General features: G+C 63.9%; 122 protein-coding genes and 1 tRNA gene (1 of these 123 running past the window's edge). 56 read left to right on the top strand and 67 right to left on the bottom strand.

The annotated features are described in order from the left end of the window. Positions 1-420 carry the 3' end of a glutamate-cysteine ligase family protein gene (locus NO877_RS05050; RefSeq protein WP_256395230.1) on the top strand. Its footprint begins 582 nt before the window's first position, so the window shows 420 of its 1,002 coding nt (coding positions 583-1,002); its start codon lies beyond the left edge, outside the window; it ends in the stop codon at positions 418-420. A 12-nt stretch (positions 421-432) separates the two neighbouring features. Here the strand turns inward: NO877_RS05050 and NO877_RS05055 are convergent, their stop codons facing one another. After that, positions 433-1,269: a bacteriorhodopsin gene (locus NO877_RS05055; RefSeq protein ID WP_256395231.1), complete on the bottom strand. Its 837-nt coding sequence runs from the start codon at positions 1,267-1,269 to the stop codon at positions 433-435. Positions 1,270-1,419: 150 nt separating this feature from the next. On the opposite strand from NO877_RS05055, the gene NO877_RS05060 reads away from it, so the two are divergent. From NO877_RS05060 to NO877_RS05075, 4 genes are read left to right on the top strand one after another with little or no spacing between them, the layout of a single operon-like run. Beyond that, on the top strand, positions 1,420-3,432 hold the full coding sequence (locus tag NO877_RS05060) for a bacterio-opsin activator domain-containing protein (protein WP_256395232.1): 2,013 nt from the start codon (positions 1,420-1,422) through the stop codon (positions 3,430-3,432). 53 nt (positions 3,433-3,485) lie between these two features. Continuing rightward, on the top strand, positions 3,486-3,959 hold the full coding sequence (gene rimI / locus NO877_RS05065) for a ribosomal protein S18-alanine N-acetyltransferase (RefSeq protein WP_256395233.1): 474 nt from the start codon (positions 3,486-3,488) through the stop codon (positions 3,957-3,959). A 49-nt stretch (positions 3,960-4,008) separates the two neighbouring features. After that, positions 4,009-4,464: a DUF5810 domain-containing protein gene (locus NO877_RS05070; protein WP_256395234.1), complete on the top strand. Its 456-nt coding sequence runs from the start codon at positions 4,009-4,011 to the stop codon at positions 4,462-4,464. 23 nt (positions 4,465-4,487) lie between these two features. After that, positions 4,488-4,901: a DUF5809 family protein gene (locus NO877_RS05075; RefSeq protein ID WP_256395235.1), complete on the top strand. Its 414-nt coding sequence runs from the start codon at positions 4,488-4,490 to the stop codon at positions 4,899-4,901. A 21-nt stretch (positions 4,902-4,922) separates the two neighbouring features. Here NO877_RS05075 and NO877_RS05080 read toward each other — a convergent pair whose 3' ends face one another. Further along, on the bottom strand, positions 4,923-5,150 hold the full coding sequence (locus NO877_RS05080) for a hypothetical protein (RefSeq protein WP_256395236.1): 228 nt from the start codon (positions 5,148-5,150) through the stop codon (positions 4,923-4,925). 100 nt (positions 5,151-5,250) lie between these two features. Further along, positions 5,251-7,935 carry an autotransporter outer membrane beta-barrel domain-containing protein gene (locus NO877_RS05085; RefSeq protein ID WP_256395237.1) on the bottom strand — a complete coding sequence of 895 codons (2,685 nt, stop codon included), beginning with the start codon at positions 7,933-7,935 and terminating at the stop codon, positions 5,251-5,253. Positions 7,936-8,259: 324 nt separating this feature from the next. Here NO877_RS05085 and NO877_RS05090 point away from each other — a divergent pair, with 324 nt between their 5' ends. From NO877_RS05090 to NO877_RS05145, 12 genes are all read left to right on the top strand, one after another. Next, positions 8,260-9,492: a translation initiation factor IF-2 subunit gamma gene (locus NO877_RS05090; protein WP_256395238.1), complete on the top strand. Its 1,233-nt coding sequence runs from the start codon at positions 8,260-8,262 to the stop codon at positions 9,490-9,492. 16 nt (positions 9,493-9,508) lie between these two features. Then, entirely contained in the window at positions 9,509-9,880 is a 372-nt protein-coding gene (locus NO877_RS05095) for a type II toxin-antitoxin system VapC family toxin (protein ID WP_256395850.1), read from the top strand. Between the two features lies 1 nt (position 9,881). Then, positions 9,882-10,460 (top strand): DNA-directed RNA polymerase, encoded by a 579-nt coding sequence (locus tag NO877_RS05100; protein ID WP_256395239.1) that lies wholly within the window; start codon positions 9,882-9,884, stop codon positions 10,458-10,460. Then, complete coding sequence (spt4, locus tag NO877_RS05105) at positions 10,461-10,658, top strand: transcription elongation factor subunit Spt4 (protein WP_256395240.1); 198 nt, start codon at positions 10,461-10,463, stop codon at positions 10,656-10,658. A gap of 2 nt (positions 10,659-10,660) precedes the next feature. Further along, positions 10,661-11,227 carry a GTP-dependent dephospho-CoA kinase family protein gene (locus tag NO877_RS05110; protein ID WP_256395241.1) on the top strand — a complete coding sequence of 189 codons (567 nt, stop codon included), beginning with the start codon at positions 10,661-10,663 and terminating at the stop codon, positions 11,225-11,227. A 78-nt stretch (positions 11,228-11,305) separates the two neighbouring features. Continuing rightward, positions 11,306-11,611, top strand: a complete 306-nt coding sequence (locus NO877_RS05115; RefSeq protein ID WP_256395242.1) for a 30S ribosomal protein S24e — start codon at positions 11,306-11,308, stop codon at positions 11,609-11,611. Between the two features lie 8 nt (positions 11,612-11,619). Beyond that, positions 11,620-13,293 (top strand): bifunctional N(6)-L-threonylcarbamoyladenine synthase/serine/threonine protein kinase, encoded by a 1,674-nt coding sequence (locus NO877_RS05120; protein ID WP_256395243.1) that lies wholly within the window; start codon positions 11,620-11,622, stop codon positions 13,291-13,293. Between the two features lie 98 nt (positions 13,294-13,391). Further along, positions 13,392-13,793 carry a hypothetical protein gene (locus NO877_RS05125; protein WP_256395244.1) on the top strand — a complete coding sequence of 134 codons (402 nt, stop codon included), beginning with the start codon at positions 13,392-13,394 and terminating at the stop codon, positions 13,791-13,793. A gap of 8 nt (positions 13,794-13,801) precedes the next feature. Next, a complete protein-coding gene (locus NO877_RS05130) occupies positions 13,802-16,657 on the top strand; it encodes a UbiA family prenyltransferase (protein ID WP_256395245.1) in 2,856 nt (951 codons plus the stop codon). A 49-nt stretch (positions 16,658-16,706) separates the two neighbouring features. Further along, complete coding sequence (locus tag NO877_RS05135) at positions 16,707-16,991, top strand: DUF5808 domain-containing protein (RefSeq protein WP_256395246.1); 285 nt, start codon at positions 16,707-16,709, stop codon at positions 16,989-16,991. 120 nt (positions 16,992-17,111) lie between these two features. Next, the gene (locus NO877_RS05140; protein WP_256395247.1) at positions 17,112-17,762 is read left to right on the top strand and encodes a non-canonical purine NTP pyrophosphatase; all 651 of its coding nucleotides are present in this window, start codon (positions 17,112-17,114) and stop codon (positions 17,760-17,762) included. A gap of 276 nt (positions 17,763-18,038) precedes the next feature. Then, positions 18,039-18,452 carry a DoxX family protein gene (locus NO877_RS05145; RefSeq protein WP_379827255.1) on the top strand — a complete coding sequence of 138 codons (414 nt, stop codon included), beginning with the start codon at positions 18,039-18,041 and terminating at the stop codon, positions 18,450-18,452. Positions 18,453-18,507: 55 nt separating this feature from the next. On the opposite strand, the gene NO877_RS05150 is transcribed toward NO877_RS05145, so the two are convergent. The 7 genes from NO877_RS05150 to NO877_RS05180 all read right to left on the bottom strand — a co-directional run bounded on the left by NO877_RS05150 (position 18,508) and on the right by NO877_RS05180 (position 24,710). Then, complete coding sequence (locus tag NO877_RS05150; protein ID WP_256395249.1) at positions 18,508-19,110, bottom strand: DUF7384 family protein; 603 nt, start codon at positions 19,108-19,110, stop codon at positions 18,508-18,510. After that, positions 19,107-19,766, bottom strand: coding sequence for a potassium channel family protein (locus NO877_RS05155; protein ID WP_256395250.1), 660 nt, complete (start codon positions 19,764-19,766; stop codon positions 19,107-19,109). The genes NO877_RS05150 and NO877_RS05155 overlap by 4 nt, the downstream gene beginning before the upstream one ends. Positions 19,767-19,822: 56 nt before the next feature. Beyond that, positions 19,823-20,347, bottom strand: coding sequence for a PH domain-containing protein (locus NO877_RS05160; protein WP_256395251.1), 525 nt, complete (start codon positions 20,345-20,347; stop codon positions 19,823-19,825). Positions 20,348-20,434: 87 nt separating this feature from the next. Then, positions 20,435-21,286, bottom strand: a complete 852-nt coding sequence (locus tag NO877_RS05165) for a DUF5602 domain-containing protein (protein WP_256395252.1) — start codon at positions 21,284-21,286, stop codon at positions 20,435-20,437. 58 nt (positions 21,287-21,344) lie between these two features. Continuing rightward, complete coding sequence (locus NO877_RS05170; protein ID WP_256395253.1) at positions 21,345-22,805, bottom strand: FAD-binding oxidoreductase; 1,461 nt, start codon at positions 22,803-22,805, stop codon at positions 21,345-21,347. 185 nt (positions 22,806-22,990) lie between these two features. After that, positions 22,991-24,283: an amidohydrolase gene (locus NO877_RS05175; RefSeq protein WP_256395254.1), complete on the bottom strand. Its 1,293-nt coding sequence runs from the start codon at positions 24,281-24,283 to the stop codon at positions 22,991-22,993. Positions 24,284-24,377: 94 nt separating this feature from the next. Next, a complete protein-coding gene (locus NO877_RS05180; protein WP_256395255.1) occupies positions 24,378-24,710 on the bottom strand; it encodes an uS10/mL48 family ribosomal protein in 333 nt (110 codons plus the stop codon). 245 nt (positions 24,711-24,955) lie between these two features. On the opposite strand from NO877_RS05180, the gene NO877_RS05185 reads away from it, so the two are divergent. Then, positions 24,956-25,399: a bis(5'-nucleosyl)-tetraphosphatase gene (locus NO877_RS05185; protein WP_256395256.1), complete on the top strand. Its 444-nt coding sequence runs from the start codon at positions 24,956-24,958 to the stop codon at positions 25,397-25,399. Between the two features lie 3 nt (positions 25,400-25,402). Beyond that, entirely contained in the window at positions 25,403-26,401 is a 999-nt protein-coding gene (locus tag NO877_RS05190; protein WP_256395257.1) for a DUF5787 family protein, read from the top strand. 21 nt (positions 26,402-26,422) lie between these two features. On the opposite strand, the gene NO877_RS05195 is transcribed toward NO877_RS05190, so the two are convergent. Then, positions 26,423-26,941, bottom strand: coding sequence for a DUF5797 family protein (locus NO877_RS05195; RefSeq protein ID WP_256395258.1), 519 nt, complete (start codon positions 26,939-26,941; stop codon positions 26,423-26,425). Between the two features lie 111 nt (positions 26,942-27,052). Between NO877_RS05195 and NO877_RS05200 the strand changes: the two genes are divergently transcribed. The 4 genes from NO877_RS05200 to NO877_RS05215 all read left to right on the top strand — a co-directional run bounded on the left by NO877_RS05200 (position 27,053) and on the right by NO877_RS05215 (position 29,172). Further along, positions 27,053-27,310 carry a DUF5789 family protein gene (locus NO877_RS05200; RefSeq protein WP_256395259.1) on the top strand — a complete coding sequence of 86 codons (258 nt, stop codon included), beginning with the start codon at positions 27,053-27,055 and terminating at the stop codon, positions 27,308-27,310. A 136-nt stretch (positions 27,311-27,446) separates the two neighbouring features. Beyond that, positions 27,447-28,112 carry a helix-turn-helix domain-containing protein gene (locus tag NO877_RS05205; RefSeq protein ID WP_256395260.1) on the top strand — a complete coding sequence of 222 codons (666 nt, stop codon included), beginning with the start codon at positions 27,447-27,449 and terminating at the stop codon, positions 28,110-28,112. A 96-nt stretch (positions 28,113-28,208) separates the two neighbouring features. Further along, the gene (locus NO877_RS05210; protein ID WP_256395261.1) at positions 28,209-28,526 is read left to right on the top strand and encodes a transcription factor S; all 318 of its coding nucleotides are present in this window, start codon (positions 28,209-28,211) and stop codon (positions 28,524-28,526) included. A 10-nt stretch (positions 28,527-28,536) separates the two neighbouring features. After that, positions 28,537-29,172, top strand: a complete 636-nt coding sequence (locus NO877_RS05215) for a DUF6517 family protein (RefSeq protein WP_256395262.1) — start codon at positions 28,537-28,539, stop codon at positions 29,170-29,172. A 34-nt stretch (positions 29,173-29,206) separates the two neighbouring features. Here NO877_RS05215 and NO877_RS05220 read toward each other — a convergent pair whose 3' ends face one another. From NO877_RS05220 to NO877_RS05240, 5 genes are read right to left on the bottom strand one after another with little or no spacing between them, the layout of a single operon-like run. Continuing rightward, on the bottom strand, positions 29,207-29,695 hold the full coding sequence (locus tag NO877_RS05220) for a hypothetical protein (protein WP_256395263.1): 489 nt from the start codon (positions 29,693-29,695) through the stop codon (positions 29,207-29,209). Positions 29,696-29,748: 53 nt separating this feature from the next. Beyond that, positions 29,749-30,114: a hypothetical protein gene (locus NO877_RS05225; protein ID WP_256395264.1), complete on the bottom strand. Its 366-nt coding sequence runs from the start codon at positions 30,112-30,114 to the stop codon at positions 29,749-29,751. After that, complete coding sequence (locus tag NO877_RS05230) at positions 30,111-30,332, bottom strand: hypothetical protein (RefSeq protein ID WP_256395265.1); 222 nt, start codon at positions 30,330-30,332, stop codon at positions 30,111-30,113. Before NO877_RS05230 ends, NO877_RS05225 begins: the two co-directional genes overlap by 4 nt. Positions 30,333-30,390: 58 nt before the next feature. Further along, positions 30,391-31,119 (bottom strand): methyltransferase domain-containing protein, encoded by a 729-nt coding sequence (locus tag NO877_RS05235; RefSeq protein ID WP_256395266.1) that lies wholly within the window; start codon positions 31,117-31,119, stop codon positions 30,391-30,393. Continuing rightward, positions 31,116-31,496, bottom strand: a complete 381-nt coding sequence (locus tag NO877_RS05240; protein ID WP_256395267.1) for a nascent polypeptide-associated complex protein — start codon at positions 31,494-31,496, stop codon at positions 31,116-31,118. The genes NO877_RS05235 and NO877_RS05240 overlap by 4 nt, the downstream gene beginning before the upstream one ends. Positions 31,497-31,691: 195 nt before the next feature. Between NO877_RS05240 and NO877_RS05245 the strand changes: the two genes are divergently transcribed. Next, positions 31,692-32,729 (top strand): DUF4397 domain-containing protein, encoded by a 1,038-nt coding sequence (locus NO877_RS05245; RefSeq protein ID WP_256395268.1) that lies wholly within the window; start codon positions 31,692-31,694, stop codon positions 32,727-32,729. Between the two features lie 81 nt (positions 32,730-32,810). After that, a complete protein-coding gene (locus NO877_RS05250) occupies positions 32,811-34,487 on the top strand; it encodes an acyl-CoA mutase large subunit family protein (RefSeq protein ID WP_256395269.1) in 1,677 nt (558 codons plus the stop codon). Positions 34,488-34,501: 14 nt separating this feature from the next. Here NO877_RS05250 and NO877_RS05255 read toward each other — a convergent pair whose 3' ends face one another. Then, positions 34,502-34,738 (bottom strand): YbjQ family protein, encoded by a 237-nt coding sequence (locus NO877_RS05255; RefSeq protein WP_256395270.1) that lies wholly within the window; start codon positions 34,736-34,738, stop codon positions 34,502-34,504. 101 nt (positions 34,739-34,839) lie between these two features. Between NO877_RS05255 and mce the strand changes: the two genes are divergently transcribed. From mce to NO877_RS05285, 6 genes are all read left to right on the top strand, one after another. Continuing rightward, positions 34,840-35,226: a methylmalonyl-CoA epimerase gene (gene mce / locus NO877_RS05260; RefSeq protein WP_256395271.1), complete on the top strand. Its 387-nt coding sequence runs from the start codon at positions 34,840-34,842 to the stop codon at positions 35,224-35,226. Positions 35,227-35,356: 130 nt separating this feature from the next. Further along, positions 35,357-36,070: a DUF4013 domain-containing protein gene (locus tag NO877_RS05265; RefSeq protein WP_256395272.1), complete on the top strand. Its 714-nt coding sequence runs from the start codon at positions 35,357-35,359 to the stop codon at positions 36,068-36,070. Positions 36,071-36,309: 239 nt separating this feature from the next. After that, complete coding sequence (locus NO877_RS05270; RefSeq protein WP_256395273.1) at positions 36,310-37,035, top strand: DUF7409 domain-containing protein; 726 nt, start codon at positions 36,310-36,312, stop codon at positions 37,033-37,035. Between the two features lie 342 nt (positions 37,036-37,377). Further along, positions 37,378-38,202 (top strand): class I fructose-bisphosphate aldolase, encoded by an 825-nt coding sequence (locus NO877_RS05275; protein WP_256395274.1) that lies wholly within the window; start codon positions 37,378-37,380, stop codon positions 38,200-38,202. After that, positions 38,202-39,077: a class 1 fructose-bisphosphatase gene (locus tag NO877_RS05280; RefSeq protein WP_256395275.1), complete on the top strand. Its 876-nt coding sequence runs from the start codon at positions 38,202-38,204 to the stop codon at positions 39,075-39,077. The genes NO877_RS05275 and NO877_RS05280 overlap by 1 nt, the downstream gene beginning before the upstream one ends. Before the next feature lie 114 nt (positions 39,078-39,191). Continuing rightward, positions 39,192-39,944 (top strand): DUF2270 domain-containing protein, encoded by a 753-nt coding sequence (locus NO877_RS05285; RefSeq protein WP_256395276.1) that lies wholly within the window; start codon positions 39,192-39,194, stop codon positions 39,942-39,944. 13 nt (positions 39,945-39,957) lie between these two features. Here NO877_RS05285 and NO877_RS05290 read toward each other — a convergent pair whose 3' ends face one another. Beyond that, entirely contained in the window at positions 39,958-41,082 is a 1,125-nt protein-coding gene (locus NO877_RS05290; RefSeq protein WP_256395277.1) for an aminopeptidase, read from the bottom strand. Between the two features lie 602 nt (positions 41,083-41,684). On the opposite strand from NO877_RS05290, the gene alaS reads away from it, so the two are divergent. Next, a complete protein-coding gene (gene alaS, locus NO877_RS05295; RefSeq protein ID WP_256395278.1) occupies positions 41,685-44,453 on the top strand; it encodes an alanine--tRNA ligase in 2,769 nt (922 codons plus the stop codon). Positions 44,454-44,474: 21 nt separating this feature from the next. Here the strand turns inward: alaS and NO877_RS05300 are convergent, their stop codons facing one another. Beyond that, a complete protein-coding gene (locus NO877_RS05300; protein ID WP_256395279.1) occupies positions 44,475-45,167 on the bottom strand; it encodes a TMEM165/GDT1 family protein in 693 nt (230 codons plus the stop codon). 310 nt (positions 45,168-45,477) lie between these two features. On the opposite strand from NO877_RS05300, the gene NO877_RS05305 reads away from it, so the two are divergent. Both NO877_RS05305 and NO877_RS05310 read left to right on the top strand, forming a co-directional pair. Further along, positions 45,478-45,696, top strand: coding sequence for a DUF8015 family protein (locus NO877_RS05305; protein WP_256395280.1), 219 nt, complete (start codon positions 45,478-45,480; stop codon positions 45,694-45,696). Between the two features lie 81 nt (positions 45,697-45,777). Further along, positions 45,778-46,776 (top strand): ornithine cyclodeaminase family protein, encoded by a 999-nt coding sequence (locus tag NO877_RS05310; protein ID WP_256395281.1) that lies wholly within the window; start codon positions 45,778-45,780, stop codon positions 46,774-46,776. A gap of 16 nt (positions 46,777-46,792) precedes the next feature. Here NO877_RS05310 and NO877_RS05315 read toward each other — a convergent pair whose 3' ends face one another. Further along, positions 46,793-47,860, bottom strand: a complete 1,068-nt coding sequence (locus NO877_RS05315; protein ID WP_256395282.1) for an mRNA surveillance protein pelota — start codon at positions 47,858-47,860, stop codon at positions 46,793-46,795. A 60-nt stretch (positions 47,861-47,920) separates the two neighbouring features. Beyond that, positions 47,921-49,048, bottom strand: a complete 1,128-nt coding sequence (locus tag NO877_RS05320; protein ID WP_256395283.1) for a DUF4013 domain-containing protein — start codon at positions 49,046-49,048, stop codon at positions 47,921-47,923. Between the two features lie 280 nt (positions 49,049-49,328). Between NO877_RS05320 and NO877_RS05325 the strand changes: the two genes are divergently transcribed. Beyond that, positions 49,329-50,984, top strand: coding sequence for an ATP-binding protein (locus NO877_RS05325; protein WP_256395284.1), 1,656 nt, complete (start codon positions 49,329-49,331; stop codon positions 50,982-50,984). Here the strand turns inward: NO877_RS05325 and fba are convergent. Then, on the bottom strand, positions 50,977-51,969 hold the full coding sequence (gene fba, locus NO877_RS05330) for a class II fructose-bisphosphate aldolase (protein ID WP_256395285.1): 993 nt from the start codon (positions 51,967-51,969) through the stop codon (positions 50,977-50,979). The two genes, NO877_RS05325 and fba, sit on opposite strands and share 8 nt — an antisense overlap. A 107-nt stretch (positions 51,970-52,076) precedes the next feature. Continuing rightward, positions 52,077-54,197, bottom strand: a complete 2,121-nt coding sequence (gene rqcH / locus NO877_RS05335; protein ID WP_256395286.1) for a ribosome rescue protein RqcH — start codon at positions 54,195-54,197, stop codon at positions 52,077-52,079. A gap of 87 nt (positions 54,198-54,284) precedes the next feature. Here rqcH and NO877_RS05340 point away from each other — a divergent pair, with 87 nt between their 5' ends. Further along, a complete protein-coding gene (locus NO877_RS05340) occupies positions 54,285-55,070 on the top strand; it encodes a ZIP family metal transporter (protein WP_256395287.1) in 786 nt (261 codons plus the stop codon). A 1-nt stretch (position 55,071) separates the two neighbouring features. Here NO877_RS05340 and NO877_RS05345 read toward each other — a convergent pair whose 3' ends face one another. The 3 genes from NO877_RS05345 to NO877_RS05355 all read right to left on the bottom strand — a co-directional run bounded on the left by NO877_RS05345 (position 55,072) and on the right by NO877_RS05355 (position 60,371). After that, positions 55,072-57,306, bottom strand: coding sequence for a CheF family chemotaxis protein (locus NO877_RS05345; protein ID WP_256395288.1), 2,235 nt, complete (start codon positions 57,304-57,306; stop codon positions 55,072-55,074). A gap of 218 nt (positions 57,307-57,524) precedes the next feature. Then, on the bottom strand, positions 57,525-59,699 hold the full coding sequence (locus tag NO877_RS05350; protein WP_256395289.1) for a DHH family phosphoesterase: 2,175 nt from the start codon (positions 59,697-59,699) through the stop codon (positions 57,525-57,527). A 54-nt stretch (positions 59,700-59,753) separates the two neighbouring features. Beyond that, entirely contained in the window at positions 59,754-60,371 is a 618-nt protein-coding gene (locus tag NO877_RS05355) for a YIP1 family protein (RefSeq protein ID WP_256395290.1), read from the bottom strand. Between the two features lie 89 nt (positions 60,372-60,460). Between NO877_RS05355 and NO877_RS05360 the strand changes: the two genes are divergently transcribed. Further along, complete coding sequence (locus NO877_RS05360) at positions 60,461-61,090, top strand: DUF309 domain-containing protein (RefSeq protein WP_256395291.1); 630 nt, start codon at positions 60,461-60,463, stop codon at positions 61,088-61,090. A gap of 7 nt (positions 61,091-61,097) precedes the next feature. Here NO877_RS05360 and NO877_RS05365 read toward each other — a convergent pair whose 3' ends face one another. The 4 genes from NO877_RS05365 to NO877_RS05380 all read right to left on the bottom strand — a co-directional run bounded on the left by NO877_RS05365 (position 61,098) and on the right by NO877_RS05380 (position 65,280). Next, positions 61,098-62,468, bottom strand: coding sequence for a geranylgeranyl reductase family protein (locus NO877_RS05365; protein WP_256395292.1), 1,371 nt, complete (start codon positions 62,466-62,468; stop codon positions 61,098-61,100). A 254-nt stretch (positions 62,469-62,722) separates the two neighbouring features. Next, positions 62,723-63,031, bottom strand: coding sequence for an AzlD family protein (locus NO877_RS05370; protein WP_256395293.1), 309 nt, complete (start codon positions 63,029-63,031; stop codon positions 62,723-62,725). Continuing rightward, a complete protein-coding gene (locus NO877_RS05375; RefSeq protein WP_256395294.1) occupies positions 63,021-63,752 on the bottom strand; it encodes an AzlC family ABC transporter permease in 732 nt (243 codons plus the stop codon). Before NO877_RS05375 ends, NO877_RS05370 begins: the two co-directional genes overlap by 11 nt. Before the next feature lie 142 nt (positions 63,753-63,894). Beyond that, complete coding sequence (locus NO877_RS05380; protein WP_256395295.1) at positions 63,895-65,280, bottom strand: phosphohexomutase domain-containing protein; 1,386 nt, start codon at positions 65,278-65,280, stop codon at positions 63,895-63,897. A 95-nt stretch (positions 65,281-65,375) separates the two neighbouring features. On the opposite strand from NO877_RS05380, the gene NO877_RS05385 reads away from it, so the two are divergent. Next, the gene (locus tag NO877_RS05385) at positions 65,376-65,660 is read left to right on the top strand and encodes an acylphosphatase (protein WP_256395296.1); all 285 of its coding nucleotides are present in this window, start codon (positions 65,376-65,378) and stop codon (positions 65,658-65,660) included. Positions 65,661-65,971: 311 nt separating this feature from the next. Here NO877_RS05385 and NO877_RS05390 read toward each other — a convergent pair whose 3' ends face one another. From NO877_RS05390 to NO877_RS05430, 9 genes are all read right to left on the bottom strand, one after another. Further along, on the bottom strand, positions 65,972-66,196 hold the full coding sequence (locus NO877_RS05390; RefSeq protein WP_256395297.1) for a hypothetical protein: 225 nt from the start codon (positions 66,194-66,196) through the stop codon (positions 65,972-65,974). 20 nt (positions 66,197-66,216) lie between these two features. Next, positions 66,217-67,032, bottom strand: coding sequence for a nitrilase-related carbon-nitrogen hydrolase (locus tag NO877_RS05395; RefSeq protein WP_256395298.1), 816 nt, complete (start codon positions 67,030-67,032; stop codon positions 66,217-66,219). A 2-nt stretch (positions 67,033-67,034) separates the two neighbouring features. Beyond that, entirely contained in the window at positions 67,035-67,463 is a 429-nt protein-coding gene (locus NO877_RS05400; RefSeq protein WP_256395299.1) for an SRPBCC family protein, read from the bottom strand. A gap of 57 nt (positions 67,464-67,520) precedes the next feature. Next, positions 67,521-67,745 (bottom strand): DUF7123 family protein, encoded by a 225-nt coding sequence (locus tag NO877_RS05405; RefSeq protein WP_256395300.1) that lies wholly within the window; start codon positions 67,743-67,745, stop codon positions 67,521-67,523. 75 nt (positions 67,746-67,820) lie between these two features. Beyond that, entirely contained in the window at positions 67,821-68,003 is a 183-nt protein-coding gene (locus tag NO877_RS05410) for a DUF7525 family protein (protein WP_256395301.1), read from the bottom strand. Between the two features lie 54 nt (positions 68,004-68,057). Beyond that, on the bottom strand, positions 68,058-69,089 hold the full coding sequence (locus tag NO877_RS05415; protein ID WP_256395302.1) for a phosphate signaling complex PhoU family protein: 1,032 nt from the start codon (positions 69,087-69,089) through the stop codon (positions 68,058-68,060). A 159-nt stretch (positions 69,090-69,248) separates the two neighbouring features. Next, positions 69,249-70,667: a sensor histidine kinase gene (locus tag NO877_RS05420; protein WP_256395303.1), complete on the bottom strand. Its 1,419-nt coding sequence runs from the start codon at positions 70,665-70,667 to the stop codon at positions 69,249-69,251. A gap of 88 nt (positions 70,668-70,755) precedes the next feature. Further along, positions 70,756-71,817: an ATP-NAD kinase family protein gene (locus NO877_RS05425; RefSeq protein WP_256395304.1), complete on the bottom strand. Its 1,062-nt coding sequence runs from the start codon at positions 71,815-71,817 to the stop codon at positions 70,756-70,758. Positions 71,818-71,917: 100 nt separating this feature from the next. Further along, positions 71,918-72,178, bottom strand: a complete 261-nt coding sequence (locus tag NO877_RS05430) for a hypothetical protein (protein ID WP_256395305.1) — start codon at positions 72,176-72,178, stop codon at positions 71,918-71,920. 134 nt (positions 72,179-72,312) lie between these two features. On the opposite strand from NO877_RS05430, the gene NO877_RS05435 reads away from it, so the two are divergent. After that, on the top strand, positions 72,313-73,119 hold the full coding sequence (locus tag NO877_RS05435) for an inositol monophosphatase family protein (protein WP_256395306.1): 807 nt from the start codon (positions 72,313-72,315) through the stop codon (positions 73,117-73,119). 89 nt (positions 73,120-73,208) lie between these two features. Continuing rightward, positions 73,209-74,357, top strand: a complete 1,149-nt coding sequence (locus NO877_RS05440) for a DUF63 family protein (protein ID WP_256395307.1) — start codon at positions 73,209-73,211, stop codon at positions 74,355-74,357. 65 nt (positions 74,358-74,422) lie between these two features. Here the strand turns inward: NO877_RS05440 and NO877_RS05445 are convergent, their stop codons facing one another. The 3 genes from NO877_RS05445 to NO877_RS05455 form a co-directional block, all read right to left on the bottom strand. Beyond that, complete coding sequence (locus NO877_RS05445; protein WP_256395308.1) at positions 74,423-74,842, bottom strand: universal stress protein; 420 nt, start codon at positions 74,840-74,842, stop codon at positions 74,423-74,425. A gap of 92 nt (positions 74,843-74,934) precedes the next feature. Further along, positions 74,935-75,135: a dodecin gene (locus NO877_RS05450; RefSeq protein WP_256395309.1), complete on the bottom strand. Its 201-nt coding sequence runs from the start codon at positions 75,133-75,135 to the stop codon at positions 74,935-74,937. 51 nt (positions 75,136-75,186) lie between these two features. Continuing rightward, entirely contained in the window at positions 75,187-75,540 is a 354-nt protein-coding gene (locus NO877_RS05455; protein ID WP_256395310.1) for a DUF7116 family protein, read from the bottom strand. Positions 75,541-75,804: 264 nt separating this feature from the next. Between NO877_RS05455 and NO877_RS05460 the strand changes: the two genes are divergently transcribed. After that, complete coding sequence (locus NO877_RS05460; RefSeq protein ID WP_256395311.1) at positions 75,805-76,668, top strand: hypothetical protein; 864 nt, start codon at positions 75,805-75,807, stop codon at positions 76,666-76,668. 34 nt (positions 76,669-76,702) lie between these two features. On the opposite strand, the gene NO877_RS05465 is transcribed toward NO877_RS05460, so the two are convergent. The 3 genes from NO877_RS05465 to NO877_RS05475 are packed head-to-tail and all read right to left on the bottom strand — an operon-like array spanning position 76,703 to position 79,266. After that, on the bottom strand, positions 76,703-78,298 hold the full coding sequence (locus NO877_RS05465; RefSeq protein ID WP_256395312.1) for a succinic semialdehyde dehydrogenase: 1,596 nt from the start codon (positions 78,296-78,298) through the stop codon (positions 76,703-76,705). 54 nt (positions 78,299-78,352) lie between these two features. Next, positions 78,353-78,475 (bottom strand): hypothetical protein, encoded by a 123-nt coding sequence (locus NO877_RS05470; RefSeq protein WP_256395313.1) that lies wholly within the window; start codon positions 78,473-78,475, stop codon positions 78,353-78,355. A 50-nt stretch (positions 78,476-78,525) separates the two neighbouring features. Beyond that, positions 78,526-79,266 (bottom strand): ThuA domain-containing protein, encoded by a 741-nt coding sequence (locus NO877_RS05475; protein WP_256395314.1) that lies wholly within the window; start codon positions 79,264-79,266, stop codon positions 78,526-78,528. A gap of 166 nt (positions 79,267-79,432) precedes the next feature. On the opposite strand from NO877_RS05475, the gene NO877_RS05480 reads away from it, so the two are divergent. Continuing rightward, on the top strand, positions 79,433-79,864 hold the full coding sequence (locus tag NO877_RS05480; protein WP_256395315.1) for a universal stress protein: 432 nt from the start codon (positions 79,433-79,435) through the stop codon (positions 79,862-79,864). Between the two features lie 38 nt (positions 79,865-79,902). Here NO877_RS05480 and cobT read toward each other — a convergent pair whose 3' ends face one another. The 5 genes from cobT to purS form a co-directional block, all read right to left on the bottom strand. Continuing rightward, entirely contained in the window at positions 79,903-80,958 is a 1,056-nt protein-coding gene (gene cobT / locus NO877_RS05485; protein WP_256395316.1) for a nicotinate-nucleotide--dimethylbenzimidazole phosphoribosyltransferase, read from the bottom strand. Then, positions 80,955-81,416 (bottom strand): DUF7992 family protein, encoded by a 462-nt coding sequence (locus tag NO877_RS05490; protein ID WP_256395317.1) that lies wholly within the window; start codon positions 81,414-81,416, stop codon positions 80,955-80,957. Before NO877_RS05490 ends, cobT begins: the two co-directional genes overlap by 4 nt. A gap of 86 nt (positions 81,417-81,502) precedes the next feature. After that, positions 81,503-81,958 (bottom strand): DUF8097 family protein, encoded by a 456-nt coding sequence (locus tag NO877_RS05495; protein WP_256395318.1) that lies wholly within the window; start codon positions 81,956-81,958, stop codon positions 81,503-81,505. A gap of 65 nt (positions 81,959-82,023) precedes the next feature. After that, positions 82,024-82,701 (bottom strand): phosphoribosylformylglycinamidine synthase I, encoded by a 678-nt coding sequence (gene purQ / locus NO877_RS05500; protein ID WP_256395319.1) that lies wholly within the window; start codon positions 82,699-82,701, stop codon positions 82,024-82,026. Next, the gene (purS, locus tag NO877_RS05505) at positions 82,698-82,961 is read right to left on the bottom strand and encodes a phosphoribosylformylglycinamidine synthase subunit PurS (protein ID WP_256395320.1); all 264 of its coding nucleotides are present in this window, start codon (positions 82,959-82,961) and stop codon (positions 82,698-82,700) included. Before purS ends, purQ begins: the two co-directional genes overlap by 4 nt. A 170-nt stretch (positions 82,962-83,131) precedes the next feature. Here purS and NO877_RS05510 point away from each other — a divergent pair, with 170 nt between their 5' ends. Next, positions 83,132-84,100 carry a formyltetrahydrofolate deformylase gene (locus tag NO877_RS05510; protein WP_256395321.1) on the top strand — a complete coding sequence of 323 codons (969 nt, stop codon included), beginning with the start codon at positions 83,132-83,134 and terminating at the stop codon, positions 84,098-84,100. Between the two features lie 33 nt (positions 84,101-84,133). On the opposite strand, the gene NO877_RS05515 is transcribed toward NO877_RS05510, so the two are convergent. After that, the gene (locus tag NO877_RS05515) at positions 84,134-85,156 is read right to left on the bottom strand and encodes a phosphoribosylaminoimidazolesuccinocarboxamide synthase (protein WP_256395322.1); all 1,023 of its coding nucleotides are present in this window, start codon (positions 85,154-85,156) and stop codon (positions 84,134-84,136) included. A 92-nt stretch (positions 85,157-85,248) separates the two neighbouring features. Between NO877_RS05515 and cofH the strand changes: the two genes are divergently transcribed. Beyond that, positions 85,249-86,643, top strand: a complete 1,395-nt coding sequence (gene cofH / locus NO877_RS05520) for a 7,8-didemethyl-8-hydroxy-5-deazariboflavin synthase subunit CofH (protein WP_256395323.1) — start codon at positions 85,249-85,251, stop codon at positions 86,641-86,643. 32 nt (positions 86,644-86,675) lie between these two features. On the opposite strand, the gene cofG is transcribed toward cofH, so the two are convergent. From cofG to NO877_RS05540, 4 genes are all read right to left on the bottom strand, one after another. After that, the gene (cofG, locus tag NO877_RS05525) at positions 86,676-87,851 is read right to left on the bottom strand and encodes a 7,8-didemethyl-8-hydroxy-5-deazariboflavin synthase subunit CofG (RefSeq protein ID WP_256395324.1); all 1,176 of its coding nucleotides are present in this window, start codon (positions 87,849-87,851) and stop codon (positions 86,676-86,678) included. An 80-nt stretch (positions 87,852-87,931) separates the two neighbouring features. Next, positions 87,932-88,558, bottom strand: a complete 627-nt coding sequence (gene cofC, locus NO877_RS05530) for a 2-phospho-L-lactate guanylyltransferase (protein ID WP_256395851.1) — start codon at positions 88,556-88,558, stop codon at positions 87,932-87,934. Positions 88,559-88,604: 46 nt separating this feature from the next. Then, positions 88,605-89,783: a tubulin/FtsZ family protein gene (locus NO877_RS05535; RefSeq protein WP_256395325.1), complete on the bottom strand. Its 1,179-nt coding sequence runs from the start codon at positions 89,781-89,783 to the stop codon at positions 88,605-88,607. A 340-nt stretch (positions 89,784-90,123) separates the two neighbouring features. Further along, on the bottom strand, positions 90,124-91,011 hold the full coding sequence (locus NO877_RS05540; RefSeq protein WP_256395326.1) for a complex I NDUFA9 subunit family protein: 888 nt from the start codon (positions 91,009-91,011) through the stop codon (positions 90,124-90,126). A gap of 84 nt (positions 91,012-91,095) precedes the next feature. Here NO877_RS05540 and tmk point away from each other — a divergent pair, with 84 nt between their 5' ends. Further along, entirely contained in the window at positions 91,096-91,677 is a 582-nt protein-coding gene (gene tmk, locus NO877_RS05545; protein ID WP_256395327.1) for a dTMP kinase, read from the top strand. Positions 91,678-91,680: 3 nt separating this feature from the next. On the opposite strand, the gene NO877_RS05550 is transcribed toward tmk, so the two are convergent. Together NO877_RS05550 and NO877_RS05555 are read right to left on the bottom strand one after the other, a co-directional pair. Further along, on the bottom strand, positions 91,681-91,998 hold the full coding sequence (locus NO877_RS05550) for a DUF7991 family protein (protein WP_256395328.1): 318 nt from the start codon (positions 91,996-91,998) through the stop codon (positions 91,681-91,683). A gap of 48 nt (positions 91,999-92,046) precedes the next feature. Continuing rightward, a complete protein-coding gene (locus tag NO877_RS05555) occupies positions 92,047-92,280 on the bottom strand; it encodes an Lrp/AsnC family transcriptional regulator (protein WP_256395329.1) in 234 nt (77 codons plus the stop codon). Between the two features lie 87 nt (positions 92,281-92,367). Here NO877_RS05555 and NO877_RS05560 point away from each other — a divergent pair, with 87 nt between their 5' ends. After that, complete coding sequence (locus tag NO877_RS05560; protein WP_256395330.1) at positions 92,368-93,057, top strand: potassium channel family protein; 690 nt, start codon at positions 92,368-92,370, stop codon at positions 93,055-93,057. 2 nt (positions 93,058-93,059) lie between these two features. Next, the gene (locus tag NO877_RS05565; protein ID WP_256395331.1) at positions 93,060-93,293 is read left to right on the top strand and encodes an Lrp/AsnC family transcriptional regulator; all 234 of its coding nucleotides are present in this window, start codon (positions 93,060-93,062) and stop codon (positions 93,291-93,293) included. A gap of 7 nt (positions 93,294-93,300) precedes the next feature. Here the strand turns inward: NO877_RS05565 and NO877_RS05570 are convergent, their stop codons facing one another. Continuing rightward, complete coding sequence (locus NO877_RS05570) at positions 93,301-93,789, bottom strand: DUF5813 family protein (RefSeq protein WP_256395332.1); 489 nt, start codon at positions 93,787-93,789, stop codon at positions 93,301-93,303. A gap of 536 nt (positions 93,790-94,325) precedes the next feature. Beyond that, a tRNA-Leu gene (locus NO877_RS05575) sits at positions 94,326-94,410 on the bottom strand. A 38-nt stretch (positions 94,411-94,448) separates the two neighbouring features. Here NO877_RS05575 and NO877_RS19895 point away from each other — a divergent pair. Next, on the top strand, positions 94,449-94,838 hold the full coding sequence (locus NO877_RS19895; protein WP_379827194.1) for a PapG chaperone-binding domain-containing protein: 390 nt from the start codon (positions 94,449-94,451) through the stop codon (positions 94,836-94,838). A gap of 7 nt (positions 94,839-94,845) precedes the next feature. Here NO877_RS19895 and ahbB read toward each other — a convergent pair whose 3' ends face one another. Then, positions 94,846-95,901, bottom strand: coding sequence for a siroheme decarboxylase subunit beta (gene ahbB / locus NO877_RS05585; protein ID WP_256395334.1), 1,056 nt, complete (start codon positions 95,899-95,901; stop codon positions 94,846-94,848). A gap of 99 nt (positions 95,902-96,000) precedes the next feature. Between ahbB and NO877_RS05590 the strand changes: the two genes are divergently transcribed. The 5 genes from NO877_RS05590 (at position 96,001) to metG (ending at position 101,278) form a co-directional block, all read left to right on the top strand. Then, on the top strand, positions 96,001-97,119 hold the full coding sequence (locus tag NO877_RS05590) for an anthranilate phosphoribosyltransferase (RefSeq protein ID WP_256395335.1): 1,119 nt from the start codon (positions 96,001-96,003) through the stop codon (positions 97,117-97,119). A 94-nt stretch (positions 97,120-97,213) separates the two neighbouring features. Beyond that, the gene (gene mfnA, locus NO877_RS05595) at positions 97,214-98,281 is read left to right on the top strand and encodes a tyrosine decarboxylase MfnA (RefSeq protein ID WP_256395336.1); all 1,068 of its coding nucleotides are present in this window, start codon (positions 97,214-97,216) and stop codon (positions 98,279-98,281) included. Positions 98,282-98,316: 35 nt separating this feature from the next. Beyond that, complete coding sequence (locus NO877_RS05600; RefSeq protein ID WP_256395337.1) at positions 98,317-98,733, top strand: universal stress protein; 417 nt, start codon at positions 98,317-98,319, stop codon at positions 98,731-98,733. 68 nt (positions 98,734-98,801) lie between these two features. Then, the gene (locus NO877_RS05605) at positions 98,802-99,128 is read left to right on the top strand and encodes a hypothetical protein (RefSeq protein WP_256395338.1); all 327 of its coding nucleotides are present in this window, start codon (positions 98,802-98,804) and stop codon (positions 99,126-99,128) included. A gap of 56 nt (positions 99,129-99,184) precedes the next feature. Continuing rightward, complete coding sequence (metG, locus tag NO877_RS05610; RefSeq protein WP_256395339.1) at positions 99,185-101,278, top strand: methionine--tRNA ligase; 2,094 nt, start codon at positions 99,185-99,187, stop codon at positions 101,276-101,278. Between the two features lie 12 nt (positions 101,279-101,290). On the opposite strand, the gene NO877_RS05615 is transcribed toward metG, so the two are convergent. Then, positions 101,291-101,812, bottom strand: coding sequence for a hypothetical protein (locus NO877_RS05615; RefSeq protein WP_256395340.1), 522 nt, complete (start codon positions 101,810-101,812; stop codon positions 101,291-101,293). A 474-nt stretch (positions 101,813-102,286) separates the two neighbouring features. Between NO877_RS05615 and NO877_RS05620 the strand changes: the two genes are divergently transcribed. After that, entirely contained in the window at positions 102,287-104,512 is a 2,226-nt protein-coding gene (locus NO877_RS05620; protein ID WP_256395341.1) for a CDC48 family AAA ATPase, read from the top strand. A gap of 27 nt (positions 104,513-104,539) precedes the next feature. On the opposite strand, the gene phoU is transcribed toward NO877_RS05620, so the two are convergent. Together phoU and pstB are read right to left on the bottom strand one after the other, a co-directional pair. Further along, positions 104,540-105,214 (bottom strand): phosphate signaling complex protein PhoU, encoded by a 675-nt coding sequence (gene phoU / locus NO877_RS05625; protein WP_256395342.1) that lies wholly within the window; start codon positions 105,212-105,214, stop codon positions 104,540-104,542. A gap of 57 nt (positions 105,215-105,271) precedes the next feature. Beyond that, entirely contained in the window at positions 105,272-106,132 is an 861-nt protein-coding gene (pstB, locus tag NO877_RS05630) for a phosphate ABC transporter ATP-binding protein PstB (protein ID WP_256395343.1), read from the bottom strand. A gap of 208 nt (positions 106,133-106,340) precedes the next feature. Between pstB and NO877_RS05635 the strand changes: the two genes are divergently transcribed. Further along, complete coding sequence (locus NO877_RS05635) at positions 106,341-106,823, top strand: DUF3592 domain-containing protein (RefSeq protein WP_256395344.1); 483 nt, start codon at positions 106,341-106,343, stop codon at positions 106,821-106,823. A gap of 89 nt (positions 106,824-106,912) precedes the next feature. Then, positions 106,913-107,896, top strand: a complete 984-nt coding sequence (locus NO877_RS05640) for a M48 family metalloprotease (RefSeq protein ID WP_256395345.1) — start codon at positions 106,913-106,915, stop codon at positions 107,894-107,896. Here NO877_RS05640 and NO877_RS05645 read toward each other — a convergent pair. The 4 genes from NO877_RS05645 to NO877_RS05660 form a co-directional block, all read right to left on the bottom strand. Beyond that, positions 107,893-108,912 carry a DUF7544 domain-containing protein gene (locus NO877_RS05645; RefSeq protein WP_256395346.1) on the bottom strand — a complete coding sequence of 340 codons (1,020 nt, stop codon included), beginning with the start codon at positions 108,910-108,912 and terminating at the stop codon, positions 107,893-107,895. The genes NO877_RS05640 and NO877_RS05645 overlap by 4 nt on opposite strands. Positions 108,913-109,270: 358 nt before the next feature. Continuing rightward, a complete protein-coding gene (locus NO877_RS05650) occupies positions 109,271-109,969 on the bottom strand; it encodes a competence/damage-inducible protein A (RefSeq protein WP_256395347.1) in 699 nt (232 codons plus the stop codon). After that, positions 109,966-110,733: a DUF5803 family protein gene (locus NO877_RS05655; RefSeq protein WP_256395348.1), complete on the bottom strand. Its 768-nt coding sequence runs from the start codon at positions 110,731-110,733 to the stop codon at positions 109,966-109,968. Before NO877_RS05655 ends, NO877_RS05650 begins: the two co-directional genes overlap by 4 nt. Further along, a complete protein-coding gene (locus tag NO877_RS05660; RefSeq protein WP_256395349.1) occupies positions 110,730-110,873 on the bottom strand; it encodes a hypothetical protein in 144 nt (47 codons plus the stop codon). The genes NO877_RS05655 and NO877_RS05660 overlap by 4 nt, the downstream gene beginning before the upstream one ends. Positions 110,874-110,875: the final 2 nt, after the last annotated feature.

Consider the following 110,875-nt stretch of genomic DNA (forward strand, 5'->3'; position numbering starts at 1 on the left):
GCGACGACCGACCGACAGCCGGTCGCGTGGCTCGACGGCGGCTCGCGGATCGAGTGGCGATCGCTGGATGCGACGACGCCGACACTGCTGGTCGACCTGATCGCCGACGTGACGACGATCCTCCAGGAGGCCGCAATACGACGGCTCAGTATCGAGTCGTTCGGCAACGGGTTCGACGCCGACCGGGTGGTGTTGCCCACCCCGGAGTGGCGAGCGATTTATACCAGCGAAGCGATCCAGCGGGGGCTGTCATCCGTCCTTCTCCGGGCGTATCTCGAACGGTTCGGTATCGAGACGGGCTGGTATCGGGCGGCCTCGCCGTCGGCCGTCGGCGGCGTGTCGTCGAGCGAGCTCCCGGGGCTCTGTCGGCGGCGGGCGAGCGATCTCGAAGCCGATCTCGGCGTGTCACCGCTCGGCTAACTCGGTGCTCGCCTAGTCGTCGACGGCGGCCGCCGAGCCGGTTCGGCTGGTCGTGAGGTCGCCGATCGTCCCCTCGTGGGCGGCGACCCACCGCAGCAGGAGGAACGCGAAGACGTACTTCGCGCCGATATCAAGCAAGCTGTAGCCCCACGATGTGGTCGCCACATCGATGACGGCGAACCCCTCGGCCCCCAGCGCCCAGAAGATCGGGTAGCCGAACCACAACACCACGGTCAGGGTTTTGAGCGTGCCGAAGATCTCGGTCGTTCCCGCCCGGTCGGCGTCCTCTGGCCACTCCACCAGCAGGACGTAGAGGACGACCACGAAGAAGGCACAGCTCACCAGATACCAGACCCACCGCAGGCCGTAGGAGGAGGTCGTCAGTGCGGCCGCGAGCCCCGTGATGCACATCCCGATGTCCATCACGATCACCGTGAACAGTTTGGTGAGGTTCGATCCCGCGAGCAACCCCAGCGCCAAGAGGATCATCGGCGTCGACAGCGCCCAGGTGAGATACCGTCCCCACATCGTCAGGACGGCCTCGCCCGCGAGGGCGTGACCCGACGGCATCTCCAGGAAGGAGATCGTCAGCCCCGAGGCCAATCCGAGATAGCTCGACAGCGACACCAGCGGTACCATCAGCGTCGAGACGAAAATCAGCTGTGAGCGCGGGTCCTCGATGTCGCGTCCCAAATAGACGAACAGCAGGATCGCTCCCCCTGCGAGCGCGATGTTAGCCCAAAACGAGAGGTTCAACAGCAGGTTCTCCTGGACGCGCTGATAGATCTCCGGCTGGGTGAGATCGACCGTCTGTGCGATCGTCAGCAGTTCGGCCGTGGGTGCTCTCATGGTCCGACCGGAGAGTCGGCGGTCGCCCCCTAAAGGGCACACCCTGACTAGTCAGATCCGGGCCGGAAACGCCCGCTTACCGGTTTACTATATTATATATACTTTCATTTGGCGGAAATATTTAACGGAGTCGCGTACCAATCAGTCGCTATGCCAGCCCCCCGCGTTCTCCTGGTCCACGCCTCCGATGGGCGCGAGCGGCTGCGAGCCGCCTTCGAGGCGGCGGGCTGTCGAGTCCAGTCCGCCGAGACGGCCTCGAAGGCCGTCGCGATGCTGTCGGCCGAGCCCTATGACTGTCTGGTCAGCGAGTTTGAGCTGCCGGGCGACGACGGGCTCACACTCCGGTCGGCCGTCCGGCAGCTGGAGCCCGAGCTCCCGTTCGTCCTGTTCACTGATAGCGAGACCGTCGACGGCTCGGTTGCCGCCGACTCCCCCCGTGACAGCTACGTGCGGAAGAACGGCAGGGGGTCGGTCGACCGGCTCGTCGCCGAGGTGACGACGATGGGAGCCGACGCCGAACCGACCGACACCGAATCAACCGACACCGAACCGACCGCGAAACGGGACGTCTCGGCGGCCGAACCCACGACCGAAGAGCTCGCCAGAGTGGTCGAGGCGGCCCCGATCGGCATCAGCCTCAGCGATCCCTCGCTGGCCGACTATCCGCTCGTCTACGTCAACGAGGCGTGGGAGGCGCTGACCGGCTACGAGGCCGACGAACTGCTCGGTCGGAACCCCCGGCTGTTGCAGGGACCGGACACCGACCCCGACACGGTCGACCGGCTTGCGGCGGCAATCGAAGCGGAAGAACCGGTGAGCGTCGAGATCCGCAACTACCGCCGGGACGGCACGCCGTTCTGGAACGAGCTCACTGTCGCACCGATCCACGACGACGGCGAGCTCGTCGGCTACGTCGGCTTCCAGATCGACGTGACCGACCGCCACGAAGCCGAGACCCTTGCGGCCGAGCGGGCCGAAACCCTCGCCGACGAACGCCGCACGCTCCGGCGCGTCCTCGACCGCGTCGATGGGCTGCTGCGTGCGGTCTCCGGCGTGCTCGTCGAGTCGACCGACCGCGAGGAGATCGAACGCCGGGTCCCCACGACGATCGCCGAGGAGACCGGGTATGCGGCCGCGTGGATCGGCACCGTCACCGCCGACGACAGCGAGTTCGACGTCTCAGCCAGCAGCGGGCTCCAGGACGTCCCCGCCGAGCCGACACCGATCGCGGCGCTGCCCGCGGCGGTCGGCGCAGCCGTCGAGGCCGACGATTGCCAGCGCTGCTCGGCTACCGACGGCGAGGGTGGTGTCCTCGATCCGGCGACCGTCGGCACGCGGCGGCTGCTGGTCGTCCCGCTGTGTTACGGCCAGCGTCGCTACGGGCTGCTCGGGGTGTACGGCAGCGACGAGACCGCCCTCGATTCGCGGGAACAGGAAGTCTTCGGCGCGCTCGGCGGGATGATCGCCAACGGCCTCCACGCCGTCGAGACGACCCGGCTGCTGACGACCGACCACGTCACCGAACTCCGGATCGAACTCCGCGACGCGTCGTTTCGGCTCTCACGGCTCGCCGCGGCGGTCGGAGGTCCGGTCGAACGCAGCGGGACGACCAGAACCGCCGACGGCGACTGTGTGCTGTATCTGACGACCGAGGTCGCGGCCGACGCCGAGGCGGTCGAGTCGCTCCCCTTTGTCGAGACTGCACGCGTCGTGTCGACGACCGACTCGACGCGGACGCTGTCGGTGCGGCTCTCGACGGTGCCGCCCGACGACCGGCTCGCGGCGTTCGGCGCGGTCGTCACCGAAACGACCGCCACGGCCGAGGGGGCAACGCTGACGGTCGAACTCCCGCCCCACCAGGACGTCCGGGCGCTCCTGGAGACCCTCCGGTCGGCCTACGATAGCGTCGACCTTCGCGCGCGGACGCTCCAGGAGCGACGGACCCACCCTCACGACGAGTTCACCGCCACGGTCGAAGACCGACTCACCGACCGCCAGCAGGCCGCTATCGAGGCCGCCCACCGCAACGGCTACTTCGAGTTCCCCCGCGCGGTCGACGGGAGGGAGATCGCCGCCAGCATGGATATCACACGCCAGACGTTCCACCAACACCTCCGGGCGGCCGAAGGCAAACTCGTCGCGGCCTACGTCGAGGCCCGCTGAGTTCGGTATCCTCGACCCCACGGGCTTTTTTGATCGCATCTCGTAGGATGCCTGTGGCACCGCGTTCGGCAGCCGACACCGAGGACGTCCAGATCCGTCGAGCGACGCGGGCGGATCTGCTGGCGATCTCGCGGCTCGAAAAGCGGGTCTTCGACCAGCCGTGGACCTACTCGGCCTTCGAGGGGTTCGTCGGCGAGCCAGCATTTCTCCTCGCCGAACGCGACGACGAGCTACTGGGCTACGTCGTCGCCGACTGGATGCCGAACGCTGGCGGCGGGCTCGGTCATATCAAGGATCTGGCGGTCGCCCCCGAGGCCCGACGCAACGGGCTGGGGCGGCTACTGTTGCGCCACGCCGTCTCCCGACTCATCGTCGAGGGGGTCGCCAGCATCAAACTCGAAGTGCGGGCGTCGAACACGGCGGCCAAGCGACTTTACACCGACGAGGGCTTCGAGACGGTTCGGCGAATCCCCCGCTACTACAGCGACGGTGAGACCGCCCTCGTGTTGGTGTCCGTCCGCGAGTAGTCACTCCGGACCACCGCCGTTTTACTCGTCGAACGCCTACCCGAGGCCAATGGGCTATCTCTGTCCGGTCTGTGAGGAGCCGTTTGCCGACGAGGGGCAGTGTGCCAACCATCTCGCAGTGACGGCGATCCTCCACGGCGGCCCCCACGAGACGTGGCTCACCGAGGCAGTCGCGGATCGCGAGGCGGTCGACGACACCGCTGACTGGGAGTCGGTACCGCGCGAGGAGCTGGCGACGATCGTCGCTGACCGCGCCGCAGAGACGACCGACCACGATCATCCTGGAGACCACACTCATCCGATCGGCGACGGCCAGCCGGTCGACGGTGAGCAGCCAGCCACCGGCGGCCACCAGGCGGCCACGGGGGGACAGCCAGCGATCACCGAAATGGATGCCGAGACCGCACAGTTGGACGCTGAGGCCCGATCGATTCTCAGCGAAGCCCGTGAGCTGACCCGGAAGATGCAGGATCGCGGTCCCGGCGACGAAGGAAAAGAATCCTAACCCGGCGGCGTCGTGTCGACGCTATGGACACCGAGGGCGTCTACGAACCCGAATCGGTCGAAGCCGCACGCGAAGCCTACGAAACCGCCGGATCGGCCGCACAGATCGTCGTCAAAGAGGCCACCAAGGCGATGGCCTTCGATAACGCGGGGTACGACGAGCGCGTCACCAGCGATGTGATCGAAACCGCCCGGGACGCGCTGTTCGCCTCCCTTTTAAAAGTCTATCACGGCTCCCGCGGGGAGTTCGAAGAATGGTGTGAAGAAAGGCAGTACAGCGTCGACCTCGCGGGTAGCGACGACGTCGAATCAGTCGTCTGGCATCCGGTCGCCGTCGACGAGACGGTCGTCGCCGCCAGCTACCAGGCCGAACCCGACGCGGCTGCCGCGACGGTCCGCCGCCGGGCGTTCGGCCGACACTACCGCGAGAAGTTCTGAACGGCGGCTTTTATACTGGTGCTACGGTTCGTGAAACCGTTTGCCGAGGGTTTCGGATTCGATATCCCAGCCACCCTTGGGTTCGTCGGCCTTCGGCTTGTAGTACCGCGTCGACGCCATGCCGTCAGGGGCGGCGTCGCTCATATACGCGAGTTCGGTGATCTCGATCCACTCGTCGCCGTCCGCGGGTTCCTCGTCGGTGATTTCGGTGAGCTGCCCATCGTCGGCTGTCTGAATCCATCGCGCCATCTCGTTCCCACTGTCGTCTGGCTGACTTATCAGTGAACCGCGGTCGTGTGTGCCAGCTACCCAGTCGATCGGTGTCGACGCGCTGGGTCGGGGGTGGCTGCTACTGTCTCCGGCCAACGAGCAGTGTCAGCCCGATCAGGGTGACAACGGCGATTGTGAGCCCGAACCCAGGCGTCTCGTCGTCGACGGTATTGGTGCCCGTCGGTTCGGAATCGGTGTCAGCCAGGTCGGTTTCGTTGCCGGGTTCGACCGGTTGCTGAGTCGGGGCAGGCTCCTCGATCTCGACGACCGCGAACACCGAAAACGAGTCGGTGTGGGCTTCGAGCGTGACTTCTCGGTCAGCGACCGCTTCGACCGTCGTCGGGAGCCGTTCCACCCCATCGTCGGTTTCGTGGACGATGACCGCGTTGGCGGGCGTGGTTAACTCGTCTCTGGGGACCCGCATCGTCACTGTCGCCGCCGTGTCGATCGGCTGTTCGGCCCCGCTCCGCGACGATACCGATATCTCAGCGACCGACACGACTGATACAGACGTGGCCGCTCCTGGAGTCACCAGCTCGGAACTCACCGCGTCGCTGTCGCCCCTATTGCTGTTGTTGCCCTCGATACCGCCAGCGTCGGTCGGGGGGTCAGTTCGACCGATGTCGTTGCGGGTCTCTCTCGGGTCCTTGGCAACCCTGTCGCCGATCGCTCGCCTGACCGATTCCGGAACCCCGGTGTACTCGGTGAGTTCGAGGGTTCCGCTGATCTCCGTGTTCTCGAACGTAACTTGTCTGATAGTGTCGACCACGCCAGCGGTCTCGACGGTGAGGCCGTTGGTATCGTTGCCGTCGCTGTCTTCGATCGTTACCTCGGCTTCTTTGCTGGGATCAATCCTCGACAGTTGTGCGGCGATCGCCTCCGTTTCGGGCTCTTCGCCCCCTGTCGACCCCACGACTGTTCGCCCCGTCGACGGCTCGGGAACGAGCCTGTAGCCGACTGTCTGGGAACTGTTGGCCCGACCGACCGCGTCGGTCACGGTGGCGAACACCGTGTAGCCGCCGGTCCCGCTGATGGCGGCACTATCGTAGCGCCACGACTCCGAACTGGTGTTGAAGCTCCCATCGTCGGCGGTCGCCGAAACGGTCGACTCGTTTGGGTGCCACACCGAGCCGTCCCAGTAGTCGCCGTCGCTGTCCCGTCGGATCGTCAGGGTCACCGATCCGAGTTCGACGTCATCGCTGGCCGTTCCCGTGATGGTCCCCTGTGACTCGACGGCGCTCCCGTTGGCCGGGTCGGTGATCGACACCGATGGGGAGTCCGTATCGATCGTGTAGCCGATCGGGTCGGCCTCCGCCGTGTTGTTCGCGCTGTCGGTCGCCGTGGCGGTTACGGTGTAGCTGTCGCCGCCGGTCATTCCGGCGACGATGCGGTTCCACGCCTCCGAGTCGGTGTCGAAGGCACCGTCGTCAGCCGCCGCCGGGACAGTGGTCTCGCTGTCGACCCACCCCGAGCCGTTCCAGTAGTCGCCGTCGCTGTCCCGCCGGATCGTCAGGTTCACTGCACGAACCGCGGCGTTGTCGGTGACGGTACCGTTGATAACCGCCTGTGGGCGAACGACCGCTCCGTCGACTGGGTCGGTAATCGAGACGGTTGGATCGATCGTATCGAACAGATAGCTGTCGTTCAGCCCGCTGCCGTCGCCGGTGGTGCCGCCGTTGTTCCCGGCGGCGTCGACGGCATCGGTGACGACAGCCTCGTAGGTTCCCCCGCCGTCGTTGTAGGCCCCTGTCGCCGCCAGCGAGTAGGTACCGTCCTGTTCAGTGAACGCCGACTCGTCGAACGTGTAGATGCTGTCGGTGGTCGGCCCGTCGACGGTCACCGTGAGAGTGGCGAGCGTCTCGTCGGCGTCGAACGATATGTCGAGAGTACCCGAGCCGTCGTTGGCCAGCGTGACGTTACTGACTGTCGGCGCGACGCCGTCCATCCCGGTGGCGGTGCCCGACCCCAACGAGAGCGTGTTGCCCGCCATGTCGCTGATGCCGTCGGACTGCAGACTCACCTCGACCGTTTCGGCGTCGACCGGACCGGTAAGGTTGATTCGGGCTGTCCCGCTGGCGTCGCCGTCGCTGATCGAACTCGTGTCGACGCCGCTGATCGTCCCCGCACTCAGGTCGAAATCGCTCGCCTCGATGGTCGCCGGATCGATGCCGCTGCCGCCATCCGACACCGCGACGTCGATGGTCGTGTCGTTGACGCGTGAGACGCCGTCGAGTGTGGGTGCGGTGGTGTCGACGAACTCGTAGCTGACAGAGCCGGTCGTCGAACCCTGACTGAGGCTGTACTGCAGTCCCGCCTGCTCGCCTGAGACAGTGCTCGTGTTGTGTGTCAATGTAATCGTAAGCGTTGGCGTGTACGGGTCCCCGCTGGCTACCCCTTCATAAAACCGGATGTCGACTTCGGCAGCACTGTCGATGTTGTCTCCAGCATAATAGACATTGTATCCTCCGTCACCACTAATCGACACGTTCTCATTGCTGATACTGAGATTACTGCCTGCAGTGGTAGCAGTTGACACGTCGAGAATCAGCTGTTCATTAGAGTCCTCGTCCAAGACCCTCAACTCATACCTGAGTTCCTGTGTCACGGTGTCCTGACCGATTTCTACCGTTTCAGCGGACTCGCCGGTGATGTTTTCGACGGTCGCTCCTGCGGTCCCGGTAAAAGTGGCGACTCCAGCGACCGTCGACAGCGAGAGAGCAACAAGGAGCGCGGCCGCCCGAACCCGTATCGCTCCGTTATTCATCCGTCATGCTCACACTCCGAACCGCCTTCTCGAAATCCACCTAATCAACTACTTTGGTTCCCGGAATTCCCACTCCGCAGTGGGAAGTGTATTGCGGCAAACTGGTATGTGTACCTAAATAAAAATTAATGATTTAAAACAATGTCGGAATGGGTATTTAATTGACTCGTTCCGACCGGTCCGCCTCGGTCGACAACCACGGAGAAAGGGAACTCGACGCTGCCGTCACCGCGACCACGTCACGGTGTGACGAGACGCCGGGAGAACAGCAACTTTATCAGGCGTTCGGGGCGAATTTTCCACAAGATTACTCCTAGGAGGTCAATGGTGACACAAGAGACAACACAACCGGAGGTGAACATCGGACTCGTCGGCCACGTCGATCACGGCAAGACGACGCTGGTCCAGGCGTTGAGCGGGTCGTGGACCGACCAGCACAGCGAAGAGATGAAACGCGGCATCTCGATCCGACTGGGGTATGCGGACGCGACGTTCCGCAAATTCCCCGACACGGACGAGCCCGAATGCTACACCGTCGAGGAGGAACGCCCGGACGGAACCAAAAGCGACCCCCTGCGGACGGTGTCGTTCGTCGACGCCCCCGGCCACGAGACCCTGATGGCGACGATGCTGTCGGGTGCCTCGCTGATGGACGGCGCGGTGCTCGTCGTGAGTGCGACCGAAGACGTCCCCCAATCGCAGACCGAAGAGCACCTGATGGCGCTCGATATCATCGGCATCGAGAACATCGTCATCGCCCAGAACAAGGTCGATCTCGTCGACCGCGACCGCGCGGTCGACAACTACCAACAGATCCAGGAGTTCGTCGAGGGGACGGTCGCCGAAGACGCCCCCATCGTCCCGATCAGCGCCCAACAGGGGGTTAATATGGATCTGCTGATCGGCGCGATCGAAGACGAGATCCCGACGCCCGAACGCACCGAAGGCGAGGACGCCCGAATGTACGTCGCCCGGAGCTTCGATATCAATCGGCCGGGAACGACCTGGGAGAACCTCTCCGGTGGCGTGATCGGCGGCAGTCTCGTCGCCGGTGAGTTCGAGAACGGCGACGAGATCCAGCTCCGTCCCGGCCGCGAGGTCGAGGAGGGCGGCAAAACCGAGTGGCAGTCGATCGAGACCTCGATCCGGTCGCTCCAGGCCGGGAGCGAAAACGTCGACTCGGTGACCCCCGGCGGCCTCATCGGTGTCGGGACCGGCCTCGACCCCAGTTTGGCCAAGGGCGATGCCCTCGGCGGCCAAGTGGCGGGGACGCCTGGAAGCCTCCCGCCGACGCGAAACGACTTCGAGATGGATGTCGAACTCCTGGATCGCGTCGTCGGCGAAAACGACGAGGTCGAGGAGATTTCGACCGGCGAGCCGCTGATGCTCACCGTCGGCACTGCGACCACGGTTGGCGCGGTGACGAGCGCACGCACCGGCGAGTGTGAGGTCAAGCTCAAACGACCGGTCTGTGCGCCCGAGGGCGCGAAGATCGCCATCAACCGCCGTGTCGGCGCGCGGTGGCGGCTGATCGGCGTCGGCACGCTCACGGAGTAAGATGCCGACGGTTGGCATGGATACGAACGCGCTGATGATGCCGGTCGAACTCGGCGTACGCGTCTTCGACGAGCTCAACCGGCTGTTCGGCCCCGGCATGGCCGAGTATTGCGTTCCCCAGCCCGTCATCGACGAGCTGAACGCGCTGGCCGACGGCAGCGGCGAGGAAGCCAAAGCCGCCAGCGTGGGAAAAGATCTTGCCAATCGGTGTCGTGTAGTCGAAACGAACGTCTCGTACGCTGACGATGCGGTGGTCGAACTCGCCACGGAGGGCGGGTTCGACTACGTCGTCACGAACGATCGCCCCTTGCGCGACCGCCTGCTGTCCCGCGGCGTGCGCGTCATCGGTGTCCGGGGCCAAAACAGACTCGGGATAACAGAACCATAATATGTACAAACGGGTACGACTCAAAGATACGGTTGAAGTGCCGCCACGACAGTTGGCGGATGTGACGCCTGAGCGGGTCAAGCACCTGCTCCAGGACAAACTAGAAGGACGGATGGACGAGGATGTCGGCAGTGTCGTCAGTATCAGTGAGGTACACGACATCGGCGAGGGAACGGTGCTTCCCAACCGGCCCGGCGTCTATTATGAGGCCGAATTCGACGCGATCACGTTCGACCCCGATATGCAGGAGGTCGTCGACGGCACGGTCGTCGAGGTCGTCGAGTTCGGTGCCTTCGTCGGGATCGGTCCCGTCGACGGGCTGCTCCACGTCTCCCAGATTTCGGACGAATACCTCGCCTACGACGGCGAGAACCAGCAGCTGGCCTCGACGGAGTCGAACCAGACGCTCGGCGTCGACGATCCCGTCCGAGTACGGATCGTCACCAAGAGCATCGACGAACGGAATCCCAGAGATTCCAAAATCGGCCTGACGGCCAAACAGCCCGGTCTCGGCAAACACGACTGGCTGGACTCCGAGCGCCGCAGCCGGACCCAAGAGGCCACCTCGGAGGGGACCTAGATGGCCAAATCGCGACTCGCCTGCCGGGAGTGCCACTTCGTCAACGACGCGGATATCCAGAACTGTACGAACTGTGGTTCATCGAGCCTGACCGAAGACTGGGCGGGCTACGTGATCATCCCTCACCCCGAACAGAGCGAGATCGCAACCGAAATGAACGTTACCGAGCCCGGTAGCTACGCCCTCAAGGTCCGATAGCCGTGCTCCGGCTGCCCGACTCGCTCCGCGATGCTTTTAAAGAGCCGTTCGGGCCGGTGTACACCGAAACCGAGGCGCTACTCACAGCCGTCGACGAGACGGCAGCCGAACCCGAGACAGCCACCAGCGACGCCGCTCTCGTTGCGGTCGGCGATATGGTTACCTACCACCTTTTAGAAGCGGGACGACAGCCCGACGTGGCGGTGATCGACGGCAAGACCGAACGCGAGGCCGTCGACGAGGCGATTGCGGATGCCCTCGCTGACCCTGACGGACTGACGCACCGCGTGTCGAACCCACCGGCCGAACTCTCCGAAGCGATGTTGGTCGCCCTTCGCGAGGCCATTGCGGCCGCCGAGCCGGTGACGATCATCGTCGACGGCGAGGAGGATCTGGCGACGCTTCCGGCGATCCTCGCGGCGCCGCGCGGATCGAGTGTTATCTACGGCCAGCCCGGCGCGGGGATGGTGCAGGTTGCGGTCACCGAGGCCCAAACCGCCGAGGCCCGTCGCCTGCTCGCCGAGTTCGACGGCGACACCGCGGCCGCCCTCGACATAATCGGTGGCTAACGGCCATCGAGGCCGCCAGCCGATGGCGGGCTTCGAAATCCTTTTACAGCGTTCCCGAGGACATATAAGCAACTGACCATGGACGTCACTATCATCTCCGAAGAGGAGAACCCGATGCTGCACCGCACCGATATCCGATTCGAAACGGTCCACGACGAGACCACCCCCTCGCGACTCTCGGTCCGCGACAGCCTCGCGGCCAAACTCGACAAGGGCTCCGACGAGGTCGTCGTCCACGAACTCGACACCGCCTTCGGAATGCGGAAGACCGTCGGCTACGCGAAGGTCTACGATTCGCCCGAGTTCGCCCGTGACGTCGAGCAGGACCATATGCTCGACCGCAACAAGATCGACGAGCCCGACGCCGAAGCCGAGGAAGCCTAACCGGCCGAATGCGCGTTCTCGGCATCGAAGGAACGGCGTGGGCCGCAAGCGCCGCTCTGTATGACGATGCCGCGGACGATGTTTTCATCGAGAGCGATCCCTACCAACCCGATAGCGGCGGTATTCACCCGCGTGAGGCCGCCGAACACATGGGCGAGGCGATCCCACAGGTCGTCAGCACGGTCCTGAGCCGCGCGGCCGAGACGGCCACCACCGATGCGGGCGGCGATAGCGATGCTGTCGACCACAGCGGCAACCCATACGGGATCGACGCCGTCGCCTTCTCGCGGGGGCCGGGGCTCGGCCCCTGTCTCCGAACCGTCGGCACGGCCGCCCGCGCAGCGGCCCAACGGCTCGGCGTGCCGCTCGTCGGGGTCAACCACATGGTCGCCCACCTGGAGATTGGCCGACACCAGTCGGGCTTCGACTCGCCGGTCTGTCTCAACGCATCGGGGGCGAACGCTCACCTGCTTGGCTTCCACAACGGCCGGTACCGCGTGCTCGGCGAAACGATGGACACCGGCGTCGGCAACGCCCTCGACAAGTTCACCCGCCACATCGGCTGGAACCACCCCGGCGGCCCGAAAGTCGAAGCAGCGGCCAAAGACGGCGAATTCATCGACCTCCCCTACGTCGTCAAGGGGATGGATTTCTCCTTTTCGGGGATCATGAGCGCGGCCAAGCAGGCCGCAGACGACGGCGAAGCAGTTGAGGACATCTGTTTCTCCCTCCAGGAGCACGTCTTCGGGATGCTGACCGAAGTCGCCGAGCGCGCACTGTCGCTGACGGGCACCGATGAACTCGTCCTCGGCGGCGGGGTCGGCCAAAACGGGCGGCTCCAGGAGATGCTCGAAATGATGTGCGAGGCCCGCGGCGCGTCGTTCCACGCGCCCGACCCGCGCTTGTTGCGGGACAACGCCGGGATGATCGCGGTGTTGGGGGCCAAACAGTTCGCCGCCGGAGACACCCTCCCCATCGACGAGTCGACGGTCGACCCCAACTTCCGCCCCGACCAAGTCCCGGTCACGTGGCGGGCCGACGAACCGTCGGTCGCTCGCGGGCTGGCGGCTGCCGACGCAGCCACCGCGACCCAGCGCGGCGCGGAGGCCGTGGTCGACGAACTCGATCCGGCCGACGAGGGACTGAGCCTTCCGGGCCGGTGTGTCCGCAAGCGGCGCGTGCCGAAAGCCTACCGCCACCCGGAACTGGACGAGACGCTCCGGGCCGAGCGCACGACCGCCGAGGCCCGACTCACCTCGCAGGCCCGGCGGGCGGGCGTGCCGACGCCGTTGGTCTGGGACGTCGACACTCAAGACTCGACGATCTGGTTCGAACACGTCGGTGAGGCCGATCTGGCGGCCGCCCTCGCCGTCGAGCCGGTTCGCGCGGTCGGGAAACATCTCGCGACGATCCACGAGGTGGGATTCGTCCACGGCGATCCGACTACCCGAAACGTCAGGATCGGCGACCGCACCTGGCTGATCGACTTCGGCCTCGGCTTTTATACCGGTCACGTCGAGGACCACGCGATGGACCTCCACGTCTTCCGACAGAGCCTGGCGGCGACCGCCAACGATCCCGAGCCACTTACACGGGCCGTGCTGGCGGGCTACCGCGAGGTCGGCAGCGAGGCGGTTCTCGACCGGCTGGCGACGATCGAAGACCGTGGCCGGTACCAGTAACGGCTCGCTGCGGCTGGCGGCCGTCGCTCGGCCCGCGGAGTATCAGAAGCGATTTTTGGATGACGGAGGCTTAAGCCGGTCGGCGTTACTCGTAGCGTATGGTCCGTAATCGCTGCTCCCGGCGGTCACTGTTGGCCGCTGCCGTCGGTGCGACGAGTCTGGCGGGGTGTATCCAGGAGGGGAGCTGTCGGACCGTCCACGAGGGGACCGCCGAGGTTCGACGGAATGGCATGGAGATATATGACGCCGACGCCGAGGCGGGGCAGCGACTCTACGTCCGGTTTCGCCGCGTCGACGGGCCACGGGCGAGCCTGTCGGTGTTCGATCCAAGCGAGGAGCCGCTGGTGAACCGGGAGAACGTCGATCGGTTCGAGGAGGTCATCGAACTCACCGAGACGGGACAGTACGCAGTCGTCACGCGAAACGAATCGTCGGGTGATATCGGCCGGTGGGAGACGACGGTCGCCATCTACCGCGGCTGGTGTTCGGATGTGTATTAGGTGATCGAATGACCCGGCTCATCGACGGACTGTGCTGGCTGTTCATCGGTGTCGCCACCGCCGGGCTCGTCCGGCTGACGCTTCCGCTGAATACTGTCTTCGCCCTCGGCCTGCTCGCGGGGGTCGCCATCGGCGGCCTGTACACCGCCCACAATCGACTGTCGCGGCCAACGCTCGCTACGCTCGTCGTCACGCTGTCGACCGGTCTCATCGTGGCGGCTGTCTCAGTGGCCGTGCTCTCGGCGTGGTGGCTGCCGTCGATCTGGACGGCGACCATCGGCTACGCCATCGGTATCGTCGCCACCTGGCTGCTGGTGAGCGGGCTCTCGTTCGACGAGCTGGGCGGCTTTGCCGCCATCGGGGGACTGGTGTTGGCGGTCGCTGGCGGTGCCGCGGGAATCCTCTACGCCCCGGATCTCCGACTGTTCATCGCCGTGCTGTTTGCCGGACTCGCTGCCGGGTTCGTGGTGCCGTTCAGCAGCCTGCTGTTCGCGCTGCTCCGGGCCGATTCGCGCGGGCCACGCCGGTCGACCGACGAGAAGCTCACCCCAGCCACCCGGTTCGGGATCGAGGCGACGGCGATCGCGGCGCTGGCGATCGTCGTCCCCTTCGGCTCGCGGGGAGTTGCGCTGTTCGGCTACGGCAATCTCAGTGCGTTTCCGCTCGGGCTCGCGGTCGGCACGCTCCTCGGTGTCGGTCCCGTGGCGGTCGCCGGTGGTCGCTCCGAGCGACTCGACCGGCTCCGAAACCGGTTCGTCGAGCGCGTCTACCGGCTGCTCGACCGTCTCACGGAGTGGCTCGACCGACGGCGTCGGGAGGGCACCGAACAGGGCCTCGATGAGTCGGCGATGGGCAACGACGGCGGCGAAACCGCGGCGGCGGGCGACGATCCCGCCTCGCTGGCGGTCGCCTCCAACTTCGTCGAGGGCGTGGCTACCCGACTGACCGACCACGAGTTGGTTATCGAGGCTGCCGAGGAGATCGAATCGCTCGTCGAGGCCAACAGCGGGCTCCAGGACCGCGTCAACCGTCTGTGGACTCGGTTCAGCGGGACCGTCGCTCGGACGGCCCGAAACTCCGGGCTGGCGCTCCAACTCTCGGCAGCCGAGGAGGCCCGCAGCCAGGGCGACACCGAGCGCGCCCAGTCGCTAACCGACGCCGCCCTCGAATTCGCCGCGCCGACGATCGGTTCGGTCGCCGCGGCCGTCATCCGCGGTCGGGGAGACGACCGCAGCGTCCTGGACTCCCTGGCCCCGCTGTTTGCGCGCATCGACCACCTCCTGGGCGAACGGCAGCTCCCCACTGACGATGACGATCCCGAACAGTTTCAGCTGATCCAGACGCTCCTCGAACGACTGATCGAGGAGGAGGCGGGCGAGGGGTTCGACACCGCGCTATCCCGTATTCGGGCGGCCGCAGCCGACGGCTGGTACTCGGTGCAGGCTGGCGATGCGGCCCTCGAAGCCGGGGAGTACCGGCGCGCGCTGGTGGCCTATCTGGCCGGGATCGAGGCCTACCGTCGGGCCTACGACATCGCCGAGGAGTCGAAGACCGCCGCCACCAACGAGCGGCGGAGTCCCGACAGTTCAAGCGGTCCTGGCGACACTGACACCGACGCCGGTTCCGGCGGTGTCACCGCCTCGGCATCGACCTACGCCTCGGAGGCCTCCAGGATCGCCACGGCTATCGAGGCCATCCTCCACGATACGGCGGCGGTCGTCGTCGCGGCCACCGACGATCTCTACGGGGCCCAGCCGCCGCCGACCGTCGACACCGAGGCCCGCCGAACCATCGTCCGGACGCTCCGCACGCTCCGACAGACCCGCACGCGGGTCGACGCCACCGTGCCGCCGATCGAGCTGGCCGACAAGCGCTACCAACACGCCGAGATCGCCCGGTCGATCGCCCGACTTCGCCGCCACCTGCGGACTGCCGACGACGCAGCCGCGTCCGGCAACACCGAAGCGGCGGTCGACCAGTACGAACGCGTCGCCGACCGCCTCGACGTCCTCAGCAACCGCGCGGGGAACAACGGTCTCGCCGAGCTCGCACGATCCTTAAAAAAGACGGCCGCCGGGATCGGCGCGGTCGCCCGCGAGCCGACGCCGGAGGCCGTCGCCGACCGCCCCGAGCTCTCGGTCCCTTCGACCGACGACCACCGGACGCCGGAGGTCGCACCGGTCGGTCAGCGGCTCAGACGGACCTTCTGTCCCCCGGCGTTCGTCGACCTCTGGGAGTTCGTCGGCGAGGTGGGCGACCATTCGCTGCTCGACATCGCGGGCGAGCCCTACCCCGATCTGGTCGGCTCGGTCGGCGTGGCGCTGTCGGGGCTCGATCCCCTCTACAGCGAGCCGGACGTCGACTCGCTGCAGGAGTGGGTCTCGGAGCTCACCCTCGACGCGTTGTCGGCGGCCGTCGAGGATGTCGCCGCGGCCCACAGCGAGCTGGTCGACGGCGAGCCCGCGCCGCCACCGGCCTTTCGGGAGCCACCCGAGGTCCTCCAGGACAGCGACGTGACGACGCTCCCGACCGCCGATGTGGGGGCCTACAGCGAGACGTGGCTCGAACGGGCGACCGCGCTGGTCGAGGCTGCCGACCGGATCGAACGCCAGCAGTCGGCCCTCGACGGTTTTGCCGCGCTCGAACCTCGTATCAGGAAGGCACTCCAGAGCGACGGTAGTCTCGACAGCTCACAGGTCACCGCCGAACTCCTGGAGGTGGCGGCCCACCATCTTTCGGGTGTCGAGTACGATTCTGAGGCCGAACTGCTCACGAAGACGGGATCGATCTCGCGGCGTGCCAGTGCTGAGACATCGGCTCCGGTCGACACGGAGCAGCCAGCGCCTTCCGACAACCAATCCTAGGCCAACCGGAGGGCGAATTTTCATTACGTCGAAGCCCCTACAGGGATGTATGGTAGACAAACCAGACTCCGGCCAAATTTTCGGGATTCCGTACAACTTCGAGCGCCCCTCGATCGGGCGGATGCTATCGGCCTACTGGCAGCCCGGCAAAGGCATGCTCGTCAAAAAGCCGTTCGGCGTCGGCTACACGCTGAACCTCGCCAACTGGCGGTCATTGGCCGTCCTGCTGGTCGCCGGTGGGCTCTACTACCAGGAACGCCGCTCGGGTTCCGCGGACGACACCGACGAGGAGGTCGAGGCCGACGAGCCGGTCGAAGTCATCGTCGACGACTAACTCTTTTCAACACTCCCGCCGCAGCCGTCTCAGTGCCGTCCCAGCGCCGAATCGACCGGATCAGCAACGCTTTGGGCTGTCGACCGACGACGCTTTTGCCCGTCGACCGAACCGACGAGTATGCTCCACTACGTGACGACTAACCCCGGCAAACTCGGGGAAGCCCGCGAGTATCTGGGCGACGAGACGATCACCGACTACGAGTACGACTACACCGAGATTCAAAGCGAGTCGCTCGAAACCATCGCCGCCGAGGGAGCCCGCGAAGCCTACCGCGAGGTCGGCGAGCCGGTGGTCGTCGACGACTCCGGCCTCTTTATCGAGTCGTTTGATGGCTTTCCGGGCCCCTACTCCTCGTATGTCGAAGACAAGCTCAGCATTGAGACGGTGTGGGACCTCGCCCAAATCGTCGACGACCGTGCGGCGTCGTTCCGGTGTGTGATGGCCTACTGCGATGGCGAGCCGTTTGCAGCCTCACCCGATCCCGTCGACCGGGAAGATCGCGCGGCCGCTGCCGCAGAGGACTCCGCTGCAGCAGCCAGCGGTGCCGAAAGCGACAGCGAAGCAGACGAATCGCTCCCGGTGAAACTGTTCGTCGGCTCGGTCCGCGGCACGATCGTCGAACCGCGGGGAACGGGCGGCTTTGGCTACGATCCGATCTTCGAACACGACGGGACGACGTTCGCCGAACTCAGTTCCGAGGAAAAAAACGCCCTCTCACACCGCGGTCGCGCGCTGGCGAAGTTCGCCGACTGGTACGCCCAACGGTAGGTACCGATCGTCTCGCTGAACCTCCCAGCCGCCTGTTCTTCATCAATATTATACGTAATCTGATGTATCTATACTGTCGGTGCCATGATATCAAACACCCTTCAACCGGGCCGCAGTCTTGCTATGGGTCAGTGACACAGGGGTTATCTGGTTACACTTATGTCCGGAAAGCGATATAAGATGCTAGCCTGTATGGGGTACTGTAATGCAACGACGATCTACGCACGGGCAGCATCGGTTCGAACTGAGTGCCGGAACCGCGGTGAGTGCCTGATGATGTTCGAAGCCGCAGGCGCAGCCGAACTGTTTTTGCTGGCACGGATTCTCTTCGGCGGCGTCCTCGCGTTCACCGGACTGAACCACTTCATGGATACTGATTCGATGGCTGGCTACGCCGAGTTCAAAGGCCTCCCGGCCCCACGCGCATCGGTCCTGCTGAGCGGCGGCCTCCTGATCTTCGGCGGGCTCTCGCTGGTCGCTGGCATCTATCCCACCATCGGGGCGGGCGCACTTGCGGTCTTCCTGTTGGCCTCGGGCATCGCCATGCACGACTTCTGGGCTGTCGACGAGGAAGACGCCCAAACCGAGATGACGCAGTTCCTGAAAAACGTCTACGGGACGGGGGCTGCGGTCGCCTTCCTTATCGTCGCCACCGTGCCGTGGCCGTACGCGCTCAACATCGGCCTCTAAGGTTCGAACGGTAGTTGACGGCTACTTTTAAACTAATTATACCGACACCCCGAGGCTACGCTCGCGGGTCGCGGTCGGGGCCGGGATACTCGCCGGACTGTTCGGCCGCATAGAGGCTCTCGGGATCGAACAGCAGTGTGAACGCGTCGGGCTGGCGGAGGCTGACCGGAAACCGGTTGTGGAGTGCCGCTCCGGCCGCCGAACCGGTGAGTTCCTCGTCGAAGGCGAGCAGATGCATCGCGCCGCCGCGGTAGGCAGAGGCTACCGCCGGATGATCCCCGGCGGGCTGGTCGACCGGCTCGCGCCACGCTTCGATGCAGTCGCGCCAGTCGGCGGCCAGCGACCGGTCGGCCACCGACTCGATGACCGCCTCGGCCTCAGCGAGCAACTGGTCGCTGGCGACCAGCGTCGTCCAGGAGTGCTGGCGGAGGAGATCGAGTGCAGCTCTCGCCTCGCCGTCGAGACAGCAATCCGCCGCCAACACGTCGGCGTCGGCGACGATTCGCGTCGGACTTGGCTCCGGTGGGTCGCTGACCGTTCCCGTCCCGTCGGCGGAGCCGTCACTCTCGCTGGCTGTGCGGTGGGCGGCGAGAGCCTCCCTGATATCCGCGAGGGTCACGCCTTCAGGGGCCTGTGCGAAGCAGTCGGCCCAGCTCATTCCGCACCGAGCAGGAGCGATTCGGCCTCGTCGATGGCCTCCTGTTCGGTGACGAGCGCCAGCCGGTCGCCAGCCTCGACGGTCGTCGTCGGCAGCGGAATCGTCATCGGATCGCGCTCCCGGCCGTGGGCATACAGCCGGGCGGCCGACGGGAGGTCGATCTCCGAGATTCGCTTCCCGACCACCGGCGAGTCGTGGTCGACCGTAAACACCGTCAGCTGGAGCTGTTCGGTCAGGTCGCCGATCGCATTGAGGCTCCCGCCGAGGAGGGCGGTTTTGGCCCCGGCCGCGCCGAGGCGCTGGGGGTAGATGACCTCGTCGGCATCGGTGACGTAGGTTTCGTAGACATCAGTGCTCACGTCCTCGCTGATCCGCATTACGGTCCGGCAGCCGTACTCCTTCCCGATGAGACAGATCTGGTGATTGATGTCGACGTCGCCGGTGATCCCGCCGAGGGCATCGGCGTTTTCGATGCCCGCTTCTTTTAAAACCGACTCGTCGGTGCCATCCCCTTCGACGACGGTCAGCCCCTGCTCACGGGCACGTTCAACCTTGAGGTGGTCGTTGTCGACCACTACCACGTCGTATCCCTCCTCGGCGAGCACACGGGCAGTGCGGGAGCCGACACGACCGTAGCCAACGACAATGATTTGCATACACACAGTAGAACCGTCGAGCGCAAAAAGGTGTGTCCCCGTCGGCGGGTCGGCAACTACAGCTCGACCGGCTCGTTTTCGGGGCGGCTCAACAGCTGCGACAGCGTCTCGTTGACCTGCGAGGGGTTGGGAACAGCATTGAATTCGATATTCAGCGTGTCGCTACCCGCGGTGTAGGCGACCACGTCGCCGTAGCCGAGAAATCGCTCCAGGATCGACTGGGAGAGTTGGGTGTTCTGGATGCGGGCGAGCCGGATCTGGTCGACGTCCAGCGAGACGAACCCGCGTTTGATGTACACCTGCGTCGAGGTGATCACATAGCGCACACGGTACCATCGCAGCAGCACGACCGCCAGTATCGAGAGCGCACCGAGCGGCGGCAGGAGTCGGACGACCGCCGGAACCCCGTCGACGACCGAATCGAGCGCCCCAACGGCGAGTGCGCCGCCGATCCCGACGACAACCGCAACCAGGAGCTGTGGTGTGATCGTAAACAGTGATGGTCGGCCGGTCCATTCGATCCGCTCGTCGCCCGAGAGGGTGAGCCAGTCGGCCGACGCGACGCGTTCGGAGGAGGGCATTCGGAGTCGACTGTCGGTCCGCATGCTATTCGGTGTTCGTACCGGTCGGATTGTCGACTGGTCAGCGGTCATCTGTCTTAGGTTCGATCAGGTCCGTTCCTCGAAGGCCGCAAGGACGACCACATGGCCGCCCGAATCGAGCGCTCCGACGGCGTAGGCGGTGGGGTACCAGCCCGCAGTGGGGTAACGATCGGGTTGGGCGACCGGTCGGCGATCGACGGCGCTGAGTCCCCGCAGGTGCTCGACGGTCACCATCGGCTCGACGAAGTGGAGTTCGGGGCCCGCCGAGTCGTCGACGTCGGCAGCGCCCCAGATGAGCGTGTTGGAGAACTCCCCGTCGTTGAATTCGGGCGTCTCTGCCGGAGCGAGGTGGGCTCCCATCTTCGGGATAACCGCGCCGTCTTCGGCCAGCATATACCCCTCGGGAACGATTCGGTCGGGTAGCTCGTCGATCACGCCCTTGTCGATAGTCGACACCGTGTCGGGACTCTCGAAGTGGAAATGAAAGTCGAAGTGTGGGACGTTCCAGACACCTCTCGGCGGGTGGCCCTCGGGATTCCAGCCGAAGCCGACGTGGTCGAACGGCGGCGGGGCCGCCTCGGGCAGCGGGAGCCGAAATGGCAGCGACCACAGCCCCTGATGGTCGACGCTTCGGTCGTTCGCAGCCACGTCGTCGGCTGTTGGCAATCCCTCGAGCGCGCCCGCCGAGAGGTGGACACCGACGGACGTCGGTTTGCCATCGGCTGTGGTTGTGACGAAGCTACTCAGGTCACCATTGCCGAGCGATCGGGTCTTGGATCGGTGTATCGTCGCTGTCGACGCACTCTCCCCTGCTTCGGCCACCGTCGACGAACTGAGGACGCTCGTGCCACCGACAACAGCCCCAGCAGTTCGCAGAACGGTCCGTCTGTGAGTCGTGAAAACCGAGGTTCGGGACACACCTCTGCGTGTCCTCGTCCGCCGCATTGAACGTTTAGTCGCCTATCGAAACTGTTGGTTAGGCCGAGTCGACGCCGCCATCGGTGGCTGGCTCGCCGTTTCCGCCGTCGGCCGCCGGGGCTGGCTCGACGTTCTGGTTGACCCGGAACACGTTGTCGGGGTCGTATTTCGCCTTTAGCTCGGCCAGCCGTGCGTAGTTGTCGCGGTAGGCCAGCGACTCCTCGCCGTCGGCCTCGCTGATGAAGTTGACGTAGACCCCGCCGGTCGCATGCGGGGCCATCTCCGCGAAGAACTTCCGAGCCCACTGGATACAGTCGTCGTCCATGGCGGGGTCCTCCCAGCGGGTGTGGACGTTCATCATGTACCGCGTCTCGCGGTGAGGGTAGGCCATCGCCTCGGGGTCGACGCGTTCGGTCGCGCCGCCGATCTGACCGAAGAAGATCTCCGAGAGTTCCGTCGGGAGATCCGCCGCGTAGTCGACGGCGATGTCGATCGCCTCGTCCGACAGCTCGGCGAAGTTGTGTGACTTCCAGTAGTTCCGTGCGCCGGGCTCCAACAGCGGGTCGAACGACTGCTGGAACTCGGTGTACTGATGGGGTGTGATGGCGTCCGCAATCGGGGTGCCGAACTCCCGCAGCGGGGCGAGGACGGCTTCGCCATCGACCATCTCGCCCGCGTAGAACGCTACGAGAATGAGGACGTTCGTCCCATGGACCGATTCATCGAGGAACGGTAGCGGCGGGGCCTTTCGCAACACCAACCAGACCACGCAATCCTCGGGCGACTCCCGGTTGAAATCTCGGACAAACCGCATCACCTCACGAGCGTCTTCGTGCGCGTACACGAGTGGACCGCAGAGCACCTCGGGACCGACCGGGTGAAGATCGAACTCGAAGTTGGTGACGACGCCGAAGTTGCCGCTGCCGCCGCGGACCGCCCAGAAGAGGTCGGGGTTCGTCTCCTCGCTGGCGTGAACGAACTCGCCGTCGGCGGTGACGAGGTCGACCGACCGGAGGTTGTCGATCGTCATCCCGTACTTGCGGCTGAGCCAGCCGCCGCCCCCGCCGAGTGTGAGCCCCGCGATCCCGGTCGTGGAGTTGATGCCGGTGGGGACTGCGAGGCCGAACGCCTGTGTTTCGTGGTCGACGTCCGCCAGCAGCGCACCGGCCTCGACGCGGGCGGTCCGGGCCTTTGGGTCGACGACGACCGACCGCATTTGCGAGCAGTCGACGACGATCCCGTCGTCACAGACCGCGTTGCCGGCGATGTGGTGACCGCCGCCGCGGACCGCCACCGGGAGCTCCTGCTCGCGGCCGAAGTCGACCGCAGCCATCACGTCGCTGACGCCCGCACAGCGGGCGATGACGGCTGGATACTTGTCGATCATCCCGTTCCAGACGGCACGGGCGTCGTCGTAGTCCTCGTCGTCGGGCAGGATGAGATCTCCTCGGAAGCCGGTTCGGAGCGTTGTGACCGTCGACTCGCTGTCGCTGTTGGGTGTGGGGGCAGTGCGTGACATGGGGGTTCCTACCGCGAGAAACGTTTCTACAGCTCATAGTGATATAGTGTACCATACGTACTGTTGGTGACTGGAGAGCGGTTTATATCGCCCGACAGCGGTTCGATGGCTCCGATATAGAGACCGGATCCGTCACGCACTGGCCGTCGACCGACCACCTGTTGTCGCCCGCCGTGAACAGGGCGTTACAACGAATCGCTCGCCGCGATCTCGCGGATTGACGCCGAGAGCACGTCGATTGCAACCGCGATATCCCGCTCCTCGACGTCGAACGTCGGGGTATGGTGGCCGCCGGGATGGTCGGTGCCGACGCCGACGTAGGCTGCCAGCCCACCCTGATTCTGGACGTGTTGCATCAGGAAGGTGGCGTCCTCGCTGCCGCCGAGGCTGTCGCGGTCGAGCACGTCGTCGACGCCTGCGGTCCGCCCGGCGACCTCGCCGACGATGTCGACCAGCGCTTGGTCGCTTTCGGCACTTGGGGCCTCGCCGAGCATCTGAATGTCGGCCTCGCAGGCGTGCATCTCGGCGGCCGACTCGATGACGCGCTGGGCGTGATCCCACATATAGGCCATCAGTTTGGTGGTCTCGCCACGGACTTCGCCTTTTATAAATGCGTGTTCGGGGACGATGTTGTCGGCGGTGCCGCCGCCGACGCGGCCAGCGTTGACGCGGGTCGCGCCCTCGGAGTGGCGAGGAATCGAATACAGGTTCTGGACCGCCGCCGCCATCGCCTGGACCGCGTTCGCACCCGATTCGGGGCGTGCTCCGGCGTGGGCCGATTCGCCTGCGAACTCGGCGCGGAACTGCGTGACCGCCAGAAAGTCGTCGATCCCGGCGACCACTTGGCCCGAGGGGTGATCGAGGCCGATGTGGAGCGCGAGCAGATAATCGACGTCATCGATGATCCCGGAGTCGGCCATCGGCTTGCCGCCCGAAATCTGTTCCTCGCTGGGCTGGAAGATCAGTTTAAACGTGCCCGAAAAGTCGCTCTCTAGGATCGCATCCAGGACACCAAGCCCGATCGTCGCGTGGGCGTCGTGGCCGCAGGCGTGCATATAGCCCTCGTTCTCGGAGCGGAACCCTTCGGCTGCGGGGTGATGGTCGGCGTCGTCGGCTTCGGTGATCGGGAGGGCGTCGATATCGACCCGGAGGGCGATGGTTGGGCCGGAGCCGCGGTCGACCACGGCGACTGCGCCGGTGAAGCTCTCGCCGATTTCATTTAAAATCTCCTCGTCGGCTCCGGCCTCGCGGGCCCGATCGAGCCACTCGGTGCGGGTGGCCTCCTCTGGGAGGTTGAGCCGCTTTTCGGCGGCGTGGATCTCCCGGCCGTAGTGGATGGCGTCGACATCGCGGGCTCGTAGCTCCTCGATCAGGCGGGCGGTCGTATAAAACTCACACCACGCCGGTTCGGGATGCCGGTGGAGGTCCCGGCGCAGGGCTCGGAGTTCGTCGTCCGTCTGGACTGCTGTGTCGCTCATACGTAGCCGAGACGATGTGGGAAAATAAACCTAGAGAACCCGCGGTGGTCGACGTTCGCCTCGCAACGACGATCTGCCCACTGTTCGACCGCGCTTAGTTACCCTTGTGACCCAGCGGCTTTTTCTGTTCGACTTCGATCTCGACGTGGACCGAGTCGGGGAAATCCATGTGGCCGACTTCGCGGGCGATGTGGTCCGCGCCGTGGATCTCGACCCGACGGTTGTAGACGGTGTACTCCCAGTCGGAAAACATCCCACCCGGCTGGAGGGTTCGGTACTGTGGCACCCGGAGCTTGTCGGCCGGATCTGTGTGGGGGCCCTTACACTGGCCGCCCTTGCGCTCGACCATCTCTTTGAGCGAGGTGACGGTGTCTTCGAGCACGGCCCGGTCGCCCGACTGGAAGGTGAGTTTCGTGACGAACGTCATAGTGACTACAAACGAGTGTGGCCGCGAACACTAAAAACGCATCTACCGCCCTCCGGACTGTGAGTTCCTCCCACGAGCGACTGTGTCGACCGATTCGTGTGGCCGACCCTCTCCCCGTAGTGAGTGACTACTGCCGAGTAGCGGGCGGCTACTGACACTGACGACTGGCAGAACGGGGTACTCACGACGGTCGACTGGTACAGCCTCCGACACCCTCTTAACAGACCGCTGCATAGCGGTTGCTAATGACGGTCGATGCGACAAGTGCTGGTGCGATCCTCTTCCGCGACACCCGCGGCCGACGGGAGTATTTGCTCCTGAAGAGCCGTCCGGGGGACTGGGAGTTCCCCAAAGGCGGGGTCGAAGGGAACGAGGAGCTCCAGCAGACAGCGATCAGGGAGGTCTCCGAGGAGGCCGGTATCGAGGAGTTTCGACTCATCAATGGGTTCCGCGAGGATTACGACTACGTCTTTCAGGCCAACGGGAAGACGATCCACAAGACGGTCCATCTGTTTATCGCCCACTCCTTCGAGGCGAGCGCCGAACTCTCGAAGGAACACCGGGATCTCCAGTGGCGCGACTACGAGCAGGCGCTCAACACGATTACCCAAGACGGTCCCCGGGAGATCCTCGAAGAGGCCCACGAGTTCCTCGACGAACTGAAAGACGACGACGGCGAGTACATTTAGGGCGTGCCGACCGGCCGCTCGGAGTTCGTCTACGAACTGCAGGTCTGCCGGTGGGCCGAACTCGCCTGGCCACCCGACGGAGAAACACCGACCCACCTCGTCGCCCGCCAACTCGGTACCAAGCGGCGGCGCTGGGATACAGTCGTTGTCGAGGCCGACCCCGAAAAACTGGCCGCCCGCCAGCAGTTCGGCGAGCGCGAACTCGATTCCGACCTCCTGCATATCGTCCGCCACGCTCCGGCCGACTGGGCCTTTTACCGTGACGCACTTCCCGACCCTGGCTACCCGTGGCGCTACGTCCGCGAGGCAATTCATCGCGCCGACGACCGTGGAGTCATCCGGACGCGACGCGACGGCAACAAAATCGAAATCAAGCGTATTGCGCCGTTTCCCGACTGGGTCGACCGCCTGATCGCCATCGAGAACAAACCCGACTTGGATGCCAGTGCGGCCCGCCAGTTGGCCGACCAGCTCCAACACGATGTCGATACCGCGCTGGCCGACGAGGTCTGGGTGGCGACCGCCAAGACGGGGCGACGGGTCGAACCAGCCCTCCTGGAGTCACTCCCGGTCGAGGCCGGGATTCTGACCACAGCGTTCGATGGTGGTGTCGACGCCGACGCCGCCAGCGTGGAGTGGTATCCGACGCGGCTCACTGGGACCGACAGCAACGGTTCCGGTACCGACGCGGACCGCCACAGCAGACGGCTCGAACTCGCAGAGCGGGCCTACGGTCGCGGCTGGCGCAACTACGACCGGACGATGCGGCCGGACTGTCGGTTCTTCGAACTCCGACGGGACGGGCGGGCCCTCCTGCCGTGGTGTGCGGCCAAGGAGTGCCACCAGTCGTCGACGGTCTGTGGGAGTTCCTGCGGGGAGTTCCAGCCGGAGCCACCGGCCTGGCGCACCCGCGGCTGGCCGATCAAGGGGGGTCCTGGAAAGGGAATCAAAGCGTTGCTGGCTGACCGTCGCGAACGGGAAAACCGGTCGGGGAGGGACTGACTACGGTCGTGTAGACACAGACTACTCGTCGTCAGTGGTCTCGACATCGACCGACTCGCGGTCGACACAGAGCCGGAAGGTGGGGACGGTCCGATAGATAACTTCGACGACGCCTTTGCGTTTGAGACTCTGGAGGGCCCGCCGTACGTCGCCAGCCTCGGGGTCGATGTCGTAGGTCTCCCGCAGGTCGTTGAGCACGCTAACGACGCTCTCGGAGCGGTCGTCGGGACCGGCGACGGTCTCGAACACTCTGGACTCCAGGAGGGACACGCGGATCGAACTCGGGGGCTCGTCGGTGCCCTGGCCCTCGGTCGGCGGTTCGACACCCGGCTCGACACCCGTGAGTTCGACGGCCTCGGCGGTCGACCGAATGAGACTGTCATCGTCCCGGAAATAGTAGTCTTTGAGGTGGCCCTCTAGGTACTGGTGGACCTCACTGCCGCTGTCGAGCCCCCAGCGGTCCTGGAGCTCCTTGTTCTTCGTTGGCTGGAGTTCGACGATGTCTCCCAACCGGTCTACCTCCTCGTCTGTGAGGCTCATCGCCCGGTAGTTACGGCTCGCCGTATATCGGGGTTCCGGGTTCGGTTCGAAAGTGGTACTGTCAGGAAATCCTCCAGAGCGGCTAAGTCGTGTGGAACCGTTATACACCCTGTGACAGAACGTATCAAAATCAACCGTGTGACAAACGTGCTCGACCGGGTCGACTACCCGATAGGGCGGGACGACGCCGCAGCCGAGTTCGACGACGTGACGCTGATCTTCGCCGACGGTGAGACGAACCTCGGCGAGCTGATCGCCAACTGCGACCGCGAGGAGTTCGGCTCGGCCGACGATCTCGACACCGAACTCAACAACGTGATGCCGATCGAGGCGGTCGGCGAGCCGGGCCAATCCGACGGTGACGCCTAACCCCCGCGTTTCGGCCGTCCTCTGACCGAGAGGAGTGACTACCGAATAGGTATCGGCTGACGGTCGACGTTGTGGGCTATTTATATTATCAGACTAATAGTACGAGTGATATGATCACGCGGCAGGGAGGACAGCGATGGCGGGGGAACTGATCAGCGCGCGGTTCCGGATGCCGATCCCCGACGGCGTCTGGACGAAGGAGGTCTCGATGTCGTTTCCGGAGGCCCGGTTTCGGCTGTTGGCTGGCGTGCCGACCGACGAGGAGGCGATGTGTCTCGGCGAAGTCATCGGCGACAAAGCCGCGGCTGCCGGTGAAGCCATTCGGGACCACTCCGAAATCGTCGACTACGACGAGCTGTATACGGACGCCCAGCGGACGATCGCCCAATATAAAGGGACCAAACGCCCGTTTTTCGATCTGTTCGGCAGCACGTCGCTGCCGCCTGAGTTCCCGACCGTCGCCAGAAACGGCACCGTGGAGTTCGACGTGACCGTCACCCGCGAGCAGTTCGAGCAGCTCGGGGCGGTCCTGGAAGACCGTGGCGTGGCGTACGAACTGGTTTCGGTCGTGCGGGATCGGGAGTCCGAATCCGTCCTCACTGAGCGGCAACGCGAGTGTCTCTCAGTTGCGCTCGGAGCGGGCTACTTTCAGGTGCCGCGTGAGTGTACGCTGGCCGACGTGGCCGAGCGACTGGGCGTCGACAAATCGACCGCGAGCAAGACGATCCGCCGCGGTGCGGCCCGCGTCCTCGAATGGTTCCTGATCGGCCAGCGGTCCCACACCGATCCACAGCTGCCGTGAGGCTGGTCCCGCTCGGCGCGCCCCGAGACGCAGCAGCCGATCGACCCCCAACCGAATCCCGGCGTTTAAGTATCTCAGTCGACTTTCGATTCGCTAATGGAGTTCTGTGACGACTGCGGTTCGATGATGAAGACGGAGGGAGATCAGTGGGTCTGTTCCTGTGGGTTCGAAAAGCCACGCGACGAAAAACAGGAACAGGCGATGACGACCACACAGGGCCAGGTCAGCACCGAAATCGTCGACGTGAGCGACGCCGAGGATCAGGGCCTCCCGAGCACGAAAGCCCAGTGTCCACAGTGTGACAACGACATGGCCTACTGGTATATGCAACAGATCCGGGCGGCAGACGAGTCCGAGACACGGTTCTTCATCTGTACCGAGTGTGAACACAAGTGGCGCGAGGACGACCACTGAACGGTCGACAATGGATATCCCGCCCCCGTCGGTTCCCGAATCGCGGCTGACCGACTGGCGGCAGACCGATCAGACGGTCGACTCACCGTTTTCGACCCCCGTAGTGTCGGTTCATACTCATACTCGTGTTTACGAGGAGTCGACGGAACGCGAGCAGATCCGTGAGCAGACCGGCATCGACCACCCATGGCGGTTCTTTTTTATTAGTCGAGTCCGGCTCGATCCACCGCAGCCGCCGAACCCGATGTTAACCTCGTTGCTTCGCCAACGCGTCGCCTCGGCGTTCGTCGACCGGCTTGACGGTCGTGGACTTACCGATATCACGAAACAGACCCGGAGTCGAATCTCGGTCGGGGATGCTGACGGCGTTCAACGACGATACCACGCGCGGCTTCAACTGTCGGCCGACGATCTCGCAACTGAACTGCGCGTCGACGACACTGACCCCGACCGGCTGTCGCTGCCGATCGAGGCGCTGTTGGTCGTCTGGGCTGACGGTGACTACTACGTCGCCGGAGGCGCGTATCCCGCTGGGCCACCCGAGTGCGGTTCCGACGAACTCGTGGCGGCACTCCGAGCGGAGATCGATCCTGCCGCTGCCCGCCGGGAGCTGGTGGCACTAATAAAAGGCTGCGACCAGCAGTAGGTCGGATCGACCACTTGGGGTCGGTGGCCGCCGTCTACGTGTCGCTGCTATTGTCGCCGTCCGAGTCGGTCGAACACTCCCCGCCGCTCACGTCGGTCAGAATCGAGAGTTCGCCCTCGCGGGAGATTAATACGACCAGTTCCAGACAGTCGTGGTCCGGGAGGTCCGCCGAGGACACCCCGGCTCGGGTGTCGTCGTCGCTAAGTCGTACGGTCAGCTGGAACTCTCCGGGATCGGTCGGCCACTCGCCGTCGAGAGTGAGGCTACTGTCGCTTTCGCCGATCGCGCCCAAGTCGTGTGTCTCCCAGTACTCGATATCGTCTCCCCACTGGGCGATGACGTCCACCGTCCGGGCATCATCGTCGAGGTTCTCCAGTGAAATCGTTTCGAGCACCGATCCCGTCGCCGACTCGCCTTCGGCAGCGGTTTCGGCGGCGTTCTCCGGCCCCGAACAGCCCGCGACCGCTCCGGCTGTGATCGCCCCACCCAGCGCGAGCAGCCGACGGCGTGTATATGCAGTCATTGCTACTGGTTCACCAACGAGACCGTATAACCCTTTGTCAGACGCTCGCCCGGTCAGTGCCAGCGTCCTCGCCCAGCGGCCTGCAGGACCCCCGCGAGGTCGACCCGAAATGGGCCGAATCCGAGGCGGTCGGCGAGCCAGCCAGCCGATCTGGTGGGCTCGTAGTGGGCGACCGGAACCCCGCGGACACGAACGAGCACCGGCGTCTCGATGGTGAGGGGACTATCGCGGCTGCGCTCCCGAAGCCAGCCGCCGACCTCGCCCGTGGCGGCTGCTCGGAGTTCGCGGAGTGCGTCGAAGTCGGGAGCTTCGACGTATAGGGTGTCGCCTTCGCTGTGGAGCCGGAGCGACGATTCCTGGAGGCCGACGGTCAACTCGGCCTCGACGCGGAGTCCGCGCGGTTCGTCGGTGGGAGTCACTCGTCGCTGTCGCGTTCGCGGGCTCGGATCTTGACCGTGCCGTCGAGTCGCCACTCGGCGTGGTCGGCGTCCTCGCCGATCCGGTCGGGGACGTCGATCCGCATCTCGTCGAACTCGTAGGTGATCTCGGCTCCGCGCCCGGTGAGCCGCTCGTAGAGGCCGATCGCCAGCTCCGGCCACGTCTCGGTCTGCTCGACAGTGGAATCGTTCGTCGACATCGTATCTGTACAGAAGTGGGCTGATATAAAGAGTCTGGCGTCGTTTCCGTTGCCAACGCTAGCTGTGCCGCGCGAAGGTGAGATAGCCAGTGTGGCCGACGCCCGCCGTCGACGGTCGAGAGCCACGGTCGTCGAAGGTCATCTCTCGTTGGATGGTCTCGATCGTCTCGACCCCCGACAGTCCGGCCTCTTCGGCGGCCGCGACGGTCTTTCGGGAGTTCTCGATAAACGGCGAGTAAACCGCAACGTAGCCGCCGTCGGCCAGCAAGTTGGGGGCCGACGCGACGATCTCGGGGGCGTCCTCCGTATCGAGCGTCAACAGATCGAACGGCTCGCCCCCGGTGAGTGAGTCGAGGTCATCGGTAATGTCGCCGGTGCGGACGTCGACCCGGTCTTCGACGCCTGCTGTGACCATGTTTTCGCGGGCGACCTCGGCGAACTCGGGGTCCTGCTCGTAGGTGGTGACCGAGGCACCGAGCCGACCCAGATACGCCGACAGCACCCCGGTTCCGGTCCCGGCGTCGAGCACCCGGTCATCGGCGGCCGCGCCGGTGTGGCCGACGACGAGGCCGATATCCCGGGGCATCATCGGCGCGCCGGTACGTTCGAGATGGTTGAACAGGTCAGGGCCCCGGAGCTCGCGGGCGACGAACTCCGTGCCGAGATGTGTCTCCAGGACGTCCCCGTTTTCGACGTCGTCGGGGACGGTCAACATCCCGAGGTCGGTGTGGAGCTCCGCGCCGGGCGCACGGAGATACTCCCGATCACCGTGACAGAGGAGAATCACCCGAGGCGGGAGATCGCCGCGGCGAGATCGCCGTCTTCGGCTTCGAGGGCCTCGCGGGCGTCGCTTTTCGAGACGCTGGCCTGCGAGGCGACGAGTTTGATATCGTCTTCCGGGATTCCCTCGTCGGCCGCGTCGGCCTCGCTCCCGTCGTCGACTGCGCCTGCCGTTGCCTCTTGTGTTTCGGGCTCGCCGACGATCTGGTAGGTCTGGCTCCCCTGGGCGTCCATTCGGGTGACATCCGGGGCCTCAAAGACGAGCTGCTCGCCGTCGGTCGTGGTGATGGTGACCGTCTCGGCGTCGAGCTCGGTGACGTCGATCCCCATCTGTTTCATCATCTGTTGCATCTTCCGCGGGTTCATACCGCCGCCTCCAAACATACCTAGGCGGTCTCGGGGGACGACGAAAAGCGTGGCGAAGCCAACCGCCGTGCCGACCGATCGCGTCACGATCTCCGACCGCGGCGATCTGTCGACTCGATCGGCCCCACATCCTGACACACGGGTCGACCTGAGAGTCACAGGTACTATAAAAAACGGTACATGTCTGTCGGCCGAATCGGACCCTGATTGTTCATGAGCCACACACGACGCAGGGACGTACTCAAGACAGCGGGCATGGTCGTCGCTGTCGGGGGATTGGCGGGCTGTGCCGACACCGGCGAGCCAGCCGATGACGGAGAGGGCGAGACACCGGCCGACGACGAGGGGCAACCACAGACCGAAGACGGCGAGCAGGGTGCGCTGCGGGTCGCCCACGCCTCGCCGGACGCGCCGAACGTCGACGTCTACATCGACGGCGAGGCGGCCATCGAGGATCTCGCCTTCGGCGAGGTCAGCCCCTACGCGGCGCTCGATCCAGGAACCTACCAGGTCCAGGTCACGGCGGCCGGTGACCAGGAGACGGTCGTCTTCGACGAGGAGATCGAGCTCGATGCCGGGGTCACACAGACCGCTGTCGCCTTCGGCGAGGCTGCCGGTGGCCCCGATACCGGCTTCCAGATCGAGCTTCTCGACGACGATCTCACCGATCCCGGCGAGGGGATGAGTCGGCTTCGGCTGTTTCATGCCGTCCCTGATGCCGGGACCGTCGACATCGTCGCCGTCGACGTTCCCGACGCCGAGGGCGACGGCGATGGCGGCGATCAGTCGGCCGACGTACCCTCGGAGGGCGAGCCGCTGTTCGCGGGCGTCGAGTTCGGCGGGACGGTCGCCGAGTCGATCCCGGCGGGCGACTACACGCTGGGGGTCGTCCCCGCAGGCGGTGGGGGCGAATCGACAAACGATACGAACATGACCCAAGGGGAGAACGACACCCAGGAGGCAAACGATACGCTGGGAGAAAACGACACGCAAGGGGAGAATGACACCCAAGAAGGGAACAACACGACGGACCAAGGGACCGACGACCAGCAGGCCGACGGCCCGGCCGCGGAGATCGACCTGGAGGCCGATGGACAGACCGTCTACACGGCCTTCGCGATCGGCTACCTCGATCCCGAAGCCGTCGGCTCGGAGGCGGGCTTCGAGGTCGTCACCGTCACCGATGCCAGCGAGGGTGAGCGTGCCCAGGGTGGCACCGACAGCGGAGCGATGTTCAGCCCGACCGCGTAGACCGCCTACCGCTCGCTCGTCGGTCCCGTCGTTGTTCCCCGCCAACTGCTTTTAACACGCCACGCCTCGTGGCTCTCGACAATGTTCGACGACGAGGACCTCGCGACGATCCGCGAGGCCAAAGCCGAGTGGGAAACCGAGACGCTGGGGCCGACGCTCGACCGCTTCGGCGAGCGCGCCGAGGCCTTCGACACCGACACCGGGGGCCAGTCCGTCGACCGCCTCTATACGCCCGCGGATGTCGCCGATCTCGACTATAGCGAGGACCTCGGCTTTCCGGGCCAAGAGCCCTACACGCGGGGCGTCTACCCGACGATGCACCGGGGGCGACTGTGGACGATGCGGCAGTACGCCGGGATGGGAACCGCCCGTGAGACCAACGAGCGTTTTAATTATTTGATCGACCAGGGCTCCTCGGGGCTCTCGATGGCCTTCGATCTCCCAACCCAGATGGGCTACGATTCGGACGCCGCGATGGCCGCCGGTGAGGTCGGCAAGGCCGGGGTCGCTATCGACACGCTCGCTGACTTCGAGACCGTCTTCGATGGGATTCCACTCGACGAGGTTTCGACCAGCATGACGATCAACGCCCCGGCGGTCGTCCTGTTGGCGATGTACATCGCGGTCGGCGACAAGCAGGGCGTCGACCGCACCCAGCTCCGCGGGACGGTCCAAAACGACATCATGAAGGAGTACATCGCCAGAAACCTCTTTATATACCCGCCGGAGCCCTCGATGCGGCTGGTCACCGACACCTTCGCGTTTGCGGCCGACGAGGTCCCCAACTTCAACACGATCTCGATTTCGGGCTACCACATCCGCGAGGCCGGATCGACGGCGGCCCAGGAGATCGGCTTCACGCTCGCCAACGGGATCGAGTACGTCGAGGCTGCCATCGAGGCCGGACAGGACGTCGACGCGTTCGCGCCACAGCTCTCCTTCTTTTTCAATGCCCACAACAATATCTTCGAGGAGGTCGCCAAGTTCCGAGCGGCCCGGCGGCTCTGGGCCACAATTATGGACGAGCGGTTCGGCGCTGAAAATCCAAAATCCAAACAGTTGAAGTTCCACACCCAGACCGGCGGCTCGACGCTCACCGCCCAGCAGATCGAGAACAACGTCGTTCGGGTGGGGTATCAGGCACTCGCCGCAGTCCTCGGTGGCACCCAGAGTCTCCATACGAACGGCAAGGACGAAGCCCTCTCGCTGCCGACCGAGCAGTCGGTCCGCACCGCGCTGCGAACCCAGCAGATCCTCGCCCACGAATCCGGGGCGGCCGACACCATCGACCCGCTGGCGGGGAGCTACTACGTCGAATCGCTGACCGACGAGGTCGAGGCCGACGCCCGCGAGATCATCGACACCGTCGACGAACGCGGCGGGATGCTCCGGGCGGTCGACACGGGGTACGTCCAACAGCAGATCCAGGACGTGGCCTACGAGCGCCAACAGGAGATCGAGTCTGGCGAGCGGATCATCGTCGGGGTCAACGAGTTCGAGGTCGACGAAGATCCCGAGATGGAGCTGGAGACGGTCGACGAGGAGGACGAACAGCGACAGATCGACCGGCTGGAGCAGGTCAAAGCCGAGCGGGATGGAGCGGCGGTCGACGAGGCGCTGGCGGCGGTAGCCGATGCGGCGGCCAGTGGTGATAACGTCCTCCCGCCGACCATCCAGGCGGTCAAAGCCTACGCCACAGTCCAGGAGATCTGTGACGTGTTCCGCGATGAGTTCGGCGAGTACCAACCCGGCATCTGAGGCGTTAACGGCGGTTAGCCCAGCGAGACGGCCGTTCCGTAGGCCAGGACCTCCGCGGCTCCCTCCGTGTCGCTACCGGTCATGAACCGCACGCCGACGATGGCGTCCGCGCCCATCGACTTCGCTTCGGCTTCCATTCGCTTTTCGGCGCGCTCGCGGGACTCGGTGCTGAGTTCGGTGTAGCCACGGACGATGCCGTGGGTGCGTCTGATCTTTCGACCGGGGACCGTGTCAGTCGTTGTAACGATCATACTGATCGATTCTCACTAAAGGCTATAATTTTGTTGGGAACCTGATGGCTCCGGGCGGTGTTCTCGCTGTCATTTATACGGCCTGGCGTCGACCGCTCGGTATGCGTTTCCACCACGCCGGGATCGCGACCGATGACGCCGCGGGCCTGGCCGAGCGTTACGGCGAGCTGTTCGACGCACCGCTGGTCCACCAGGAGGCCGTCGACGGGATGGAGGTCCTGTTTCTCGATCTCGATGGCGCGTATTTCGAACTGTTAGAGCCACACGAACCGGGGCCTATCGAGAGCTACCTCGACAGTCACGGTCCAGGAATCCACCACCTTGCTCTCGAGACCGACGACATCGACGCCGCGCTGTCGACGGCCCGAGAGTGCGGTGTGGAGTTGATCGACGACGAACCTCGCCCCGGTGCGTGGGGTCATGAGGTCGCTTTCCTCCATCCGAAGTCGACTGGTGGGGTGTTGGTGGAGTTCGTCACACATGGCTGACACGGTGGCGCAGTGGACCACTGCTATCCCAGTCGTTCGCACATAGCTGTTCTCGATTGGTGCTCATCATATATTCTGAGAAAATATATAATTCATAAACTATATTTGGGTGTGAGAATTTCATTCGGCTATGTTCGAAGATGGAATGTCGTACCCAGTGCGCGGCGAATGGTTCGGACGAACCGTAATTGGCGGTCTGTTGTTCCTGTTTTCGGTTCTCCTGATTCCGGCGTTTTTCGCCATGGGATATCTGATCAATGTCCTCAAAACGACCGTTGAGGGTGCTGAGGAACCGCCAGCGTTCGACGATTGGGGTGACCTGTTTATCAAAGGGCTCGTCGGGACCGTGATTTCGTTCGTCTACTCGGTCGTTCCGTTCGTCGTCTTCGGGATCATTGGCTTCGTTCTGTTCGGCATCGTTGGAGTTGCTGGTGGGGCCGGTGGCAACGGTGGGGGGATCGTCGCTGGTCTCGGGCTGACAGCAATCATGCTGCTGGGCGTGCTGTTTCTGCCAGTTGTGTTCCTCGTCTACTACATGGTGCCTGCGGCGCTCACGAACTACGCTATCGAGGAAAAACTCGGAGCAGCTTTCGACTTCCAGACGATCAAACCCATTCTGCTGAGCAGTGAGTACCTCATTGCCGTCCTGCTGCCACTCGTTGTGGCAGTGTTCCTCTGGATCGCAACGAGTATTTTGAGTATCACAGTGGTTGGCCTCCTGTTGGTCCCGTTCCTCCAGTTCTACGGGCAGGTGGCGGTGTTCAGAATGTTCGGCACTGCCTTCGCAAGCGTCGCACACAAATCACGGGCTGGTGCCTCGTCGGCTGGCGTTACGGCGGACTAACACCCACGGTCGGTCCGATTTCCGTTTCTCACTGAACTCCGACTGGGTGGCGAACCTCCCCTGTATTTTCGAGGTCACCCAGCCTACACGTAGTGATCGATCACGACGACAATCAAAAATCAGACAGGTCAGTCGGGGTGATCGCCCTCGACAGCCGATTTCTACCTCTCAATAGTGATTAAGTGATGCAAATATTCATTAGCGACGGTACCAAGATCCGTATGGAATGGTGACCGGTTGTGTCCAGTGACAGTCCCGAGTCGTCGACTGTCGAGGCGGCCCTGGAGTCGGTGCGGTTCGTCGGGCCAGCGACAGCCGCCGTCCTGGAGCGCGAGGGGTACGACGCCACAGCCATCACCGACAAACGTGTCTCCTTTCGAATGCTGGTCGAGGCCGGAGTGAATCCGGGCGTCGCCGCGAAGATCCGCCGGGAGCACTCGCTGTCGTGGTCCTTCGACTCCGGCGGCGACCTCGACCGCCGGTCGGCACAGATCCGCGGGCTCGGCAGCGCCGAAGCCGAGTGGATCGCCGCCTCGGCGGGCGACTGGGAGGCTGACTCGACTGGTGGCGACCACACCGCGGTCGACGACTCCGCAGTCGACGACGAATCCGACGGTCAGGCCGACGACACCTGGCCTAACGAGCCGACGCCGTGGCCGACCCACGGCGAGTCCGAAGCCGTCACCAGTGCCGCCGCCGACAGCACCGCGGCCGATACCGCCACCACCGACGGCAGCGGCGACGCGATCAGCGCCGAGGCCGCCTGGCGGGCCCGAAGCAAACCGACGCCCGTCGAGGACCTGGCGGCGATCGACACGGCGGCCGCCGAGCAGCTCGCGGAGGCGGGGATTACCTCGGTGCGAAGCCTTGCGACCGCCGATGCCGAACACGTCGCGGACGTCCTGGAGCTTTCACAAGCGGTTGTCGACGAGTGGTATCAGGCGGCACGGGATGCCTACGAATAGTTGGTGATGTGAAAACGGGTAGCAGCCAGCGGCAGATACAGCATCAGAATATCAGTATCCCAGCTGTTAATCACCAAACCCAGCGAGACAGTTATAAATAAATAATATCAGATTGATAATTCAGTGGGCTGGGGATCTATAATGAACAATACAGTTATTTATCTCATGATTGTGTGATTGTTTGCTTACAAAATCGGGTTAGAAAAGCAATCTCTTCGAAGTTTTTACTACAAACAGAAGTAACGCTCTGGAGGCGAAAACGGGCCTACGGGAGTCTCTAACGTATCAGATCGGCAGGATTGACCACAGTGTTTTTATGGTAGATTACGGGACATACTACTGATGATCCCACACGCTGACGAGGCGATAACCCGCGACGGCAAGTCGCTGATCCTCGCCTACGACCACGGCCTGGAGCACGGCCCCGTCGACTTCGAACCGAACCCCGCCACGGCGGACCCCGATCGCGTCTTCGAGATCGGTACCCACAGCGCGGTGACCGCCGTCGCCGTCCAGAAGGGGATCGCCGAGGCCTACTACCCCGCGTATGAGGACGAGGTCACGCTCCTTGCGAAACTCAACGGCACCTCCAACCTCTGGATGGGCGAGCCCAATTCGGCCGTCAACTGGACGGTCGAAAACGCCGCCGAGGTCGGCGCCGACGCGATCGGCTTTACGGTCTACGGTGGCTCGAACCACGAAATCGAGATGGTCGAGGAGTTCCGCGACGCCCAGGAGGCCGCCCGCGAACACGACCTCGGCGTCGTCATGTGGTCCTACCCGCGCGGCCAGGGCCTCAAGAACGCGACCACGCCCGACACTATCGCCTACTCGACCCGGCTCGGTCTGGAGCTTGGTGCCGACATCACGAAGGTCAAGTATCCAGGATCACCCGAGGCGATGAGCCACGCCGTGAACATGGCCGCCGACTCGAAGGTCGTCATGAGCGGCGGCTCGAAGACCGACGATCAGGACTTCCTCTCGACGGTCAAAAGCGCGATGGACGCCGGTGCAGACGGGCTGGCGGTGGGCCGGAACGTCTTCCAGCGTGACAACCCCGAACAGATCCTCGATGGGCTCGAAGCGGTGATCTTCGAGGAAGCAAGCGTGAAAGAGGCACTCGACGTGATGGGATCCGAACCAACCGATCCGGCGGCACTCGACTAATGAGCTCACCTACTGCAGACCACGACTCCGCGGAGGTGCTCGACGATATCTTCGAAACGCTCGCCGAACTCGCACCCGAGATCCGGGACTCGCTGCCCGGTCGACGGACCAAGAGCGACGAGGTCAACCCCAGCGGCGAGACCCGCATGGAGGCCGACGCCTACGCCGACGAGCTCCTGGAGGAGGCCCTCGGCGGGATCGACGGCGTCGGCTGGTATGCCAGCGAGGAGCAGGCCGAGCCGATCGACCACGGCGAGGGCGTTTCGGTCGCTCTCGACCCTCTCGACGGCTCGTCGAACCTCAAGCCCAACAGCCCGATGGGGACGATCATCGCGGTCTACGACGGCGAGCTCCCGGCAGGTGGCGACGACCTCCTGGCCGCGGGGTTCGTCCTCTTCGGCCCGATTCTGACGATGGTCGTTGCCCGCGACGGGCGGCTGACCGAGTCGGTCGTCGAAAACGGCGAGATCGACGTGATCGACGACGACGTGACGATTCCCGAGGAGCCGACCGTCTACGGGATGGGCGGCCGTGTCCCCGACTGGACCGAGGGCTTTGCGGCGTTCATCGACGAGATCGAAGACGAGTACAAGCTCCGCTACGGCGGCTCGATGGTCGCCGACGTGAACCAGGTGCTGACCTACGGTGGGATCTTCTCGTACCCCGCCCTTCAGTCGGCGCCGAACGGTAAACTCCGATTGGCGTTCGAAGGGATTCCGATGGCCTACATCATCGAGTGTGCTGGCGGCGTTTCCTCGGACGGAACCCAGTCGATCCTGGATGTCGAGGCCACCGATCTCCACCAGCGTGTGCCGGTCCACCTCGGCAACGAGGAACTCATCGACCGCGTCGAGGCTCACCTCGCCGACGAGTAACCGATCGACCGTCGAATTCGATTCGAACCGGGTAGTTGTCGACACGGCCCGTTTTGTAGCCGAATACCGCTATCATCGCCGTTGCTTTTCCGACCTCCGAGCGTTGCTTCCGTTATGGGTGAGTCGAGCCACAGTGAGGTCGACCCGACGGATGCCGACCAGCGGGAGATCGGTGGCGAGATGGTCGACGACAGCAGTGGCCTCGGCTCGGTGATGGCCCACGCCTACCGTGGCGAGATCGACCGGGTGGGAACCTGGCGGCAGCGCCTCGATCAGACGACGACCTGGGCAGTGACGCTGATGGCAGCGATCCTGACGTGGGCGTTTTCGAGCCCCGACAATCCGCACTATCTCTTGTTGGTCGGTATCAGCGTCGTCACCGTGTTTCTGGGGATCGAAGCCCGGCGCTATCGGGATTACGACGTCTTCCGAGCGCGTGTGCGACTGCTCCAGGAGAACCTCTTTGCAAACGCGCTCGATCCCGCTGCGGATGTGCCGAGACACGACTGGCGAGTCCAACTGAGTGCGGATTACCGCGACCCCACGGTGACAGTGCCGGTGGGCGAAGCACTCTCGAATCGGCTTCGGCGGGTTTATCTCTGGCTGCTGGGGGTGCTCCTGTTGGCATGGCTGTTCAGAATCACGGCGTTCACGCCGCGTCAAGACTGGGTCACAGCCGCCGAGATCGGTCGGCTTCCGGGCACTGCTGTGGTTGTGCTCGTCGCCGTGTTCTATGCTGTTCTGCTTGGGATCACACTGTGGCCCCGCGAACGCCACGCCAAAGGTGAGTTCCGTACGGACGAAACGGACGATTGGAAAGAATCTCAAAACGAGACTTCTAGAGACGAGACCTCACCCGACGGATAGTCGAAGACGCGCCCTATGTTTCCGAGGCGGCGGCCTCGTCTTTTTCTGAGCCAGCAGCCTCGTCCTCTTCGAACACGAACGTCCCATCCTCTTGGACGACCTCGCCGTCGAGTTCGATTTTCGAATCCTGGCTCATATCGACGATCATATCGACGTGTTCGGCCGACTCGTTGCGCTCGTTGTCCTCGCCGACGGTCTCTTTATAAGCCGACCCCACAGCGAGATGGATCGTATCGCCCATCTTCTCGTCGAACAGCATGTTGTAGGTCACCTGATCGATCGCGCGGTTCATCCCGACGCCGAACTCGCCGATGCGGCGCGCGCCGTCGTCGGTCTCCAGGATCTCGGTCAGCAGGTCCTCGCCGACGGCCGCATTGTGGTCGACGACCTCGCCATTTTCGAAGGTGAGCCGCACGTCTTTGATCTCGCGGCCCTGCCGGTAGAGCGGGATATCGAAGTAGACCGACCCCTCGACGCTGTCGGCCACTGGCGCGGTGAACACCTCACCACCGGGAAGGTTCTTCTCGCCATAGTCGTTGAGCGTCTCGTTGCCCTCGACCGAGAAGGTGAGGTCGGTTTCGTCGCCCGCGACGATCCGGACCTCGCTCGCCTCGTCGAGGCGGTCGACCATTTCGGCCTGAAACTCCCGCTGAGCGTCCCAGTCGAGACTCACGGCGTCCCAGACGAAGTTCTGGTAGGCTTCGGTGCTCATTCCCGCGAGTTGGGCGTGGCCGCTGGTCGGGAACTGCGTGAGACACCAGCGTTTCGAGAGCCGTTCCTCCTGGACGGGTTTGACTGCCCGGCGGTAGGCCGCGTTGTTCTCGGGTGGCACGTCGCTGGTCTCGGTGACGTTCGCGCCGCCGCGGGCGATGATGAACGCGTCGGTCTCCTCGTAGAGGGCCTGCTGGTGGTCGGGCGTTTCGTACTCCGTCCCGCCGTTCCGGAGATAGGCCCTGGAGGCCCGCTCGGAGTGGGCGATCCAGACCGGGATCGCGCCGCGCTCGCCACATAGTTCGTGGAGGGCGACCGCGAGGTCTTCGGCCTCGCTTGGTAGTTGGATAACGACACGGTCGCCCTCCTGGATGTCGACCGAGTGGTCGACGATCGTTTCGGCGTGTTCGCGGATTCGTGGGTCCATACAGCCCGTAGTGAACGGATGAATAAAATACGCGCTGTCTGGGAGCACGTCGCTACCATGACTCAAGGTTCTGTGAGCGATTTAACTGGCGACCGTAGACCGCCCAGTTCAACGGTCGCTCATAGAGATCTCCGATCAGCGTTTCCACTAGAGTGAACACCTGACTGATCACTGAACTGATCCGAAAACCCGATACTATACTTCTTATCCAATAGTAGTCGGTAAAATAATGTGGATGCTCAATAAGTTGCGCATATACTCGGATGGATATTCTTATTTTTCTGACCGTGTTCATAATACTGGTATTTGGATTCGCTGTCGGTGTACTCGTGCTTATATATCCTACCCGGTATGTGGAATATCACACTGATTTAGGAGCAGGCGATGAAACTGTCGCCAAATTGGTAGCCATTCCGCTTATTGTGTTGTCTTTGTTTTTGTTTTCGTTTCTACTGTTGTTGTATCTATAGCTTCTGCGTATCTGTCATAGGTTCGAAAATATATCCACCAGGATGATGTCGTGGCGTCGTCAAATGGCCACGACTACCGTCGGCAGCCCGTCGTCGGAACGCTTTTGCGGTGTCATCGGCCACAGAACAGTAATGAGTAGCTTAGAACAGGAGTACCGCCTTGAGTACTTCGAGGAGGAAAACTTCGTCCGCCGGGAGTGTTCGTCGTGTGGGGCACACTTCTGGACGCGCGACCACGACCGCGAACTCTGTGGGGAGCCACCGTGTGAGGACTACCGCTTTATCGACGACCCGAGTTTCGACGAGGAGTACAGCCTCGAAGAGATGCGCGAGGCGTTCCTCTCGTACTTCGAGGACCACGGCCACGAACGCATCGATCCCTACCCGGTCGCGGCCAACCGCTGGCGCGACGACGTGCTGTTGACCCAGGCTTCTATCTACGATTTCCAGCCGCTGGTCACCAGCGGCGAGACGCCGCCACCGGCCAACCCGCTGACGATCAGCCAGCCGTGTATCCGGATGCAAGACATCGACAACGTGGGCAAGACGGGCCGCCATACGATGGCCTTCGAGATGATGGCCCACCACGCGTTCAACGCCCGCGAGGACGCAGAGGGCGAGTACGCCTACGAGGGCGAGGTCTACTGGAAGGACGAAACCGTCGAATACTGTGACGGCCTCTTCGAGTCCCTCGGCGCTGATCTCGACGAAATTACCTACATCGAGGACCCGTGGGTCGGCGGCGGCAACGCCGGACCCGCTATCGAGGTCATTTATAAAGGTGCGGAGCTGGCCACGCTCGTCTTCATGAGTCTGGAGCAGGACCCCGACGGCGAGTACGAGATGAAAGACGGCAATCGGTACAGTCCGATGGATACCTACGTCGTCGACACCGGCTACGGCCTCGAACGCTGGACGTGGATGAGCCAGGGCACGCCCACTGTCTACGAGGCGGTCTACCCCGAGATGATCGCCTTCCTCAAGGAGCACGCCGGGATCGAGCATAGCGACGAGGAGGAACAACTCATCCACCGGACCGCCAAGCTCGCGGGCCACATGGATATCGACGAGGCCGAGGATATGGAGACCGCGCGGACGGAGATCGCCGACCGACTCGATGTCCCTGTTGACGAACTCACCGACCTGATGGAGCCCCTGGAGGACATCTACGCAATCGCCGACCACTGCCGCGCACTCGCGTATATGTTCGGCGACGGCATCGTCCCCTCGAACGTCGGCACGGGCTACCTCGCCCGGATGGTCCTCCGGCGAACCAAGCGGCTGGTCGACAACGTCGGCGTCGACGCGCCGCTGGACGAACTGGTCGATATGCAGGCCGCCCGACTCGAATACGAGAACCGCGATACGATCCGCGACATCGTCCGCACCGAGGAGGCCAAATACCGCGAGACGCTCGACCGGGGCTCCAGGAAGGTCGAACAGCTCGCCGAGGAGTACGCCGGGAGCGATACACCGATTCCGGTCGACCAGCTGCTCGAACTGTACGACTCCCACGGCATCCAGCCGGATATGGTCGCCGAGATCGCCGCCGACCACGAGGCTCGCGTCGAGATTCCCGACGACTTCTACTCGCTTGTCGCCGCCCGCCACGACGACGCCGGTGGGGCCGCGGTCGAGACCGAGCGCGACGAGCGACTCGACGACCTCCCGGAGACGGACAAACTCTACTACGACAACCAAGAGCGGATGGAGTTCGAGGCGGTCGTCCTCGACGTCTTCGAGGCCGAGGAGGGGTACGACGTGGTGCTCGACCAGACGATGTTCTACCCCGAGGGCGGTGGCCAGCCCGCCGATCACGGGACCTTGACGAGCGAAGACGCCACCGCCGAGGTGACCGACGTCCAGATCGACGGCGATGTCGTCCTCCACCGGACCGACCGCAACCCCGGCAAAGGCGAGTTCGTCCGCGGCCAGATCGACAGCGAGCGCCGCCAGCGGCTGATGGCCCACCACACGGCGACCCACATCATCGGCCATGCGACCCGACAGGTGCTGGGCGACCACATCCGCCAGGCCGGGGCTCAGAAGGGCGTCGACTCCTCGCGGCTCGACGTGCGCCACTACGAGCGGATTACCCGCGAAGACGTCCAGGAGATCGAACGCATCGCCAACGAGATGGTGCGGGACAACATCCCGGTCCGACAGGAGTGGCCCCACCGCAATGACGCCCAGGCGGAACACGGCTTCGACCTCTATCAGGGTGGGATTCCGCCGGGAACCAACATTCGACTCATTCACATCGGCGAGGACGTCCAGGCCTGTGGTGGCACCCACGTGGGTCGGACCGGCAACGTCGGCGCGATCAAGATCTTGAAGACCGAGCCCGTCCAGGACGGCGTCGAGCGAATCGTCTTCGCGGCGGGCGCGGCGGCCATCGAGTCGACCCAGCGCACCGAGGACGCCCTCAACGAGGCCGCCGACGTGCTCGACGTCAATCCACAGGAAGTACCGGAGACCGCCGAGCGTTTCTTCACCGAGTGGAAGGACCGCGGCAAGCAGATCGACCGGCTGAAGGACGAACTCGCGGAGGCACGGGCCGCCGCGGAGGCCGACGAGATCGAGGTCGGCGACCAGTCGGCGGTCGTCCAGCGGCTCGACGCCGACGTGGGCGAACTCCGAGCGACCGCCAACGCACTCGTCGAGGATGGCACCATCGCGGTCCTCGGCAGCGGCGAGGGCGGCAGCGCGGTGTTCGTTGTCGGCGTGCCTGATGAGGCAGGCATCAACGCCGGGGAAGTCGTCGGCGAACTCGCGAGCAAGGTCGGCGGGGGTGGCGGCGGCCCGCCGGACTTCGCCCAAGGCGGGGGCCCCGATGTCGATGCCCTTGACGACGCGCTTGACGACGCTCCAGAAATCCTCCGCGGCGTGCTGAACGCGTAGCGACTGACCGCAGAGACGTTTTTAAATGATCGTGAGTACGATAGCCGAAATTCGATCGATGGCCGTCTCCCAGATCGAGAACCCCGTCGCGATCTGAAGGATCGTATCGACGGCGAACAGCCCGAATATCCCCGCTCCCGTGAGGTGGGCTTTCCGGCGGTCGAACCGGTCTGAAAACCGATGGAAAAACAGCGCGTTGGCGGCGCTCACCGGGATGATAGCGAGCATCTCGCCCGCCCAGATCGCGGGATGGGCCCCGTACTGTGCGGCCAGCCCGATCGTGACGAGTTGGGTTTTGTCGCCGAACTCCCCCGCAGCCATCAGCGCGAAGATCGGGAGGAACCCGCGGAGATACGACGGAACCTCATACCCTCGGATCGAGAGATCGATCTCCGCCGGATTGGTGAGACCGCCATCACCTATCGATTGGCCGCTCGGCTCGGGGGCCGACCGGAGGAGTTGCACCGCGAAGAGCAAAAAGAGGGTGGCAGTGATCGTATCGAGGTAGACGGGATCGAGCGCGCTGTTGATCGCCTCCCCGAGGAGGATCTCCAGGACGGTCCAACCGGCAAACGCGCTGCCCGCGGCCGTAACTACGATCCACGGGTCGTAGCGCGTCGACAATCCGGCGATGATGAACTGCACCTTCTCGCCGGGCAGCACCGACAGCTGGAGGACGAACGCAACGACGAGGATTTCGACCCACCCCGTCATCGCTGCCACCAACACAACAGGCGGTCGACGAGTCCAGACATACCGATATTAGTCGGGTCAAAATTGACGTTTTGGCTTGATAAATCCGGTGTTTCCCCCAACGGTTGATCGGCCGAGGGAGACCACAACAGATTGACAACATATTCATGGCTGGTCATTCTCTCGGGGATCGCGAATACCGCCGATTTGCACCGTTTTAACCCCTCACCGTCTCATAAGTTATGAGTTGGATTTTCTTACCACTCATAGTGGGTTCGTGTGTACCACGAGAAAGAATTATATACATAGTTCCCGTAGTATGTCATGTATTATGACTCGGTACTACGACTACGTGCTTGGCCTGATTCCGGTCGTGCTGTTCGGACTGACTGCGATCCTCCTTTTCGCAGGCATACAGCTGACACTGGCCGTGCCGGTCGGTGCCGGGGCTGCAGTGCTCGTTATCGGACACGCGCTGTTCGTCAACGTTCCCGGTCAGGTCGAGCCGATGGCAGAACAGCGATCGACCGTCCACCCCAACACGGACTGATCGGCCTTCGGCCCGCCGCCCGGTAGCCCTCGGGTCCGAGCGGGAGAGCTTTTGAGGCTTCCGCCACTCCGTTGAGCCACGATGACCGACACCCTGTTTTTGAGCAGTAGCGCTATCGCGGGACTCGCCGAGCCAGTCGACTACGTTGCGGCGGTTGAGGCGGGCTACCGGCAGCGTGGCGAGGGTGCGCCAGCCGAGCCGCGAACCAAACTCATCAACGAGTCACCGCCGGGCATGCTCACCGAGTATGCGGCGATCCTCCAGGAGTCGGGCTACATGGGCGGCTACACCTACTCGGCCGGGTTCGGCGAGCGTGATGCGTGGTTCATGACGCCGCTGTTCGACGCCGACAGCGGCGCGCCGCTGGCCTTGCTGGACGGCGCGAGCATGAACCCGTTCAAAACAGGTGCGGCCGGGGCGGTCGGCGTCGACTACCTTGCCCGCGCCGACAGCGAAACGGTCGGCATCATCGGCTCGGGGGCCCAAGCCCGCGGCCAGCTCCGGGCGACTGCTACTGTTCGGGACCTCTCCGAGGTCCGCGTCTACTCTCCGACACGGGCCAACCGCGAGGCGTTCGCCGAGGAGATGACAGCGCGGCTCGACTGCGAGGTGACTGCCGTCGACGCCAGTGCCGACGCCGTGGTCGACGCCGACATCGTCATCACAGCAACCAACGCCTCGGAGCCGGTGTTCGACGGCGAGCTGCTGGCTCCCGGTGCGCACGTCACTGCGATGGGCCAGTACAACCCCACCAAACGCGAACTCGATACAACGACTATCGAACGGAGCACGTACGTTCCCGACCTGCGCGAGCGGGTCATGCAGGACGCTGGCTCATTTATACATGCAGTCGACGAGGGAGCCGTCGACGAGTCCCACATCCACGCCGAACTCGGCGCGGTCGTTGCTGGCACCGCGGTCGGCCGCGAGACTCCCGACGAGATCACCGTCTTCGACAGCGGCGGCACCGGCATCGAAACCGTCGCTGCTGCCGGGATGCTCTACGAGCGGGCCAAAGAGCAGGGACTCGGGTCGACGATCTCCTTTGCTCCGGCTAGTGAGGCCCTAACGGGCCAGTAGCTGGTGACTACTCGTCCTACTGCAGTCGGTACCGAAGCAACGCCGCGATCCCGCCGAGGTTTTTCAGTTGTTGGCCCGGCTGGAACTCCTTCGAGAAGACGGTGATCTCGCCGCCCTTCTGTTCGACCGAGTCGATGACCCCGTTGACATCGATCTCCCAGTCGCCTTCGGCCTGCCGCTCGTCGCGGAGTCGCTCGTCCAGAATTAGGAGTTCCTCGACCGCGCCGAACTCCGCGGCCTCCTGGACCGCCTCGATCCCGTAGGCTGCCTTCGCGCCGTCGCCGATCCGTACCATCAGTTCGTCGATGGTCTCGGCCTCGCGGGCGATTCTGGTCTCGTCCTGGACCTCCTCGACCGCACCCCTTTTCAGTACCTCGTGAACGCCGCGGCCGCCCGCACTGGAGGTGTCGACCACGGTGATGAGCTCTTCGAGGTCCCTGTGGTTCTCGACGATGTAGTCGCGGGCGTCCTGTTTCGTGAACCCTGGTCCGGCGAGGATGATCGCGTCGGTGTCGAGATGGCCGAGTGCGCTTCCCAGCTCCCCAAAGAGTTCCTCACGGGGGCGGGAGTACTCTCCCTTCCCAGTGGGTTTCGTGAAGGAGGCGTACTCGTCGACACCGTACTCCTTGACCAGATGAATGTAGGCCTCGCCCTCCTCGACGGTGGCGATGGCGACATCGGGATTGTCGGCGGCGGCCTCGGCCTCCTCGATCCGCTCGATCTGGTCGGCTTTGAAGTGTTTTTCAATAGTAAGCTCCTCGTGCTGTTCGACGTTGAGCGTGTGGTGGAGCCCGAGCTGATCCTCCCGCGAGCAGCCGGTGATGACGCCACCGACGCGGAGGCGGTTGGCGAAGCGGGCGAACTCGACGCTCTCGACTTCGATGGTGACCGAGATGTGTTCGCGTTCACCGCCGGTGTCGCGCATCTGGTCGTCGTTGCGCTGGATGCGGCGGGTAGTGTCGCCGGAGACGAGATCGCCGGGTTCGAGGACGTAGGAGAGATGCCAGAGGTCGTCGACGGTTTCGGGAACGAGCGTCATCCGCTCTCGGCCCTCCTCGCCACGACCGCGGCTCGCGATTCGCATATCCCCCTCTTCGACCGACCGGCTAACAACCCTTCCGTTTGAACCGCAGACGGCCACCACCTACTGTGAGTCGTTTCCGTCGACGCCCCAGACGAACCCGGAGTCGTCCTCGTCGTCGAGCTCCCGCCGGTCCGCCGACTCGGCAGTCTCTCCGTCTTGCTCGCCGGTGTCCCCCCCGTGGTCGACAGTGCCCGCGTCGTGGTCGACGGTCTCGCTGGCTTCGTTCGGTGTTGGCTCGGGGGCGGTCGTCTCGCTGGCCGACCGCTCGGGCCGACTCACGTCGACGGTTCGGCCCGTCTGGACCAGCGGGTCGACCTCGGCCGAGCCGCCGTCGAGCTCCGGCATCGCCCGCCTCTCCAGGACGACCCCGGTATCATCGGTCGCCGGATCGGGCTCGCTTGCAGCGGGGTACAGCCTGTCGAGTCCGACGGCGGCCCCTCGGCCGGTCGACCAGGCTGCCGACACGCGGACGACGAACGCCAAGCCGACCGCGAGGATGAACGTCACCAGGACGATCACCGCCGCGACCGGCGGCGAGAGCAGCCCGACCAGCGCTGCGACGACCAACAGCGGCAGCAAGAGAGTCGGGCCGAGCGCCAACAGTCCGCTGGCGATCAGCCACCCAGTGAGGAACTCACCGCTCGCGGCCAGCCGGAAGACGCGGCGGACGCCGAGAGCCGCCCGAAGCGAGCCGGTGGCGGCGAACACCACCCGCGCCGCGGGTCGCACGTAGAGATACACCAGCCCGTAGATCAGCAGCCCGAACCCCGAAATCAGGATGAGCAGCCCGGCCAGCGCCTGGGCCGTCTCGCCGACCTCCGATGGCGGGACCACCGTTGCCACCCCGCCGACGGCGAGGCCACAGAGAACTACCCCGGGTAGGAGATACAGCACCGAGACGAGTACCGACTTCGAGCCTGCCCGGACGAGTGACCCCCATTCGACGAACGACGAGACGGTCGGCTCGTTTTCGATCCCGTCTTCGACGACCGAAATCAGGTAGCCCCGCATCACGAGACTCGGCAGCGCGACGACGGGTATCAGCGCGGGGCCCAGGGGCCACACTGCCAGCAGTACCACCCACACTGCCAGCAACACTCCGGAGAGAAGCGTCAGCACCGAGCCGACGAGGATCGTCCCGAAGGCGTCGTCGGCACGGTAGGGCACCCGGAGCGACTCGCTCAGCATTGGCTATACCCAGTAGCTCCTTGGTCTTATAACGATTGCAAGACTCACATCTCGATTCGTGGCGGCGGCTGAAGACGACACGGCTCAGCCACTGGGCGTGTGTCGGTTCTATCGACTCCGAGCCGGTTGCTGTAACCGAAATTCATGATGTTTGACAATGATTAGCACATATCTATTTGTAGATCGAAAATACACAGTATCAAATAATGTCCTCCACAGCCAGCCGACAGCACGACCATCGGGCAGTCACGCGGCGCGACTCCGGGGTGTGTTGTATCAGATGACTACCGATTCAGTGACCCCACAGGAGGCCAGAGAGGAACTCTACGACTGTATTCGTGGTGAGGGGTCGTTCGAATCGAAAGCCCGAGCGGCCCTCGAGGTTGGCACACGCTTTCTGGATGCCGACAGCGGCTACCTCGCCCGCGTCGACACCGAGACGGAACACTGGGAACTGTTGGTCTCCGCCGAGTCAGTCGACGGCGAGCCACTCACCGACCAGGGGCTCGACTTCGAGGTGTCCTACTGTCGGCGCACCGTCGGTGCCGATGCGGGCCAGATTGCTCTTCACGATGCGCCTGCTCAAGGGTGGGCCGACGATCCGGCCTTCCAGGAACAGGGATTCCACTGTTATCACGGGACGACACTCATCGTCGACGGCGAACCCTACGGGACGGTCTGTTTCGTCGCCGAAGGCCCCCGCGAGGAGTTCAGCGACTGTGAGTGTTTGTTCGCCGAGCTGATCGCCCGGCTGCTCGAACGCGAACTCGAACGGCAGCAACACGAGACCGAACTCACCCGCCAGGCCAACCTCGCGACCGTGCTCAACCGCGTGCTTCGCCACAACCTCCGGAACAAACTCTCGGTGATTCGGGGGTACACACAGCTGTTGGCCGATTCTGTCGACGACGCGGCCGCCGCGCCTACTGACGACGCAACCGCCGCCCCCACTGACGACGCAACCGCCGCACCCACCGACGACGCGACTGCTGTGTCCGCCAACCCGGCGGCCGACTCGGCTGTCGGCGAGACTGCCCTCGACACCATCGACAGCCTGATCGAACTCAGCGAGAAGGCCCGCAAACTGGATCACATCATCGGTGCGGACACCGATCCCGAAACGGCCGATCTGTCGGCGCTCGCCGAATCGATCGCCGGGACGGTCGCCTGCCAGTATCCCGCGGCGACCATCCAAATCGATGCCGAGGAGTCGGTCACCGGCCAGGTGTTGCCGAGCATCGAGCGCGCGCTGACCGAGTTGGTCGAGAACGCCGCCAAACACGGCGGCGAGGCTCCTTCGGTACGAATCGATGTCGAAGCCGCTGGGAACGATATCGAGATCCGAATCGCCGACGACGGGCCGGGGATCGCCGCCCACGAGGTATCGGTCCTCGAAAACGGGGCCGAATCGCCGCTGACCCACGGCAGCGGGCTCGGACTCTGGTTGGCCCACTGGATCGTGAGTAGCCACGGTGGCTCCATCGAGGCGACGGTCTCGGATGCCGGGACGACGATGACCGTCCGCCTCCAGGAGACGCTCGACCAGCCCACCACCGATGGGGCCGCCGACCTCACCCGGACCGCCGATCAGTATCAGGCGGCCTTCGAGGAGTCCTCCGACGCGATGGTGATCGTCGATACGGAGGGCCGAATCATCGAGGCCAATCCGGCGGCAACCGACGTCTATGGGATCGAAAGCCAGCAGCTACTCGGGCGGTCGATCGCCGAGTTCCTCCCCGAGGAGTTCGATTTCGAGGCCGCATGGCGGCGGTTCCAAACCCGTGATTCCAAACACGATACGGTCACCATCGTCGGCGGCGACGGCGTCGAACGACGTGTCGAATACACCGGGACAACGGACATCATCCCCGGCCATCATCTCATCGTCAGCCGGGAACTGAGCAAGTGGTCGGTCGAGGAACGTCGCGTTAGTTGAATTTGCTGCGCCCGGCGCTTCCGGCGACCTCGGCGAGGTCGGCGTAGACGTCGGCGATCCGGTCGCGGATGTTCCGCCCCGCAACCCGGGGGTCGAAGCGGTCCTTGTTCGGGGCCCAGTCGACGTCGTTGAAGAACGTATCGCGGTGGTCCTCGATCCCCTCCGGCGGGACGATCTCGTCGGTCGCCTCCCGGTAGAGATCGAAGGCCGTCCGGGTGTACTCGTACTGATAGCGGGTGTCCTTGTTGACTTTGCAGATGCCGTGTTGCAGCATCTCCTGGAGCTGTTCGGGCTGGACACCCGACGAGCCATGCAGGACCAGCGGCGTGTCGAGGCCGTGGTCCCGCAGCGCCATGCGGATATCCTCGGTCAAATCCGGCCGGAGTTCGAGGTCCTTGCCTTTGGCAACGCCGTGTTGGGTGCCCACCGAGATCGCCAGCAGGTCACAGCCCGTGCGGTCGACGAACTCGACGGCCTGCTCCGGATCGGTATAAAAGGCCTCGTCGGCGACGATCTCGTCTTCGACCCCCTTGATCGTCCCGAGTTCGGCCTCGACGAGGATGTCGGCGTCGGCCTCGTCGACCCAGTCGACGACCTGTTTGCTCTTTTCGACGTTCTCCTCGAAGGGGTCATGAGAGGCGTCGATCATGATCGAGGAGGGGATTTCGAGCTCGATCTGTTTCCGGATCGTATCGAGGTTGGTCTGGTGGTCCATATTCAGGAAGACCCCGATATCGTACTGGTCGGCGATGAGGTCGATGTAGTTGCCCATCGCCTGGAGCCCCGTGATCGGATCGCCGTTGCCAGCGAAGCTACAGGCTCCGTTGGACATCTGCAGGAGGAGATCGGAGTCGACGCGCTGTGCGCCCTGCATCAACCCCATCATCGTGTTCGGTTCCGCGATGTTGCTTGCGATCAGGCCGAACCCTTCGCCGAGCGCATCGTCGTACACTGTCGCCAGGTCGGAGCCGCCGTGAAAGGTCATGCTGTGTAAGGATTATTTTGAAGCAAAATAAACCCCCATCGTGGTCGTTGCCCGACCGCGGATGAGTCGGGCGGTTCGCAGCCACGCACTTGACCCGTTTTCGATCCTCAGTCGACCTGTTCGCTGCCACCGGCCGGGAGGTGTTCCTGGATCAGATCCGGGCTGGCGACCTTTCGGACGAACCCCTCGTCGGTGAACCGCTCTTTGAGCTCGCGGTAACACCGCTTTGCCATGTCGTTTTGGGCGAACTTGCCGGGGTGGAGCCGAAGGTGGGTCGCCGCGTTTTCTTCGACCGCCGGGGTCGGCCCGCCGACGACCCGGGTCTGTGGCTCACACTGGATGCCGACCGCGAGATCGACTGCGGTATCGTCGAAGTAGGTCCGGTCGCCGCGAATCACGAAGCTCCCCTTTTCAATGTACTCGCCGCTCTCGGGCGTCTTCGAGACCTGATCGGGGTCGACCATATACACGTCCCCGGAGTACTGGCCCGCCTTCCACACCGAGGAGTGTGAGACCGCGAAGGTGGCTGCTTGGTTAAGCGTCGATTCGGGGAAGTCGATCTCTTTTGCTGCTTCGCTGGGACCGGTCGCCTTGAGAATCGTCACCGGCGCGCCGTGAGCCTGTGCGTGGAAGAACTTGTCCCCGCGGCTCATGTACTTCTTGACGAGTTCCTCGTTCTGGTCGGCGTTGCGGCCGCCAATCACGAGGAAGCCGTCGGTGGTGTGGAACCAGCGGAACCGCTCGTACCACTGCTCGTTGCGCTTGATGGGAACCGATTGGCGGGCCGTCCAGTCGACCTCGTCGTATTCGTCCTCAGCGTCGGCCTCGTCATCGCCCTCCTCGTCTTGGTCTTCGGCTTCCCACGCCTCGCGTCGGGCCTTGACGGCCTCGAGGTCCTCGCGGGTGTTCTCGATGGCCGCCTTCGCGCCCTCCTTTTTCTCTTCTACTCTCTTGGCCTCTTTATAAAGCTCGTCGGCGTTCTTTTCGACGCCAGTGGTCGCGTCGATCGTCGCCCGCGTCTCGTCGAGGTCGATCGTCACCGTGCCGTTCGAGCCGTCGACGTCCACCACGGCCTCGGCCGCCGGGATTCCCTGCTCGGCTCCCGCTGCGAGCGTCTCGCCGATCTCGTCCCAGGGGACGCCCTCGTCGCGGGCGTTTTGAATCGTCGTCAGGATCTCGTCGACCAGATCGTAGTTCGCATACAGCGCCTCTGCCTTCGCCCGCTCGGCGTCGGCCTGCTCGTCGAACCCTTCGATGGCCTGCTGTTGCTGTTCGATAATCCGCTTCTGTTTGGCGATCTCGCTTTCGAAATCCGGTTTGCTGGTCGTCGGCTCGGTGTCGTCGGTTTCCTCCTCCGAGCGGTCAAATCGGTAAAAGTACTCGTCGACGGCGTCGTTGAAATTATCGTAGGCCTCCTCGCTTAGCTCCTCGGCTTCGCGTTCGGCCAGTGGGAACGGGGTGACGTCGACCACTCTGTCCTCGTCGAGATACAGCCGCGGGTCGAAGTCGCCCGCCTTGACGCGGGTTGCGAGATCATCGAGGGCGTCGTAGACCGCCCGATAGGTCGACTCGTCGGCCGTCTCGATGTCGAGTTCCTTCTCGACGCCCGCCCGTGTACAGACCTCCTCGGCGTACAGTCCCCCGAGGTTGAGCTGGGTTGCGAGGGTTCGGACCACGTCGGTCGACGACGCGGCCATCTCCCGTTCGAAGGCGTCGTAACTCACCGCAAGTGGGTCGATCCGCGAGTCGGGGAACTCGTACTGTGAGCCGGGGGCGACAGTTCGGGATTTCAGCCGTACGGTTTCGAGGCTCTGGACGACCTCGCCGTGTTCGTCGAGCACCGCGATATTACCCTGGCCGAACAGTTCCGCGACGATCGTCGTGTTGGCGTCGGGGCGCTCGAACTCGAAGACCAAGATTCGATCGAACTCGTACTGGGAGACGCCCGCGAAATCCGCCCCGCCCAGCCGATTGCGGATCATCTTGGCGAAGTTGGGCGGTCGCCCCGGCGCATCGGAGACGTGGTCCGGGTCGGCCATGTGGGCGCGTTTGACGTCGCCGACCTCGATCATGAGTTCGATCCGCCCGCGGTCGTAGTCCCGCATCTTGAGCCGCAGTAGATCGTCGCCGTAGAGATACGCCTTGTCGACCTTCGCACCCTCGTACCGCCCGAGTTCGGTGACGAGGGCCGCAAGGTCGATGCTCGAAAGCTCCCGCTTGGGGTCCATACGGCTGTTTCACCACGACATGAAAAAGGGGTGTCGCTCCGCCCGCTGTATCAGACGTTTTTTATTACTCCCTACTCCAGTCGAATTATGGTAACGGTGGTCGACGTGACGTTCATCGCGCTGTTGGCTGGCGCGGCCACCGGCATCGGCGCGCTGCCGATCCTCGTGACCGGCCGGGTGAGCCACCGCGTCTACGACGGCGCGCTCGGCCTCGCGGCGGGAATCATGGTCGGTGCGGCCGTCTTCGCCCTGGTCGTCCCCGGCCTCGAACTCGGGACGCTCACGGAGGTCACCGGCGGCCTGATCGTCGGCGGCGGCTTCCTCTTGGCGGCGAACTGGGCGATTCCCCACGCACATATGCTGTTCGGCGGCACCAACGGCGACGAGTTTCCCGAGTCTGAATCCGTCGACGAGACCGACGAGGACCTCCGGCAGGCGATCCTCATCGGGAGTTCGATCACGATCCACAACGTCCCCGAAGGGCTGGCCATCGGGATCGCCTTCGCCAGCGGCTTCGAGGAGGTCGGCATCGCACTCGCGGGGGCGATCGCCGTCCAGAACATCCCCGACGGCTTCGCGATGGCGGTCCCGGCGAGCCAGACCGGCCTCTCGAAGTTCAAGACGATCCTTTATACGACGCTCTCGGGGGCGATTCCGGAACCGATCGCCGCGGCCGCGGGGTTCGCACTCGTCGCGGTAGTCACCGGCGTTTTCCCGGCGGCCGCAGGGTTCGCCGCCGGGGCGATGATGGCGGTCGTCTTCCGCGAACTCATCCCCGAGAGCCACAGTCACGGCTACGCCGACACGGCGACGATCACCTTTATTCTCGGCTTCGGCGTCATGCTCGGTGTCGACGTTGGACTCGCCGTGTAACTCACATATTCACGTCTTCGATCTTTTCGTTGACGACGACGTGGCCCAGCCCGGTCAGCACGGCCCCGTTGTCGCTCATCCGGACGAGCCCGACCTGGCCCAGCGACGACAGCAGCTCCTGGAGCTCGTCGGCGGGTTTGTCGATGATCATCGAGATATCGAACTCGTCGCCCGCCGAATACAGCGCGACCAGCACCTCCTTGTAGGCCTCGGTGAGCGTCAGTCCCTCGATTTTCCGTTTCCGTTCCCGGTAGCCCCGCCGGACGAACCGCTGGAAGAGCTTGTGCTTTCGTTCGTCCCGCACCGCGATCGTCGTCTTGATCGCGACCCCCGACTCATCGAGATGCCGCACCGAGAGGCTGCGGAACCGTTGTTCCTCGAAGGTCTGTTTCTCCAGTTCGAAGTAGATGATGTCCGACAGCTGGATCGTGAACGCCCCCTCGTTCGCCTCGTCTTCGTCATCGACCGTGATCGATACTGATCGATCGTCGACTGACAGCGTGCCGCCAGCGGCCGCGGTATTGAGCACACGACCACCCCGCCGTGCGGGATGGGTGACGACGATCCGACAGGCCGAGAGGATCTGCTTGAAAACCGCGTTCACAAAGCCGCGCTGTCTGTTGCCGCTCAGCTCGACGATCGCCAGCCGCTGGCGGTCGCCCTCGTCGTAGGCGAGCGTCACCGCCGACTCGAAGGCGTCTTCGAGCTGTGACGGCAGGTGGTCCAGCGACTGGTCGACGACCGCCGAGAGCTCGATACGGGTGTGCTCGGGCGTCATCGAGTCATCGCTCCGGACGAACAACAGCTCCTGGGGGCCGAGAAACACGCGCGCACTCGTCGGCTGGCCGTCGGCGAACGCCGAACAGGCGACCGTGGTCTCGACGGTCACTACGGGTGAGCCGCTGAGTTGGTCCCGCGGGTCGAACACGGAGGCATCGTCGATTGTCGGGGTCGACTCGCTGGCCGTCTCGCCGTTTCGACTGCCCTCACCGCCGCCGGTCGTGTTTTTTGTCGGCGACTGCTCGCCTGCGGACGGCGGCGCTCCGGACTGCTCTCTCGGTGGCCTCGGAGATTGGGACTGCTCGCTCGCTCCCGACGCTGACTCGGCCGAAGCCGACCCTGATTGACCGCCCGACGCCGATGGCGACTGTTGACTCACCGAGCCCTCTGTCGTGTCGCTCGGCGATGGATCAGCGTGACCGGCGGCTGGCGACTGCTGTGATGCCGTCTCAGCTCGGGAGATCTCCGCCCGGCGCTCGGCGTCTCGTCCGTTCACCCACCGCCCGAGCTGTACTGCGGCGTTCGTCTCGTCGACGAGCTCGCTTTCGGGATCGAGATACGAGCGCGTCCCGAGATCGGCGGCATCCAGGACGTCCTCGACTGAGCTGCTCATCGGTCGGGGGTTGCGGACCCTTTCGGGCTTGCTCGATCGACTGTGGGCGCGAGCCTGCCGCCACTCGGCGTCGTAGGTTTGGGGATCGAACGGCTCCCGGTCGAACGGTTTGGGGTTCGCCAACAGCGTGTAGTCCTCACCGGGGTCGGCTTCCGAGCCGCCGAACAGCGCCGCGAGCTGCTGGCGAGCGTCGCTGCCCATCCGTTGACCCATCGCCCGTGTGTGGTCGTCTTCCCCAAGCAGACTCCCGACCCGCTGTGGCGAAAACCCTGCGTCGGCGAAGAACATGGCTGCTGTCGCCCTGAGGCTCCGAAAGTCGATGGCCTCGTCGTCGAGCCCCTCGGCGTGGGAGGCGCTCCGTTCGACCAGCCGTCCCATCGCCTCCGCCGACAGTGTGAGGTACTCTTCGGCTTCGCAGAGCCGCGCGAGGATCGCCGTCAGCCGCTCCGACCACGCGAAGGGGATCGTCCGGCCCGCGCTGGGCGGCGACCACATCGACTCGGTGAGGATCTCCCGAAGGGTGCGACCGTCGCCAGCCCGCTGGGCGTGGCGGGCGGTCTCCCAACACTGCTGGCAGGCACAGGGGTCCCGCTCGGGGATCGTCAGCTCGCCGCGGCCCCAGTCGATCCACTCCTCGTGGAGATGCTGGATCTCGCCCGGACGGAGTCCGAGCCGACCGCCGAGCATGAGCACGGAGCTGGCTCGAAGCCGTCGCTGTCGGTCATCGAACGACAACCCACCCAGATACAGGCTGTAGAATGCCGACGGCTCAAGCGCCTTCGATGGCGGTATCGACGCCAGCAACTGTGCTCCTGTTGGGCCCGACCGTGTAGGCTCTCCCATACGTGAAAACCGTATTACAGAATAACAGAATTATTATTAATAAATTACGGTCGAATTACACTATATTCCCAGTTGGGTCGACGCAGTCACGAACCCAGGCCAGCGGATACGACACAGCAGCACGCCCTCGGCGTTCCGTAGCAATATCCCACTGCGGCTCCCGATAGCAGTCGCTGTGCCTCGATGCGGCGTCGATAAAAGATCAGTTTCGGTGAGACCTACTCGAACTGTTCGGCGGCGGCCGCAAGCACCGCGTCCTTGGCGGCCTCGCGTTTGCCAGCGAGGAACTCGATGCGACCCTCGCGGACGCCGCGGGCGGTGATTCCGGCCTCGGGAGCGGCTTCGGCGGCGGCCTCGGCGACCGCACGAATATCGAGCGGTTCGGTGCTCCGGAGGTAGAGTTCGTCCATCCCGATGCCGACAGTGACGAACGCTTCGCCCTCGCGCTCGGCGCGGTGGAGTTCGTCGAGCAGGAGTTCAGTCGAGGGGAAGTCGAAGCGGTGACTGAACTGCTCGGTGTCCAGGACGGCCATCGAGACGCCCGCCCGCTCGTCGGCCTCCAGGTTGGCCTGGGCGGTCGAGAGCTCGGTATCGAGCTTCTCGCGGAACTGCTCGGCGATGTGGCCAGCGAGGCCACCGGCGTCGTCGAACAGCAAATCCGTGATGAGTTCGCGTTTGTCCTGGTAGGACTGGTAGTATGCTTCGAGGGCGACCGCCTCGCGGATGTCGGTCACCTGCTCGGCGTCGTAGCCTGCCGCCTCGGCCGCGTCGGTGTAGGCCTCCGGGGTGTTCTCCCAGTAGCTCACTGCGGGGAGGTGCTGCATATCCTCGGCCACGTCGGTGTTCAGGGCCGCCGCCAGCGTTGCGGTCAGCGCGCCGACCGAGAGATCGGTCGCGTTCTGCCGGGCAGTGACGACCTGCTCGGCGGCGTCGTCGACGTCCGTGTCGGCAGCGATCGAATCGAGAACGATCCGTTCAGCGCCGTAGACGCCCAGCAGGCCGAGACCATCGGCCGAATCGGCGGTGCTTGCAGCACCGACGAAGCAGAACAGCGGCAGTTTCTCGTCGTGCCGGTCGCGGTCCTGGAGCATCCGGGTTGCGTCCTTGGTCGCGGCATCCATTCCGTAGATCGCGTCGTCGAGCGGTCGCCGGACGATGTAGTGGTACTCGGCATCCGAGCGGGCGTGTTCCTCGCGGACCAACGGAAGAACCGCGCGCTCGATGGCCGCACCGGCGACGTAGCCGTCGGCGGTTGCGGGGTGGCGGATGACGACCGGCCGGGATTCCAGCACTGCTCGGCGGATCGCTTCGGCCACGTCGAGGAGTGGCTCTTCCATCGCGGCAACCGCGTCGTGGTCGCCGATCGGTTCGAGGCTGTCGGGTCGGGCGCGGTCGGTCAGTGCGTCGGCCAGTCGACCAGTCACGGCCTCGCGCTCGTCGTCTTCGAGGACGACCAGTTCGTCGGTCTCGACCTGGAGTTCGCCGCGGCGGCGTTCGACCTCGCCGTCGAGGCGGACGATGTCGCCGAGTTCGACCTCGGGGTAGGCCCGTACCCCGGCCTCGACGAAGGCCGCACAGTCGACGACGCCGGTTTCGTCGCGGAGTTCGAAGACGGTCGGGCCGCCGGTCTGGCGAATCGAGACGATCTCGCCGTCAAGGCGGACGCGCTCGTCGACGCGGTCGTTGAGCGATTCGATGCTGACCTCCTCGTAGCCCTCGGCGACGCTTTCGCTGGCTGCGTCGGTCGCGTCGGCCTCGCGTTCGGAGACGGTGACTGCACCGGCCGAGGAGTTACTGCTCGGCGTGCTGTCGGTCTCGCCGCCGATGACGGCCTCGGTCTCGCTGGCGGTGTCGGCACCGTGGCTCGGTGTCACCGATTCGGTCTCGGCTTCGTCGTCGGTGGCTGATGCGTCGCTCTCCTCGTTGGCGGTGTCGTCGGACTCTTCGAGGGCTGGCTCGCCCTCGTCGTCGGTGTCGTCGGTATCGTCGGTGTCGTCATCGTCGTCGAGATCGGCCGGGAGGAGTTCGTCGGTGCCGTCGAGGATGAGTTTCCCGCGGAACTCGCGGTCGGACTGGCGGATCGACTTGCCGAGGTCGATGTTGCCGTTGTCCCGAACGTTGTTCACCCGGACACAGACGGTGTCGCCGGGTTCCCAGTTGAGGCTCTCTAGGCGTCGGTCCAACTCGCTGCGGTGCAGGAGTCCAGTAACGCCGGGCGAGAGGTCGATGAAGACGCCGAAATCGGCGTAGCCGTCGACCGTGCCTTCGTAGAATCGGTTGTCGATAAGTTGCGATGCGTGGTTGCCGCGGAACTCGAAAAGGACGTCTTCCTGATGACTGTCACAGACGTGACCGCCATCAACAGGGATGCCACAAATGATACACGAACCCATTTGCTAGGAAGATATGGGGCCTCCCTTTAACGGTTGTCGAAACGCGCTGAGCCGTTAGCCGCCGAACGCCTTGATGGCCATCCGCCCTCCCCGGACCGCGCCGAACCCTACCCCGAAGACGAGCACTGCGGGCAGTACTCCGGCGAGGGCGGCCCGAACCAGCGTCGTTCGGTGGACGACTGCCAACCCGACGATCAACAGGCCGGTCCCGTACAGCCCACAGAGGGCCGCCACGCCCGGCACCGGAATCCACGCGAACACACAGGGGGCGGTCGCATAGCCGATGACCTGGACCGTCTCGCTGACGCCCGCGCGGTCCTCGACCAGGCCCATCAGAACCACGGTCTGAATCGCCGACACGAGATGGAGAAGCGCGGGCGCGGCGACAACCGCCGTCACCAGCAGAACGAAGACGGCAGTCAGCCCGACGCTGTCGGCGATAATCGGGATTCGGTCCTCGGCAAACACCCGGTCGGGCTGGACTGCCAGCAGCCCCCCGACGTAGGTCAGTGCGACGACGATCGCAAAACTCAGTCCTGGAGCCTGATCGCCCGGCGCGACGCCGTTGGCGAAAAACCGACGTGGACGGGTGAGAACTTCGCCCCACGCCCGCACCATGCCACCCGGCCCTCGATCACGGCCGCCGCCCGGCGTCTCGACCCACGTTGTCACGGTCGACCGGAGGGCTGGCGGCTGTATCAGCGTTACTATCGCCACCCGGAGTCCACGGATTTTTCACTGCCGGTAGCACCCTGTTCGGTATGGAGGCCCAACTCCGCGCCGGGATCGCGATTTATAATGCTGGAGCCACCCACGCGGCCCATGACGCCTGGGAGGACGTGTGGCTCGACCTCTCCGAGGGTACTAACGACGAGCGGTTGCTCCACGGACTGATCCAGTTTACTGCGGCAGTGCACCACGCCCACAACCGCAACTGGAGCGGCGCGGTCGGCCTTGCCGAAAGCGGTCGGGAGTATCTAAGCGGGGTACCGTCGACCTACCGCGGTGTCGACCTGTCGGTAGTCACTGACTATTTACAAGGCCTACAAACCGATCCCGAGCGGATCGAACGCGCTGGGCCACCCGCGCTCAGTTATAACGATCGGCGGCTGTCGGCGGCCGACCTCGAACTCGACGCGATCACCATTGCGGCCGCAGTGCTCGCCGAGGAGTTCGACCGGTACGACGAGACAGTCATCGACGCCGCGGCCGACTACGCCCGCGAGGAGGTCGACGGCAGCCAAACGCAGTTCATCGGCTTGCTCACAACGTTCGTCGACGAGTCGACCCACCGGGGGATCGTCTACGACCGGTTGGCCGCCCAGGTCGAACGTCGGCAACGAAAAGAACGGGATGTGGCTGGGTTGTTCGATCCCGCAGATGAGGAGTAGCCAGCGCCTAATACTTCGGTTCCGCGCCGGTCGCCTCGTAGATCGTCTCCATCAGGTCATCCCGTTGGCGCTGCCAGGTCACAAGCGCTTCGGGCGTGGAGGGATACCGTTCGTAGTGGTTGATCAGTTTCTCGGCGAGCTGTTTGACCTTGTAGAAGTCGACGATCTGTCGCCAGTAGCCGAAGCTGTCGATGGCGGTCCGCGCCGCCAGCAGCGGCCCCATCGACGTTTTGCCGGTATAGAGGGCCTCAGCCAGCTTTTCGCCCGGAAGCGCAGCCAGCAAGCCCATCAGGTCGTCGATGTCGACCGCCGTCGAGAGGATGTTGTAGACGTCGAGTCCGGCGTACCGGGAGCCGAAGTGGTCCATCACCCGCTCGTTGTACCGCCAGAGGGCCTCCTCGCTGACGTCGCCCGCTTCGATGGCCTCGACGGCCTGCTCGGCAGCGTACTGCCCGGCGTAGGCTGCGCCCGCGATCCCGCCGCCGGTCGTGGGGTTGACGTGGGCGGCGGCGTCGCCGACCGCCATGTAGCCGGGGGCAACCGCTGAATCGTAGACGCGGCGTGTCGGGAGAGCCGCGCCGAGTTTGTCGGTGACCTCGGCGTTCTCGAACTCCTCGCGGTCTTTGAGGTCTTCCTTGAGGTCGTCGATCATCTGCATCGGCTCCTCGTTCATCTGGAAGCCGAGCCCGGCGTTGATCGTCGTCGAGGTCCGCGGGAAGTACCAGAGGTAGCCCGCCGCGCGTTTGGTCGGTTTAAATACGAGCGCGTCGTCCCACTCGACCTCGTCTTCGACTTCGACGATCTCGCGGTAGGCCGAACAAAATTGGGAGTAGCGGACGTTGGTGTCGAAAGTCGTGTCTTCGAAGTCGACTTTGTCCTGGAGCAACGACAGTGCGCCCGCGCCGTCGATGACGATTTCGACGTCGTACTCGACGGGATCGCCCTTTCGGATGCCCGTGACGCCCGTGACGGTGCCGTCGTCGGCCTGGGTGACGTCCTGGACGACGGTATCGTAGTGGAACTCGACGCCGGATTCCTCCGCGCCCTCGATGAGGAGTTTTCCGTACTTCAGTCGATCAATCACGGCGAGTTCGCCGGGGACAGGGATCTCCAGGACGGTGTCGTGGCTCGGGATCTCGAAGCGGCCGTGGTCGACGTCCGTATTCGTGAAGGCGGGCTCGATCTTCGATTTCGGGATCGCCTCGGGGAAGTCGTTGGCGCCTTTTAAGGCATCGCCGCAGGCGATGTGACCGGCTTCCGCTTCGTCTTTCCGTTCGATGATGACGACATCGAGACCGGCGTTGGCGGCGGTCGCCGCGGCATAACAGCCCGACGTGCCTGCGCCGACGACGGCGATATCGTACTCGTGGGTAGTCATTGGCAGCAATCCATGCTCCGTGGCGAAAACTCTTTATCTCGAAATCAGTCGTCTCCTATCCGACGTATAACTGGTAGCGAACGGACTGATTGCTGTGGCACCCTCGTACTCGCCTTGATCGAAACAAACGATGACGGGGTGGGAGGCGGTCTCGACCACGGACGACGAGCGCGCACGATCCCGATGGAACACGGCCGATGACGCTGCGTCTGCCCGGTTCGAGGCCGTGTCTCGTGGCTGGACATCGCGTCGGCCTACAGTACTGTCCGGAGCGCGAGGATCGCGACGATGCCGGTCCCCAGCGAGATCGTGATGCTGTCGGTCCGCCAGGCGACGACGAGGACGACCGCCGCGGCGAGCCACGTCGCGAGCGTGCCGCCGACCAGTTCGGGAGCCAGAATCGAGACGATGATCGCGCCGGGCAGGATTTCGAGGCCGGATTCGACCCGCGGCGAGAGGTCGACTTTCCCCAGCAGCCACAGCCCTCCAGCTTTGGTCACGTAGGTAGCGACGGTCATCGCCGCGATGACCGCGACGACGAGTGGGTCAAGCTCAATCGTCATACCGGATCATCTCCACGCCCGCCCCTGCGAGCCCGCCGAAGAGGATGTACCACTCGCCGCCCAGCAGCTGTGCGGTGCCGACCGCGACGCCAGCGGCGACGAGCCACGGAAGGAGATCCGACCGACCCTCCCAAAGGCCGACCGCGATGGTGACGAACACCGCCGTCAGCATGAAGTCGAGCCCGTAGGTTTCGGGGTCGTCGATTACGCCACCCGCGGCCGCACCCAGCACCGTCGAAAGGACCCAGAACAGCCAGATCGCGATCCCCGACCCCAAGAGGAACGCGCCCGCCGGGTTCCCGGATCGGAGCTCCTGGATCGTCAGTGCCCAGTTCTCGTCGGCCATGACGAACACGCTGCCGTAGGCCTGCAGCGGCGAGAGCTTCTCGAACCACGGGCGAAGCGACGCACCCATCAACAGGTACCGGAGGTTCACGATGAACACGGTGCCGACGACCACCGCCACGGGGATCGGCTGGTCCCACACCCCGATGGCGATCACCTGGGCTGCCCCGGCGACCACGGTGGCGCTCATCAGCGTCGACTCGGCGATACTCAACCCCGCCTGCCGGGCGAGCACGCCGAACAATACGCCGTAGCCCGCGACTCCGAGGGCGACTGGCACACAGGCAATAAACCCCTTCCGAGCCCCTGCAAACGAAAACGTGGTCGACTTCGGAGCGGTCTCGTCGCCCTGCTTGCCGGTGGTTTCGCTGCCCATATTGATGCTGTCCGGTCGCGTTTCTTGACTGTTTGGACTCGGTGCTGGGTCTGAGAACAGAACGGCCTCGATGACAAGCGAAAACATCCTCGTTGCGTATCTCAATGCAGTCATCGACACCGAAGAGAGCTTCTAACTGACGTTAGGCGTCGACTACCGATCCGATTACGCCTTCCGCCGTTTCGACGAGCGCGTCGACATCGTCGCTTTCGGCGTAGAGCCGGATGTATGGCTCCGTTCCCGATGGTCGGACCAGCAGCCACGAGTCGTCGGCAAAGGTCAACCGGATGCCGTGGGCGAACGATACATCAGCCTCGGGGAACTGTTCGGGGAGATCGTCTTCGAGCTGTTCCATTGCGACCGATTTTCGCTCATCGGGGCACTCACAGCTCACCTTTCGGTAGGGTCGTTCGGTGATCGGCTCCCGGAGCGCCGGTAATCCCTCGTCGGCGACCAGTCGTGCGATGACTGCCGCGCTGGCAACCCCATCGATCCAACCCCCGAGCTGGGGATGGATGTGTTTCCACGGCTCGGCGGCGAAGACGACCGACTCGTCGTCGCCTGTGGCGACGATTCCTTCATGGAGCCCGCCCAGTCGAACGCGGTCGACGCGTCCCCCGGCAGCGGTCACCTGCTCGTCGATTCGCCCCGACGCGTTCGGCGTCGTAACTACGACCGGCGTCGGCGCGTCCGCGCTGTGCTCGGCGACGTACTGCCGAGTGTAGTAGCCCGCGAGGATCGCGAGGACCGTGTCCTCGTGGACGATCTCGCCCTCGCTGTCGACGATGACGATCCGATCCCCGTCGCCGTCGTGGGCGATACCGAGATCGAACGCCCCGTCGGCCAAGAGTTGACGGAACTCCGAGAGCGTCTCGGGGGTCGGCTTGCTCGGCCGGGCCGAGAAGTGGCCGTCGACGGTCGCGTTAACGCCGATCACGGTCGCCCCGAGTTCGCGGAGGACCGCCGGTGTCGCGTTCGCAGCAACCCCTGTTCCGCAGTCGACGGCGATCCGTAGTCCATCACAGTCCCCTCCGAACGCGCGGCTGTAGTCGGCGACCGCTTCGCGGTATGCGGGCAGGCGGTCGGCTCGCACTGTCGACTGCCACCGGTCCCACTCGGCCGGTGGTGCGTCTTCGTCGACGAACTCCTCGATCTGTCGTTCCTGTTCTCTGTCGAACTCCGAGCCATCGGCGAAACATTTGATCCCGTTGTCGGTCGGCGGGTTGTGGGAGGCAGTAAGCATCAGCCCGTGGCGACCACGGGAGGCGAACGCCAGCGTCGGCGTCGGGACCTGTCCGATCCGTACCGGCCGCACGCCCGCCGCCGCCACCCCGGCCTCGGCGGCCGCCGCCAGTGCCGACCCGGTCGTGCGACCGTCGCGCCCAATGACGACTTCGGGCGGCGACCGGTCTCCTGACTCTGTTTCAGTCACGATTCGCGCGACTGCCTGCCCGACTGCGAGCGCCACCGCCGGAGTGGCGTGGTCGACAACGCTCCCGCGAACCCCCGCCGTTCCGAACTCAACCATACGCTACCCATTCGGTCACCACCATTAGAAGCCGCTGGTCGACCGCCGCTGCGCGTGTCGACCGTTTATTTGACAGGCGGTCGAAGCCGGTAGCGATGACTGAATCAGACCGTGTTCGTGCCCATGTCTTCGTTAGTGGCCGTGTACAGGGAGTCTACTACCGAGCCAGCACGCGCGACAAAGCCCGCGAGGAGGGCGTCGACGGCTGGGTCCGAAACCTCGACGACGGGCGTGTCGAGGCCGTCTTCGAGGGGTCCGAGGCGGCGGTCGACGCGATGGTCGAATGGTGTCACACGGGGAGCCGAGCGGCCGATGTCGAGGCCGTCGAGGTCACGATGACGGAGCCCGAAGGAGAATCCGGGTTCGAGGTTCGGCGGTGAAAAGCGGGCAACCGGATAAAAAACGGCGGCGGCGAAACGAGTTGGAGTGTAGGGTGGACGCGGAATGGGGGCGTGTCGTCAAACGCCGTCCCATCGGGCAAACCACACGCGGATGAGCCGAACTCAGGGCAGTCGAGCGACGTGTCGATCGGAGAACAACCTCGAATGTTGTGATGGGGCTCTCTTAGTTTCACCTCCGCTGTGTGATTGTCCAGACATATGTGATTCTACCACATATAGTCCGGGTTATAACCGATACACGAAGCCGTTATACAATATATATTGAGGATATGTGTCCGGATGTCCGATTACTATTCACCAGTCGGCGTGAGCCGGAGCCGCAACTGAGATCGCTGTTCCTGGAAGCGGTAGGTGCGAAGAGACGAGCCGAGGTGGCCCCCGAACCTCGGCGCGTCGTCGGGTCCGACCAGACCCGAAGCGACTGGGATGGGCGCGGCAGCGTTCTTGCCGACGGTGACGAGAAAAGCGTCGATACGTCGGCGTTCTCTTTTGGTATCTGGTACTGATAAATGCACCGTCCTCCGTCCGCCAGATATCAGTCACGCCGGTCGTCCAATGCCGGGAACGATCCCCGAACATCACGGACCTGCTGGGGGTCGACCGACACCGTCAGCCGTGTCGGCTCGTCGCCGACACTGCCCACGGTGGTCCCCCACGGATCGTAGACGGTCGACCGGCCACAGAGCGTCGTCTCGGCGTCGGGGAACGTTCCCGAGCCGTTGGTAGTCGCCACATAACAGAGGTTCTCGATGGCTCGGGCCCGCCCCAGCGTCTTCCAGTGTTCAACCCGTGGGTAGGGCCACGCGCTTGGGACGACGATCAGCTCGACCCCCTTGTCGACCAGCCGCCGATACAGTTCGGGAAACCGCAGGTCGTAGCAGGTCGTCATTCCGACGGTCAGCCCCTCGAAGTCGACGGTCGGGAGCTGTTGGCCGGGGACTAACAGCTCCGATTCGGCCGATTCGTAGCCGAACAGGTGGTGTTTCCGGTAGACGCCCCGTTGGTTTCCGTCGCGGTCGAAGAAAACGGCCGTATTTGCATAGCCCTCGGTGGCCGGGACATCGTAGCCCGCCGCCGCGCTGGCGGCGAGATCTTCGACGGTCGTTCCGGCAACCAGTCCGACGTCGTTGTCGGCGGCCATCGCCGCGAGACGGTCGAAAAGCGGATCGTCGAGCCCCGCGGCGTGGGTCGGGTAGTCATCGAAGGCAAAAAAGCCGACCACGAACTGCTCGGGAAGGACGACGAGATCTGCGCCCTCGGTGGCGGCGGCCGCAACGGCCTCGGCGGCCCGCGCGAGGTTCGCCTCGATTTCGCCCGGCTCGATTTCGAGTTGGGCGAGCGCGAGATCCATCGTTAGGCGGTGTCTTCGAGGTCCGCCCGCAGCGCGTCTTCGAGGTTGTCCATCTCTTTGTCGAGGTTACGCTTAAAAAAGCGCTCGACGCCGGGGAGTTTGCCGTCGACGACGAACTCGTTTGTGAGGGTACAGCCGGTGTCGGTCTCGGTGATGGTGTGTTCGCCGGTCACGTTGAGTGCTTTCGAGCGCCCGGAGAACTTGACGCGGGTGGGTGGCTCCCGGTTGACGTCTTCGGTTTTGACCTGAACCGTCGAGTTGATAAGCGGGATCGGCAGTTTGACGTGCCAGATCGCCCGGTTCTCGCCGCGGAGCTCGTAGGAGTCGACGACGCTGATCGCGCCCGCCCGCTTTTCGGCGTCGGCGATGAACTCCCAGATCCGCTCACCGGGCACATCGAACTCGAAGGTCCGTGATACACGGACTGTCATTGGTACTGAATCGACTGGCGAAGGTAAAAAGGACGCGGAAGGGGCACCGACGGCGGGTTATTCGGGGGTGACACGCCAGGTTGTCGACTTGGCCCGACTCCACTTTTCGATCTGGACATCGTCGGATTTCTCGGCGAGCCGCGGGAGCCGTACACCGACCTGCTTCGAGGACAGACCGATGGCCTCGGCGATGGTTTTCGCCCGGAAGTATCGTTCACCCCGCGAGACGCTGTCGCGGAGATAGGCGACGATCCGCTTTTCCTCGTCGGTGTAGGAGGTCATTGCCATCGTATAGGGCTGTGACGGGCTTAACAATTACGTCCCGCGAACGCCGACAGATGTCGACTCGGCTGACGGTCACTCGTAGAGATGGATGACGGCGACTGAGAGGGCGGCGGTGAGCAGTGCGGCAGCGAATCCCCACGCCTTCATGAGTTGTGTCGGGCCGCCGAACATGAGCAGCGCGCCCAGGACGGCGAGCACGCCGAAGGCCATCGAGACGCCGAGCGCCTTGTCGGAGTCGACTGATCCGGTTTCCATACGGGATGCTTCGACGGTGACTACTTAATATATTCGTCCCACAGCGGGAATCAGCTACTTTATTTCGACGTGTTCGGACTCCTCGTCGAGTGCGAGGTTGGCCGCGATTTCGGCGTTCCGAACGGCGTACTCGGCGGTCTGCTGGAGACTTACGAGTACTTCGCGCACCCGGAGCAGCTCCGTGTTCGACAGCTCCGGCAGATCGTTGAGGATCTCCTGTTCGCGGTCGGCGATCTCGCCGAACAGATACCGGCATTTGATCGTGAGATCGTAATCCCGTTCGACGACCGCCCGGACGGCGAGTTCGGTCATCCCGTCGACCTGATCGGTGAACTCCCGGATTCGGCGCATCGTCGAACTGTCGATATCCAGCCCCTCGCCCTCGGCGTCCATCACGATCTCGGCGATATCCTCGGCGTTGTCCGCGGTGAGTTCGAGGTTTTTGGCCACCGAACGGTAGCCGATCAGTGGGAAACTGGAGTCGAGACCGACGGCCCGACAGAGGTTGGGATTCTGGTGGGCCGTGAAGATCAGCCGCAGCAGGAGGACGAAGATCTTGTTGGCCTGTCGCTCGCGGTTGAGCGCCCGCTGGGCGAGATCCGCGTTGTCATGGGCCAGCGCCTTGATCGCCTCGCCACGCATCGTGCTGCCGGTGTTTTCCAGCCGTTCCAGGAGGTTGTCGAGCGTGAAGTCCTCTGGGTCGACCGAACACCGGATGGCAATGGACTCGGGCGTTTCTTCGATCACGCCGAGGCCCATCAGCTGGGTTTCGGCCTTATAAACGGCGTTGATGTGTTCGGAGTCGAGTGCGCCCTCGGATTTCTCGACGTGAATCACGCGCCGACCGAGGACGTACTGGGCGACGATCGCCCGTTCGAGCGCCCCGGCATCGAGGTTGTCGGCGTTGATGATCGCCTCGCTTTCCTCGGTGCTTGCGGACTCCGGCAGGACGGTGAGCGTCCCTTTGCCACCCATTCGAATCGACACCTCATCACCTTTTTCGACGTCGTGAGCCTTTGCCCACTCCGCTGGGAGGGTCATCGCCAGCGTTGATGGCCCCAACCGTTGGACTTTCCGTGTTTCCATACTTCTAGGTTGTCTCGTATCTGCTTAATTGTGTCTATACACATAGTATTGACCTATGTAAACACGATTGACTGTTGCTCTCCGAATTTCCTTGGTATGTGGTTATTTAGCACACTATTATCTGACATAGCGACGAACCAGTAGTTGAACGCCGATCGATCAGTGAAGATCAATCTCGGTGACTTCGAACCGTGCCCCGCCACTAGAGCCGTTTTTCACGTTGATCTCCCAGCCGTGAGCTTCGACGATTCCCTTGACGATCGAGAGCCCATAGCCGCTACCCTGTCTCGTCGTTGTGTACCCGCGGTCGAAGACGGCCTCCTGGTCGTCGTCCGGGATACCGGGGCCGTCGTCTTCGATGTAGAAGCCGTCATCCGATTCGAGAATGCCAGCAGTGATCGTGATCGACTCCCCTCCGTGTTCGAGTGCGTTCCGGAACAGGTTTTCGAGCGCCTCCCTGACTCGTGCCGGATCGCAGTTGAGCGTCGCTCGCCCCTCGATTTCGAGTGTTGCCTTCGGCATCACGATGTTTTTCTGGCCCTCCCTGAGGAGTTCGGCAAACGAAATCACCGAGCGGTCGTCGATCTCTTCGCCCTCCTTGGCGAGAGCGAGCAGCTCGTCGATGAGGGTGTCCATCTGTGTGACCGCGTCGCGGGCTGTCTCCAGATGCTCGCTATCACACTCCGTGGCGGCGAGTTCGAGGGTCCCATCGGCGACGTTCAGGGGGTTTCGGAGGTCGTGTGCGACCGTCCCGGTGAACTCGCTGAGCTGTTCGTTTTTGACTAGTAGTTCTGCTTCGTGTTCCTTCCGGTTGGTGATCTCTTTGGTGTAGCCTGCAAGACACTGGATCTGGCCGTCGTCGTCCCGAACCGGCTTGCAACGCGATTCGACCCACGCCGTGAGTGCCTCGGACCGTTCGACGCGGTACTCGATCTGTACTTTCTGCCCCGCAATAGCTCGACTCATTGCCTGTTTTACCCGGTCGACGTCGTCGGGATGCAGGTGGTTCAGAAACGACTGTGGCTCGGCGTCCAGCCGCTCGGTGGATTGGCCGAAGAGCTGCTCGTGGGCGGAGTTGACGAACAGCAGCTCCTCCCAGTCGGATGAGAACACCCAGAACGCGTCGGAGGTCGTCTCGACGAGCTGGCGGAACCGCCGGTTCTCCTGTTCGATGCGCTGCTGTTGGCGTCGGTACTCAACGTGGGTCGTGATCTTCTGGACAAGCAGTGCCGACTGATTACCGATCGTCTCTTGGATCACGTAGTCGGTGACGTCAGCACTGATTGCCTCGCTAGCGGCCGCTTCGTTCCCCGTCTGGGTGAACATGATAAACGGAAGCTCCGGATTCATCTCACGAACCGCCTGGAGGAAATCAACCCCTGTCCGCTCGGGCATATGGTAGTCGCTGAGAACACAGTCAACGGACGTTGTCCGAACGATTTCGATCCCCTCTTCGACCGACGTAGCCGTCAAAACGCTTACTCGGTCGCCTTCAGCAGTCAGCTGTGTGGATACCAACTCAAGGAGTTCGGAACTATCATTCACGTATAGCACAGTGATCGGCTGGTCCGAATCCATTAGACTCAATGATTTATAACGATAATTAATAATTTTTGTTTTATTTTTACCACTCTGGTGGTGAAATAGGAATATGATCGACAGATTGTTAGACTACTTGTATCATTCGGCGTTCGAAGCGCCCGACCCGGACTTTCCGCCACCCGCGGAGCCGCTCATCGAGTTCGGGGTCGTCGGTATCGACCCGGAGCACCGACATCCCGTCGAGCTTGGTGCGGGAGGCGACGATCTCGACAGCACACTGCCGAATAACGGCGGGCGAGAGCTGTGGGTTCCCGCGGCCGAAGACGAACCCCTGGCCGCCGATCGGCGAGACGACGATGACGTTGTCCGCACCCAGCGCATCCAGGATCTCGGCCTCGCTGCCGTCTTCGACCAGCACCTCGCCGTCCCGCCAGACGTCGACGCCGATCGGCGATCCCTCGAAGCCCAGCGCCGACTTGATCGCCCCCACTGTCGAGCCCGGGCCGAGTACGTAGGTCCGCGAGGGATCGATGCCGTCGGCGATTCCCGCGGCCAGCGACTCGACGGTACCGCCGCCGAGCTGTTTCGAGGACTGCAGCTCGTCGGTGACCGGCACCCACGCGACCGCCCGGAGTTCGGGGTTGACCTCGCCGTCGCGGTAGTCGTCCTCGTCGATATCCATCACCTCCCGGCGCTCGGTCCGGTCGAAGCCGACGACGATGTCGGCGGCGTCCTCGGGTGAGACAGCAAACACCGACGAGTACACCTTGACCCCGGCGGGCACGCCGAGCATCGGAATCTCCGTGTCGGAAAGGGCCTCGGCAACATCCGCGGCGGTCCCATCACCACCGACGAAGAGAACGAGGTCGACGGATTCGCTTACAAATGCAGCCACCGCAGCCGCCGTATCGTCGGCGGTCGTCTCACTGCCGTGGTCCGGGGAGTACACGGCGGTCGGTTCAAAGCCCGCTTCGCGGGCCAGTGACCCGCCCATCGGCTCGGCGGCGGTCAGGAGTTCGGTATCAGGAGCGAGATCGGCCAGCCGGTCGAGCATCCGCCCGGCGCGGTCGGGAGCGCGTGGCTCGGCCCCACGCTGGCGGGCCTCGTCGACCTTACCATCGGTGCCCTTGAGGCCGACACGCCCACCCATTCCCGCGATCGGATTGACGACGAAGCCGATGCGCATGAGTACACACCGGCGACGGGGAACCAAAAGAACCGCGACCGCCTTCGGCTACCGCTGGTCGACCCCCACAGATCGACCTCCTGGAATCGGTATGTGCCGACTACCGCTGGCCACCGTCGGTCAGCGCGCGGCGACTGAGCGCGTCGGTTGCGAGCCCTTCGGCCTCGTCGACGTTGGGGCGGTTGCCGGAGCTGATCTCCGTACAGAGCTGGTCGGCCAGCCACGTCACATCCATCCCGGTTCCTTCGGCTGCAACCCGGCGGAACGTCGGTTCGTACAGCGGGGCGACTCGCTGACCGGTCTCGGCGAGCGATGCGTTGGCGACACACTGAACCTGTTTGACGGCTTCTTCGGGCTGCATACATGGACACATACTGGAGACGGGGTTAAATACTTACTCGAATTCGTAATTGAGTAAATTCTGGCAAACATTTCGGATTCCTGGCTGATCGCCATCCGGTCGACCGACGGATATAGATAAAATCGAGACGGTCTATGAGTGTGACCAACACTGACAATACACGGGCGTCCGTTGCCGAGCGTGCAGCCACCGCCGGGGCCGAGCTCGCCGTCGAGCAGTTCAGAACCGGTATCGACGCCGAGACCAAGAGTTCAGCGACCGATCTCGTCACTGAGGCCGACCGGGCGGCCCAGCGACGGGTGATCGAGGTGATCGAATCGCAGTTCGACGGCGACACCATCGTCGGCGAGGAGGAGGATGCCTTAAAAACGGTCCCGGACGAGGGCGCGGCGTGGATCATCGACCCCATCGACGGCACCAACAACTTCGTCGATGGGATTCGAGTCTGGGGTACCGCAGTCGCCGCGGTGATCGACGGCGAGCCGGTCGGCTCGGCGGTTGTGTTGCCCGCCCTCGAAGACAGCTACACCGCCGACCGGACGGCGGCCTACCGGAACGGCACTGAGATCAGCGTCAGTGAGACGAGCAAGCCGGAGCTGTCGACGGTCGCACCGATGCTCTGGTGGGACACCGACAGTCGGGGGGCCTACGCCGCGGCGACCCGTGAGATCGTCGAGCGGTTCGACGATCTGCGGCGGTTCGGCTCCGCACAGGCCACTCTTGCACTGGTCGCCGATGGCTCGATCGAGGGCGGAATTACCGACCTACAGGCCCATCCGTGGGACAGCGTCGCTGGTGTTCATATGGTCCGACAGGCGGGTGGCACCGTGACCGATATTCACGGCAACCGCTGGCGACACGACTCGACCGGGATGGTTATCTCGAACGGCGCGGTCCACGAGGCGATGCAGGCGGCGACCGACGGGATCGTCGACCACTGAGGTCGCCGCCAGTAGCGCCGACCGCGGTCGGGCGACCGGCCTACAGTCGACCGGAACGCTCAATTCCTTGACCGCCACACAGTCACCCAATGGCTGCAGTCTCCGAGCGGCTCGATACCTCCCCCGAACGGCTCTGGATCGGCACCGGTAGCGCTATCGTCGCCGCCTTGCTCATCGGCTCGCTGCTGTTTCGCGAGCTCGTCTACGGCCGGTTCCTCTGGCAGTACTTCTGGGGCCCGGTTGTCGCTGACGGCAACGGCGCACAGTGTGCGATCCGCTCGGGCGGCACCGTCGAGTTCGGCGGCTCGGCGGCCTGTACGCAGGCCGAAGCCGCCGGACAGATCGTCGCCTATCCGGGCTACACGATCGTCTCTGAGATCGGCTACATATTCACGTTGTTGTTCGCACTGTTCGGCGCAATCTTGCTGCTCCGGCGGCTCGATCTCGGCACCGACCGGCGCTTTTTCTACGCGCTGTTCCCGTTCATGCTGTTCGGTGGCGCGCTGCGGACGATCGAAGACGCCGGGATCGCGGCACTCGATGCTGGCGTCGAGCCGCTGATCTCCTTCCCGGTGAGTGCGCTCATCATCAGCCCGTTCATCTACGTCACAGTGTTCGGCCTCACGTTGGCGGCCGTTCTCGTGAGCGTCCGGCTCGAATCGGCCGACTACGTCGACGCCTACGAGTACCCACTGGCCGGTATCGGAACCACGCTGCTCGTGGCGTCGGTCGGTTACCTCACAGTTCTCGGCCTGACGACCGACTACGTAACCATCTATCCGCAGGTGTTGCTCGTGACCCTCGCCGGGGCGACGCTTTCGGCACTGCTCGTCTGGAAGCTCATCGGGGCGAGCTATCCCGAACTCAACGCCGGAACGGGGTTTATCGGCGGTGTCGTCATCTGGGCCCACGCTGTCGACGGGATGGCCAACGTCGTCGGCCTCGACTGGATGCCCGCCCTCGGTGCGGGGGCGAACCTCGTCCCGAAACACCCGGTCAACGCCGCCATCGTCAATATTACCGGCGCCGTGCTGCCCGAGCCGATCCTCGCGGTCACCGGCGACGCGTGGCCGTTCCTGCTGGTGAAACTGGCGGCCGCGACGTTCCTCGTCTGGGTGTTCAACGACGAGCTCTTCGAGGAGACGCCGCGGTACACGATCCTCCTGCTCGTCGCAGTGGTCGCTGTCGGCCTCGGTCCCGGAACCCGTGATATGCTCCGAGCGACGTTTGGGGTATAAATATATAAGTAGTCGGCGGCTCCCCGTCGGCGTCATCGGTGGGGACTCGCCGGACGAGTCAGAAGCTACTCGTCGGTTTTTCCGTCCGCGTCGACCGTGATCACCGTACAGTCGAGTTTCTCGCGGAGATACGAACCGATGTCGGGGTCCGAGAGGAGTTTTTGGACCATCCGTTTCCACTGGCTGGCCTGTCCGGAGCCGATCACGACGATATCGGCCTTCTCGGCGGCGATCTCTTCGAGGATCGTCTCCTCGACCAGAAAGCCACGGCGGACGACATAGCGGGCCTGCTGGAGCTCGCCGAACTCGCGTTCGACCGCCGTTTTCAGTTCGGTCCGGCTGACGTGGTTGCTGTCCTGATAGAGGTCGACGTGCAGCACCGACAGCTCACCACCGCGGTCGGCGGAGATACGGATCGCCTCGCGGAGCGTCGCCTTCGAGTGGGCAGTAAGCGGGTACCGGACCGGAACCACAACGAGCGTCATCTGTGTCGATATCGATGACTCCAAGCAAAGAGGCTATCGCTCCGGCAAAACAGGAAGTGAGCCGCAGCTCCGTCTTGCGGCTAGCGGTTCGGCTACTGCTCGAGCTGGAAGGCAACCTCGACTTCCGCCTGATACTCTCGGTCCTCGACGGTTGCGAGTTCGACACCCAGCTCCTCGACTTCGATCCAGTGGACGTTGTCGAGTGTCGCCTGGGCGCGGTCGATCGCGTCGTCGACGGCCGCATCGAAGCTCTCCGAACTCTTGCCGATCAGTGTGACTTTTTTGTGTACCATCGCAGCTACGAGTTCGGCATACTCCCTCAAAAAATCACCCGCTGCTGACAGCTACGCTGGCGCGAGCGTCGTGTCGGGGTGGACGACCTCGAAGGCCTCGTCGTCGTCCTCCTCGACGCCGATGATCGCCCAGTCGTACGGAGGTTTGACCGACCGAAGATACTCCCGAAGTTCCCCTGTACACTGCATCCATGTGACGAAGCAGCGAAGCCGAAGCCCCTCGTCGGACTCCTCGCCGAGTACTGACTCCGGCTTTTTGGCGTCGTCCGCACACAGCGGTGTGACACGGACGCGCCGCCACTTTCGTTCCGCGACGAACTCGCTGTCCTCTTCGCTGATGGCGTAGCCGAGCCGTCGGAACACGGTCCTGGCCTCTTCGGTCGGTGGTATGGTAACAGGGGCCATCCAGTTGGACCTACGTCACCACCTATGATAAAGCTTGCCACACATATCTGGTCGGTCACCGGCCCGTCACGAATCAGTCACCGCAGGAAAGAAATTTAAGCGGTCCGTCCCTCTACCGGAGTATGTCCACGAAAGCGAAACTCATCGGCGTTCTCGTCGTTGTCGTACTGGCCTACGCCCTGTTTTCGGGCGACACTGAACCCGTCGAAGTGCAGGTCGAAGAGTAGCGAACCACTTACCCACTACCGCGGCTAACCCCCGGTCATGTACGGCGTCGTCACGCGAAACGTGCCCGAGGTCGACTGGCCGGAGTTCGAACGCGCTTTTTACGAGGTCAAAGACGTCAGCGGCCGCCCCGCCGAACCGATCGACAGCGCGGTCAACATGGTCTCCTGTTTCGGCGACAACGCCGCCGCCAGCGAGGACCCGGATCTCGTGCCGGTCGACGCCGCGGGCAACGAGGCGACCCGCGACCGGCAGTATTTCGATTGGGCCTACATCTGTCCGACCCACGACGCCTACCGCGAGGGCCTCCTGGAGATCATCGAGGACTGCGCCGGGGCGAACCCCGACGTGCGGCTCGACGATGTCGGCTTCCCACGGGAGGGCTACTGCCACTGCGAGCGGTGCAATCAGCGATTCGCCGACAGCGAGTACGACGACCGCCGCGAGTGGCGCGCCTCGGTCATCACCGACTTCGTCGCCGCGGCCAGCAGTCGGATTCCAGGTCGCACCTACCTCACCCTCTATCCCGACCCGTATCCAGGACACCTCTACGAACGGGCCGGATTGGATCTCGACGCGCTCGCCGACTACGTCGACGAGTTCGTCGTCCCGCTCTACGACACCGAGTACGGGACGACCTACTGGCTCGAAACCATCACTCGTGGGTTCCGAACCGCGTTAGGCGGCGACTACAATTTAAACGGCAACGAACCCGAGACACCCTTTTCAGTGGAGTTGTACGCGGTCGATGTCGATGTCGACAACCTCATCCACGCGGCGGAGGTCGCTGACACCTACGCCAAAGACGTCCTATTTGGCTACGACGCTGCTCAGGCCTCGGCGGCCATTCGTCGGAAAAATGCCGACCAGCGCGAGGGCGAGAGCTACGGCCCGGAATCGTAACCGAACAGCGCCACAGCGGACCAGTAGCCACCGGCTACCGCAGCAGCGACCGGGCAGCCTTTTTAAGCCGACGCCCGGTCTGTCGCGCGATGCTGGCTCCTTCGACGACCCACCCCATCGGGAGTCGATCCGGCGGGGCCAGTGGGCCGACCCGCGAGGTCGCCACCGTTCGAGCCTCCAGATAGCGTTTGATCCCCTCGATCCCGTGGCGGCGGCCCAGCCCCGAGTCGCCGAACCCGCCCATCGGGGCGTCGACGGCTCCCCATCCCACCGCGAAGCCGTCGTTGACGCAGACGGTGCCGCAGTCGATCCGGTGGGCAACCCGCTGGCCACGCGCCCGGTCACCGGTCCAGACGCTCGCGTTGAGCCCGAAGGGGGAGTCGTTGGCGGCGTCGACCGCGGCATCGGTGCTCTCGACGGGCGTCACCGAGACGACGGGCCCGAAGGTCTCCTCGCAGGCGACCGTCGAATCGGGGTCGACGCCGGTGAGAATCGTCGGCTCGTAGCAGTAGGGCCCGACGTCGGGGCGATGTTGGCCGCCGGTGTGGACGGTCGCCCCCGCCTCGCGGGCCTCGTCGACCCGGCTCCGGACGCGATCCAGTTGGGCGGCGTCGATCAGCGAGCCGATCTCGGCGTCGTAATCGTAGTCGGTTCCGAGCGTCAGTTGGCGCGTCTCACGGACGAACGCTTCCAGGAACGGTTCGTAAACCGATTCGTCGACGTAGATCCGCTCGGCAGAGAGACAGAGCTGGCCCGCGTTCGAAAAACAGGCGGTGACCGCCCCGCGGGCAGCTTCGCTCACATCGGCGTCGTCCAGGACGACAAGCGGGTTTTTGCCCCCGAGTTCCAGCGAGCAGTCGATCAGGTTTCGCCCGGCGCGTTCGGCGACCGCCCGCCCGGTTTCGGTGCCGCCGGTGAAGGCGACGTAGTCGACCCGATCGATCAGCGCCGGGCCGACCACCTCGCCGTCGCCGGTGACGACCCGCAGTGTGTCGTCGGGAAGCCCCGCACGCTCCAGTAACTCGGCCAGAAAGAGGGTGGCGTACGGCGTCTTCTCGTCGGGTTTGAGCACGACCGCGTTGCCCGCGACCAGCGCCGGAATCACGTCCGCCATCGAGAGGGTGACGGGGTAGTTCCACGGCGAGATGACGCCGACGACGCCGACCGGTTCGTAGCTCACCGTCGCGGTGGTGAGCAACGGAATTCCGCCGCCGCGTGGCTCGTCGGCGACCGCTTCGGGGCCACGATCGACAGCGTGTTCGCAGGCCGACGGCACCGAAAACAATTCTTCGACGGCGGTCTGTCGGGATTTCCCGGTTTCGAGTTGGACGAGGTCCAGGAGTTTCGTTCGGTTCTCGACGACCAGGTCGCTGAAGCGGTCGATGACCGCGGCCCGCCGGTCGATCGGCGTTGCGGCCCACTCCGTTTGGGCCTCCCGGGCGGCCCCGACCGCGGCGTCGACGTCCGATTTCTCGCAGGCCGGAACGGTGCCGATCCGGTCAGTCGTCGCCGGGGCCTCGACGGCGATGGTCTCGCTGGCGGTCGATCGAACGCGACCGGCGAGTCGGTCGAGTCGGTCTCCGGTGAGCGATGTCTCCGCAAACGGCGCTGACGAACGGCCGGATGACATTACGCAGTCGTCGGCGGTGTCGATGTAAATAGCTGTGGCAGCGTCTCGCCCTGATCACGGCCCATAGCTGAGATAGTATATCACGCCGATTCCGAGCAGGAAGATCAGCAGTGCGAACCCGCCGAGGGCGAACATGAGGGTGAGCCCGCCACCGCTGCCCGAGTTGTCGGAACTCATTGGGGCCGATAGGGATGGCAGCCACTTAGCTGGTGTGCCGCAGGCCGTTCTCAGTGGACGGTCCGGTCGTCGCTCAGGTCGATCTCCTCGCGGGGTTCGTAGTTCCCGAAGGTCGGCTCGGGCCCCTCGCCCGGTGCGGCCCAGCGAACCCCGTTGACGAGCACCTGCTGGATGTCTTCGTTGTGGTAGACGGGATACGTCTCGTGGCCCGGCCGGAAATAAAAGACCCGACCGTTGCCGCGGCGGTAACAGCAGCCCGACCGAAAGACCTCGCCGCCCTCGAACCACGAATTAAAGACGAGCGTGTCGGGCGCGGGGATATCGAACCGCTCGCCGTACATCTCGGCGTCGTCGATCTCGATGTACTCCTCGATCCCGTCGGCGATCGGGTGGCTCGGCTCGACGACCCAGAGCCGCTCGGTCTCGGCGGCCTCTCGCCATTTAAGTGAGCAGGAGGTCCCCATCAGCCGCTTAAATATCTTCGAGTAGTGGCCCGAATGCAGGACGAGCAGGCCCATTCCCTCCAGGACACGCTCGTGGACGCGGTCGACGATCTCCTCGCGGACCTCCTCGTGGGCCGCGTGGCCCCACCACGTTAGTACGTCGGTCGATTCGAGCACGTCCTCGGTGAGCCCGTGGTCGGGCTCATCGAGGGTTGCGGTTCGGGTGTCGAACCCGGCCGATTCGAGGGCGTCGGCGATGACGGTGTGGATGCCGTCGGGGTAGATTTCGGCGACGACATCGCTGTCGCGTTCGTGGCGGTACTCGTTCCAGACGGTGACGCTGGTCATACGCCGTCGACGCTCGCCCGCCTCAAGAGTGGTTGTGTCGAGGTAGCTGTCCGATTGTCATCGATCACCGGTTCCGCCGGACAGTCACCCCAGCGACGGAACACAGCTAAATCCGCGGTGGCCCTAGGTGGACGTGTTCGACCGTCTCGATCGGTCGACCGGACCTATGCCACGCTCATTCGTCGAAGTGAACGTCCTGCTCCCGATCGCCGACGAGGAGGACGCCGAAAACACCTGCGAGGCCGTCGTTCCGTATCTGGCGGGCAAGGACTGCCGCGTGTTCGTCATCCACGTCGTCAAGCAGAAACGGCGGAACGCCGACACCGAGGCGGTCGAAGCCCGCGCCGAGACCGTCTTCGAGCGGACAACTGCCTGTTTCGACGCGGTCGGGATTCCGACGACCGGCGAGATCTGGTACGGCACCGATATCAGTGAGACGATCCTGGATGCCGCGGCCGAACACGCCGCCGACTCGATCGTGTTGACGCCACGCAAAAAGTCGGTGTGGCGACGGCTGCTCTCGGAGAACGTCATCGGCCAGCTCGCGAGAAAAGTCGATCAACCGCTGATCGTGCTCCCGACCGAAGCCGCCGACTAACGCATTGTCCATCGGGACCGAGCCGTCGTAGTCACTGCCTACTCGCCATCGAGTCCCGCCTTGGCGAACGTCGACATCCCGTTGTGGGCCGCACATGCCGCCCGGTAGACGCCGACGGCGATTGCCGCGCCGGTTCCCTCGCCGAGTCGCATTCCGTACTCGAAACACGGCTCCAGATCCAGCGCGTTCAACTGCGCCTCGTGGCCGGGTTCGACCGACTCGTGTGATCCCAGCAGGTAGTCGGTCACTCGCGGCTCGATTTCGGCCGCGAGGAGCGCTGCGGCTCCGGCGATGAAACCGTCGACGACGACTGGCGTCCGTCGACTGGCGGCTTCGAGGGTGAGGCCGACTAGTCCGGCGATCTCGAAGCCGCCGACCGACCGGAGGACCGCAACCGGATCGGTCCGATCGGGGTCGATCGTCTCGATGGCCCGCTCGATCACCGCGACCTTCCTCGCTTTGGTTTCCTCATCGATGCCGGTTCCGTGGCCCGTGACCGCACTGACTGGGGTGTCGGTCAGCAGCGCGGTAATCGCCGCGCTGGATGTCGTGTTGCCGATTCCCATCTCACCGAGGCCGATCAGACTTGCCTCGGAAGCGTGTTCCTCGACAACTGACCGACCGGCCGCGATCGCGGTCAGTGCCTGCTCGCGGCGCATCGCTGGCTCCGCGGCGATGTTGGCCGTCCCGTCGGCGATGGAGTGGTCGACGACGCTTTCGGGAACCTCGCCCGCAACGCCCATGTCGACGATGACGTTTTCGATCCCCTCCGCATCGCAGAGCGCGCTGACCGCCGCGCCGCCGTCACAGAAGTTGGCGACCATCGCCGCGGTGATCGATTGGGGGTAAGCGCTGACGCCCTCGGCGACGACCCCGTGGTCGGCGGCCATCGTCACGACGACCGCGGGGTCGACCGTCGGCTCGGTCGTCGATTGCATGGCCGCGATCTCGGCGGCCATCGTCTCCAACCGCCCGAGACTTCCCGGTGGTTTGGTGAGTTCGGCCTGTCTGTCGCGTGCCGTCTGGCGGGCCTCGTCGTCCAGGAGCGGAATCGATACGTCGAGCGGGTCGGCCGTCGTGGAATCGCCGCTCATTCACCGAAATCCGGCAGGTCGTCGGGGGCCTCGTACTCCGTCTCCCAGTCGATGTAGGAGTCGAGCAGCACGTCACAGACCTCCTGGCCGAGTTCGGTCAAACTCGCGTTGATCGACGAGACCGTCGACCAACTGTCGAGCTCCGGGTGGAGATCCCGCTCTTTCCAGTCTTCGGGCAGTCCCGGCGCGTGGTAGCCGACGCGCTCGGCGAAGGAATCCCAGAAGAAATCGAACCGCGAGAGGAGGTCGAGGTCGAGGACGATCCGGTAGGCGTCCTCGTCGAGGTTGGTGTCGGCGGCCCACGCAGTGAAGGCCTCGTCCCACGCGCCCTCCTGGAGGAAGTCCTCGATTTCGGCTCGCTTGTAGTCGGTGTCGCCGACCACCTCGGCGTCGTCGTACTCGTTGGGGTCGACCGCCTCCAGTGTGGGCGGCTCGGGGGTGTCGACATCTAAGCTCATACCCTCACTCGCCGTGCTGGCAGAATAATCGTGTCGGCTTGCGCAACCGAGCGACGAGCGACGAGCGACGCGCCGACGCTGACATGCTACTGGTCCGCAGTTGTCCCATCGCCTCGTGGCTCGCCGAGGAGCCCATACCGGGTGCGGTACAGCAACTGACCGAGACACCTACCGAGATCGTAATTAAACCTCGATCCGGGTGATTGACCGACGATGCGCCGCTGGACTGCAATCTGTGCGACAGCTACGACTAGCTGTGTTCGTCGTGACTGTCGAATACCCCACAGATCGTAATCGTAGACGATCTCATAGAGCACTGATTTGACGAACCCAATACTGAGATGTGTCGGCGACAGCGAGGCGGTCAACCCGCTTTGGGAGGCCCCTGCCCACAGCGCCGTTGTCGGGCTGTCCTCCGGTGTCAGATCCTCGCGGTCGACATCCACGTACTGTTTCGCTTTGTATCGAAAAAAGCCATAAAACAGCAGTTGGACCGCACTCATCAGCCACCGGTATCGCGCCTTCGTTCGCCAGGAGGCCATATGGTCTGTATGGGAAACCACAACTAAACCAGTTTCCCGAACACGAACCTCACCCGGTAGTAGATCTACACGCGGAAGCCGGTCAGCACGTCCGCGCCGTCGGTGCCGCCGACATCCGGCAGCGTCGCCCGCTCGGGGTGGGGCATCAACACGGCGACCGAGTCGTCGTCGCCGAGGATACCTGCGACGTTGCCGGTCGACCCGTTGGGGTTGGCCTCGTCAGTGAGGTTTCCGTCGGCATCGCAGTACCGGAAGAGGATCTGGTCGTTGGCTTCGAGCTCGTCGTAGCGCTCGTCAGTGATCTCGAAGCGACCCTCGCCGTGGGCGATGGGGACTTCGATCACGTCGCCCTCGTCGAACTCCTCGGTCCACGGCGTATCGGCGTTTTCGACCCGGAGGTGGACGTGTTCGCACTGGAAGCGCGCGCTCTTGTTAGTCGTGAACGCCCCAGCGGTGAGCCCCGACTCCGAGCCGACCTGTGCGCCGTTGCAGACGCCGAGGACGGGCACGCCGTCGTCGGCAGCTTCCCGGACTTCGGCCATGATCGGCGAGCGGGCGGCCATCGCGCCAGCGCGGAGATAGTCGCCGTAGGAGAAGCCACCGGGGAGCATGATGCCCGTGGTATCCTCCGGCAAGCCGTCCTCGTGCCAGACACGCTCGGCGTCGATACCGAGATAGTTCAGCGCCCGTACCGCATCCCGGTCGCAGTTCGAGCCGCCGAACTGGATGACGGCGACCGTCATTGGGCCGCAGCGGCCTCCACGACCGAGACCTCGTAGTCGTGAATCGTGGGATTGGCCAGTAGGCGTTCGGCCATCTCGTCGGCGCGGGCTTCGGCCTCGTCGGCCCCGTCGGCCTCGAGGTCGATCTCGTAGCGGTCGGCCGACCGGAGCGCAGAGAGCTCGAAGCCCAGTCGGTCGAGAGCCTGTTTCGTCGTCTCGGCTTCCGGATCGAGCACGCCGTGTTTCAACCGAACGGTGACGGTCGCGGTGTAGGCAGTCATAGCTGAGGCTGGGCGAGCGTGGTCAAAAGCTCTTTTGGAACCCGAGCGTTCGGGCACGTTCGTGGATATCTCCCATAGCTAGCTGACACTCTCCGGATGGACACGTTTTTGGCTTCGGGTAGCTATCGGCCGGTAATGACCGCACTCGACAGCGGCGTGGAGGTGTCGCCATGACGACCGAACTCACCGAGATCACGGTTATCGGCGGCGACAAGACCGGACTGATCGCGAGAGTCACCACCCTGCTTTTCGAGCGCGGAATCAACATCGAGGACCTCGATCAGGCGGTTCGAGATGGGTTGTTCCGGATGTCGATGCGCGTCGACACGGGTGAGATGGAGACTGACCCCGACGAGCTCCGTGAGGCACTGTCCGACCTCGGCCGCGAACTCGGCGTCGAGATTCAGGTCCGGTTCCCCAGTGACCGCGAAACCCGCCGGATCGCCGTCTGTGTCACCAAGGAGTCCCACTGTCTCGAATCGCTCCTGGATGCTTCGGATGCCGGTGAACTCGACGTGGAGATCGCGGCGGTTATCAGCAACCGCGGCACCCTCCGCGAACTCGCCGAGGCCCACGACGTGCCGTTCTACGACGTGGGCGACGGCAAGGGCTCGCCCGACGAGGACCGGATGCTCGACATCCTGGCCGAACACGACGTCGACCTCATCGTCCTCGCGCGGTACATGCGCATCCTCGGCCCGAAGATCGTCTTCCGCTACGAGGACCGCATTATCAACATCCACCCCTCCCTCCTGCCTGCCTTCCCCGGCGCGGCGGCCTACCGCCAAGCGAAAGAGGAGGGCGTCCGGATCGCGGGCGTCACCGCCCACTACGTGACGACCGATCTCGATCAGGGGCCCATCATCACCCAACGCGCGTTTGATGTACCGGACGATGCACTTATCGACGAGATCAAGGCCCGCGGCCAGCCGCTGGAAGCCGAGGCCCTGCTTGAGGCGGTCGAACTCCACCTTGACGATGCGGTCTCGGTCCACCGCGGCCGGACGAGCCTTCGGGACGAGGCCGATCCCACCGACTACCAGCTCGGGCTCTCCGAGAAAGCCCAGGAGGCCAATCCGAAAGAACCAGTCGACGGCGACCTCGAAAAACGTGATGCGCCGACTGTAGCAGACGATTAACGAATCGTAGCCGACGACTAACGCGGGTTCTTTTTAAATATCAGTCAGTCGGTCGACCGCCTCATCGACCGACGGTACGTCGAACCACTCGGTTTCGGTGTAGGAGTTCGCTCCCGCAGCGTACATCTCCGAGACGGCCGTGACTACCTCGTCCGGCAGGCCGATGGGGTCGACCGCACACAACTGTCGCCAGTCGGCGATGTCGGCGTCGGCTACGTCGGCTTTGGCCGCCGAAACGGCCTCGACCCAGTCGGGCTGTTCGCGTTTGTAGTACTGTCGGATGACTTCCTTAGAGAGCTGGTGGCCGCCGTAGGAAAACCGGTTCTCGTCGAACGTACCGACGACATCCGCGACGGCGACAGTTCCATTATAAAACAGGCATTCGATCTTACCGTCTTCGTGGCTGAAGCCGACAGACTCGGCGTGGTCGGTGATGATCTCGTTGACCCGCAGGGCGACCGATTCGAGTTCGGCAATCGAGGCCGTTCCGGCGATCCGGTCGGCCTCTTCCCGGGAGAGATACCGGTCCTGTTCCTCGTATTTCGTCGAGAACTCGACGACCGGCTCGGGGAGGTCGACCGGTTCGTCGGGCCACGCATCCAGATCGAGTCCGTAATCGTGCGGTTCGCCACGCTTGCGGAGGCTGGAGCCGACCGGGACGGTGTTGCGGAAGACGACCTCAAGCGGAATGAGGAAGTTCTCGGCGGCGGCTTCGTGGTAGCTCTCGTAGTCGTAGCCCGCCTCACTGTCGTATGGGAGATCCGGCACCTGCGTGAGTTCGATCGCCATCTCGGTCGGTGGCTCCGAACAGTCCGCAAGATCGACTACATCCCCATCGTCGACAACGCCGCGGTAGTGTGTCGGAACACCTTGTTCTTTCAACAGTTCAAAATTGAACGCGCCCATCGTACAGAGGCTCGCGCCTTTGTGTGGGATGGCGTCGGGCATCTGCCCCCAGTCGAAGACGGAGTAGGCGTCGGTGAAGACGAACCGCCCCGCACCGAGTTCGGTGTCGGTCGGCTCGCTGTCGACGCGGAACTCCTTGACGCTCGTCATGCTCGTATCGCCGACTGCCGCCCGTATGAATCTTTCAGTTCCGCGTCTCCGGTGACCGACCTCTTTTTAATTGGGACCGTCAACCTCCACTAATGACTCGCCGGTCGGCCGCCGATCTCTCGCCAGCGGACTTCGAGTTCGAGCATACCCCCGAGACCGATCAGTCCTTCGAGAACGCTCTCGCCAAGGCCCGCGGTAGTGACCGCCTCACGGTCGACGATGCGGTCGAACTCCTGACGACCGGCACCGACCGCGAGGGGATCGACCCCCGCCGGAAGGAGCTTGTCCTGGAGCTCGCCGACCGCCGCCGCGCGGAGATGGTCGGCGAGGATGTCACGTTCGTCGCCAACCTCAACAACAACGTCACTACCGCCTGTAACGTGGGCTGTCTGTTCTGCAATTTTAAGAATACGGCCCATAACTTCGAGGCCGACTCCGAGATCGACCACGCTGGCTTCACCAAGACGCCCACCGAATCCCGCGAGATCGTCGACGAGGCCCTCGATATGGGGATCTCCGAAGTCTGTTCGGTGTCGGGACTCCACCCGGCGTTCGCCCTTGACGACGAACACCACGAGATCCTCGCGGGCTACGATGACCCCGAACGCGAGGTCAACTACAAACCGCCCGCCCACTATACGACCGACCCCGGAACCTATACCGACCAAATCGATGCGATGTCCGTCGACGGAATCCACGTCCACTCGATGACTCCCGAGGAGGCCTACCATGCCCGACGTGGGACAGAGTGGTCCTACCAGCAAGTGTACGGCCGACTCCGCGAGGCGGGGCTCGATACCGCGCCCGGTACCGCCGCCGAAATCCTCGTCGACGAGGTCCGTGAGGTGATCTGTCCTGGCAAGATCACGACCGACGACTGGCTTGAGGCGATGGCTGGCGCGATGGCCGCCGGACTCGGAACGACGGCGACGATCATGTACGGCCACGTCGAAAACGAGATGCATCGGGCGATGCATCTCAAGCGGGTTCGAGACCTCCAGGACCGAACCGGTGGTATCACCGAGTTCGTGCCGCTGTCGTTCGTTCACGAAAACACGCCGCTGTACAAACACGGCGTGGTCGACGGCGGCGCGAGCGACGCCGAGGACGAGCTGATGATCGCCGTCTCGCGGCTCTTTTTCGACAACATCGACAACATCCAGAGTTCGTGGGTCAAATACGGCAACGCGAAGGGGCTCAAACTGCTCAACTGCGGCGCGAACGACTTTATGGGGACGATCCTCTCCGAGGAGATCACCAAACGCGCCGGTGGGAGCTACGGCGAGTTCCGAAGCGTCGGCGACTACGTCGAGATGATCGACGCGATCGGCCGCCGTCCGGTCGAACGGTCGACCGACTACGAGACCAAACGACCGATCGAGATCGCCGGTGGCCCATATGGCCCAACACTCGGCCCGCGGGCCGACGGCACACCGATGCTGTCGCCCGACGAACCCGCCGAATCACCCGTTTCAGCCGACGACTAACGGCGAGTAGCAGACGCCTAATTTAAAAACAGCTACTGAGGAGTAGTGAGCGGCGACTCCCGGCCCGCAACGCGTCGGTAGCCCTGCCCGGCCGCCGACTGTTCGGTCAGTGCGCCTTCGATACGTCTCGACAGCCACCCATCGGCCTCGCCACCGGCGGATTCCGGTGGTCGGCCTGCCGGGTCGACCTCCTCGCGCCGGATCGACTCCGGCAGATAGTGATCGTAGACGGGGAGTCGCTCGTAGAGATCCAGCCCCGAATCGGCGGCGATCTCGCGGAGTTCGTCGAGGGCGGGCCACGCGTAGTCCGGATTTATATAGTCGTCCGTGACCGGCGAGACGCCGCCGAGATCATCGACGCCACAACCGATCAGTTCTCGGGTGGGCGAGAGGTTCGGCGGCACCTGGACCGACACCGACTGGGGGAGCGCCACCCGGGCCATCGCCACGACCCGTCGCATCGTCTCGACCGACGGCTGGTCGAACGACGACCGCTCGTTGGGGACGACGTTCTGGACGATGACCTCCTGGATGTGGCCGTATCGCTCGTGAAACTCGGCGATCGCCAGCAGGCTCTCGGCGCGGTCCCGCCAGGACTCGCCGATGCCGACCAGCAGGCCGGTGGTGAACGGAACCCCCTCACGGCCCGCCGCCCGGATCGTGTTGAGTCGCTGGCCGGGGGTTTTGCGGCGGGTCCCCGCGTGGGCGTCGACGTCGGCGGTCGTCTCCAGCATGACGCCCATCGAGCTGTTGACCTCCCGAAGCTGCCGAAACTCCGATTGGGTGAGATCGCCGGGATTCGAGTGGGGGAGCAGTCCCTCCTCGATGGCCATCTCACAGGCGGCGTACAGATAATCGACGATCGAGTCGTACCCCCACGAATCCAGCTGGTCGTGGATCGCCGTATAGCGGTCGTCGGGCTTGTCGCCGAACGTAAACAGCGCCTCCGTACAGCCAGCGTCCGCGCCGGTTTGGAGGACGCTCCGAATCGCCTCGGGCTCCATGAGCGTCGCCTCGCCAGGGACATCGTAGTAGGTACAGTAGCCACAGGTGTATCGGCAGGCGGTCGTCAGCGGCAAAAAGACGTTCCGCGAGAAGGTGAGTTCGTCGGGAGCGGCGACATCACGGGGTGTCACCGACAGCAGCACGTCGACGGCGGCCTCGTCGACCGAAACGTCGATATCGTACTCGTCGGCCGCGGGAAACATAGCCACCTCTCGGTGTCGGACGTTCAAAAACGGCTCGGCTCCCGGTAGTTCGATCGGGTTAGTCGGCGGCTAACTGCGCCCTACCCGTCGCGCTGGATCCCCACCCGACCACCTGTGGTATCGAGTTCGAACCCGGCGTCGGCGAGCCAGTCGTGGGCCGCACCCGTGCCATGAATCAGCACCTCCGCGAGGTCCTCGGGCTCGTCGATATCGGTCGCCAGCCGTCGGGAGTCGACGGTCCCGACGGTCGCGCCGAGATCGGCGGCCGCCCGCCGGTGGTCGAGATACGAGGCCCCGTGGTAGTCGACCCGAAAGCGAGGTTCGCGAACGGCCAATGCGTTGGTTCCGCCCCCGAGTCCAGGAGCCATCGAGATGGCGGCCTCGCTGGCGAGGAGCTCCTGGATGTCGGCGGGCTCTACGAGCGGGAGATCGGCCATTACGATAAGCGTCGGTGTCTCTTCCGCGAGACGAGCGTTGACCGCCGTTGTCAGCGCTCGGTCGTCGACCGTGACTGCAGCCCGGTCGGTCACGCGGTCGTCGGTAATCGGGGCTGTCGAAAGAACAGTTGCCGCAATGCCTGCGGTATCGAGCGCGTCGAGTACGTCACAGAGCATCGCGGTCGCAAACGACCGCCGTTCGCCCGGTGTGAGAACCGGCGCAAGGCGGCTCTTGGGAGCCTCGACTGCGAAGGGAACGAAACAGCGCATAGTCATTCGAGGGGATGGGCGACCAAGAGTGGTCGCTACAGACCGGTTAGAACAGCGATTCGAGCTCGTCGCTGTCCTCGTTGACGAGCCCTTCGAGGTTCTCTTCGCTCTCGTTGCGGATCTCGTCGATGTTCTCCTGGGCCTCGATGGCTACCTGTTGGAGCTCCTTGATCCGCGGGACGTTCGTTACGCCCGACAGGAGGACGACACTGGAGACGCGACCCGAGCCGTCGGTCGGATAGTCGCCGCCGCGGACCTCCATGCTGCCGGTCTGCTCTTCGAGCCACTTCCGACCGCGCTCGATGCCTTTCCGGTTGAGATACTTCGAGGGACCAGCCATCACTAGCAGCGCGCGTTCGGTGCCGTCGGTCTCACACGGAAGGGTAAGTCGACCGAGTGTAGCCTTTCGAACCAGGCTCGTGATGCGGTTGGTCGTGTGGGCAGTGTCGGCGGTGTCCTCGTCCTCTCCGCCACGGAACCGCGAAAGCAGGCCGCCTGAAGACGTCTCTTCGACCTCCTCCTCGGCGAAGCCAACCGTCGAGACGCCGCCACCGGAGAGCGTGTTGATGATCTCCGAGGAGTCGACGACCGATTCGGCGACCTCCTGGCCCTCTCTGACCTCACCGGCACCGAACAGGATGCCGAACCGGCGGACGATCTCGCTGTTGATCTCGTCGTAGCCGCTCTGGACGGATTCGCCCGTTTTGCGCCACGAGTCGTTGTCGAAGACGAGCAGGTTGTCGACCTCGCGGACGAACGTCTGGAAGGATCGCGCCGCGTTGAGCGTGTAGATCCCACCCTCGTCGCTGCCCGGCAGTACACCCAGCCCGTAGACGGGCTCGGTGTAGATCCGTTTGAGGTGTTTGGCGATCACGGGTGCGCCACCGGAGCCGGTGCCGCCGCCGAGTCCGGCGACCACGAGGAAGGCGTCGACTTCGTGGACCGGGATGGAGTCGATCGACCCCTGAATCTCGTCGATATCCTCCTCGGCGATCTCCGCGCCGAGTTCGTTGTCCGCACCGACACCATGACCCTTGACCCGTGATTGGCCAATGAGTACGCGATTTTCTTCCGGGATGTGTTCTAATCCCATGAGATCGGCCTTCGCGGAGTTGACCGCGACAGCCGCTCGAACGATGTTCGATCCGGTTTCGGCATCGTATTCGAGGAACTTATCAACGATCTTGCCTCCGGCCTGGCCGAAGCCGATCATTGCGAGTTTCATCTATTGTCTCCCCTTGCCATTGGCACAAGTACAGTCGGAAAGCGAATATAAAGCTTGTGATCAGGTAAGTTTTCATGAGTAATTGAAATCAACGAATCACGCGGATAGAAGACTGAATAAACAGGATTCTCGTTAAGAATGTATTTCGGCACTACCGGTAGTAGGATGTCATTAAATTTGGCATAACCGGGTATAAGACACAGTATAACTAACAGGTGTCTGCTACCCGGCTGACGAACGCCCGACGCGCTCCGCTCGCGCGCGATCATTAAGTGAATCCTCGGATCTAGATACCGGACAGAATCACGTGCGCCCCTAATCGGGTTACCGCCAGTTGCGTCTATTCGACACCGAGATACGAGCCGAGCGACGTGAGGTCGGCTTCAGTGCGGCCGAAGGCCTCAACCGCGTTGTCGTCGGTCGTGTTGTCGAACTTCAGCGAGCGGTACTGGTCGGCTCCCATCGGAAAGCCGGGGATCGATCCGGCAACCGAGAGACCGACCCCGGCGAGTCCCATCGGCACCGGAACCACGGTCACCGAGCGGCCATCGGCTCCGTGGGCCAGTTTGGCGACTTTCGCGAGCGTCAACTGTTCGGGGCCGCCGAGTTCGTACGTTTCGCCGACATGCTCGTCGTCCTCGACGGCAGCCGCAAGCATGGGAACGAGATCGCCCACCCAGATCGGCTGGAATTTGGTCTTGCCGCCGCCGGGCAGCGGGGCCACGAACGGCGGGGCGAGCTTCTTGGTAAAGGAGACGAACTCTCCCCCTTCGCCGAAGACGACAGACGGCCGATGGATCACCCAATCGAGGTCGGACTCCCGAACGTGGGTTTCGGCCCCTCCCTTCGCTCGAATGTAGGCCGTCGGTCCGTCGGGATCGGCACCGAGGGCGCTCATCTGGACGAACCGGTCGACGCCGCTCTCCTCGGCGGCGGCAACGAGGTTCTCGGTGCCGTGGCGGTGGACCTCGTCGTGCATCTCGTTGCCACCTTTCGGTTTGAACAGCGGCGAGAGCGCGACGAGGTTGACGACAACGTCCTGGCCCTCAAGGGCCGACTCGATCGAATCGTAGGCGGTGATGTCACCGCTCACCGTGTCGACGCCGTCCGGAAGGGCTGCGGCGTCGGGATTCCGTGCCAGCACCGTTAGGTCGTGGCCGCGGTCGAGGAGTTCGTCGACGAGGTTCGTGCCGATGAATCCGTTCCCGCCGGCTACTAACACTTGCATACCAGTAACATCTCACCGGATCGACCTAAAGGTAGCGCGCCCCGAGAGCGAACCGTTGATAATCGACCGCTCGGAGAAGGGTGTATGCTCGTGACCCTAGAGGGCCTCGACGGGAGCGGCAAAACCACCGTCTGGAACGCGTTAGGCGACGCCTACCCCGAGGCGGTCCGAACGCGCGAGCCGACCGAGTCGTGGTACGGCGAGGCGGTCTACCGATCGATCGACGAAGAGACGGCCGACCCGCTCGCGGAGCTGTTTTTATACACTGCTGATCATGCCGACCACCTCTCTCGCGTCATTCGGCCCGCCCTTAGCGAGGGAAAACTCGTCATCTCGGATCGCTACAGCGACTCGCGGTACGCCTATCAGGGGGCCACGCTGGCGGGCGAGGTCGACGACCCTGTGGCCTACGTCCAGTCGATCCATGAACCGTTCACACGGATGCCCGACCTAACCTTCTATCTGGATCTCGATCCCGAAACCGCCGCCGAGCGGAGCGGCAAGACGAACAAGTTCGAACAGGCAACCTATCTGGAACGCGTCAGCGAGAACTACGAGCGGCTGATCGCTGCCGAGCCCGACCGGTTCGTCCGCGTCGACGCCACCCAGTCGCCCGAGACGGTCGCCGAGCAGGTTCGAACCCGTCTTGCGACGGTGTTGGACTAACCCCTACTGTGTCTCCGGGAGTTCGACTTCGTCGGGCTGGGCGACATACAGCAGGTCGAGGGTCAGCCCCACTGCGAGCGGGAGGCCGATCATCACGCCGAAGACGACCGTCGGCGAGCCGAGATTCGGTCCGATCCCCAGCACGCCGGTGAAGACGAGCGTCGACACGAAGAGGACGACCGGGATCAATGTTAGCGCATAGATTACCCAGCCGAACTCCGTATCGAGCCGAAGGCGGAAAAACCGCGTCAGCACGGCCGCGAGAAGCGTGTGGCCGACCAGTATGCCACCGAACAGCGCGAACCCGATAATCGAGAGCATACCGATCGTACGTGGTGCTGACTCTTTGGAGTACCGACTCCGAGGCCGTCAATCCTCTAACGACATATACGTTTTCGTCTCCAGGACCCCGTCGAGAGACTGTATCTCGCTGGCGGTCGTTCGGAGGATCTCGTAGACCTCGTCGGTCGAGAGCTCGACGATAAGATCGTACTCTCCGGCGACGATGTGGGCTTCCGACACCGGCGAGAGATCCCGAACCATCCCGAGCAGCGACTCCGAGGCAGCGACTCCCGTTTTCACCATGACGAACGCGTGGACCATGTGTTATACTCACACACCAAGGGCAAAAACGTTCCCACAGGGGAGGCGGGGATACAGTTATCTGCTCAGAACGTGTTACGTTCTCCCATGCGCTTTATTATCATTGGAGCTGGCCGCGTGGGGTTGCGCACCGCCCGTGTCCTCCGCCAGGAGGGCCACGAGGTGACGCTCGTCGAGCGCGATGCCGAGAAGGCAGACCGCGCACGCGGGCTGACCTTCGAGGTCGTCGACGGCGACGGCTCCAGGGAGTCAGTGTTACAGGACGCTGGCGTCGCCGATGCCGACGCCGTTGGCGCGCTGACGGGCGATCTCAACGCCAACTTCGCGGCGTGTCTGATCGCCAAACACCACGGCTGTCGGACCGTCATGCGGATCGACGAGGACTACCGAGAGGAGATCTACCAGCAGTACGCCGATGAGGTCGACGAGATCGTCTACCCCGAGCGACTCGGCGCGATCGGGGCGAAAAACGCGCTATTGGGTGGCTCGATCCAAGCAATCGCTGATGTCGCCCAGAGCCTCCAGATCGTCCTGATCACGATCACCGACGGCTCGCCGATGAAGGGGTACACGCTGAGTGAGGTCGCCCTGCCCTCCGACTCCCGCATCCTCGCGTTCGGCAAGGCCAACGACCCGCTGGGGATTCCGCTGCCGGACGATTCGCTCGAAGCTGGGGATCGGGTTGCAGTGCTGGCAGAGTTCTCCGAACTCACCGAGGTCAGACAGCTGCTGGTCGGCGACGAAAGCGCGGCCGCTGCGGTCGCCGGAGGTGAGTGACCATGGGCGTGACTGCCTACATTCTGGTCAAATCCAACACCAGTGAGGCCGACCGCGTCAAAGACGAAATCGAGGCTCTCGACGGCGTCACGGATGCCAACATCGTCGCCGGTGACGTCGATTTCATTGCGAAAGTGGCCGTCGAGACGCCGGGGGCGGTCAAAGACATCGTTGCCAGCGGTATCCAGACGATCAGCGGCGTCGAAACCACCCAAACCTACATCGCGATGGAATAGCCCTCAGTCAGTTGCCGCCAGCGTTCTCCCGCGCACGATCGATGATGCTTGCCACCGGTTCTGTGTACTCGTAGCCGGGGATGATTCCCTGCACGAAGGTCCCCTCGACGTAGTCGATGATCGCTCCGGCATCGTCGACGCCACGCTGCTCATTGATGTCCTCGAAGCTCGCCTCGACGGTGATCGTCTCGCCCTGTCGTGTGACTGTCGGGTCGAGATCGCGCTCGGTTCGGAACACGCCACCGATGTCTTCGACCCGCAGCTCGAAGGTCTCGAACCAGCCGTCTTCGACCACTGCTGCCACCTCGTCTTCGGTGACACTGTTCAGTAGGGGGACCCTAACTTCGACTGTGAACCGAATATGGCCGTCGACCTCGTCGGCCTCGACGGTTCCGTCGAAGGTGGTCGTGACTGACTCGAAGGTCGCGTCGTCGACCTGCTCGAACGCCGTATGGTCGGCAAACGCGCGCCGAACCCGTCCTGGAAGCTCGCTCATACACTGAGACAGGACGTCGACTCGGAAAAACACCGCTCTTTGCAGCTGATTGATCACGATACCAGCTAGCTCACGACCGTCGTGACTGTGCTATTAGCTAGCTTACGGTAGTATCCTCCGCACCCGGTATTATTAAGTAAACTTGGCCTAATGATACAGGTGACGCTTCGCTTTGGAGGGCCGAAGCGTCAGCGGGGACCAATCGAAGGCAACTCGCCTACGCGAGACTTTTTCCTTTCGTGTGGGCGAGTTAGCCTTTTTCTACTAACCAAACAAGCTTCTCTGAGTCCCTCGTGTAGATTCTCATCGGAGTGTGAGCATTTACGAACTGAAGTAGCCGAAGTTTACTACGAGCTGTGTGGCTAGCATCCCGATGGTAATTGGTGGTTACTCCCCGATTTGCCCAACTCGCCTCACTATCGTTCGCACCATACTCATGCGAGGGCTGGGATTCGAACCTCACTCGTAGCGAAGCTACTCGCTGCTTCGAATCCAGCCAGTAAGATTTCAGTCCTCACTATCGTTCGGACATGAAATGCGAGGGCTGGGATTCGAACCCAGGGATCCCTTCGGAAGCGGGTCTTAAGCCCGCCGCTTTTGGCCTGGCTCAGCCACCCTCGCGCAGTTGGTCTTCGCTTATCCAACAAAAGTGGGTTTCGATGTTCCGACTACCAGTCGACGCTCAGCGAGCCGTCGCCGTGGGGGTCGGGCGCGATCTCGATATCCTTCTCGCGGTCGATGATGTGGATGATCCCGGTGCCTTTTTTCGCTGGACACAGCTCGGCTGCCCGAACGTTCTCGTCGAGCTCCGACTCGTCGAGGAAGTAGGCTCGTGGATTGGCAACGCCGGTTTCGAGATCCAGCTCCCAGTTGTTCGAGGCCTCCGCACACCGTCCCGCCCCGAAGCATTTGTTCGCCTCGAAGATGATCTTGTACGGCTTTTCCTCGATCGGCGGGGCATCGTCGGTCGTCCCGAACTCGCTGGGTTTCGGCCGCTCGTCGCTCATACATTCTCCTCGGTGCCAGCCGACCTTTCATGTGTCGGTTAGTCGCCGCCTACTGGTCGGCCAGTAGCTGTTCGTACTGCGCGCCAGTCTGTTTTAACGTCGCCGTCGAGTAGAGCCGTTCGTGGTCGACCGGAAGGTAGTCGGCGGCCAGTTCGTCGATCTTGGCGTCGACGGCCTCGGCCTCGCGGCCGTGAACCATGGTAAACAGATTGTAGGGCCAGCCCTGGTCGGGTCGCCGGGGGCGGTGATAACACAGCGTTACGTACGGCAGACTGCCGACGGTTTCGCCCCACTCGTCGAGTTTCTCGTCGGGGACGTCCCAGACGACCATACAGTTGTTTTTGAACCCGGTGACGACGTGGTTGACCACACAGCCGATGCGTTTGATACAGCCGTTTTGAAGCAAGCGATCGATCGCGCTGATGACATCCGACACGTCGGCTCCGATGCTGTCAGCCACATCCCCATACGGGGTCCGACTCAGCGGAAACCCGCCCTGAATCGCCAACAGCAGGTCGGCTTCGAGCGGACTCAGATCGCCGGTGGCCTCCTCGGAGATCCGTGTCGCGTCGACCGTCGTCGACTCCAGACTCTCGCGGGCGAACCGGTCGTCGTTGACGACCGGGAACTCCAGATCGATGTAGTAGTCGGTCATCATCGGGAGGTCCAGGACTTCACAGCCCGTCTCGGCCTCGATGTCGGCGAGGATCGAATCCCGCAGCTCCCGTGAGCCAGCGGTGACCACGAACCACATATTCCACTCGTGGTCCCGGCGGTAGTTGTGGTTGACCTGCCGGTGGCTGTTGATCGTGGCTGCAACCTCGTCGAATCGGTCGGGTGGTGCCCGAACCGCTGCCAGCGTCGAACTGCCGATCACTGGCGGATTGAGAACCGGTCCGAACCGCCGGAAAATCCCGCGGTCGGAGAGTCGCTGGACCCGGTCGAGCACATCGGCTGCCGTGAGGTCGACGCCCGTGGCTGCGGTGAGATCGGCTGCCATTGCCGCGAAGGGGTCGGCGGTGACCGGCACGCCGCTTTGGTACTCGTCGATCAGGGTCGCGTCGACGGTGTCGAGATCCGCCCGCCAGTCGGCCTCGAGACTCATTATTTCCTGTAGGGGCGGTGGGTACCTACCGCTTTCGGAGTCTTTCATTCGCTGAGAAGACAACGGGAGGCTTTTGGATCACACGCGCCAAGGAAATCTATGGCGAAGGCGACCCAAACATTCGGCGAGTGGCCCCTGAAGCGACTGATGACCGAGGTCTGTGGCTCCGGCCACAAATCCGCAGAGGACCTGACACGGGCCCAAGCAACCGAGGCCTTCGAGCGCATCATCGCGGGTGCGCCCGATCCGACCACCCTCGGGGCCTTTTGGCTCTCCAACCGCTGGAAGCGAAACACGCCCACGGAGTTGGCCGCCTACACCGACGTGATGTGTGAGCACGTCGACTACGCCGAGCCCGACTGTGACCCCGTCGACTGCGGGGCCAACTACGACGGCAAGGGCAAGAGTGCGATCCTCGGCGTCGCCGCTGGCGTCGTCGCCGCGGCGGCCGGTACCCCGGTCGTCGCCCATTCGGGGGACCGTGTACCGACCCAGAAGCAGGACGCCTACAAACACGTCCTGGACGAACTCGGCGTTCGAACCGAACTCTCCCCACAGGACTCGGCGGACATGGTCGACGACACCGGCTTCGGCTTCTACTATCAGCCCGCGTTCAACCCGGTAATCGACGAACTGTTCGACCGCCGGGATCAGATGGGCGTCCGGACGTTCGTCAACACTATCGAGACGCTGGCGAACCCCGCAAACGCCGACGTCCATCTCGGTTCCTTCTACCATCTCGCGTTCGCCAAGAAGATGGTCGACACCTTCGCCGAAAGCCACCACCACGATATGGACCGCGTGATCATGTTCCAGGGGATGGAAGGCTACGACGATATCCGGCCCGGATTTACAAAGGTGGCCGAGTGGACCCGCGAGCCACGGAGTGGCTCGGACCGACCGAGCACTGACGACGAGGAACCGCGAGCAGACGGCGAATTTACGGATTACGGCATCGAGACCGCCGAGTACGGGATGGATCTCGAGGGTGAGGATCTCAACGTCGACGATATCGCGGTCGACTCCGCGGCGATCACCGAGGAGGTCGTCGCTGGCGACCGCGACGACCAGTTCGCCGACGCCGTCGTGCTCAACGCCGCCGTCCGGATCTATGCTCGCGAGGATGTCGACTCGATCGATGCGGGACTGGAAGCCGCCCGTGAGGCGATCGCCGACGGGAGTGCGGCGGCCGTTCTCGAAGACCTACAAGCGTTCTAACCGGCGCGTCAGCGCTGATTCCGTCCCGATTTATCAGGAACGACGCTGTTCAGTACCACAGAACCTAAACCCTGTTCGATCCTATACGCCTTCGATGCAACGTGTTCGGCGTCGAACGCCGCAGGATTTCGACCGCGTCCTCTCCTCGATGTGTACGGTTCCACATCCCGACGCCCAGGAGGAGGCAGTCCGGTTTCTCTCGGCCAACCCCGGCGACCCAGCGACCTATCAGACAGTCGCCGAACTCGAAGGCGAGGCCGTCGACCTGCTCGGCAAGATCGCCGGGCTCGACAGACCCGAGGGCTACCTCGCCAGCGGCGGCACCGAGGCCAACATCCAGGCGGTCCGTGCGGCCCGGAACCTCGCCGAGACGGACGCGCCGAACATCGTCGCCCCCGAGAGCGCCCACTTCAGCCTCACCAAGGCCGCCGAGGTCCTGGACGTCGAACTCCGGACGGTCCCGGTCGACGACGGTTACCGGGCGAATCTCGATGCGGTCTCGGCGGCGGTCGACGCCGACACGGTCGCGGTGATCGGCGTCGCCGGAACGACCGAGTACGGCCGGGTCGACCCCATTCCGGCGCTCACTGAGATCGCCCACGACGCGGGCGCGAAAATGCACGTCGACGCCTCGTGGGGCGGCTTTCTGCTTCCCTTCACCGACCACGAGTGGTCCTTCGCGGACGCGCCGATCGACTCGATGGCGATCGACCCGCATAAATGCGGACAGGCCCCCGTCCCGGCGGGCGGGTTTCTGGCCCGCGATCGGGAGACGGTCGACGCGCTGGCGGTCGACACACCCTACCTCGAAACGACCTCGCAGGCCACCCTCACGGGAACCCGGAGCGGGGCGGGCGTCGCGGGGGCACTGGCGGCGATGGAGGCGCTGTGGCCAGCGGGCTACCGCGCCAGCTATCGCGACCAACAGGCCAACGCCGACTATCTCGCTGGGGAGTTTTCGGCTCGGGGGATCGACACTGTCGACCCCGTGTTGCCGCTGGTTGCGGCGTCGCTCGCGCCCTCGACGTTCGAGGCGCTTCGGGAGGCTGGCTGGCGTATCTCCCGCACAGCGACAGGCGAGCTCCGGATCGTCTGTATGCCCCACGTCACCCGCGAGGCACTGGCGTCGTTCCTCGCCGACCTCGACCGGATTCGGTCCTGACTGCCTTTTATATTCGCTCCCTACCAAGCGCCTGTATGGTTGTCCTCGTCCCTTACGACGGCTCCCAGCCAGCCCAGCAGGCAGTCGAGTACGCGATCGACAACTGCGGCGACCAACCGATCGTCCTGTTGCGCGTCATCGAGTTCGCCGACGGCTCGCTGGAGGCCGGTGTCGACCTGATAAAGGAACGACTCAAGGAGTCCCGCGAGGAGGGTGCCGCCGAGCTCTCCGAGGAACTCTTAGAAACGCTGAACGATTCGACAGTCGACTACGACGTCGAGACCGTCGTCGGCAAACCCGCCCGCGAGATCGTCGAGTTCGCCGAGGCCAACGATATTTCCCAGATCGTCATCGGGAGCCACGGCCGAACCGGAGCCTCCCGCGTCCTCCTGGGGAGCGTCGCCCAGACGGTCGTCCGTCGCGCGCCGACCCCTGTCACTGTCGTTCGGTGATCGTCCCCTGTGGCCGAGTCAGCCATCGGCCACCTCGCTTATCGACGTTCGTGTCGACAGCCACCCGTATGAACACTACTCAGGCACTCACTGAGATCGAGGCGGCCAACGACACCCACGCTGACGATCCGGAAGGGTTCGACGCCGACAAACAGAGCTACAACCGGGTGCTCACTGAGGCCGAGGAGATCGGCGGCTCGGAACTCGTCGACGCCCTCACCGAGCGGATCGTCCAAGACATCAGGGCAGCCAACGAACGACCCGGACCCACCGCCGTCAGGCAGCACGCGGTCGACCTCTGTGAGCGCAAGGAGATCGACATTCCCGAGGGCTCTGAACTGTCGGGTCAGGATGCGACCGGTAGCGACGCCGAACTCGGCAACGATCCCTTTTAATCCGAGACCGACCGCGAATCAGCGGCTTTTAGGGCGTCTTCGCCAACCCATAGCCAATGAGTCACGACGAGTTCCCAACAGAGGCTCCAGCGGTGGTGACCTGCGGGCTGCCGTATGCCAACGGCGACCTGCACGTCGGCCACCTCCGGACCTACGTCGGCGGCGATGTCTATTCGCGCGCGCTGAAAACCCTCGGCCAGGAGACCGCCTTCGTCTCCGGGTCGGATATGCATGGCACGCCCGTTGCGGTCAACGCCGAAAAACAGGGCGTCTCTCCTGAAGAATTTGCTCTCGACTGGCACGAGACCTACAAGGAGACGTTCCCGCGGTTCGACGTCGAGTTCGACAACTACGGTCACACCCACGACGAGACCAACGCCGAGATGACGAAGTCGATCGTCCAGGCGCTCGACGAGGCGGGCCACATCTACGAAAAGGAGATCATGGTGGCCTACGACCCCGCTGAGGACCAACACCTCCCGGATCGCTACGTCGAGGGCACCTGCCCGTACTGTGGCGCAAAGGCCCGTGGCGACGAGTGCGACGAGGGCTGCCAGCGCCACCTCGAACCCGGCGAGATCGAAGATCCGGTCTCCTCGATCACGGGCAACCCTGCCGAGTACCGCGAGCGTAGCCACAAGTTCTTCGAAGTCTCCGAGTTCGAGGACTACCTCAGCGAGTTCCTGGACCGACTCGAAGGCACCTCGAACGCCCAGAATCAGCCCCGCGAGTGGATCGAATCCGGCCTCCAGGACTGGTGTATCACCCGCGATATGGACTGGGGGATCGACTACCCAGACAAAGACGAGGGTACCGATGATCTCGTGCTCTACGTCTGGGTCGACGCCCCGATCGAGTACATCTCCTCGACCAAACAGTACACCGAGCGCGTGGGTCCTGACACCTACGACTGGGAGGAAACCTGGCGGGACGAGGGCGAAATCGTCCACGTCATCGGCCGGGATATCATCCAGCACCACTCGATCTTCTGGCCAGCGATGCTCAACGGCGCGGGGTACAACGAGCCGCGAGCCATCATGGCCTCCGGTTTTGTTACTCTGGGCGGCAAAGGGTTCTCCACGAGCCGCGACCGGGCCGTCTGGGCCGATGAATACCTCGAGGAGGGGTTCCATCCCGACCTCCTGCGCTACTATCTCGCCACCAACGGCGGCTTCCAACAGGACGTCGACTTCTCGTGGGACAAGTTCCGCGACCGGGTCAACACCGAACTCGTCGGCACGCTCGGCAACTTCGTCTACCGTTCCCTCCTCTTTGCGGCTCGCAACTACGGCGGGACGCCCGATGCCGAGGTTTCCGAGGAGGTCGACGACCGGATCGCCGAAGCCGTCGACGAGTTCACCGACGCCATCAACGACTACTCGATCCGGGAGGCGGGCAACGCCGGGATCCGACTCGCACAGTTCGGCAACGAGTACATCCAGCGCAACGAGCCGTGGAAGCTGACTGATGAGGACCCCGAGCAGGCCCGGCAGGTCATCTACGACTGCGTCCAGCTCGCCAAAGCCCTCGCCGTGATCTTCCAGCCGATCGCCCCCGAGACCTGCCAACGCCTCTGGGACCAACTCGGCGAGGACGGTACCGTGGCAAACACGACGATTGAGGCCGCCCGCGAGGGCCCACAGGGTGAGTTCGACGAGCCCGCGGAACTCTTCGAGAAGATCGAAGCAGAGCGCGTCGACGAACTCAACGAAAAGCTCGACCAGCGGGTCGAAGCAGCGACAGCCGATGCTAACGAGGATGACGAATCCATGACCGACGACTCAGACGACGACAACGACGCACAGCCAGCCGACCTCGAACCCATCGTCGAGGATCGGATTAGTTTCGAGGCATTCCAGGAGATCGATCTCCGCGTGGGCGAGATCAAAGAGGCCGAGCCGGTCGAGGGCGCGGACAAACTCGCCAAACTCCAGGTTGACATCGGCCACGAGGTCCGCCAACTCGTCGCGGGGATCAAACAGCTTCACGACCTCGACGAGCTGCCGGGTACCCGCGTCATCATCGTCGCCAACCTCGAAGAGGCTGAGCTGTTCGGCGTCGAGTCCAACGGGATGCTGCTGGCCGCTGGCGACGAAGCGGACATCCTGACGACACACGGCGACTCAGTGCTCGGAACCCGCGTTCAGTAATCAGCTACGGGCTCAGACCCGACTCCACTTCTCGACGAGAGCCTCATCGACCGGCGCACCTTTGAGCTGGAGGATCGACACCGCCTCGCCGAGTGCCTCGTCGTCGGCGACGGTGACTGTTGTCGTCTCCGGGTCGCCGTCGTCGTCGTACTGGACCGCGAGTTCGCAGTCGTCGGCGTTGATCGTGACATCGGTGATATCGTAGATATCGACGACGGCCGACGGGCGGTTAATAAACGGCAGACAGAGGGTTCCAACCGCGCCCATGAGTGCGACCAGCGAGGCGACGCCGAGCATCGAGACTGCCCCGGTCGCGCTGCCGCTGGCGATTGATCCCACGAGATCGGCAGCCGAACCGAGGAGACTGAAGCTCCCGAATCCAACGGCGAGATATCGCAGTATGGATTTCCAGTTGCCCCGTCTGTACGTCCCGACAGTGAGTCCGCGGAGGGTGTGGCGAGTCCGGAGGCGTCCGTCGACGACACGGGCGATTCCTGTCCGGGTTCGGAAGCTCCAGACGCCTGCCTGCTTCATACTCCGTTCTTGTCGGTCCCTTCGCAAAAACCTGTGTGGTGGCTAACAACTGCGGAGTAGGTACTGACTGCTCGTCAGTCGGATGCTCCGGTCGGCGGATCGTGGTCGGCTCTGCGTCACTAGCTACCACTCTACAGGCTGGTTTTATTAGTCAGTGCAACTACAATAAAGGCGCCAGCAGTATTCAGTGCCGCAGGCCCCCGCTGACAGGAGTTTCCACTTTCAGCTCTCCCCCAACTGCTGTCAGTCAAACCGCTGGATTCTGCTGGGTTTCCTCCTATAGTTCCCACCCAACTGGTAGCTCCCGGTAGGGATTAGTAGCTGCCGCCCTTTGGTGTGGTATACAATGGCACAATCTCTCTGTGACGGGCCGACAGCGGCCGACGCCGTCATAACGGGCGTTACAGGACCGCCGGGAGCAAAGCACTTATCCCCGGACCGACCCGACCTTCGGACAATCCCCCCGAGGAAATTATGAACGAAGTCCAACTCGAAGTGGCGAAAGCCTACCCCAACGATTCGGGACGTGGTATCGCTCGCCTCGACCCTGATACCCTCTTGCATCTCAAGCTCTCACCGGGCGATATCATCGAGATCGAGGGCGGCGAAACGACCGCCGCAAAAGTCTGGCGGGCCGACCGGCAAGACTGGAACACCGACACCGTCCGCATCGACGGCTTCACCCGACAGAACGCCGATGTCGGCATCGGCGAACGGGTAACGATCCGGAAGGCCGAGGCCGAAAAGGCCGACAAGCTCGTACTCGCACCCCCCGAAGAGGCGAGCGTGCAGTTCGGTTCCGACGCGGCTGGTATGGTCAAACGCCAGATCCTCAAGCGGCCAGTGGTCGAACGCGACATCGTGCCCGTGATGAGTTCGACCAACCATCCGTTCATGCGGTCGCCCGGCCAGGCGATCCCCCTCATCGCAGTCGAGACCGAACCGGATGGCGTCTGTCTCATAACGGAAGATACCGAGGTCGAACTCCGCGAGGAGCCCATTTCCGGCTTCGAGAAGACCGGCGGCGGTATCACCTACGAGGATATCGGCGGCCTGCAGAGCGAGATTCAGCGCGTCCGCGAGATGGTCGAGCTGCCGATGAAACACCCCCAGATCTTCAAGAAACTGGGGATCGAGCCGCCACAGGGCGTCCTGCTGCATGGCCCACCGGGTACCGGCAAGACCTTGCTGGCCAAGGCGGTCGCCAACGAGACCTCCGCGAGTTTCTTCTCTATCGCTGGCCCGGAGATCATCTCGAAATACTACGGGGAAAGCGAACAACAGCTGCGGGAAATCTTCGAGGATGCAAAGGAAGAGTCACCGTCGATCATCTTCATCGACGAACTCGACTCGATCGCGCCCAAACGCGAGGACGTCACGGGAGAAGTCGAGCGCCGTGTCGTCGCCCAGCTGCTGACGATGATGGACGGCCTCGAAGCCCGCGGACAGGTCATCGTCATCGCGGCGACCAACCGCGTCGACTCCGTCGACCCGGCGCTCCGTCGACCGGGCCGCTTCGACCGCGAGATCGAGATCGGCGTGCCGGACGAAGTCGGAAGGAAAGAAATCCTCCAGATCCACACCCGCGGGATGCCGCTGTCGGACGACGTCTCGCTCGACCACTTGGCCGACGAAACCCACGGCTTCGTGGGGGCCGATATCGAGAGTCTGACGAAGGAAGCAGCGATGAAAGCCCTCCGGCGCTACCTGCCGGAGATCGATCTCGACGAGGAGGACATCCCGCCGAGTTTGATCGACCGGATGATCGTCAAGCGCAGCGACTTCGGCGGCGCGCTCAACGAGGTCGAACCCTCGGCGATGCGGGAGGTACTCGTCGAGCTACCGAAGATCACGTGGGACGACGTCGGCGGGCTCGAATCGCCGAAACAGCAGGTCAAAGAGAGCGTCGAGTGGCCGCTGACCAGCCCCGAGAAGTTCGACCGGATGGGTGTCGAGGCACCGAAAGGGGTGCTGCTGTACGGCCCGCCCGGAACCGGCAAGACGCTGATGGCGAAGGCGGTCGCCAGCGAGACGAACGCCAACTTCATCTCGGTGCGTGGCCCGCAACTGCTCTCGAAGTGGGTCGGCGAGTCGGAGAAGGCGATCCGCCAGACCTTCCGGAAGGCCCGGCAGGTCAGCCCGACGATCATCTTCTTCGACGAGCTGGACAGCCTCGCCCCGGCCCGCGGCCAGGACATGGGCAACAACGTCTCCGAACGCGTCGTCAACCAGCTCCTGACCGAGCTCGACGGGCTCGAAGAGATGGGCAACGTGATGGTGATCGGCGCGACCAACCGGCCGGACATGATCGATCCCGCCCTGATCCGCTCGGGTCGATTTGATCGGTTGGTGATGATCGGCCAGCCCGACGAGGAGGGCCGCGAGCAGATCCTCAAGATCCACACCGGTGACACGCCGCTCGCGCCGGATGTGAGCCTGCGGGAGATCGCCGAGATCACCGACGGCTACGTTGGCTCGGATCTCGAATCCATCGCCCGCGAGTCGGCCATCGAGGCCCTCCGGGACGACGACGATGCGACCGAAGTCGAGATGCAGCACTTCCGGCGCGCCATGGAATCGGTCCGACCGACGGTAACCGATGAGATCATGGACTACTACGCGGAGATCGAAGACCAGTTCCGTGGCGGTGGCGGCGATCAGCTCGGCGAACGCCGCGACGGCAGAATCGGCTTCCAGTAGGCCGTCAGCGACTTTTTAAAAAGCGGCTCAGTAAATCAGTTCGTCGTTGTTGTCGATCATATACAGCGCGCGGGCGGCGATGTTGACCGAGTGGTCGCCGATACGCTCGATGTCACGGATCGTCAACAGGAACCGCGAGACGTCTTCCATGAAGGTCTCGATGTCCTCGTCGGCATCCAGCTCGTCGCTCTCGATCAGCTCGCGGACCACGGTGTCGCTGGCAATCTCACAGAGGTCATCGAGGTGGTCGTCCCGTTCGTCGACCGCATAACACTGCTGGCTGTCGTCCTCGGCATAGGCGGCCATCGCGTCGGCAAGCATTTCGAGGGTCACGTCGCCGAGTTCCTGGATATCGATCTCGGGGAAGATGTTGGTCTCGCCGTCAGTGGCGTACTCACCGAGATTGGTGGCCAGATCGGCGATGCGTTCGAGATCGGTGATGATCTTGAAGGAGGCGGCGATAAACCGGAGATCGCCCGCGACCGGCTGCTGGAGGGCGATCAGATCGGTACACTGTTTTTCGAGATCGAGGTACTGTTGGTTGATCTCGTCGTCGCCGTCGATCACCTGCTGGGCGAGGTCGGCGTCGCCGGTTTCGAGGGCTTCGAGCGCCATTTCGAGCCGCTCGGCGACCGTCTCGCTCATATCCAGCACGTCCGCCCGGAGATCCGCAAGCTGCGATTGATACTCGTTTCGTGGCATACCGGCTATGGGTCGAGCCGATAGAAAAGAATTGCCCACCCAGTCGGTGTCTTCCTGTTATCCGAACTTACCAGTAATGTAGTCCTCGACGCGCTGGTGGTCGGGGTTCTCGAAGATCTTCTGGGTGTCGTCGAACTCCACGAGTTCGCCGCCGGTGAGGAAGACGCCCGTTTTATCGGAGATACGGGCGGCCTGCTGCATGTTGTGGGTGACGATAATCACCGTGTACTCCTCGGAGATGTCGGCGATCAGGTCCTCGATCTGCGAGGTCGCCACCGGGTCGAGCGCGCTCGCTGGTTCGTCCATCAACACGACCTCCGGATCGGGCGCGATTGCGCGGGCGATACAGAGCCGCTGTTGTTGGCCGCCCGAGAGTTCGAGCCCCGACTCGTCGAGTTGGTCTTTGACTTCGTCCCACAGCGCAGCCCCTTTTAAGGCCTCCTCGACGCGGGCGTCGACATCGCCATCGAACTCCTGGATATCCAGCCCGTAGGCGACGTTGTCGCGGATGGATTTTGGGAAGGGGTTGGGCTGCTGGAAGACCATCCCGATTTTCCGCCGGAGGGCGACGGGGTCGACGTCGTCGTCATAGACGTTTTTGCCGCCAAAGTAGAGCTCTCCCTCGACGCGGGCCGAGGTGATGAGGTCGTTCATCCGGTTGACACACCGGAGGAAGGTCGATTTCCCGCAGCCGGAGGGGCCGATCAGCGCGGTGACCTGCTTTTCGGGGATATCCATCGTGATCTCCTGGAGGGCCTGCTCGTCGCCGTAGAAGACGCTGATATCCTTCGATTGGATGATCGGTTCCTCGATGAGTGGCCCCGACTCGGGCCCGCTCGCCCCGGCGATGTTCGAGCCGGGTGTCGGTGACGACACGGCCTCATCTGTCCCTTCGGCGTCTGTTTCGGGCTCACTCATGAACGTATCCCGTTGTTATTTCGGCCGCAAATAGCTGTTGCGGAACCGACTGCCGCGGTCGACGAAGTCTCCACAACCGAACGTGGACGCACAGCCCCGACAACGTGAGGAAGCCCGGAGAGCAGTCGCGCCCGAAACACGTACGGTCCGTTTTGAGCGATAGCCGTTTTTAAGTGACAGACGCCGAATTGTCGCTTTCGTACACGATATGCGCCTCTCTATCGACAGCGAACGGCTCAGCCCAGTTCACGTAGGCGTGCTGCTGTTGCTCGGTGGCGTCGTTATGACCGGCTACGGGCTCTACGACTACACACAGCAGTCGTCCGCGGTCTCGAACGCGGTCGAAGTCGACGCGACCGTCACTGACACCGACATCGACACGATTTCCCAACGCCGAGGGAGTTCCGACTACCAGCCCGTCGTGGCTTTCGAGTACCGCTTCGAGGGGACCGACTACACCAGCGACAGCCTCTACCCGTCATCGGTCGAACCCGACTATGACACGGAGTCGGCGGCCCGAGACGAGATCGAGAGCTATGCCGCTGGCGATTCCGTGACTGCCTACGTCGACCCCGCCTCGCCGGGCGAGGCCTTCCTCAGAAACGAGGAGTCGAACAGCCCGCTGAAGTTCGCCGCCATCGGCGGGGTGATGGTGATTCTCAGCGGCCGTTCGATTCTCAAACACCTATAAATACGGCCACGCCATCGAAGCGCGAACGGAACGAAGACGGCGTTTTGAGCCATCACAACCCTTTTGCTCCGATTCGGACTGGTTCACATATGCCCGCTTCCGCCGCCGGTTTGCGTTCACGCATGCTCGCCGCCGTCCTCGCGCTGTCGGTCGTGTTGGTCGCCTTCTTGATCGGCGTCTGGGCGACGTTTTATACTCTGTTCGTTTGGTTCGAACTCACACCAGCGGTCGGCTGGGCATCAGTCGTGACAGCTGGTCTGGTGGCGCTCGTCGGCTATCTGGAGTTCCGGCATCTCGATACGATCGAGCGGTTCGCCGACGCGAAGCCGATCGACCGCGAGACTGCGCCAGCACTCTCCGACATGACGACGAAGGTCGCGGCGATGTTCGACGTGCCGCCGCCGAGGATCGCGGTCTCCGAGCGGTCGGCCCCCGAGGCGATGGCCGTCGGTTTCCGGCCGGGAAATATTCATCTCGTATTGTCGAAGGGAACGATCGACGCCCTCGATGCCGCCGAACTCGAAGCGGTGATCGCCCACGAACTCGCCCACGTCGCCAACCGGGATGCGATGGTGATGACCGCGCTGTCGACGCCGGTCGTGTTGGCCGACGGGCTGCGCTCGCGGCTCGGTGAGTTCGAGCACCGAAGCCCGTTTGCGCTCGTCGCCGTGCCGCTGGGGTTCGTCTCGAATGCCGTCTGGATCGTCGGGAGAGCGATCACCGCTCGGCTCTCCCGACAGCGCGAGCGGGCGGCCGATCGCGCGGCCGCCGAGGCCACCGGCTCGCCATCGACGCTCGCGGCGGCGCTCCGCACCCTCGACAGCGAGATCGCAGCCACGCCCGACCGAGACCTCCGGGCGGTTTCCGGCGTCTCCTCGCTGTCGATCCTCTCACTGGAACCACGGGAACTCGAAAAGGTGATGCTCGGACCGGAGGGCGACACCGAGCCGTCCTACTGGTGGCTCCGCAAACGGCTCCACCGTCTCGAACGGTGGCTGTTCGTGAGCCATCCGCCGACCGAACAGCGACTCTCGGTACTCGCGGAGCTCGAAGCGACTCGGTCGACGAGCTAATCCTCCGTCTCGGGATCGTCACCCGACGCAGCGGGCTTTCTCGACGCAGTTGTGTCGCCCCCGGCCTCGGCCACGCCGTTATCGGACTCCACGGCCTCCCGCTGGGTAGGGATGAGATCGAGCCGCGGCTCGGCGTCCCCGAGGACGACCAGCGCGTAGTAGCGTACGTAGCTCCGAACCGGTGCCACGACCAGCGAAACGACATACTGGTAGGCGATCAGTCCCGCGACGAAGGCACCGACGATCAGCGGCTCGAAGGCCGAGCTGAGTTCGGTGAGCGCCGATCCGCCGAGAACGATCCCGAAGACGCCGACGATCCCGATGACGAACCCGACGATCGTGAGGACGGCCCAGAGGATGAAGCCGATCAGCCACGCGAGCAGGACCGTCGCGAGGACGCCGAGTTTGTTTGCGGCCGCCGCGTCGACGAACCGCCGCCAGCCACTGAGTGCCCCACGCTGTTCGTGGAGCATGACCGGGACGACGAACAGCGTCGTCAGCGTGTTGACCGTCGTCAGCCCGAATAACGCGACCACTGCGGTGAGGCCAATGCCGATTACCTGAGTCGGCGTTACCTCGGCAGGCGTGGTGACATCGCCGACGAAGACGGTCCACGCGACCGGGACAGCCACCACCGCGATCGACGCAAGCCAGACGCCGACTCGGAACAACAGGAGCCGAACTCCGGCCCCGAGGTTGGATCGGATGTAGAGTCGAAGCGAGAGCGACCGCGACCGCAGCGAGTCGACGAAGACGAACTCCAGGACGGCCGCGATATATCCGAACGCCCCGATGATCAACAGTCCCGCGGCGATCACCCCGGCAGCCGCCCACAGCTCGGACGGGTCGCTGACCGTCTCTGGGCCGATCGGCAGACCGGTGAACTGACTCGTCAGCCCCGACCCACCGAGGAACAGCACGACGACCCCGAGTTTGAGCCAACCACCTGCACCCAGCGCCGAGAGATACTGTTTCGTCAGCCCCCCGGCGTCGGTGAGTGTTTTAAATACAGCCATCTGTCAGATAGATGCGGCAGACTGCGCTCGATAGCACGCTTCGATGCTACTCACTGCCGTCTCGTCGGTCGACCATCTACGACAGATCCGTTGATCGTGATACATACCACACAGTTAGGCGTATGTGTATTTAATATCCCAGTGCCATGTGCTGGCTGTGAAACTTCGCCCGGTGTCACCACGACGGCGAGCGGTACTGCTAGCGTCGTGACCGGACTCGAATAATTAAAAAGCCTGGTTGTTCAAGATGCGCTATGCTCCCACTCACAGCCTCACCGCTTCCGATCGAGTCGACTGCGGGCGTCGTCCTCGTAGTTAGTATCCTCATCACGCTGCTGTGGATTCGGTCGGTCTTCCGCTAGTCCTCTTCTTCGATCCGGTCGACGCGCGCGCCGAACCAGTCGGCGGCGGCCGCAACGGCTTCGGCATCGGTGCCGCTGAACTTGACACGGACCGTCTCGCCCGGATAGCTCCCGACAGCCACGTCGAACCGTTCGCGGACCTCCTGGAGCCGGTCGACCAGCGCGCTTTCGGGCTCGTCGGCCACGACAGTCCGGGTGTGGATCTCCGCGCCAGCGAACGCCTCGGCGACCGACTCGAACATCGCTTTCATTTCGGCCGGGACGCCCGGCAACACGTAGATCGAGTCGACGACTGCGCCGGGTGCGACGCCAACCTCGTTGGGGAGCATCCGCGCGCCAGCGGGCAGTTCAGCCGTTCCGACGGCCAGCTCGTCGGCCGAGTAGCCGCCCTGCTCGGTGAGCCACTCGCGGGCCGCCTCGTGGTGGACTGTCTCCCGGCCGACGGCGGCCGCGACGCCCTCCATCGTCAGATCGTCGGGGGTCGGCCCCAATCCACCGGTGACGATCACCGCGTCGTACTCGGCGTGGTACTCGTTGACGACGCGAGCGATCTCGCCGATCCGGTCGGGCAGGGTGGTGATTCGGTCGACCGTACAACCGCGGGCGGTGAGCTGTTCGGCGAGCCACGCCGCGTTGGTGTTGACCGTCTGGCCGACCAGCAGTTCGTCGCCGACGGTGACGATGGCGACGTTCATTTGTCCTCGTCGTCCTCCTCGGTATCGAGACCCATCCCCACCCGCACGTCGTGGAGCCGGTCGATCTGTCGGCGGTAGTAGTAGAGCCCACCGACGCCGATCAGCGACAGCAGGACGGCCGCGCCGCCGAAGACGTAGAGGTCCCGTTCGAGGTAGTACTGGACGAGGATCGTTCCGCCGGTGACCTCCTCCCACTGCACGTGGACCCGGTTGTCGATGATCTCGGTATCCGCGCCTCGCGGGGCGGCGTTACTGAAGAGGAAGAAGTCCATCCGGTAGTCCTCCGGGAGAATGACCTCGTAGGAGCCCTCGACGTACACCGGCAGCGAGAGTCGGCGCGGGGTTGCGCTCGCCGAGAAGGCCAGTTGACCGTCGGCGTCGGGGACGGTCACGTCGACCTCGTCGGTGGTCTGGTCGATCTCGCCGCCGCGTTCGCGGATCTCGGTACCGGAGATCACCGTGCCGTTGTCGGCATACCGGAACCGGACCGCCGAGACGTCGAGGGGTTCCTCGCGGCCGAGTCCGGCCGGGATATATAAGCGGAGCTCCTGGCTCGCGTTGACATCGTAGACCGCTTGGACTTCGTCGGCGGTATGGAGGGTCAGGAGGGCGTCGCGGTCGGTCTCCCAGCTGTAGGGTTCGGTCGGCTCCTCGTCGAGTCGCTCCGGAGAGATCTCACCGCCGCCGGTGATGTACCCCAGACAGCCCGCGGTCGCCGCCAGTGCGACAACGGCGACGATCGCGAGGCCGAGCCGCCGGTTCATCGCGCCTCCGTGGGCGTCGGCCGACCCCGCCGCTGAGCCAAGCGGTCGCTCCCCGAGCGATCGAGCCGTCGGCTCGGCGGCTCGTGTTCGTGCCGTCTCGATCCCCGCGGGATGCCCGCCTCGTCCTGTTGGCTGGCCATAG

It is taken from the genome of Halohasta litorea, assembly GCF_024494645.1.
GTDB classification, from domain to species: Archaea; Halobacteriota; Halobacteria; order Halobacteriales; family Haloferacaceae; genus Halohasta; species Halohasta litorea.

Coding starts and splice junctions, on each gene's coding strand:
- NO877_RS05055 (WP_256395231.1), bottom strand. CDS start 1,269: ATGAGAGCACCCACGGCCGAACTGCTGACGATCGCACAGACGGTCGAT.
- NO877_RS05060 (WP_256395232.1), top strand. CDS start 1,420: ATGCCAGCCCCCCGCGTTCTCCTGGTCCACGCCTCCGATGGGCGCGAG.
- NO877_RS05070 (WP_256395234.1), top strand. CDS start 4,009: ATGGGCTATCTCTGTCCGGTCTGTGAGGAGCCGTTTGCCGACGAGGGG.
- NO877_RS05075 (WP_256395235.1), top strand. CDS start 4,488: ATGGACACCGAGGGCGTCTACGAACCCGAATCGGTCGAAGCCGCACGC.
- NO877_RS05080 (WP_256395236.1), bottom strand. CDS start 5,150: ATGGCGCGATGGATTCAGACAGCCGACGATGGGCAGCTCACCGAAATC.
- NO877_RS05085 (WP_256395237.1), bottom strand. CDS start 7,935: ATGAATAACGGAGCGATACGGGTTCGGGCGGCCGCGCTCCTTGTTGCT.
- NO877_RS05090 (WP_256395238.1), top strand. CDS start 8,260: ATGGTGACACAAGAGACAACACAACCGGAGGTGAACATCGGACTCGTC.
- NO877_RS05095 (WP_256395850.1), top strand. CDS start 9,509: ATGGATACGAACGCGCTGATGATGCCGGTCGAACTCGGCGTACGCGTC.
- NO877_RS05100 (WP_256395239.1), top strand. CDS start 9,882: ATGTACAAACGGGTACGACTCAAAGATACGGTTGAAGTGCCGCCACGA.
- spt4 (WP_256395240.1), top strand. CDS start 10,461: ATGGCCAAATCGCGACTCGCCTGCCGGGAGTGCCACTTCGTCAACGAC.
- NO877_RS05115 (WP_256395242.1), top strand. CDS start 11,306: ATGGACGTCACTATCATCTCCGAAGAGGAGAACCCGATGCTGCACCGC.
- NO877_RS05120 (WP_256395243.1), top strand. CDS start 11,620: ATGCGCGTTCTCGGCATCGAAGGAACGGCGTGGGCCGCAAGCGCCGCT.
- NO877_RS05125 (WP_256395244.1), top strand. CDS start 13,392: ATGGTCCGTAATCGCTGCTCCCGGCGGTCACTGTTGGCCGCTGCCGTC.
- NO877_RS05130 (WP_256395245.1), top strand. CDS start 13,802: ATGACCCGGCTCATCGACGGACTGTGCTGGCTGTTCATCGGTGTCGCC.
- NO877_RS05135 (WP_256395246.1), top strand. CDS start 16,707: ATGGTAGACAAACCAGACTCCGGCCAAATTTTCGGGATTCCGTACAAC.
- NO877_RS05140 (WP_256395247.1), top strand. CDS start 17,112: ATGCTCCACTACGTGACGACTAACCCCGGCAAACTCGGGGAAGCCCGC.
- NO877_RS05145 (WP_379827255.1), top strand. CDS start 18,039: ATGTTCGAAGCCGCAGGCGCAGCCGAACTGTTTTTGCTGGCACGGATT.
- NO877_RS05150 (WP_256395249.1), bottom strand. CDS start 19,110: ATGAGCTGGGCCGACTGCTTCGCACAGGCCCCTGAAGGCGTGACCCTC.
- NO877_RS05155 (WP_256395250.1), bottom strand. CDS start 19,766: ATGCAAATCATTGTCGTTGGCTACGGTCGTGTCGGCTCCCGCACTGCC.
- NO877_RS05160 (WP_256395251.1), bottom strand. CDS start 20,347: ATGCCCTCCTCCGAACGCGTCGCGTCGGCCGACTGGCTCACCCTCTCG.
- NO877_RS05170 (WP_256395253.1), bottom strand. CDS start 22,805: ATGTCACGCACTGCCCCCACACCCAACAGCGACAGCGAGTCGACGGTC.
- NO877_RS05175 (WP_256395254.1), bottom strand. CDS start 24,283: ATGAGCGACACAGCAGTCCAGACGGACGACGAACTCCGAGCCCTGCGC.
- NO877_RS05180 (WP_256395255.1), bottom strand. CDS start 24,710: ATGACGTTCGTCACGAAACTCACCTTCCAGTCGGGCGACCGGGCCGTG.
- NO877_RS05185 (WP_256395256.1), top strand. CDS start 24,956: ATGACGGTCGATGCGACAAGTGCTGGTGCGATCCTCTTCCGCGACACC.
- NO877_RS05195 (WP_256395258.1), bottom strand. CDS start 26,941: ATGAGCCTCACAGACGAGGAGGTAGACCGGTTGGGAGACATCGTCGAA.
- NO877_RS05205 (WP_256395260.1), top strand. CDS start 27,447: ATGGCGGGGGAACTGATCAGCGCGCGGTTCCGGATGCCGATCCCCGAC.
- NO877_RS05210 (WP_256395261.1), top strand. CDS start 28,209: ATGGAGTTCTGTGACGACTGCGGTTCGATGATGAAGACGGAGGGAGAT.
- NO877_RS05215 (WP_256395262.1), top strand. CDS start 28,537: ATGGATATCCCGCCCCCGTCGGTTCCCGAATCGCGGCTGACCGACTGG.
- NO877_RS05220 (WP_256395263.1), bottom strand. CDS start 29,695: ATGACTGCATATACACGCCGTCGGCTGCTCGCGCTGGGTGGGGCGATC.
- NO877_RS05230 (WP_256395265.1), bottom strand. CDS start 30,332: ATGTCGACGAACGATTCCACTGTCGAGCAGACCGAGACGTGGCCGGAG.
- NO877_RS05240 (WP_256395267.1), bottom strand. CDS start 31,496: ATGTTTGGAGGCGGCGGTATGAACCCGCGGAAGATGCAACAGATGATG.
- NO877_RS05245 (WP_256395268.1), top strand. CDS start 31,692: ATGAGCCACACACGACGCAGGGACGTACTCAAGACAGCGGGCATGGTC.
- NO877_RS05250 (WP_256395269.1), top strand. CDS start 32,811: ATGTTCGACGACGAGGACCTCGCGACGATCCGCGAGGCCAAAGCCGAG.
- NO877_RS05255 (WP_256395270.1), bottom strand. CDS start 34,738: ATGATCGTTACAACGACTGACACGGTCCCCGGTCGAAAGATCAGACGC.
- mce (WP_256395271.1), top strand. CDS start 34,840: ATGCGTTTCCACCACGCCGGGATCGCGACCGATGACGCCGCGGGCCTG.
- NO877_RS05265 (WP_256395272.1), top strand. CDS start 35,357: ATGTTCGAAGATGGAATGTCGTACCCAGTGCGCGGCGAATGGTTCGGA.
- NO877_RS05275 (WP_256395274.1), top strand. CDS start 37,378: ATGATCCCACACGCTGACGAGGCGATAACCCGCGACGGCAAGTCGCTG.
- NO877_RS05280 (WP_256395275.1), top strand. CDS start 38,202: ATGAGCTCACCTACTGCAGACCACGACTCCGCGGAGGTGCTCGACGAT.
- NO877_RS05285 (WP_256395276.1), top strand. CDS start 39,192: ATGGGTGAGTCGAGCCACAGTGAGGTCGACCCGACGGATGCCGACCAG.
- NO877_RS05290 (WP_256395277.1), bottom strand. CDS start 41,082: ATGGACCCACGAATCCGCGAACACGCCGAAACGATCGTCGACCACTCG.
- alaS (WP_256395278.1), top strand. CDS start 41,685: ATGAGTAGCTTAGAACAGGAGTACCGCCTTGAGTACTTCGAGGAGGAA.
- NO877_RS05300 (WP_256395279.1), bottom strand. CDS start 45,167: ATGACGGGGTGGGTCGAAATCCTCGTCGTTGCGTTCGTCCTCCAGCTG.
- NO877_RS05305 (WP_256395280.1), top strand. CDS start 45,478: ATGACTCGGTACTACGACTACGTGCTTGGCCTGATTCCGGTCGTGCTG.
- NO877_RS05310 (WP_256395281.1), top strand. CDS start 45,778: ATGACCGACACCCTGTTTTTGAGCAGTAGCGCTATCGCGGGACTCGCC.
- NO877_RS05315 (WP_256395282.1), bottom strand. CDS start 47,860: ATGCGAATCGCGAGCCGCGGTCGTGGCGAGGAGGGCCGAGAGCGGATG.
- NO877_RS05320 (WP_256395283.1), bottom strand. CDS start 49,048: ATGCTGAGCGAGTCGCTCCGGGTGCCCTACCGTGCCGACGACGCCTTC.
- NO877_RS05325 (WP_256395284.1), top strand. CDS start 49,329: ATGACTACCGATTCAGTGACCCCACAGGAGGCCAGAGAGGAACTCTAC.
- fba (WP_256395285.1), bottom strand. CDS start 51,969: ATGACCTTTCACGGCGGCTCCGACCTGGCGACAGTGTACGACGATGCG.
- rqcH (WP_256395286.1), bottom strand. CDS start 54,197: ATGGACCCCAAGCGGGAGCTTTCGAGCATCGACCTTGCGGCCCTCGTC.
- NO877_RS05340 (WP_256395287.1), top strand. CDS start 54,285: ATGGTAACGGTGGTCGACGTGACGTTCATCGCGCTGTTGGCTGGCGCG.
- NO877_RS05345 (WP_256395288.1), bottom strand. CDS start 57,306: ATGGGAGAGCCTACACGGTCGGGCCCAACAGGAGCACAGTTGCTGGCG.
- NO877_RS05350 (WP_256395289.1), bottom strand. CDS start 59,699: ATGGGTTCGTGTATCATTTGTGGCATCCCTGTTGATGGCGGTCACGTC.
- NO877_RS05360 (WP_256395291.1), top strand. CDS start 60,461: ATGGAGGCCCAACTCCGCGCCGGGATCGCGATTTATAATGCTGGAGCC.
- NO877_RS05365 (WP_256395292.1), bottom strand. CDS start 62,468: ATGACTACCCACGAGTACGATATCGCCGTCGTCGGCGCAGGCACGTCG.
- NO877_RS05370 (WP_256395293.1), bottom strand. CDS start 63,031: ATGACGATTGAGCTTGACCCACTCGTCGTCGCGGTCATCGCGGCGATG.
- NO877_RS05375 (WP_256395294.1), bottom strand. CDS start 63,752: ATGGGCAGCGAAACCACCGGCAAGCAGGGCGACGAGACCGCTCCGAAG.
- NO877_RS05380 (WP_256395295.1), bottom strand. CDS start 65,280: ATGGTTGAGTTCGGAACGGCGGGGGTTCGCGGGAGCGTTGTCGACCAC.
- NO877_RS05385 (WP_256395296.1), top strand. CDS start 65,376: ATGACTGAATCAGACCGTGTTCGTGCCCATGTCTTCGTTAGTGGCCGT.
- NO877_RS05395 (WP_256395298.1), bottom strand. CDS start 67,032: ATGGATCTCGCGCTCGCCCAACTCGAAATCGAGCCGGGCGAAATCGAG.
- NO877_RS05400 (WP_256395299.1), bottom strand. CDS start 67,463: ATGACAGTCCGTGTATCACGGACCTTCGAGTTCGATGTGCCCGGTGAG.
- NO877_RS05405 (WP_256395300.1), bottom strand. CDS start 67,745: ATGACCTCCTACACCGACGAGGAAAAGCGGATCGTCGCCTATCTCCGC.
- NO877_RS05410 (WP_256395301.1), bottom strand. CDS start 68,003: ATGGAAACCGGATCAGTCGACTCCGACAAGGCGCTCGGCGTCTCGATG.
- NO877_RS05415 (WP_256395302.1), bottom strand. CDS start 69,089: ATGGAAACACGGAAAGTCCAACGGTTGGGGCCATCAACGCTGGCGATG.
- NO877_RS05420 (WP_256395303.1), bottom strand. CDS start 70,667: ATGGATTCGGACCAGCCGATCACTGTGCTATACGTGAATGATAGTTCC.
- NO877_RS05425 (WP_256395304.1), bottom strand. CDS start 71,817: ATGCGCATCGGCTTCGTCGTCAATCCGATCGCGGGAATGGGTGGGCGT.
- NO877_RS05430 (WP_256395305.1), bottom strand. CDS start 72,178: ATGCAGCCCGAAGAAGCCGTCAAACAGGTTCAGTGTGTCGCCAACGCA.
- NO877_RS05435 (WP_256395306.1), top strand. CDS start 72,313: ATGAGTGTGACCAACACTGACAATACACGGGCGTCCGTTGCCGAGCGT.
- NO877_RS05440 (WP_256395307.1), top strand. CDS start 73,209: ATGGCTGCAGTCTCCGAGCGGCTCGATACCTCCCCCGAACGGCTCTGG.
- NO877_RS05445 (WP_256395308.1), bottom strand. CDS start 74,842: ATGACGCTCGTTGTGGTTCCGGTCCGGTACCCGCTTACTGCCCACTCG.
- NO877_RS05450 (WP_256395309.1), bottom strand. CDS start 75,135: ATGGTACACAAAAAAGTCACACTGATCGGCAAGAGTTCGGAGAGCTTC.
- NO877_RS05455 (WP_256395310.1), bottom strand. CDS start 75,540: ATGGCCCCTGTTACCATACCACCGACCGAAGAGGCCAGGACCGTGTTC.
- NO877_RS05460 (WP_256395311.1), top strand. CDS start 75,805: ATGTACGGCGTCGTCACGCGAAACGTGCCCGAGGTCGACTGGCCGGAG.
- NO877_RS05465 (WP_256395312.1), bottom strand. CDS start 78,298: ATGTCATCCGGCCGTTCGTCAGCGCCGTTTGCGGAGACATCGCTCACC.
- NO877_RS05470 (WP_256395313.1), bottom strand. CDS start 78,475: ATGAGTTCCGACAACTCGGGCAGCGGTGGCGGGCTCACCCTCATGTTC.
- NO877_RS05475 (WP_256395314.1), bottom strand. CDS start 79,266: ATGACCAGCGTCACCGTCTGGAACGAGTACCGCCACGAACGCGACAGC.
- NO877_RS05480 (WP_256395315.1), top strand. CDS start 79,433: ATGCCACGCTCATTCGTCGAAGTGAACGTCCTGCTCCCGATCGCCGAC.
- cobT (WP_256395316.1), bottom strand. CDS start 80,958: ATGAGCGGCGATTCCACGACGGCCGACCCGCTCGACGTATCGATTCCG.
- NO877_RS05490 (WP_256395317.1), bottom strand. CDS start 81,416: ATGAGCTTAGATGTCGACACCCCCGAGCCGCCCACACTGGAGGCGGTC.
- NO877_RS05495 (WP_256395318.1), bottom strand. CDS start 81,958: ATGGCCTCCTGGCGAACGAAGGCGCGATACCGGTGGCTGATGAGTGCG.
- purQ (WP_256395319.1), bottom strand. CDS start 82,701: ATGACGGTCGCCGTCATCCAGTTCGGCGGCTCGAACTGCGACCGGGAT.
- purS (WP_256395320.1), bottom strand. CDS start 82,961: ATGACTGCCTACACCGCGACCGTCACCGTTCGGTTGAAACACGGCGTG.
- NO877_RS05510 (WP_256395321.1), top strand. CDS start 83,132: ATGACGACCGAACTCACCGAGATCACGGTTATCGGCGGCGACAAGACC.
- NO877_RS05515 (WP_256395322.1), bottom strand. CDS start 85,156: ATGACGAGCGTCAAGGAGTTCCGCGTCGACAGCGAGCCGACCGACACC.
- cofH (WP_256395323.1), top strand. CDS start 85,249: ATGACTCGCCGGTCGGCCGCCGATCTCTCGCCAGCGGACTTCGAGTTC.
- cofG (WP_256395324.1), bottom strand. CDS start 87,851: ATGTTTCCCGCGGCCGACGAGTACGATATCGACGTTTCGGTCGACGAG.
- cofC (WP_256395851.1), bottom strand. CDS start 88,558: ATGCGCTGTTTCGTTCCCTTCGCAGTCGAGGCTCCCAAGAGCCGCCTT.
- NO877_RS05535 (WP_256395325.1), bottom strand. CDS start 89,783: ATGAAACTCGCAATGATCGGCTTCGGCCAGGCCGGAGGCAAGATCGTT.
- NO877_RS05540 (WP_256395326.1), bottom strand. CDS start 91,011: ATGCAAGTGTTAGTAGCCGGCGGGAACGGATTCATCGGCACGAACCTC.
- tmk (WP_256395327.1), top strand. CDS start 91,096: ATGCTCGTGACCCTAGAGGGCCTCGACGGGAGCGGCAAAACCACCGTC.
- NO877_RS05550 (WP_256395328.1), bottom strand. CDS start 91,998: ATGCTCTCGATTATCGGGTTCGCGCTGTTCGGTGGCATACTGGTCGGC.
- NO877_RS05555 (WP_256395329.1), bottom strand. CDS start 92,280: ATGGTCCACGCGTTCGTCATGGTGAAAACGGGAGTCGCTGCCTCGGAG.
- NO877_RS05560 (WP_256395330.1), top strand. CDS start 92,368: ATGCGCTTTATTATCATTGGAGCTGGCCGCGTGGGGTTGCGCACCGCC.
- NO877_RS05565 (WP_256395331.1), top strand. CDS start 93,060: ATGGGCGTGACTGCCTACATTCTGGTCAAATCCAACACCAGTGAGGCC.
- NO877_RS05570 (WP_256395332.1), bottom strand. CDS start 93,789: ATGAGCGAGCTTCCAGGACGGGTTCGGCGCGCGTTTGCCGACCATACG.
- NO877_RS19895 (WP_379827194.1), top strand. CDS start 94,449: ATGTTCCGACTACCAGTCGACGCTCAGCGAGCCGTCGCCGTGGGGGTC.
- ahbB (WP_256395334.1), bottom strand. CDS start 95,901: ATGAGTCTCGAGGCCGACTGGCGGGCGGATCTCGACACCGTCGACGCG.
- NO877_RS05590 (WP_256395335.1), top strand. CDS start 96,001: ATGGCGAAGGCGACCCAAACATTCGGCGAGTGGCCCCTGAAGCGACTG.
- mfnA (WP_256395336.1), top strand. CDS start 97,214: ATGCAACGTGTTCGGCGTCGAACGCCGCAGGATTTCGACCGCGTCCTC.
- NO877_RS05600 (WP_256395337.1), top strand. CDS start 98,317: ATGGTTGTCCTCGTCCCTTACGACGGCTCCCAGCCAGCCCAGCAGGCA.
- NO877_RS05605 (WP_256395338.1), top strand. CDS start 98,802: ATGAACACTACTCAGGCACTCACTGAGATCGAGGCGGCCAACGACACC.
- metG (WP_256395339.1), top strand. CDS start 99,185: ATGAGTCACGACGAGTTCCCAACAGAGGCTCCAGCGGTGGTGACCTGC.
- NO877_RS05615 (WP_256395340.1), bottom strand. CDS start 101,812: ATGAAGCAGGCAGGCGTCTGGAGCTTCCGAACCCGGACAGGAATCGCC.
- NO877_RS05620 (WP_256395341.1), top strand. CDS start 102,287: ATGAACGAAGTCCAACTCGAAGTGGCGAAAGCCTACCCCAACGATTCG.
- phoU (WP_256395342.1), bottom strand. CDS start 105,214: ATGCCACGAAACGAGTATCAATCGCAGCTTGCGGATCTCCGGGCGGAC.
- pstB (WP_256395343.1), bottom strand. CDS start 106,132: ATGAGTGAGCCCGAAACAGACGCCGAAGGGACAGATGAGGCCGTGTCG.
- NO877_RS05635 (WP_256395344.1), top strand. CDS start 106,341: ATGCGCCTCTCTATCGACAGCGAACGGCTCAGCCCAGTTCACGTAGGC.
- NO877_RS05640 (WP_256395345.1), top strand. CDS start 106,913: ATGCCCGCTTCCGCCGCCGGTTTGCGTTCACGCATGCTCGCCGCCGTC.
- NO877_RS05645 (WP_256395346.1), bottom strand. CDS start 108,912: ATGGCTGTATTTAAAACACTCACCGACGCCGGGGGGCTGACGAAACAG.
- NO877_RS05650 (WP_256395347.1), bottom strand. CDS start 109,969: ATGAACGTCGCCATCGTCACCGTCGGCGACGAACTGCTGGTCGGCCAG.
- NO877_RS05655 (WP_256395348.1), bottom strand. CDS start 110,733: ATGAACCGGCGGCTCGGCCTCGCGATCGTCGCCGTTGTCGCACTGGCG.
- NO877_RS05660 (WP_256395349.1), bottom strand. CDS start 110,873: ATGGCCAGCCAACAGGACGAGGCGGGCATCCCGCGGGGATCGAGACGG.